The sequence below is a fragment of the Variovorax sp. 22077 genome (genome assembly GCF_052044195.1).
Classification (GTDB): Bacteria; Pseudomonadota; Gammaproteobacteria; order Burkholderiales; family Burkholderiaceae_C; genus Variovorax; species Variovorax atrisoli.
Map to the genome: position 1 here is coordinate 57,048 of NZ_JBQEQC010000009.1, position 112,859 is coordinate 169,906.

General features: G+C 68.7%; 101 protein-coding genes and 1 pseudogene (2 of these 102 cut by a window edge). 38 read left to right on the top strand and 64 right to left on the bottom strand.

Annotated elements, in window-relative coordinates; all coding sequences use genetic code 11:
• A protein-coding gene (locus ACTJLF_RS14845) for a type VI secretion system amidase effector protein Tae4 (RefSeq protein WP_440883341.1) crosses the window boundary here: on the bottom strand, window positions 1–513 show its 5' portion. It extends 84 nt beyond the left edge of the window; only the first 513 of its 597 coding nucleotides appear in the window; its start codon is at window positions 511–513; its stop codon lies beyond the left edge, outside the window.
• 32 nt (window positions 514–545) lie between these two features.
• Window positions 546–974 (bottom strand): PIN domain-containing protein, encoded by a 429-nt coding sequence (locus tag ACTJLF_RS14850; protein WP_440883342.1) that lies wholly within the window; start codon window positions 972–974, stop codon window positions 546–548.
• 118 nt (window positions 975–1,092) lie between these two features.
• Between ACTJLF_RS14850 and ACTJLF_RS14855 the strand changes: the two genes are divergently transcribed.
• Entirely contained in the window at window positions 1,093–1,560 is a 468-nt protein-coding gene (locus ACTJLF_RS14855) for a surface-adhesin E family protein (protein WP_132752029.1), read from the top strand.
• Here the strand turns inward: ACTJLF_RS14855 and ACTJLF_RS14860 are convergent.
• Window positions 1,546–2,796 carry a THUMP domain-containing class I SAM-dependent RNA methyltransferase gene (locus tag ACTJLF_RS14860; RefSeq protein WP_132802501.1) on the bottom strand — a complete coding sequence of 417 codons (1,251 nt, stop codon included), beginning with the start codon at window positions 2,794–2,796 and terminating at the stop codon, window positions 1,546–1,548. The genes ACTJLF_RS14855 and ACTJLF_RS14860 overlap by 15 nt on opposite strands.
• An 88-nt stretch (window positions 2,797–2,884) precedes the next feature.
• Between ACTJLF_RS14860 and ACTJLF_RS14865 the strand changes: the two genes are divergently transcribed.
• From ACTJLF_RS14865 to ACTJLF_RS14885, 5 genes are all read left to right on the top strand, one after another.
• On the top strand, window positions 2,885–4,717 hold the full coding sequence (locus ACTJLF_RS14865; protein ID WP_440883343.1) for an ATP-binding response regulator: 1,833 nt from the start codon (window positions 2,885–2,887) through the stop codon (window positions 4,715–4,717).
• A gap of 96 nt (window positions 4,718–4,813) precedes the next feature.
• Window positions 4,814–5,398, top strand: a complete 585-nt coding sequence (locus tag ACTJLF_RS14870; protein WP_440883344.1) for a cytochrome b — start codon at window positions 4,814–4,816, stop codon at window positions 5,396–5,398.
• The gene (locus tag ACTJLF_RS14875; RefSeq protein WP_126183969.1) at window positions 5,395–6,012 is read left to right on the top strand and encodes a YceI family protein; all 618 of its coding nucleotides are present in this window, start codon (window positions 5,395–5,397) and stop codon (window positions 6,010–6,012) included. The genes ACTJLF_RS14870 and ACTJLF_RS14875 overlap by 4 nt, the downstream gene beginning before the upstream one ends.
• A 79-nt stretch (window positions 6,013–6,091) precedes the next feature.
• Window positions 6,092–6,739, top strand: coding sequence for a YceI family protein (locus ACTJLF_RS14880; protein ID WP_126183970.1), 648 nt, complete (start codon window positions 6,092–6,094; stop codon window positions 6,737–6,739).
• Window positions 6,740–6,788: 49 nt separating this feature from the next.
• Window positions 6,789–7,436, top strand: coding sequence for a LysE family translocator (locus tag ACTJLF_RS14885; RefSeq protein WP_132752026.1), 648 nt, complete (start codon window positions 6,789–6,791; stop codon window positions 7,434–7,436).
• A gap of 10 nt (window positions 7,437–7,446) precedes the next feature.
• On the opposite strand, the gene ACTJLF_RS14890 is transcribed toward ACTJLF_RS14885, so the two are convergent.
• The 7 genes from ACTJLF_RS14890 to argS all read right to left on the bottom strand — a co-directional run bounded on the left by ACTJLF_RS14890 (window position 7,447) and on the right by argS (window position 15,890).
• Window positions 7,447–9,009 (bottom strand): phospholipase D family protein, encoded by a 1,563-nt coding sequence (locus ACTJLF_RS14890; protein WP_440883345.1) that lies wholly within the window; start codon window positions 9,007–9,009, stop codon window positions 7,447–7,449.
• A gap of 135 nt (window positions 9,010–9,144) precedes the next feature.
• A complete protein-coding gene (gene rpoN / locus ACTJLF_RS14895; RefSeq protein ID WP_440883346.1) occupies window positions 9,145–10,746 on the bottom strand; it encodes an RNA polymerase factor sigma-54 in 1,602 nt (533 codons plus the stop codon).
• A gap of 154 nt (window positions 10,747–10,900) precedes the next feature.
• Window positions 10,901–11,695 carry an LPS export ABC transporter ATP-binding protein gene (gene lptB / locus ACTJLF_RS14900; protein WP_019655629.1) on the bottom strand — a complete coding sequence of 265 codons (795 nt, stop codon included), beginning with the start codon at window positions 11,693–11,695 and terminating at the stop codon, window positions 10,901–10,903.
• The gene (gene lptA, locus ACTJLF_RS14905; RefSeq protein WP_132752025.1) at window positions 11,692–12,408 is read right to left on the bottom strand and encodes a lipopolysaccharide transport periplasmic protein LptA; all 717 of its coding nucleotides are present in this window, start codon (window positions 12,406–12,408) and stop codon (window positions 11,692–11,694) included. The genes lptB and lptA overlap by 4 nt, the downstream gene beginning before the upstream one ends.
• Window positions 12,409–12,609: 201 nt before the next feature.
• Window positions 12,610–13,257: a thiol:disulfide interchange protein DsbA/DsbL gene (locus tag ACTJLF_RS14910; RefSeq protein ID WP_019655627.1), complete on the bottom strand. Its 648-nt coding sequence runs from the start codon at window positions 13,255–13,257 to the stop codon at window positions 12,610–12,612.
• Between the two features lie 156 nt (window positions 13,258–13,413).
• Window positions 13,414–14,193, bottom strand: a complete 780-nt coding sequence (locus tag ACTJLF_RS14915; protein WP_020723165.1) for an SPOR domain-containing protein — start codon at window positions 14,191–14,193, stop codon at window positions 13,414–13,416.
• An 11-nt stretch (window positions 14,194–14,204) separates the two neighbouring features.
• Window positions 14,205–15,890: an arginine--tRNA ligase gene (gene argS, locus ACTJLF_RS14920; RefSeq protein WP_145760164.1), complete on the bottom strand. Its 1,686-nt coding sequence runs from the start codon at window positions 15,888–15,890 to the stop codon at window positions 14,205–14,207.
• Between the two features lie 131 nt (window positions 15,891–16,021).
• On the opposite strand from argS, the gene ACTJLF_RS14925 reads away from it, so the two are divergent.
• Entirely contained in the window at window positions 16,022–16,354 is a 333-nt protein-coding gene (locus ACTJLF_RS14925; RefSeq protein ID WP_019655624.1) for a hypothetical protein, read from the top strand.
• Window positions 16,355–16,432: 78 nt separating this feature from the next.
• On the opposite strand, the gene ACTJLF_RS14930 is transcribed toward ACTJLF_RS14925, so the two are convergent.
• From ACTJLF_RS14930 to ACTJLF_RS14950, 5 genes are all read right to left on the bottom strand, one after another.
• Window positions 16,433–16,885 carry a DUF2214 family protein gene (locus tag ACTJLF_RS14930; protein WP_019655623.1) on the bottom strand — a complete coding sequence of 151 codons (453 nt, stop codon included), beginning with the start codon at window positions 16,883–16,885 and terminating at the stop codon, window positions 16,433–16,435.
• Window positions 16,886–17,083: 198 nt separating this feature from the next.
• On the bottom strand, window positions 17,084–18,010 hold the full coding sequence (locus ACTJLF_RS14935; RefSeq protein WP_019655622.1) for a LysR family transcriptional regulator: 927 nt from the start codon (window positions 18,008–18,010) through the stop codon (window positions 17,084–17,086).
• 41 nt (window positions 18,011–18,051) lie between these two features.
• Window positions 18,052–19,032 carry a Bug family tripartite tricarboxylate transporter substrate binding protein gene (locus ACTJLF_RS14940; protein ID WP_019655621.1) on the bottom strand — a complete coding sequence of 327 codons (981 nt, stop codon included), beginning with the start codon at window positions 19,030–19,032 and terminating at the stop codon, window positions 18,052–18,054.
• Window positions 19,033–19,036: 4 nt separating this feature from the next.
• Window positions 19,037–20,227 (bottom strand): CaiB/BaiF CoA transferase family protein, encoded by a 1,191-nt coding sequence (locus tag ACTJLF_RS14945; protein ID WP_440883347.1) that lies wholly within the window; start codon window positions 20,225–20,227, stop codon window positions 19,037–19,039.
• Window positions 20,220–21,158, bottom strand: a complete 939-nt coding sequence (locus ACTJLF_RS14950; protein WP_126183978.1) for a hydroxymethylglutaryl-CoA lyase — start codon at window positions 21,156–21,158, stop codon at window positions 20,220–20,222. Before ACTJLF_RS14950 ends, ACTJLF_RS14945 begins: the two co-directional genes overlap by 8 nt.
• Window positions 21,159–21,276: 118 nt before the next feature.
• On the opposite strand from ACTJLF_RS14950, the gene ACTJLF_RS14955 reads away from it, so the two are divergent.
• Window positions 21,277–22,017 carry an IclR family transcriptional regulator gene (locus ACTJLF_RS14955; RefSeq protein ID WP_126183979.1) on the top strand — a complete coding sequence of 247 codons (741 nt, stop codon included), beginning with the start codon at window positions 21,277–21,279 and terminating at the stop codon, window positions 22,015–22,017.
• A 12-nt stretch (window positions 22,018–22,029) separates the two neighbouring features.
• Here the strand turns inward: ACTJLF_RS14955 and hisC are convergent.
• Window positions 22,030–23,013, bottom strand: a pseudogene (gene hisC / locus ACTJLF_RS14960) (histidinol-phosphate transaminase); the annotation flags it as partial.
• A gap of 211 nt (window positions 23,014–23,224) precedes the next feature.
• Here hisC and ACTJLF_RS14965 point away from each other — a divergent pair.
• On the top strand, window positions 23,225–25,399 hold the full coding sequence (locus ACTJLF_RS14965) for a malate synthase G (protein ID WP_019655616.1): 2,175 nt from the start codon (window positions 23,225–23,227) through the stop codon (window positions 25,397–25,399).
• Between the two features lie 57 nt (window positions 25,400–25,456).
• Here the strand turns inward: ACTJLF_RS14965 and ACTJLF_RS14970 are convergent, their stop codons facing one another.
• A complete protein-coding gene (locus ACTJLF_RS14970) occupies window positions 25,457–26,671 on the bottom strand; it encodes a PDDEXK nuclease domain-containing protein (protein WP_440883348.1) in 1,215 nt (404 codons plus the stop codon).
• Window positions 26,672–26,814: 143 nt separating this feature from the next.
• Between ACTJLF_RS14970 and ACTJLF_RS14975 the strand changes: the two genes are divergently transcribed.
• Window positions 26,815–28,131, top strand: coding sequence for an MFS transporter (locus ACTJLF_RS14975; protein WP_440883349.1), 1,317 nt, complete (start codon window positions 26,815–26,817; stop codon window positions 28,129–28,131).
• Here ACTJLF_RS14975 and ACTJLF_RS14980 read toward each other — a convergent pair.
• The 3 genes from ACTJLF_RS14980 to ACTJLF_RS14990 form a co-directional block, all read right to left on the bottom strand.
• Window positions 28,121–28,558: an EamA family transporter gene (locus ACTJLF_RS14980; protein WP_184605744.1), complete on the bottom strand. Its 438-nt coding sequence runs from the start codon at window positions 28,556–28,558 to the stop codon at window positions 28,121–28,123. The genes ACTJLF_RS14975 and ACTJLF_RS14980 overlap by 11 nt on opposite strands.
• A gap of 78 nt (window positions 28,559–28,636) precedes the next feature.
• Window positions 28,637–29,398 carry a hypothetical protein gene (locus tag ACTJLF_RS14985; protein ID WP_440883350.1) on the bottom strand — a complete coding sequence of 254 codons (762 nt, stop codon included), beginning with the start codon at window positions 29,396–29,398 and terminating at the stop codon, window positions 28,637–28,639.
• Window positions 29,391–29,615, bottom strand: a complete 225-nt coding sequence (locus tag ACTJLF_RS14990; RefSeq protein ID WP_019655612.1) for a hypothetical protein — start codon at window positions 29,613–29,615, stop codon at window positions 29,391–29,393. The genes ACTJLF_RS14985 and ACTJLF_RS14990 overlap by 8 nt, the downstream gene beginning before the upstream one ends.
• 467 nt (window positions 29,616–30,082) lie before the next feature.
• Here ACTJLF_RS14990 and ACTJLF_RS14995 point away from each other — a divergent pair, with 467 nt between their 5' ends.
• Entirely contained in the window at window positions 30,083–30,595 is a 513-nt protein-coding gene (locus ACTJLF_RS14995; protein WP_409327457.1) for a fasciclin domain-containing protein, read from the top strand.
• Window positions 30,596–30,617: 22 nt separating this feature from the next.
• Here ACTJLF_RS14995 and ACTJLF_RS15000 read toward each other — a convergent pair whose 3' ends face one another.
• The gene (locus tag ACTJLF_RS15000) at window positions 30,618–31,553 is read right to left on the bottom strand and encodes a LysR substrate-binding domain-containing protein (protein ID WP_132802486.1); all 936 of its coding nucleotides are present in this window, start codon (window positions 31,551–31,553) and stop codon (window positions 30,618–30,620) included.
• 145 nt (window positions 31,554–31,698) lie between these two features.
• Here ACTJLF_RS15000 and ACTJLF_RS15005 point away from each other — a divergent pair, with 145 nt between their 5' ends.
• Genes ACTJLF_RS15005 through ACTJLF_RS15020 form a run of 4 tightly spaced genes read left to right on the top strand, consistent with a single transcriptional unit; the run spans window position 31,699 to window position 34,444 of the window.
• Window positions 31,699–32,022, top strand: coding sequence for a DUF2917 domain-containing protein (locus tag ACTJLF_RS15005; protein ID WP_440883351.1), 324 nt, complete (start codon window positions 31,699–31,701; stop codon window positions 32,020–32,022).
• A gap of 32 nt (window positions 32,023–32,054) precedes the next feature.
• Complete coding sequence (locus ACTJLF_RS15010; protein WP_440883352.1) at window positions 32,055–32,870, top strand: enoyl-CoA hydratase-related protein; 816 nt, start codon at window positions 32,055–32,057, stop codon at window positions 32,868–32,870.
• Window positions 32,871–32,927: 57 nt separating this feature from the next.
• Window positions 32,928–34,184, top strand: a complete 1,257-nt coding sequence (locus ACTJLF_RS15015; protein ID WP_026346489.1) for a 6-phosphofructokinase — start codon at window positions 32,928–32,930, stop codon at window positions 34,182–34,184.
• Entirely contained in the window at window positions 34,181–34,444 is a 264-nt protein-coding gene (locus ACTJLF_RS15020) for a cysteine-rich CWC family protein (RefSeq protein WP_126183990.1), read from the top strand. Before ACTJLF_RS15015 ends, ACTJLF_RS15020 begins: the two co-directional genes overlap by 4 nt.
• On the opposite strand, the gene ACTJLF_RS15025 is transcribed toward ACTJLF_RS15020, so the two are convergent.
• A complete protein-coding gene (locus ACTJLF_RS15025; protein WP_019655605.1) occupies window positions 34,429–35,817 on the bottom strand; it encodes a zinc-binding metallopeptidase family protein in 1,389 nt (462 codons plus the stop codon). The two genes, ACTJLF_RS15020 and ACTJLF_RS15025, sit on opposite strands and share 16 nt — an antisense overlap.
• Before the next feature lie 114 nt (window positions 35,818–35,931).
• On the opposite strand from ACTJLF_RS15025, the gene ACTJLF_RS15030 reads away from it, so the two are divergent.
• The 4 genes from ACTJLF_RS15030 to ACTJLF_RS15045 all read left to right on the top strand — a co-directional run bounded on the left by ACTJLF_RS15030 (window position 35,932) and on the right by ACTJLF_RS15045 (window position 41,814).
• A complete protein-coding gene (locus ACTJLF_RS15030) occupies window positions 35,932–37,434 on the top strand; it encodes a DHA2 family efflux MFS transporter permease subunit (protein WP_132752012.1) in 1,503 nt (500 codons plus the stop codon).
• 65 nt (window positions 37,435–37,499) lie between these two features.
• Window positions 37,500–38,639 carry an ABC transporter substrate-binding protein gene (locus tag ACTJLF_RS15035; RefSeq protein WP_019655603.1) on the top strand — a complete coding sequence of 380 codons (1,140 nt, stop codon included), beginning with the start codon at window positions 37,500–37,502 and terminating at the stop codon, window positions 38,637–38,639.
• A gap of 75 nt (window positions 38,640–38,714) precedes the next feature.
• Entirely contained in the window at window positions 38,715–39,482 is a 768-nt protein-coding gene (locus ACTJLF_RS15040) for a class II glutamine amidotransferase (protein ID WP_019655602.1), read from the top strand.
• Window positions 39,483–39,594: 112 nt separating this feature from the next.
• Window positions 39,595–41,814, top strand: coding sequence for a TonB-dependent receptor (locus tag ACTJLF_RS15045; protein ID WP_440883353.1), 2,220 nt, complete (start codon window positions 39,595–39,597; stop codon window positions 41,812–41,814).
• 33 nt (window positions 41,815–41,847) lie between these two features.
• Here the strand turns inward: ACTJLF_RS15045 and gshB are convergent, their stop codons facing one another.
• Window positions 41,848–42,795, bottom strand: coding sequence for a glutathione synthase (gshB, locus tag ACTJLF_RS15050; protein WP_132752009.1), 948 nt, complete (start codon window positions 42,793–42,795; stop codon window positions 41,848–41,850).
• A 266-nt stretch (window positions 42,796–43,061) separates the two neighbouring features.
• On the opposite strand from gshB, the gene ACTJLF_RS15055 reads away from it, so the two are divergent.
• A complete protein-coding gene (locus tag ACTJLF_RS15055) occupies window positions 43,062–43,490 on the top strand; it encodes a hypothetical protein (protein ID WP_019655599.1) in 429 nt (142 codons plus the stop codon).
• A 10-nt stretch (window positions 43,491–43,500) separates the two neighbouring features.
• Window positions 43,501–44,424 (top strand): polysaccharide deacetylase family protein, encoded by a 924-nt coding sequence (locus tag ACTJLF_RS15060; protein WP_440883354.1) that lies wholly within the window; start codon window positions 43,501–43,503, stop codon window positions 44,422–44,424.
• Window positions 44,425–44,437: 13 nt separating this feature from the next.
• Here ACTJLF_RS15060 and ACTJLF_RS15065 read toward each other — a convergent pair whose 3' ends face one another.
• The 6 genes from ACTJLF_RS15065 to leuS all read right to left on the bottom strand — a co-directional run bounded on the left by ACTJLF_RS15065 (window position 44,438) and on the right by leuS (window position 53,598).
• Window positions 44,438–46,306 (bottom strand): potassium transporter Kup, encoded by a 1,869-nt coding sequence (locus tag ACTJLF_RS15065; RefSeq protein ID WP_019655597.1) that lies wholly within the window; start codon window positions 46,304–46,306, stop codon window positions 44,438–44,440.
• Window positions 46,307–46,476: 170 nt separating this feature from the next.
• Entirely contained in the window at window positions 46,477–47,808 is a 1,332-nt protein-coding gene (gene gshA / locus ACTJLF_RS15070) for a glutamate--cysteine ligase (RefSeq protein WP_019655596.1), read from the bottom strand.
• 119 nt (window positions 47,809–47,927) lie between these two features.
• On the bottom strand, window positions 47,928–49,229 hold the full coding sequence (locus ACTJLF_RS15075; protein ID WP_440883355.1) for a glutamate-5-semialdehyde dehydrogenase: 1,302 nt from the start codon (window positions 49,227–49,229) through the stop codon (window positions 47,928–47,930).
• Window positions 49,230–49,317: 88 nt separating this feature from the next.
• Window positions 49,318–50,391 (bottom strand): DNA polymerase III subunit delta, encoded by a 1,074-nt coding sequence (holA, locus tag ACTJLF_RS15080; protein ID WP_440883356.1) that lies wholly within the window; start codon window positions 50,389–50,391, stop codon window positions 49,318–49,320.
• 22 nt (window positions 50,392–50,413) lie between these two features.
• Window positions 50,414–50,932, bottom strand: coding sequence for an LPS-assembly lipoprotein LptE (locus tag ACTJLF_RS15085; RefSeq protein WP_440883357.1), 519 nt, complete (start codon window positions 50,930–50,932; stop codon window positions 50,414–50,416).
• A 35-nt stretch (window positions 50,933–50,967) separates the two neighbouring features.
• On the bottom strand, window positions 50,968–53,598 hold the full coding sequence (gene leuS, locus ACTJLF_RS15090; RefSeq protein ID WP_440883358.1) for a leucine--tRNA ligase: 2,631 nt from the start codon (window positions 53,596–53,598) through the stop codon (window positions 50,968–50,970).
• A 203-nt stretch (window positions 53,599–53,801) separates the two neighbouring features.
• Between leuS and ACTJLF_RS15095 the strand changes: the two genes are divergently transcribed.
• Complete coding sequence (locus ACTJLF_RS15095; RefSeq protein ID WP_440883359.1) at window positions 53,802–54,776, top strand: Bug family tripartite tricarboxylate transporter substrate binding protein; 975 nt, start codon at window positions 53,802–53,804, stop codon at window positions 54,774–54,776.
• Window positions 54,777–54,869: 93 nt separating this feature from the next.
• Window positions 54,870–55,973: an NAD/NADP octopine/nopaline dehydrogenase family protein gene (locus ACTJLF_RS15100; RefSeq protein WP_440883360.1), complete on the top strand. Its 1,104-nt coding sequence runs from the start codon at window positions 54,870–54,872 to the stop codon at window positions 55,971–55,973.
• 3 nt (window positions 55,974–55,976) lie between these two features.
• On the opposite strand, the gene ACTJLF_RS15105 is transcribed toward ACTJLF_RS15100, so the two are convergent.
• From ACTJLF_RS15105 to ACTJLF_RS15115, 3 genes are all read right to left on the bottom strand, one after another.
• Window positions 55,977–56,573, bottom strand: coding sequence for a peroxidase-related enzyme (locus ACTJLF_RS15105; protein WP_440883361.1), 597 nt, complete (start codon window positions 56,571–56,573; stop codon window positions 55,977–55,979).
• Window positions 56,574–56,634: 61 nt separating this feature from the next.
• Window positions 56,635–57,144 carry a CMD domain-containing protein gene (locus ACTJLF_RS15110; protein WP_440883362.1) on the bottom strand — a complete coding sequence of 170 codons (510 nt, stop codon included), beginning with the start codon at window positions 57,142–57,144 and terminating at the stop codon, window positions 56,635–56,637.
• A gap of 46 nt (window positions 57,145–57,190) precedes the next feature.
• Window positions 57,191–58,666, bottom strand: coding sequence for an NAD(P)-binding domain-containing protein (locus ACTJLF_RS15115; RefSeq protein ID WP_440883363.1), 1,476 nt, complete (start codon window positions 58,664–58,666; stop codon window positions 57,191–57,193).
• A gap of 152 nt (window positions 58,667–58,818) precedes the next feature.
• Between ACTJLF_RS15115 and ACTJLF_RS15120 the strand changes: the two genes are divergently transcribed.
• From ACTJLF_RS15120 to ACTJLF_RS15145, 6 genes are all read left to right on the top strand, one after another.
• The gene (locus ACTJLF_RS15120) at window positions 58,819–60,501 is read left to right on the top strand and encodes an alpha-amylase family glycosyl hydrolase (RefSeq protein WP_132799936.1); all 1,683 of its coding nucleotides are present in this window, start codon (window positions 58,819–58,821) and stop codon (window positions 60,499–60,501) included.
• 11 nt (window positions 60,502–60,512) lie between these two features.
• Window positions 60,513–62,684, top strand: coding sequence for a 1,4-alpha-glucan branching protein GlgB (glgB, locus tag ACTJLF_RS15125; RefSeq protein ID WP_126184004.1), 2,172 nt, complete (start codon window positions 60,513–60,515; stop codon window positions 62,682–62,684).
• Between the two features lie 856 nt (window positions 62,685–63,540).
• Complete coding sequence (glgX, locus tag ACTJLF_RS15130) at window positions 63,541–65,676, top strand: glycogen debranching protein GlgX (RefSeq protein WP_440883364.1); 2,136 nt, start codon at window positions 63,541–63,543, stop codon at window positions 65,674–65,676.
• 110 nt (window positions 65,677–65,786) lie between these two features.
• Complete coding sequence (glgC, locus tag ACTJLF_RS15135) at window positions 65,787–67,109, top strand: glucose-1-phosphate adenylyltransferase (protein ID WP_126184006.1); 1,323 nt, start codon at window positions 65,787–65,789, stop codon at window positions 67,107–67,109.
• A gap of 23 nt (window positions 67,110–67,132) precedes the next feature.
• The gene (gene glgA / locus ACTJLF_RS15140; protein WP_019655582.1) at window positions 67,133–68,626 is read left to right on the top strand and encodes a glycogen synthase GlgA; all 1,494 of its coding nucleotides are present in this window, start codon (window positions 67,133–67,135) and stop codon (window positions 68,624–68,626) included.
• On the top strand, window positions 68,623–71,106 hold the full coding sequence (locus ACTJLF_RS15145) for a glycogen/starch/alpha-glucan phosphorylase (RefSeq protein WP_126184007.1): 2,484 nt from the start codon (window positions 68,623–68,625) through the stop codon (window positions 71,104–71,106). The genes glgA and ACTJLF_RS15145 overlap by 4 nt, the downstream gene beginning before the upstream one ends.
• Window positions 71,107–71,210: 104 nt before the next feature.
• Here ACTJLF_RS15145 and ACTJLF_RS15150 read toward each other — a convergent pair whose 3' ends face one another.
• From ACTJLF_RS15150 to ACTJLF_RS15165, 4 genes are all read right to left on the bottom strand, one after another.
• Window positions 71,211–71,684, bottom strand: a complete 474-nt coding sequence (locus ACTJLF_RS15150; protein ID WP_132799947.1) for an ExbD/TolR family protein — start codon at window positions 71,682–71,684, stop codon at window positions 71,211–71,213.
• Window positions 71,685–71,708: 24 nt separating this feature from the next.
• A complete protein-coding gene (locus ACTJLF_RS15155; protein ID WP_126184008.1) occupies window positions 71,709–72,404 on the bottom strand; it encodes a MotA/TolQ/ExbB proton channel family protein in 696 nt (231 codons plus the stop codon).
• A 27-nt stretch (window positions 72,405–72,431) separates the two neighbouring features.
• Window positions 72,432–73,277 carry a 4-hydroxy-tetrahydrodipicolinate reductase gene (gene dapB / locus ACTJLF_RS15160; RefSeq protein ID WP_019655578.1) on the bottom strand — a complete coding sequence of 282 codons (846 nt, stop codon included), beginning with the start codon at window positions 73,275–73,277 and terminating at the stop codon, window positions 72,432–72,434.
• Between the two features lie 134 nt (window positions 73,278–73,411).
• On the bottom strand, window positions 73,412–73,978 hold the full coding sequence (locus ACTJLF_RS15165; protein ID WP_019655577.1) for an outer membrane protein assembly factor BamE: 567 nt from the start codon (window positions 73,976–73,978) through the stop codon (window positions 73,412–73,414).
• 94 nt (window positions 73,979–74,072) lie between these two features.
• Here ACTJLF_RS15165 and fur point away from each other — a divergent pair, with 94 nt between their 5' ends.
• Complete coding sequence (fur, locus tag ACTJLF_RS15170) at window positions 74,073–74,492, top strand: ferric iron uptake transcriptional regulator (RefSeq protein ID WP_019655576.1); 420 nt, start codon at window positions 74,073–74,075, stop codon at window positions 74,490–74,492.
• Window positions 74,493–74,539: 47 nt separating this feature from the next.
• Here fur and hprK read toward each other — a convergent pair whose 3' ends face one another.
• The 4 genes from hprK to ACTJLF_RS15190 form a co-directional block, all read right to left on the bottom strand.
• A complete protein-coding gene (hprK, locus tag ACTJLF_RS15175) occupies window positions 74,540–75,499 on the bottom strand; it encodes an HPr(Ser) kinase/phosphatase (protein WP_019655575.1) in 960 nt (319 codons plus the stop codon).
• Window positions 75,500–75,641: 142 nt separating this feature from the next.
• Entirely contained in the window at window positions 75,642–76,109 is a 468-nt protein-coding gene (locus ACTJLF_RS15180) for a PTS sugar transporter subunit IIA (RefSeq protein WP_019655574.1), read from the bottom strand.
• A 203-nt stretch (window positions 76,110–76,312) separates the two neighbouring features.
• Window positions 76,313–76,642, bottom strand: coding sequence for a ribosome hibernation-promoting factor, HPF/YfiA family (gene hpf, locus ACTJLF_RS15185; protein WP_019655573.1), 330 nt, complete (start codon window positions 76,640–76,642; stop codon window positions 76,313–76,315).
• Window positions 76,643–76,994: 352 nt separating this feature from the next.
• Window positions 76,995–79,115, bottom strand: coding sequence for an ATP-dependent helicase (locus ACTJLF_RS15190; protein ID WP_440883365.1), 2,121 nt, complete (start codon window positions 79,113–79,115; stop codon window positions 76,995–76,997).
• Window positions 79,116–79,355: 240 nt separating this feature from the next.
• Here ACTJLF_RS15190 and corA point away from each other — a divergent pair, with 240 nt between their 5' ends.
• A complete protein-coding gene (gene corA, locus ACTJLF_RS15195; protein ID WP_019655571.1) occupies window positions 79,356–80,342 on the top strand; it encodes a magnesium/cobalt transporter CorA in 987 nt (328 codons plus the stop codon).
• 76 nt (window positions 80,343–80,418) lie between these two features.
• Window positions 80,419–81,183 carry a YoaK family protein gene (locus ACTJLF_RS15200; protein WP_019655570.1) on the top strand — a complete coding sequence of 255 codons (765 nt, stop codon included), beginning with the start codon at window positions 80,419–80,421 and terminating at the stop codon, window positions 81,181–81,183.
• A 2-nt stretch (window positions 81,184–81,185) separates the two neighbouring features.
• Here ACTJLF_RS15200 and ACTJLF_RS15205 read toward each other — a convergent pair whose 3' ends face one another.
• From ACTJLF_RS15205 to ACTJLF_RS15250, 10 genes are all read right to left on the bottom strand, one after another.
• The gene (locus ACTJLF_RS15205) at window positions 81,186–81,968 is read right to left on the bottom strand and encodes a 5'-methylthioadenosine/adenosylhomocysteine nucleosidase (RefSeq protein WP_354426101.1); all 783 of its coding nucleotides are present in this window, start codon (window positions 81,966–81,968) and stop codon (window positions 81,186–81,188) included.
• A gap of 108 nt (window positions 81,969–82,076) precedes the next feature.
• Window positions 82,077–83,708, bottom strand: a complete 1,632-nt coding sequence (locus ACTJLF_RS15210; protein ID WP_019655568.1) for an ABC transporter substrate-binding protein — start codon at window positions 83,706–83,708, stop codon at window positions 82,077–82,079.
• 67 nt (window positions 83,709–83,775) lie between these two features.
• Window positions 83,776–84,819 carry a dipeptide ABC transporter ATP-binding protein gene (locus ACTJLF_RS15215; protein WP_019655567.1) on the bottom strand — a complete coding sequence of 348 codons (1,044 nt, stop codon included), beginning with the start codon at window positions 84,817–84,819 and terminating at the stop codon, window positions 83,776–83,778.
• A complete protein-coding gene (locus tag ACTJLF_RS15220) occupies window positions 84,816–85,841 on the bottom strand; it encodes an ABC transporter ATP-binding protein (RefSeq protein WP_440883366.1) in 1,026 nt (341 codons plus the stop codon). Before ACTJLF_RS15220 ends, ACTJLF_RS15215 begins: the two co-directional genes overlap by 4 nt.
• A 131-nt stretch (window positions 85,842–85,972) precedes the next feature.
• Window positions 85,973–86,887, bottom strand: a complete 915-nt coding sequence (locus tag ACTJLF_RS15225; RefSeq protein ID WP_132751995.1) for an ABC transporter permease subunit — start codon at window positions 86,885–86,887, stop codon at window positions 85,973–85,975.
• Between the two features lie 8 nt (window positions 86,888–86,895).
• The gene (locus tag ACTJLF_RS15230) at window positions 86,896–87,900 is read right to left on the bottom strand and encodes an ABC transporter permease subunit (protein ID WP_126184015.1); all 1,005 of its coding nucleotides are present in this window, start codon (window positions 87,898–87,900) and stop codon (window positions 86,896–86,898) included.
• Window positions 87,901–87,975: 75 nt separating this feature from the next.
• Window positions 87,976–89,655 carry a long-chain-fatty-acid--CoA ligase gene (locus tag ACTJLF_RS15235; RefSeq protein WP_019655563.1) on the bottom strand — a complete coding sequence of 560 codons (1,680 nt, stop codon included), beginning with the start codon at window positions 89,653–89,655 and terminating at the stop codon, window positions 87,976–87,978.
• Between the two features lie 100 nt (window positions 89,656–89,755).
• A complete protein-coding gene (locus ACTJLF_RS15240; RefSeq protein WP_440883367.1) occupies window positions 89,756–91,255 on the bottom strand; it encodes an NAD(P)(+) transhydrogenase (Re/Si-specific) subunit beta in 1,500 nt (499 codons plus the stop codon).
• Complete coding sequence (locus ACTJLF_RS15245; RefSeq protein ID WP_019655561.1) at window positions 91,252–91,581, bottom strand: NAD(P) transhydrogenase subunit alpha; 330 nt, start codon at window positions 91,579–91,581, stop codon at window positions 91,252–91,254. Before ACTJLF_RS15245 ends, ACTJLF_RS15240 begins: the two co-directional genes overlap by 4 nt.
• A gap of 23 nt (window positions 91,582–91,604) precedes the next feature.
• Window positions 91,605–92,747: a Re/Si-specific NAD(P)(+) transhydrogenase subunit alpha gene (locus ACTJLF_RS15250; protein ID WP_440883368.1), complete on the bottom strand. Its 1,143-nt coding sequence runs from the start codon at window positions 92,745–92,747 to the stop codon at window positions 91,605–91,607.
• Window positions 92,748–93,179: 432 nt separating this feature from the next.
• On the opposite strand from ACTJLF_RS15250, the gene ACTJLF_RS15255 reads away from it, so the two are divergent.
• From ACTJLF_RS15255 to ACTJLF_RS15265, 3 genes are all read left to right on the top strand, one after another.
• Window positions 93,180–93,896, top strand: a complete 717-nt coding sequence (locus tag ACTJLF_RS15255) for a response regulator transcription factor (protein WP_019655559.1) — start codon at window positions 93,180–93,182, stop codon at window positions 93,894–93,896.
• A 76-nt stretch (window positions 93,897–93,972) separates the two neighbouring features.
• Window positions 93,973–94,410 (top strand): DUF4019 domain-containing protein, encoded by a 438-nt coding sequence (locus tag ACTJLF_RS15260; RefSeq protein ID WP_145760188.1) that lies wholly within the window; start codon window positions 93,973–93,975, stop codon window positions 94,408–94,410.
• A gap of 12 nt (window positions 94,411–94,422) precedes the next feature.
• The gene (locus ACTJLF_RS15265; protein WP_145760189.1) at window positions 94,423–94,911 is read left to right on the top strand and encodes an NUDIX hydrolase; all 489 of its coding nucleotides are present in this window, start codon (window positions 94,423–94,425) and stop codon (window positions 94,909–94,911) included.
• Between the two features lie 28 nt (window positions 94,912–94,939).
• Here the strand turns inward: ACTJLF_RS15265 and mnmA are convergent, their stop codons facing one another.
• A complete protein-coding gene (mnmA, locus tag ACTJLF_RS15270; RefSeq protein WP_145760190.1) occupies window positions 94,940–96,052 on the bottom strand; it encodes a tRNA 2-thiouridine(34) synthase MnmA in 1,113 nt (370 codons plus the stop codon).
• Between the two features lie 191 nt (window positions 96,053–96,243).
• Here mnmA and ACTJLF_RS15275 point away from each other — a divergent pair, with 191 nt between their 5' ends.
• Complete coding sequence (locus ACTJLF_RS15275) at window positions 96,244–97,974, top strand: long-chain-fatty-acid--CoA ligase (protein ID WP_440883369.1); 1,731 nt, start codon at window positions 96,244–96,246, stop codon at window positions 97,972–97,974.
• A 122-nt stretch (window positions 97,975–98,096) separates the two neighbouring features.
• Here the strand turns inward: ACTJLF_RS15275 and ACTJLF_RS15280 are convergent, their stop codons facing one another.
• Genes ACTJLF_RS15280 through ACTJLF_RS15300 form a run of 5 tightly spaced genes read right to left on the bottom strand, consistent with a single transcriptional unit; the run spans window position 98,097 to window position 103,867 of the window.
• Window positions 98,097–99,077 (bottom strand): LLM class flavin-dependent oxidoreductase, encoded by a 981-nt coding sequence (locus ACTJLF_RS15280; RefSeq protein ID WP_440883370.1) that lies wholly within the window; start codon window positions 99,075–99,077, stop codon window positions 98,097–98,099.
• A 45-nt stretch (window positions 99,078–99,122) separates the two neighbouring features.
• Complete coding sequence (locus ACTJLF_RS15285) at window positions 99,123–100,802, bottom strand: FxLYD domain-containing protein (protein WP_440883371.1); 1,680 nt, start codon at window positions 100,800–100,802, stop codon at window positions 99,123–99,125.
• A 47-nt stretch (window positions 100,803–100,849) separates the two neighbouring features.
• The gene (locus ACTJLF_RS15290; RefSeq protein ID WP_440883372.1) at window positions 100,850–101,446 is read right to left on the bottom strand and encodes a hypothetical protein; all 597 of its coding nucleotides are present in this window, start codon (window positions 101,444–101,446) and stop codon (window positions 100,850–100,852) included.
• 16 nt (window positions 101,447–101,462) lie between these two features.
• The gene (locus ACTJLF_RS15295; RefSeq protein ID WP_440883373.1) at window positions 101,463–103,265 is read right to left on the bottom strand and encodes a VanW family protein; all 1,803 of its coding nucleotides are present in this window, start codon (window positions 103,263–103,265) and stop codon (window positions 101,463–101,465) included.
• Window positions 103,262–103,867: a DUF6891 domain-containing protein gene (locus tag ACTJLF_RS15300; protein ID WP_126184027.1), complete on the bottom strand. Its 606-nt coding sequence runs from the start codon at window positions 103,865–103,867 to the stop codon at window positions 103,262–103,264. Before ACTJLF_RS15300 ends, ACTJLF_RS15295 begins: the two co-directional genes overlap by 4 nt.
• A gap of 250 nt (window positions 103,868–104,117) precedes the next feature.
• Here ACTJLF_RS15300 and ACTJLF_RS15305 point away from each other — a divergent pair, with 250 nt between their 5' ends.
• Window positions 104,118–104,786 (top strand): hypothetical protein, encoded by a 669-nt coding sequence (locus tag ACTJLF_RS15305; RefSeq protein ID WP_440883374.1) that lies wholly within the window; start codon window positions 104,118–104,120, stop codon window positions 104,784–104,786.
• A gap of 76 nt (window positions 104,787–104,862) precedes the next feature.
• Here ACTJLF_RS15305 and ACTJLF_RS15310 read toward each other — a convergent pair whose 3' ends face one another.
• Window positions 104,863–105,243 carry a hypothetical protein gene (locus tag ACTJLF_RS15310; RefSeq protein WP_019655549.1) on the bottom strand — a complete coding sequence of 127 codons (381 nt, stop codon included), beginning with the start codon at window positions 105,241–105,243 and terminating at the stop codon, window positions 104,863–104,865.
• 248 nt (window positions 105,244–105,491) lie between these two features.
• On the opposite strand from ACTJLF_RS15310, the gene ACTJLF_RS15315 reads away from it, so the two are divergent.
• Complete coding sequence (locus ACTJLF_RS15315; RefSeq protein ID WP_440883375.1) at window positions 105,492–105,911, top strand: DUF6314 family protein; 420 nt, start codon at window positions 105,492–105,494, stop codon at window positions 105,909–105,911.
• A gap of 10 nt (window positions 105,912–105,921) precedes the next feature.
• On the opposite strand, the gene ACTJLF_RS15320 is transcribed toward ACTJLF_RS15315, so the two are convergent.
• The 7 genes from ACTJLF_RS15320 to ACTJLF_RS15350 form a co-directional block, all read right to left on the bottom strand.
• Window positions 105,922–106,515 carry a biotin transporter BioY gene (locus ACTJLF_RS15320; protein WP_026346485.1) on the bottom strand — a complete coding sequence of 198 codons (594 nt, stop codon included), beginning with the start codon at window positions 106,513–106,515 and terminating at the stop codon, window positions 105,922–105,924.
• Window positions 106,516–106,561: 46 nt separating this feature from the next.
• Window positions 106,562–107,155, bottom strand: a complete 594-nt coding sequence (locus ACTJLF_RS15325) for an energy-coupling factor transporter transmembrane component T family protein (protein WP_440883376.1) — start codon at window positions 107,153–107,155, stop codon at window positions 106,562–106,564.
• Window positions 107,148–107,894, bottom strand: a complete 747-nt coding sequence (locus ACTJLF_RS15330; RefSeq protein WP_440883377.1) for an energy-coupling factor ABC transporter ATP-binding protein — start codon at window positions 107,892–107,894, stop codon at window positions 107,148–107,150. Before ACTJLF_RS15330 ends, ACTJLF_RS15325 begins: the two co-directional genes overlap by 8 nt.
• Before the next feature lie 42 nt (window positions 107,895–107,936).
• Entirely contained in the window at window positions 107,937–108,773 is an 837-nt protein-coding gene (locus ACTJLF_RS15335; protein WP_440883378.1) for an isocitrate lyase/PEP mutase family protein, read from the bottom strand.
• Window positions 108,774–108,851: 78 nt separating this feature from the next.
• On the bottom strand, window positions 108,852–110,147 hold the full coding sequence (locus ACTJLF_RS15340) for an MFS transporter (RefSeq protein WP_440883379.1): 1,296 nt from the start codon (window positions 110,145–110,147) through the stop codon (window positions 108,852–108,854).
• A complete protein-coding gene (locus ACTJLF_RS15345) occupies window positions 110,144–112,483 on the bottom strand; it encodes a N,N-dimethylformamidase beta subunit family domain-containing protein (protein ID WP_440883380.1) in 2,340 nt (779 codons plus the stop codon). Before ACTJLF_RS15345 ends, ACTJLF_RS15340 begins: the two co-directional genes overlap by 4 nt.
• Window positions 112,480–112,859 carry the final stretch of an aminotransferase family protein gene (locus tag ACTJLF_RS15350; RefSeq protein WP_145760200.1) on the bottom strand. The gene runs 1,036 nt beyond the window's last position, so only the last 380 of its 1,416 coding nucleotides appear in the window; the start codon falls outside the window, past its right edge — the gene reads right to left on this strand; its stop codon occupies window positions 112,480–112,482. The genes ACTJLF_RS15345 and ACTJLF_RS15350 overlap by 4 nt, the downstream gene beginning before the upstream one ends.

The window sequence follows — 112,859 nt, forward strand, 5'->3', positions numbered from 1 at the left end:
AAACCATGATGAAAAGGACGTCATCCGCGAACCATTCCAGAGGTCGATGTGGTCACCCTGCCGCCCCTCGCCCCAGTAGTTCTGGATGAACACGATCCCTGTGCGCCCGGCGATTTTCTCGAACCCATCCTTGCCCGAGTACTTCTCGGTGCGAGACATCAGACCGGCCTTGCCCGAGTCCAGCCAGTTCGCCAGCTCCTGGGCCCTGATCGGGTACTTCGGCCTGTCCTTCTGCCAGGAATAGACGCCCGGAAAGCTGCCGAGGCTCAGGCTTGAGCGGATGAACGCCGCGCCCACGTTGATGGCACATTGATCCTTGTAGACGACCTTGTCCAGCAAGGCGTCGTCTCCCTTGATCGTCGGATGGTTCGCCCAGAGGGTCGCGAAGGATGGCTGCATGAGTTCCAGTTGGTCGAGGCAAGCAGAAGCCTGCGATGCCATCACCGCAACCCCTCGTCCTTCTGAAAAATATAGAGCCGCTTCCAGAAATCCCAGCGATGGAAAGGTTGTCAATTGATTCCTGACGCCAAGAACCAACGTCGCCGCTAGCCGCCGTACGCCGCCTGCACCACCACCCCGCGCAGCGCGAGACGCTTCTTCATCGACAGCACCGCCCGGTCCTTGCTCAGCAGCAGGGCCTTGTGCGCCACGGCGAGATCGATGAAGACCTGGTCGTCGGGGTCGCTGCATACGCAGGGCGCGCGCGGCGGCCTGCCTTCGAGCATGCGCACGCGCGCGTCGAAATCGGCGAGCACCGCGGGCAGCTGCAGTTCGCGCTGGGCGATGCGCCGGGCGATCAGCGGGTAGCCCAGCACGCGCTCCAGTTCGATGCGCATGGCAGCAGTGGCGAGCCAGCACAGCTCGCCGGCAGCCAGCCGGGCGGCCAGCGGGGCCCAGGCGGGGTCTTCGAAGACCAGCAGGTCGAGCGCGATGTTGGTGTCGATGACGACGGGGCCGGGTTCTGTCAACGTCATGGAATGTTCAGGAAACGCCGCCGATGTTGCACCATACGAGGTCGGCGTCAGGTCCATGTCGGCCCGGTACGCGAAAATACCCTCCTGGACACACCCTTCTTCGACCACGCCTTCCTTCATGAAACGAATACCGCTGCTTTGCCTTGTCCTGCTCGCCTCGGCGGGTGTCCGGGCCGAGTGGCTGACCCTCACGGGCACGCCCGGGGACGCCGCCAGCAGCTATGTACAGGTCGACCCGAGTAGCATCGAGGTGGACGGCTCGTACCGCACCGTGGCGCTGCGCATGAATCTGAGCGAAGGCCGCCTCAACCGTGACGGCGTCAGGTTCCGCTCTTTCCAGGGCGTCGCCATGGTCGATTGCGACGCCCGCAGCGCCCGCTATGTGAGCGCAAGCTACTTCTCGCTGCCCAATTTCGTGGGTGAACCGGTCCAGGTGAAGCATTTCGAGGAAGGCGACGTTCGCCCGGTAACGCTGCCCGGCGCGCCTGCCGAACTGGCCGCGCGCACGGTCAATGCGGCGTGCGCCGTGCGGCCGAAGCAGGCGCCCAGGTCCGAGGGCGCGGGCGGCGAATCACTTCCGCGCTGAGCCCGCGACCATGTCGAACCGGAACAGGCGGCATTCGATGGGCCCGTTCCACATCGGCACGCGGCGCGATTCCTTCAGCCGCATCAGCTTCGGCAGCTTCAGGTCGGGCGTGAGCACCCAGGCGGTCCAGCCGGCGTAGTTCTTCTTCCAGTGGGTGGCGAGCTGCGGGAAGAAGTCGCCGCCGTCGCCCTCGGTGGACTGCGCCGCCTCGCGCGCACCAGGGCGGCCTCCTCCCCCTGCGCCAGCCACGCCGCCCACGGCGATGCGCTCGCCGTACGGCGGATTGAGCATGATCACGCCGCCGCCCTCCACGGGCGGCATGCGCTGCAACGCATCGCCGCCGCGGAACTCGACGGCCTGCGCCACGCCGGCGCGCTCGGCGTTGCGCTGGGCGAAGTCGACCATGCGGTGCGACACGTCGGAGCCGAACACCGGGGTGCCGCCGCCGGCCACGGCCCGCTCGGAGTCCGTGGCCTCCTGCCTGATCGCCGACCAGACATGCGCCTGGAACGGCAGCAGCTTCTCGAAGCCGAAGCGCCGCAGCGATCCGGCCGCGATGCCGCGCGCGATCTGCGCCGCCTCGATGGCGATGGTGCCGCTGCCGCAGCAGGGGTCGTACAGCGGCTGGCCCGAGACTTCACCGGTTTCGGGGTTCCACCAGCCGCTGGCGGCCAGCATGGCGGCGGCCAGGGTTTCCTTCAGCGGGGCGTCGCCCTTGTCCTGGCGCCAGCCGCGCTTGAAGAGCGGCTCGCCGCTGGTGTCGATGTAGAGCGTGCAGGTGTCGGTGGTCAGGTGGGCGAACACGCGGCAGTCGGGCCACTGGGTCTCGATGCTCGGGCGCACGCCGTTGGCCTTGGCTCGGAAACGGTCGGCGATGGCGTCCTTGATGCGCAGGGTGGCGAAGTTCAGGCTCTGCAGCGGGCTGTGCTGGGCGGTGGTTTCGATCTTGAAGGTCTGCTTGGGCGTGAACCAGATCTCCCAGGCCACGCCGCTGGCGAGCGCATAGAGGTCGTTCTCGCTGCGATAGGGCCCGTGGGCCAGCTCGACCAGCACGCGCTGCGCGAGGCGGCTGTGCAGGTTGAGCTTGAGGCCGTCGCGCCAGCCGGCGCGCACGCGCACGCCGCCGCGCAGGGAGAGCAGGTCTTGCCCGGCGCGGCCGGTCAGGGCGTGCACCTCCTGGGCGAGGAATTCCTCGACGCCGGCGGCGCAAGGCAGGAAGAAGGAGAGATCGTTCACGGAAAACTGGCACCGGGGAGCCCGAAGCCCGACTAGGGGACTCCATTGTCGCCGCGTCACGGGCCTTCTCTATATAGTCGATTCGCCGATGACTCCCACCCCCGCCCCTTCGCCCGCACCGGCCGCCTCCGGCAGCGGCGACCGCTTCGCGATCCAGTGCGAGGTGCTGCGGCTGTCGATCCGCCCCATCGGCCCGGTGCTGCTGGCGCAGTACCTGCTGAACTGCGGCGTGGCGGCGCTCTTCGCCTGGCAGGTGTCGCTGGCGCGCGCGCTGGTGTGGATCGCGCTGATCACCGGGGTGACGGTGATGCGCGGCTTCTTCCCGCAGCGGCTGCCGGAGCCCTTCACGCCCGCCACCCTGCGCGAGGCCCAGCGCACGCACACGCTGCGCACCGCCGTCTGGGAGCTGGCGCACGGCCTGGCCGGCGTGCTGCTGTTCGACCCCACCCGCGCCGACCTGCAGCTGCTGCTGGGCCTGATCGTCATGGGCATGACGCTGTCGTCGGCCTTCTCGGTGTCGTTCTACACGCCGGCCACGCAGCTGGCCATCACGCTCCTGCTGGCGCCGATCATCGTCGTCGGCCTCTGGCTGGGGGCGCCGGTGATGGCTGCGGTGGCCGTCATCGGCATCGGCCTGACCGCGATGATGTGGAAGCTGGTGGCCGAGCGCTCGCGCCAGCTCGAGGAGAACATCGGCCTGCGGCTCAACGAGCACCGCCTGCGCGAACAGGCCCTGGCCGGCCTGCGCGCCTCCGAGCAGGCGCAGGCCGAGCGGCTGCGCTTCTTCTCGGCCGCCAACCACGACCTGCGCCAGCCGGTGATGGCCATCGGCCTGCAGGCCGAGGTGCTGCGCCAGCAGCTGGACAGCGGCGCCGGCATCGAGGCGGTGCAGCGCACGGTGGGCTCCCTGGCCCGCGCCCAGCAGGCGCTGGAGGGGCTGACCAACCAGCTGCTGGAAATCGGCAGGATCGAGGCCGCGGTCGATCCGCTGCGCCCATCCAGCGTCGCGCTGGCGCCGCTGCTGCACGAACTGGCGCGGCAGGCGGGCGAGGGCCGGGTGCTGGTGCGCTGCCCGCCGGATGCCCTCGCCTGGAGCGACGCCGTCTCGCTGCGCCGCGTGCTCGCCAACCTGGTCGACAACGCGGTCAAGTTCACGCCACGAGGGCGCGTGCTGCTGGCGGTTCGGGAACGCAGCCGCGACACCGGCCGCGCCTGGCGCGTGGAGGTGCGCGACAGCGGCATCGGCATCGCGGCCGAGGCCCAGCAGCGCGTGTTCGACGACTTCGAGCAGATCGGCAACGTCGAACGCAACCTGCAGCGCGGCCACGGCCTGGGGCTGGCGATCGTTCGGCGGCTGGCCGCGCACCTGGGCATCGAGGTGACGCTGCGCTCGGCGCCCGGGCGGGGCTCGGTGTTCGGCTTCGAGCTGCCGGCCGCGCCCGAGGGAGCGGTGGCGGCCCCGTCGCCCAGCGTGCCAGACAACGACAGGGCCGATGCCGATGCGGCCAGCCCGCTGCGCCCCGGCCTCGCCGTGCTGGTGGTGGAAGACAACGCGGTGGTGGCCGACAGCCTCACCGCGCTGCTGCGGCAGTGGGAGGTCGAGCCGCGCGTCTACGCCAGCGCGGCCGAGGCGCTGGCGCTGGCCGACCTGCAAGCGCTCGACGCTGCCCTGTGCGACATCCGCCTGCCGGGCACGCTCGACGGCATCGCGCTGGCCGAGAGGCTGCAGCGGCAGAAGCCCTCGCTCACGATCGCGCTGATCTCGGCCGACATCAACGAGGCGACGCAGCGGCTGGCGGCCGAACGCGGCTGGCATGCGCTGCGTAAGCCGGTGCAGCCGCAGGAGCTGCAGCGCATGCTGCTGCGCGCACAGCAGCAACAGCAACAGCAGCTACCGCAACAGCAACGGGCGCACGGCTGAGGCCGCCGCAGCGGTGCGATCTGGCACAACGCGTGCTCCGTGCTTCGGGATATGCTCCGCGCACAGGCCGCCGCCCTGCCCCCGATGTCCACCGACATGCCCTCCCCCTCTCCTGCCGCCGGTACGCCCCGCCTGCGCTACGACCCGTTCGCGATCGCGCTGCACTGGCTGCTGGCTGTATTGATCGTCGGCTCCTTCGGCGTGGGGCTCTACATGACGGGGCTGCCGTTCTCGCCGCTGCGGCTGAAGGTCTATAACTGGCACAAGTGGGCGGGCGTGACCATCCTCGCGCTGTCGGCGCTGCGGCTGCTGTGGCGGCTCGGACACCGGCCGCCCGCGCTGCCGGCGGACATGCCGGGTCTGCAGAAGGCCGGCTCTCGGATCAGCCACACGCTGATGTACCTGCTGTTCTTCGCCGTGCCGCTGTCCGGATGGGCCTACAGCTCGGCCATGGGCATGCCGGTCTCGTGGTTCGGGGTGCTGGCGCTGCCCGACTTCATGGCCGCCGATCACGATCTTGCCGAGGCGGTGCTGCAGCCGCTGCATCGCAACTGCGCCTTCGCGCTCGCGGGCATCACGCTGCTGCACGTGGCGGCGGCGCTCAAGCACCACTGGATCGACCGCGACGGTCTGCTCAAACGGATGTGGCCGGGGCCACGACAGGAATCTGCCGGATCATGAACTCACTTCCTTCCCGCCTTCTTTGCCGCGGCCTTTCGCGGCTTCTTCCCCCGCTGCTGGCGCTTGTGGCGGCATTGCCGGCCGGCGCCGGCCCGGCCGCGCCCCCCGCCGCGAAGCTGGTCGCCGACAAGAGCCAGATCGTGTTCGTCACCAGGCAGATGGGCGTGCCCGTGGAAGGCAGCTTCAGGAAGTTCGACGCGCAGGTGGCCTTCGACCCGAAGAAGCCCGATGGCGGCAGCGTCGCGCTGCAGATCGACACCGCCAGCGCCGGTTTCGGCGTGCCGATGAGCGACGCCGAGTTGCCCAAGCAGCCCTGGTTCGACGCCGCGCACTTTCCGCAGGCGAGCTTTCAGTCGAGCGCCATCAAGGCGCTGGGCGAAGGCAGGTTCGAGATGGCGGGCAAGCTCACCATCAAGGGCGTTGCCAGGCAGGTGACGGTGCCGGTCAGCATCGCGCCGGCGCCGGGGAGCAACTACTCGGTGGCCACCGGAAGCCTTACGATCCAGCGGCTCGACTACAAGGTGGGCGAAGGCGAATGGACCGACACCTCGGTGGTCGGCAACGAGGTGCAGGTGCGCTTCAGGTTCACCCTCTCGGGGCTCGGGCCGCTGTGAAGCCGCAGCCCCTTCCTTCCTCGCGCGGACATTCCGGATTTCTTCTTTCCTCTCTTTCATGACTCAGGCAGACAACGCCATGAAAAAGCTCCTCCTCGCCACGGCCCTGTCGGCCGCCGCATTCACCGGCATCGCCAACGCACAACAACAAGTGCAGCTGCCATCGGAATTCGCGCCAGCCGCCGCCGCCAAGCCCGCGGGCGGTCCGGCCAGGAACGCCAACTACGTGATCGACCCGACCCACACCTTCGTCATGTACGAGATGGGCCACTACGGCACCACCACCAACCGCGGCCGCTTCAGCACCAAGGACGGCTCGGTGCAGATCGACGGCACCGGCACCAGCGGCAAGGTCGACATCACGATGGACATCAGCTCCATCAACACCGGCGTCGACCTGCTCAACCGACACGTGCAGAGCAAGGACTTCTTCAACGTGGCCGAGTTTCCGACCGGCCGCTTCGTGGCCGACCGCATCGACTTCTCCGGCGACAAGGTGGTCGACGTGCCCGGCAGGCTCACGCTGATGGGCCAGACCCGCCCGGTGACGCTGAAGGCCGTGCGCTTCAACTGCTACCTGAGCCCACTGATCAACCGCCAGGTGTGCGGCGGCGACTTCGAGACCACCGTGGAGCGCAGCGACTGGGGCATCACCTGGGGCCTGAACTTCGGCTTCGAGAACAAGGTGAAGCTGCTGGTGCAGGTCGAGGCGGTCAACGTGCAGTGACGGCCTCGCGCCGTACGAAGAAGCAGAACGAAAAGAAGGAGACACGGCCATGATCGACACCACCCTCGCCCTGCTCGGCATCGCCGGCGCCATGACCGTGGGCGCGATGAGCCCGGGCCCCAGCTTCGTGATGGTGGCACGCACCGCGGTGACCTCGCGCGCCGACGGCCTCGCCGCCGCGCTCGGCATGGGCGCGGGCGGGCTGGTGTTCGCGATCGCGGCGCTGGCGGGGCTGCAGGCGGCGTTCCTCGCGGTGCCGGCGCTCTACCTGGCGATCAAGGGGCTCGGCGGGGCGTACCTCGTGTACCTGGGCGTGCGCATCTGGCGCGGCGCGCGGCAGCCGCTGGCCGTGGCGCAGGAGGCCGGCGATCCGGCGCAGCGCCTGCAGGGACGCGGCAGGCGCACCTTCCTGCTGGGCCTGGCCACGCAGGTGAGCAACCCGAAGACGGCCGTGGTCTACGCGAGCATCTTCGCGGCCTTCCTGCCGCGCGAGGTGCCGCTGGTGCTGGCGCTCGCCGTGCCGGCGGTCATCTTCTGCATCGAGACGGGCTGGTACTCGATCGTGGCGCTGGCGCTCTCGTCGGCGGCGCCGCGTTCGGCCTACCTGCGCTACAAGGTCTGGATCGACCGGGCGGCAGGCGGCGTGATGGGACTGCTGGGCCTGCGGCTCGTGTGGTCGGCCGTGCGCGGCACCTGAGGCTGCGCGGCTACAGGAGGCTCTCCGGCGTCAGCGGGGCCAGTATCTCGAGCATGGTCCGGTCCCAGAAGCGGGAATCGGGCTCCTCGGTCAGCACCGTGAGCCTGCCGGCATCGTCGCTGACCCATTCGATGCGCGACTCGTTGCTGCCCTCGGCGAAGCGCAGCCTATAGGCGCCCTGCTGCTTGAGCACGTCGATGAGCTTCAGCGCCTGCTGGGCCATCTCGGGGCTGCGGATGAAAAGGCCGATCTCGGTGTTGTGCGTTTCCGAGCGCGGGTCGAAGTTCATCGAGCCGACGAACAGAATGCGCCGGTCGATCACCGCCGACTTGGCATGCAGCCTGCCCACCGAGGTGCCGAAGAGGCCCAGCCTCACGCTGCTGCGGGTGCGGTTGGTGCTCAGTTCGTAGAGGTCGGCGCCCAGCTTGAGCATGTCGGGCCGGTAGCGGCGGTAGGCGGTGTGCACCAGCGGCTCGTCGGTGGCGGCGAGCGAGTTGGTGACCACGCTGATCTTCACGTTGCGCCCTCGGATCTCGCGCATCACCTCCAGCCCCGAGGCGCCGGGGATCAGGTAGGGCGAGACGATCGTCACTTCCGAACGCGCGCGCCGCATCTGCTCGACCACGTTGTAGCGCACGCTGTCGACGTCCAGCAGCGGCACGCCGCCATACGAGGCGGTCTTGCCGATCACGCGCTCGGGCGAATCGGCATAGGCTTCGGCGGTGGTCCAGATCAGGCCGAGCTTGCCGGCGTCCAGGTCCTCGGCCATCGGGCTGTAGCCCAGCAGGTCGTTGGGCGCGGGCTTGGGCGGCGGGGGCGTGGTCTCGGGGCCGGTGGCGAGCTCGAAGCGCTGCTGCAGCTCCTCGCGCGAGAGGCTGCTGCCCACGACCGACTGGATCGGCCGCACGTAGACGCTGTTCCAGTACTGGTCGAACAGGCTGCCAAGGCGCGGGACCAGCGCGCCGGTGACGAAGGTGTCGAGGTCGATGAAGTTCTCGCCCGAGGTGCGCCTGAAGTACTGGTTGCCGATGTTGCGCCCGCCCGCCACCGCCATCGCGCCATCGGCGATGAACAGCTTGTTGTGCATGCGGCGGTTGACGCGGCTGAAGTCGAAGAGCGAGGCGGTGAAGCGCTTCAGCAGGCTGCCGCGGCCTGCCGGGAAGGGGTTGAACAGGCGCAGCTCCACGTTGGGCGTGGCGGCCAGGCCCAGCAGCAGCTCGTCCTCGCCGGAGGTATAGAGGTCGTCCATCAAGAGCCGCACGCGCACCCCGCGCTGGGCGGCGTCGCGCAGGGTGCGCAGCAGGTAGCGGCCGGTCTCGTCGTTCTCGATCTGGTAGTACTGCACGTCCAGCGTGCGCTGCGCGCGGCGCGCGAGCTGGATGCGGGTGTCGAAGGCGAAGTCGCCGCCGGGCATCAGGCGGAAGCCGCTCAGGTCGGGGTCGGGCTGGGAGGCCAGCGCGATCCTGCCGAGCGCCGTGTCGGCCGAGACGGCGATGGTCTTGGTGGGCGGGCGCGGGGCCTCGTCGGGCAGCGTGGCGCAGCCCGTGACAAGCAGCACGAGCAGGGCGAACACCGCAGCCACCGTCCAACGCCACGCAAGCCCATTCCAGGAACACCGCGGAACCGGCTCCGCCGGTCCGCAGGTGTTGCCCCCTGCAAGGGGGTTGGCGAAGCGACACGAAGTGCGCATAGCCTGGGGGTGTGCCAGTTACAAGGCTTTGCGCAGGTTGGCGGGCGCGATGCGCAGCGCCTCGCGGTACTTGGCGACGGTGCGGCGCGCGCACTCGATGCCCTGCTCCTTCAGCATCTCGGAGATCTGGCTGTCCGACAGCGGCTTCTTCACGCTCTCGGAGCCGACGAACTGCTTGATGAGCGCGCGCACCGCGGTGCTCGACGCGTTGCCTCCGGTCTCGGTGCCCAGCGCCGAGCCGAAGAAGTACTTGAGCTCGACCGTGCCGAAGGGCGTGGCCATGTACTTGGCGGTGGTCACGCGCGAGATGGTCGATTCGTGCAGGCCCAGCTCGTCGGCGATCTCGCGCAGCACCAGCGGGCGCATGGCGAGCTCGCCGTGCACGAAGTAGCTCTTCTGCCGCTCGACGATGGCGTTGCTCACGCGCAGGATGGTGTCGAAGCGCTGCTGGATGTTCTTGATGAACCAGCGCGCCTCCTGCAACCGCTGCGACAGCGCCTGGCTGCCCTCGCCCTTGTGCGACTTCAGCGCGCCGGCATAGATGTCGTGCACGCGCAGGCGCGGCATCACGTCGGGGTTGAGCATCACGCGGAACTTCACGTTGGTGCCGCGGCCGGTCTTGGTGACGATCACGTCGGGCACGATGACGTTGCGCTCCACGTCGACGAAGCGCCGGCCCGGCTTGGGCTCCAGCCGCGCGATGACCTGCAGCGCCGAGCGCACCAGCTCCTCGCTGCTGCGGGTGAGCGTGGCCAGACGCTTGAAGTCGCGGCGCGCGAGCAGCTCCATGGGCTGCTTGCAGATGGCCAGCGCCGTCTTGCGGACCAGTTCCTCTTCCTCGGTCTCGTCGTCGCTCGCCATGGCGCGCAGCTGGATGCTCAGGCATTCGCCGAGGTCGCGCGCGCCGACGCCGGCGGGCTCCAGGCTCTGCAGCAGGCCCAGCGCCACCTGGAAGTGGTGCACGAGGTCGTCGAATTCGTCGTTGTCGTCACCCGCCAGGCCCGAGGCCAGCGCGGGCAGCGAGTCTTCGAGGTAGCCATCCTCGTTGAGCGACTCGATGAGGAAGCGCAGCGCGGCGCTGTCGCTCTCGTTGAGCCGCAGGCTCAGTGCCTGGCGGTGCAGAAAGGACTGCAGCGACTCCTGGCTGCGCGCGAGCTCGGTGGCATCGGCGCGCTCGTCGTCGCCGGCGTTGTTCTGGCGCGCGGGCGCGTCGCTGCCCCATTCGCTGTCGTCGGGCGCCATGTCGACGGTGCCGTCGCCTTCCCAGTCGGGCTCGCGCTCGGCGATCTCGGCGGCGGGGCCGTCGGCGTCGGCGACTGCCGTGCCTTCCGTGGAAGAAGTCGCGCTGCTGCTGCTCGCGGCCGAGGGGGCGAAGTCGCCCTCGCCGTCGTTGCCATCGCCGCCGTCATCGCGAGGGACCGGCGCGTCGGCGGTGTCGAGCCCGAATTCCTCGCGCACGGCCTCCTCGGCGGTGCGCTCCAGGAACGGGTTCTCGTCGAGCATCTGCTCCACTTCCTGGCTCAGCTCGAGCGTGGAGAGTTGGAGCAGCCTGATCGACTGCTGCAGCTGCGGCGTGAGCGCCAGGTGCTGCGAAACGCGAAGGGACAACCCCTGCTTCATGAGAAGACGGCTCCCCCCGAGGCAGCACGCCGCGCGCCACGCCAGCTCCCTGCCGGGAGCGGACCGGCCGCTTCGGGCGGCCGTGCACACCAGCCCTCGCGAAGGGGCTCCACGCGCATGGCGATCACGCTTGCCGTTGACCCTCGCAACATGATCACATCCGGAAGTGCTCGCCCAGGTACACCCTGCGTACCTCGGCGTTGTCGACGATCTCCGAAGGCGTGCCTTGTGCCAGCACGTGCCCGTCGCTGATGATGAAAGCGTGGTCGCAGATGCCCAGCGTCTCGCGCACGTTGTGGTCGGTGATGAGCACGCCGATGCCGCGCTCCTTCAGGAAGCTGATGATGCGCTGGATCTCGATCACCGCGATCGGGTCGATGCCGGCGAAGGGCTCGTCCAGAAGAATGAAGCGCGGCTGCGTGGCCAGGGCGCGCGCGATCTCGACGCGGCGGCGCTCGCCGCCCGACAGCGCCATCGCGGGCGAATCGCGCAGATGGTCGACGCGCAGGTCGACCAGCAGGTCGGTCAGGCGCTCCTCGATGTGCTCCTTCGACAGGGGAACCAGCCTGCCTTTCGCGTCGGGCTCGCTCTGGAGCTCGAGCACGGCGCGCACGTTCTCCTCGACCGTGAGCTTGCGGAAGATCGAGGCTTCCTGCGGCAGGTAGCTCAGCCCCATGCGGGCGCGGCGGTGGATCGGCATGTGCGCGATCGGCTCGCCGTCGATGGAGATGTCGCCGGCGTCGGCGCGCACCAACCCCACGATCATGTAGAACGAGGTGGTCTTGCCCGCGCCATTCGGCCCGAGCAGCCCGACGACTTCGCCCTTCTGCACGTCGAGCGAGACGTCCTTCACGACGGTGCGGCTGCCGTAGCTCTTCTTCAGGCCGCGCGCGACCAAGCGGCTGCCCGGTGTGCCGCTGGCGTCCTGGGTTCCTGCGGATTCGATCACTTGCGCGTGTCTCCCTGGTCACTGAGCGTGGTGCTCGGGCGCAGGCCGGCGCCGGGAGCCGGGGTGGGCGCCGGCGCAGGGGCCTTGGCACCGCCGGCCGGAGCCGGAGCGCCCGGGGCCGGCGCGGTGGCGGCCTTGGGAGTGAGGATGGTCCGGACGCGGCCGCCAGGGGCCGAGGCGTTGACGGCGGTGTTCGGCGGCACGGTCGAGCCGTTGACGGTGTAGGTGTCGTTGCTCTGGTCGTAGACGATCAGCGCGCCCTGGCTCTCGTCGTTGGGCGTGGCGCCCAGCAGGCGGCGCATGACGGCGTTGCGGATGAACTTGACGTTGTCGGCGCGGCTGTCGTACTCGATGACTTCCGACTCGCCCTCGATCCACTCGTCGGGCGCATTGCGCTTCTGCTTGTAGTAGGCCCGCTTGCCGGGCGCCGCGGTGACCACGCCGTACTGGTAGCCCTCGGCGTCCTGGCGCACGTCCAGCCGCGCGCCGCGGATGATGATCGTGCCCTTCGTCACCAGAACGTTGCCGGTGAACACGCTGGTCTGCTTCAGGTCGTCGTAGCGCATCGCGTCCGACTCGATGTTCATCGGCTTGGAGCGGTCGGCGGTCTCGGCCACGGCGCCCGACGCGAGGCCTGCCAGCAACAGGGCGCCGACGGCCAGCCGGCCGATGCGACGCAGGAAGGAGGTGGTGGGGTGAGAGTGCAATGTCATAGAGGCACGAAACTTGCTCGGCATTGTATGCGGCTGCGTGCTCCTGCCCCGCCCGCACAGATGAAAAAGCCCGCCTAGGCGGGCTTGACTTTCTTCCCGGCTTCATGCCCGAACACGGCGGAACCGGCTTCACCGGGCCGCTGGTGTTGCCCCCTGCAAGGGGGAAGGCGCGCGCGACACGAAGTGCGCGAAGCCTGGGGGTCAGCCCTTCTTGGCCTCGCCGATGAGATAGTTCACGACCTGAAGCACCTTGGTCATGTTGCCGGCGGTCTCGCCGTCGACATACCAGCGGCCGGCCACGGCCATCGCCGGCACGCCCGCCACCTTGTAGGCGTCGGTCAGTTGCGAGGCGCGCTTGGCCTTGCTGGCCACGCCGAAGGAGGTGAAGGTTTCCTTGAACTTGGCGGCGTCCAGGCCGTTGGCGGTGGCCCAAGCGATGATGTTGGCGTCGCCGTTCACGTTCTGGCGCTGCGCGTGGATCGCGTTGAACACCTTCGGCTGGTACTCGTCGACCTTGCCCATGGCTTCGAGCGTGTAGTACAGGCGCTGCTTGGCCTCGACGTCGTTGCCCACGAAGGGAACGGGAATGCGGCGGAAGGAGACTTCCTTCGGGATCGTCTTGAGCCAGGCCTCCAGCGACGGCTCGAAGTCGTTGCAGTGCGGGCAGTTGTACGAGAAGAACTCGACCACCTCGACCTTGCCGGCGGGCGCGTCGACCGGCACGCGCTTGTCGAGCACCAGGTACTCGGAGCCGGCCTTGGGCACACGCGCCTGGGCGTGGGCCGGGTTGACGCCCAGGGACAGCAGCCCGAGCGAGGTTGCGGCCAGCGAAAAGTCACGACGTTTCATTGAAAGAGCTCTCCAGTTATTACGGCAGACTGAGCCGGCGCGCGGCGGGGAGTTCCCCCGCATCCGGCGCGCCCGAGGCTGTGGATGGTGGCGGCAAACGCCGCGCGGCGAAGTTTGGGGGCTATTCGTGTCGGTTGCCGGGCAGATGACGCCGGCTCAGCGCTGCACGCGGACCAGCGCCGAATCCATGCCGCCGCCGTCCAGCCGTTCCTTGAGGCGGTCGGCGTCGTCCTTCTTGTTGAAGGGGCCGGCGCGCACGCGATAGACGGTGCGGCCCGCCTGCTCGCGCTCTGTGACCTTGGCCTCGACGCCCATGAGCGACAGCTTGGCGCGCTGGGCCTCGGCATCCTCGGTGGTGCGGAAGGCGCCGGCCTGCACGAAGTACATGAAGGGATCGGGGCCGGAGCCGCTGCTGCCGGCGTTGCTGCCACTGCTGCTCGGCGCGGCCGACGCGGTGGTCGTGCTGCCGGAGCCGGAGACGCTGCCCGACCGGGCTCGGGCCAGGTCGCCCAGCGGATCGTTCGACGGCGGCAGGGCGTTGGCCTCGGCCGGCACCGGGGCGGTACGCGGCGGCTTGGGCGCCACCACCACGGGCACCGGCGGCGCGGTGCCGGGCGAGGCGCCGCCGGGAGCGGCGGCGGTGTTGCCGGTGGCGGGCTCGCCGGTGATCGGGTTGACCGGGCCTGCCGGGGCGGCCGGCGTCGCCGGCTTGGGCGCGCCGGCCTTGCCGGCCAGCGGCGCGTTCGGGTCCCAGTCGCGGTTCTTGCGGGCCTCGGCCTCGTCCTGCTCGGCGCCGCCGCGCTGCGTCTTGGTCACGAACGGGATCGGCACCTTGGTCACGTAGACCGCGATGCCCAGCGCGACGCCCAGGCCGAGCACCAGCCCGATGATCAGGCCGATGACGATGTTGCCGCGTTGACTTCTTGTCTTCTTCATGGTGAGGGGGTTCACATCTTGCTCGGTGCACTGACGCCGAGAATCGCGAGGCCATTGTGCAGCACCTGCGCGGTCGCGGCGACCAGCGCCAGGCGGGCCAGCTTCACCTTCTCGTCGTCGACCAGGATGCGTTCGGCGTCGTAGTAGCTGTGGTAGCTGGCGGCCAGTTCGCGCAGGTAGAAGGTCACGTCGTGCGGGGCGAAGTCCTTCGAGGCGGCCGTCAGCATGGCCGGGTACTTGGCCAGCAGCAGCATCAGCGCCTGGGCGGCCGGGCTTTCCAGCGGCGACAGGTCGACGTCCTTCAGCGATGTTGCGTCGCCGCCCCAGCCGGCCAGCACCGAGCAGATGCGCGCATGGGCGTACTGCACGTAGTAGACCGGGTTGTCGTTGTTCTTCGTCACCGCGAGGTCGACGTCGAAGGTGTACTCGGTGTCGGGCTTGCGGCTCAGCAGGAAGAACCGCACCGCGTCGGTGCTGGTCCACTCGATCAGGTCGCGCAGCGTGACGTAGCTGCCGGCGCGCTTGCTGATCTTGACCTCCTCGCCGCCCTTCATCACGCGCACCATGGTGTGCAGCACGTAGTCGGGGTAGCCCTCGGGGATGCCTTCGCCCACGGCCTGCAGGCCGGCGCGCACGCGGGCGATGGTGCCGTGGTGGTCGGTGCCCTGGATGTTGATGACCTTGTGGAAGCCGCGCTCCCACTTGGCGATGTGATAGGCGACGTCGGGCACGAAGTAGGTGTACGTGCCGTCCTGCTTCTTCATCACGCGGTCCTTGTCGTCGCCGTAGTCGGTCGACTTCAGCCACAGCGCGCCGTCCTGCTCGTAGGTCTTGCCGGCGGCCACGAGCTTGCGCACGGCGTCCTCGACGCGGCCGCTGGTGTAGAGGCTGGACTCGAGGTAGTACTGGTCGAAACGCACACGGAAGGCCTGCAGGTCCAGGTCCTGCTCGCGGCGCAGGTAGGCCACGGCGAACTCGCGGATGGCGTCGATGTCCTCGATGTCGCCGCTGGCGGTGACTTCGCGGTCTTCCGACTTGACGGTCTTCTTCGCCTTGAAGTCGGCCGCGATGTCGGCGATGTAGTCGCCGTTGTATGCAGCCGCCTTCTCGCCGCTGGGCCACTCGGGGTCGCCCGGCTTGAAGCCGCGCGCGCGCAGCTGCGTGCTGTTGGCCAGGGTCTGGATCTGCACGCCGGCGTCGTTGTAGTAGTACTCGCGCCAGACGCTCTCGCCCTGCGAGGCGCGCAGGTTGCAGATGGCATCACCCAGCGCCGCCTGGCGGCCATGGCCCACGTGCAGCGGGCCGGTCGGGTTGGCCGAGACGAACTCCACCAGCACCTTCTCGCCGGTGGCCGGCTGTTGGCCGAAAGTATTCCCGGCCGACAGCACCTCGCGCACGATCTGCTGCTTGGCAGCCGTCTTCAGGCGGATGTTGAGGAAGCCGGGCCCGGCGATCTCGATGGCGTCGACCCACTGGGCGAACGCGGGGGTCGCGAGCAGTGCGGCGCGCAGCTCCTCGCCCAGGTCGCGGGGCTTGCGCCCCAGCGGCTTGGCGAGCTGCATGGCTGCCGTGCAGGCGAAATCGCCGTGCGCGGCCATCTTGGGCGACTCGAACGCGGCCTTGGGGCCGGCGCCGGGCGAGAGGGATTCGAGCGTGTTCGCGAGCGCCGCGAGCAGCTCCTGTTTGACCAATAGCATCCTGAAATTTTACCGGGGGCAAACCCGGGATCAGTTGACGATGGTCATCCGATCGTTGACTTGCGCCGTTACGATGGTCGGCCCCGAGGCGGGGAACCTGTCACAACTCAACCTAGCGAGGACACATCACCATGAAGAAGCTCCTTTCCCTGCTTGCACTCGGTGCCTGCCTTTCCTTCGGTGCAGCACAGGCTCAAGACAAGGCCGCCGCGCCGGCCGCCGCACCCGCGGCAGCAGCCCCCGCCGCCGGCGCAAGCTGCGAAGCCAAGGCCGTGGACAAGAATGGCAAGGCCCTCGCCGGTGCCGCCAAGGCCAGCTCCATCAAGAAGTGCGAGAAGGAAGCCAAGGCCGCCGCCGCTCCCTCCTGCGAAGCCAAGGCCGTGGACAAGAACGGCAAGCCGCTGGCCGGCGCCGCCAAGAACAGCTTCGTCAAGAAGTGCACCGCCGACGCGGCGAAGGCCTGATCGGCACCGCGCTGGCTGCAAAGCCATGAAGGAAGGCCCGCGAAAGCGGGCCTTTTGCTTTGCGCGGCCGATCCCGGGCTACTTGCCGAAGCCGCGCGCCAGGAACACCGCCACCAGCGGGATCAGCGCGATCAGGTGCGCCTGGACCATCACCAGCTTGCGCGTCTTGACGATCTCGGCCTCGGGCGGCAGCTTGCCGGTGGCGCGCAGCGTCTTGCGCCAGCGGAAGTACGTGAGCGTCGGGAAGATCGACAGCACGCCCACGATGATGAAGAGCCCCAGCTTCACGTGCAGCAGCGGGTTGGTCCAGTACCAGGCCGTGCCCTTCACGCCCCACCAGGTGCGCGCGATGCCGGTGGCCAGCACCGCGATGGCCGCAATGCCGTAGACCATGTCGACCTTGGCCAGCCGCTCGACCACCGCCGCGTTGAGCCACTGCACGCGGCACAGCGCGGCCTCGCTGGAGATGAAGACGACCATCGTGAGGATGGCGAGCAGGTGAAGGTACGCAAGGATGGCTTCCAGGGTCATCGGTGGAGCTTTCAGGATGGCTCGCCCCCAAGGCTGCGCGCACTTCGTGTCGCTTCGCCACCCCCATCCGGGGGCGACACCCGAGGCCCGGCGAAGCCGGTTCCCCGTTGTTCCGCGAAGGACCTCGGCGGCTGTCAGCGTGGGGGGCGTATCAGCCGGATTTCAAATGTGAACAGATTGTGCAGCCGTTGGCTGAACTCAGGCCCTTCCGCCCCAGAAATCCGGGTTGCCGTACTGCTCCTTGAGGAAATCAAGCCACAGCCGCACCCGCAGCGGCATGTGCTTGGCGCCCGCGAACACCGCGTAGATGCCGTTGGGCGGCGCCGCGAATTCCTCCAGCAGCGGCACGAGCAGGCCGGCATCGATCTCGGCCTCGACCTCCCAGGTGCTGCGCCACGCGATGCCGTGGCCGGCGAGGCACCAGTCGTGCAGCACCTGGCCGTCGGAGCAGTCGAGCGGGCCGCTGGGACGCAGGTGGATCAGTTCCTGGTTGCCCTCCTCGTTGACGACGCGGAAGGCCCAGCCGCGCGTCTGCGAGGCGTCGCTCGACAGCGTGAGGCAGGCGAAGCGCGAGAGCTCGCCCGGATGCTTCGGCTTGCCGTGGCGGCGCACGAACTCCGGCGTGGCGACGCAGCGGCGGCGGTTGTCGGCGAGCCGCACGCTCACCAGCGACGAATCGGGCAGGTCGCCCACGCGCACCGCGCAGTCGAAGCTCTCGCCGGTGACGTCGACCACGCGGTCGCTGAGGTTCAGCGAGATCGTCACCTCGGGATGCAGCGCATGGAAGCGCGGCACCAGCGGCGCGACGTGGCGGCGGCCGAAGCCCGCGGGCGCCGTCACGCGCAGGTGGCCGCTGGCCTTGAGGCCGCCGGCGCTCACGCTGGCCTCGGCATTGGCGAACTCGGCCAGCAGGCGCTGGCAGTCTTCGAGGAAGGAGCTGCCTTCGTTCGTGAGCGTGATGCGGCGCGTGGTGCGCACCAGCAGCTTGACGCCCAGGCGCTCCTCCAGCGCATCGAGCCGGCGACCCATGATCGCGGGCGCCACGCCCTCGGCCTTGGCCGCGGCCGTGAGGCTGCCGCGCGTCGCGACCGAGACGAAGGATTCGAGTTGCTTCAGGCGGTCCATGGGGCGGGAACTATATCGCCCGCCACCCGGAGAGCGCCTGCCTATTCCGGCCGGACGCCCGCCTCGCGGACTGCCGCACCCCAGCGCGCATGCTCGGCCTTGATGTACTGCGCCGCCTGCTCCGGCGTGCCGCCCACGGGCGTGCTGCCCTCGGCCAGCAGCTGCGAGATGGTCGCGGGCTTGGCCAGCGCCTTGTCGACGGCGGCGCTGAGCTTCTTCACGATGTCGGCGCTGGTGCCGGCCGGGGCGACGAGCGCCTTCCAGTCCACCGCCTCGAAGCCCTTGTAGCTCTCGGCCACGGTGGGCACGTCGGGCATCACCGGCAGGCGCTTGGCCGAGGTGACGGCCAGCGCGCGCAGGCGCCCGCCCTTCACCATCGAGAGCGCGCCCTGCGGCGTGGCGAACATGTAGTCGGTCTGGCCGCCGAGCAGGTCGGTGATGGCAGGAGCCGCGCCCTTGTACGGCACGTTGAGCACCTTGAAGCCCGCGCGCTTGGCCAGCACCTCGCCGGCCATGTGGCCCAGCGTGCCGGTGCCAGCGAGCGCCTGCCGGATCTCGCCCGGCCGGGCCTTGGCGGCGGAAACCAGGTCGGCCAGCGTCTTGAACGGCGCGTCGGCGCGAACCACCAGCACCACGGGCTGCGAGGCCACGACCGACACCGGCACCAGGTCCTTCAATGCGTCGTAGGGCATCTTGGGAAACAGCGTCGGGTTGATCGCGAGGTTGGCCGTCTGGCCCAGGCCGATGGTGTAGCCGTCGGGCTTGGCCTTGGCCACCACGTCCATGCCGATGTTGCCGTTGCCGCCCGCGCGGTTGTCGACGATGAAGGTCCACTTGGTGTCGTCGGCGAGCTTCTGCGCGACCAGCCGCGCCACGATGTCGGTGGCGCCGCCGGGCGTGTAGGGAACGATGAGCCGCACCGGCTTGTCGGGCCAGGCGGTGTCCGCAAGGGCGGGGGCGGCGTTCAGCCATGCGGCGGCTGCGGCGCACGCCAGCAAGGCGCGCCGTGCATTGAAAAACATGAGGTCAGTCTCCGAGTGTGATGTGTCTTGCCTGGAGCGCAGCGATGTCCTCGTCGCTGTAGCCCACTTCCTTCAGCAGCTCATAGCCGTGCTCGCCGATGCGCGGCGGCTGCAGCCGGATGCCCGGGCGTTCGCCGTCGAGCGTGAACGGCATCAGCGGCACGTTGGCCATGCTGCCGTCGTTCATGCGCACCGGCGCGAGGCCGCCGGTGGCGTTGAGGTGCGGATCGTCGAACAGCTCCTGCGGCCGGGTGATGGGCGCGAAGGGCAGCTCGTTCTTCTCGAACACCGCGGCGAGCTCCGCGGCGCTGTGGTTCGCGAGGTGCGAGCGCAGGATGGGCATCATCCATTCGCGCGCCAGCACGCGGTCGTTGTTGGTCTTCAGGCGCGGGTCGGCCAGCATCTCGTCCAGGCCGAAGGCCTTGCAGAAGATGGCCCACTGCTTGTCGCTCACGGCAGCCAGGAAGATCTGCTCGCCGTCCTTCACGGTGAAGACGTCGTACACCGCCCAGGCCGAGATGCGGCTGGGCATCGGGTCGGCCGCCTTGCCGGTGGCGGCGAACTGCATCATGTGCTGCGCGACCAGGAACACGTTGTTCTCGAACAGCGCCGACTGCACCTCGCAGCCCTTGCCGGTGATGTCGCGCTGGCGCAGCGCGGCCATCGCGCCGATGGCGCCGAACATGCCGCCCATGATGTCGTTCACGCTGGTGCCCGCGCGCAGCGGGTCGCCCGAGCGGCCGGTCATGTAGGCCAGGCCTCCCATCATCTGCACCACCTCGTCGAGCGCGGTGCGGTGGTCGTAGGGGCCGGGCAGGAAGCCCTTGTGGCTCACGTAGATGAGGCGCGGGTTGAGCTTGGCCAGCGTGTCGTAGTCGAGCCCCAGCTTCTTCATGGTGCCGGGCTTGAAGTTCTCGCTGACGATGTCGGCGGTGGCGATGAGCCGCAGCGCGGCCTCCACGCCCTCGGGCTGCTTCAGGTCGAGCGCGATGCTCTTTTTGTTGCGGTTGAAGGTCGGGAAGAAGCCCGAACCCGAACCCAGCAGGCGGCGGGTGTTGTCGCCCTCGATGGGCTCGACCTTGATGACCTCGGCGCCCAGGTCGGCCAGCAGCAGGCCGCAGGTCGGGCCCATGACCATGTGGGTGAACTCGACGACGCGGACGCCGGCGTACGGCAGGGGGTTGGCTTCAGACATGTTGTGCGTTGTGTTCCTGGACGAAGCCCTTGGGCAATCCGGCTTCCGGGGTCATGCCGTAGACCGGCTCGCCGGGCAGGCCGGCCATGAGCGGCGCGCGCGCCGCGATGAGTTTCTGGATGTCGATGCCGGTGCGCACGCCCATGGCCTCGAACATGAAGACAAGGTCTTCGGTGACCGCATTGCCCGAGGCGCCCGGCGCGTAGGGGCAGCCGCCGAGACCGCCCAGCGAAGCGTCGAAGGTGCGCACGCCCTCCTCCCAGGCCGCCAGGCAGTTGGCGATGCCGAGGCCGCGCGTGTTGTGCATGTGGGCCGCACCGGCGTGGCTTCCGATCTCCGCGCGCAGCCGCCTGAACAGGCGGCGCACCTGCGCGGGGTTGGCGTAGCCCACGGTGTCGGACAGGCCCGATTCGTCGGCGCCCGCCTCGATGCACTGCGCGGCCAGGCGGATCACGTCGTCCTCGGGCACCAGGCCCTGCAGCGTGCATCCGAAGGCGGTGGAGATGCCGGCCTCCAGCTTCACCTGCGGCGCGATCTCGCGGCGCAGCTCGGAGATGGCGCGCACCTCATCGACCATCTCGGTGGGCGTCTTGCGCACGTTGGCCAGCGAATGCGCCACGCTGGCCGACACCGGCATGGTCAGCTTGTGCACGCCGGCCTCGAGCGCGGCCTGCGCGCCCTTGCGGTTGGGCACCAGCGCCATCACCACCAGGCCCGGCAGCGTCACGGCGTGGCGCACCACCTCGGCGGCGTCTGCCATCTGCGGCAGCAGCTTGGCGGGCACGAAGGAGGCGACCTCGATCTCGCGCACGCCGGCCGCGTAGAGCGCGTCGATCCAGCGCAGCTTGTCGGCCGTGGGCATGGTGGCCTTGACCGACTGCAGGCCGTCGCGCGGGCCGACCTCGCTGATGAGGACGTCGGGGGTTGTCATCGATTTCGTCTCCTTGGGCTTGACTGTTCTGTCTTACAGAACTATATTCCGTTAAACAGAATTAGACCGTCGATCCGCCCCGACTGTCAAGCCGAGCCATTCCCTGCGCCTTCCTGCCATGCCCCGCAAAGCCCAGACCGAGTCCGTCTCCGACCTCAATGCCGCGCCCGGCGGCGCGGCCGCGGTCGACCGCGCGCTGAGCCTGCTGTCGGCCTTCCGGCCGGGCGACGAGGCGCTGTCGCTCGCGCAGTTCGCCGAGCGCACGCAGCTCTACAAGAGCACCGTGCTGCGGCTGCTGGCCTCGCTGGAGCATGCGCGGCTGATCCGCCGGCAGGACGACGGCCGCTATGCGCTGGGCATGGAGATCGCGCGGCTGCACGGCCTCTACACGGCCTCGCAGTCGCTCGACCGCATCGTGCTGCCGGTGCTGCGCGCGCTGGTCGCGGCCACCGGCGAGAGCGCGGCGTACCACGTGCGGCAGCCGCAGGGCGACAGCTGGGTGCGGCTTTGCCAGTTCCGCGTCGATTCGTCGCATGTGGTGCGCGACCACGTGCGCGCCGGCGACCTGCTGCCCAACGACCGCGGCGCGGGCGCGCGGGTGCTGATCGCCTTCGGCCCGCAGGACGAGCTGCCGCGCGGCGCGAAGGAGCGCAAGCTCTACGACACCATCCGCGCGCAGGGCTGGTGCGCGCTGGTGGGCGACCGCACCGCCGAGCTGGCCGGCATCTCGGCGCCGGTGCTCCATGCCGACGGCAGCCTCGCGGCCGCGGTCACGCTCACCATGCCCACGCACCGCTACGACGAGGGCTACATCGAGCCGGTGCGTGCGGCAGCGAAGGAGCTCAGCGGGCAGGTCTGAGCAGGCGACCGGTCAGCGCAGCGCGGCCAGCACCGCGCGGTTCTGCTCGGGCAGCCCGATGCTGACGCGCAGCCACTCGGGCAGGCCGTACGGTCCGAGCAGCGAGACCTCGATGCCGGCGGCCAGCAGGCGCGCATGCACCGCCTGCGCATCGCCGACACGCACCATCAGGAAGTTGCCGGACGAGGGCACGTATTCGAGGTCCAGCGCCTCGAAGCCGGCGGCGAGCTGGTCGCGCCCGGCCGTGTTGAGCTCGTAGGTGCGCGTGAGGAAATCCGCGTCGCCCAGCGCGGCCACTGCGGCGGCCTGGGCCGGCGTCGTTACGTTGAAGCGCGGGCGCTGCGCGTTCATGCGCGCCGTGAGCCCCGGCTGCGACACGCCGTAGCCGATGCGCAGCCCCGCCAGCCCGAAGGCCTTGGAGAAGGTGCGCGCCACGATCAGGTTGGGCAGGCGCCGCACCCATTCGATGCTGTCGTAGCGCTGCGCGGGCGCGAGGTATTCGGTGTAGGCCTCGTCGAGCAGCACCGTCACGTGCGCGGGCACCGACTGCAGGAAGGCCAGCAGCGGCGCGGCGTCGATGAAGGTGCCGGTCGGGTTGTTGGGGTTGGCGACGAACACCAGCTTCGTGTCCTCGCCGATGGCCGCGCGCATCGCGTCGAGGTCGTGGCCGAAGTCGCGCGACGGCACGACAGTTGCGTGCGCATGGGCATGCGCCGCGGCCTGCGCGTAGACGATGAAACCGTACTGCGAATAGACGACGCCCTCGCCCGGCTTCAGGCTCACCTGCGCCGCGAGTTCCAGGATCTCGCTCGAACCGCTGCCCAGCGTGATCCAGTCGGCCGGCACGTCGAGCCGGGCGGCCAGCGCGTTCTTCAGCGCCGTGCCGTTGCTGTCGGGGTAGTTGCCGGCGCCCGCGAGCGCTTCGGCCGCGGCGCGGCGGGCCGACTCGGGCATGCCCAGGGGGTTTTCGTTGGAGGCCAGGAGGATCATGGAAGCTGGGCGCTGAAATCGCGGATTTATTTAAGAAGTTAAATATATCCGGCAGCTTCGGCCTTCTTATCAGTGCCTACCCTTTGCACTCCTTGGGGCCGCCCGTCGATTACCTCTATTTTTGTCACGGATAAATCCCGATTCAGGCTCTTACTCGCCAGCAAAGTATCGAATAAAGTTCATCCCAGGATTGCATCTTTCTCAAGGAGAAACCCACATGACCGCCCGCACCAACGCCCACGGCCTCCAGGTCGCGACCGAGCTCCATCGCTTCATCGAGGACAAGGTCCTCCCCGCCAGCGGCGTGGCCAGCGACGTCTTCTGGAAGGGCTTCGACGCCATCGTCCACGACCTCGCGCCGAAGAACATCGCCCTGCTCGCCGAACGCGACCGCCTGCAGGCAGAGCTCGACGCCTGGCACAAGAAGAACCCCGGCCCCATCGCCGACATGCCGGCGTACCGCGCATTCCTCGAGAAGATCGGCTACCTGCTGCCCCAGCCCAAGGGCGTGAAGGCCACGACCGCGAACGTCGACTCCGAACTCGCCCTGCAGGCCGGCCCGCAGCTGGTGGTGCCCATCCTCAACGCGCGCTATGCGCTGAACGCGGCCAACGCCCGCTGGGGTTCGCTGTACGACGCGCTCTACGGCACCGACGCCATTCCCGAGACCGGCGGCGCCGAGAAGGGCAAGGGCTACAACCCGGTGCGCGGCGCCAAGGTCATCGAGTTCGCGCGCAACGTGCTCGACCAGGCCGCGCCGCTGGTCAACGGCTCGCACAAGAACGCCACCGGCTACAGCGTGAAGGACGGCAAGCTGGTCGTCGCGCTGCAGAGCAGCAGCACCGGGCTGGCCGACCCGTCCCAGTTCGTCGGCTACCAGGGCGACGCCGCCGCACCGTCGTCGGTGCTGCTCAAGCACAACGGCATCCACCTCGATATCCGCATCGACCGCTCCACGCCCATCGGCAAGAGCGACGCCGCCGGCGTGAGCGACCTGGTGCTCGAGGCCGCGCTCTCGACCATCCTCGACCTGGAAGACTCGGTGGCCGTGGTCGACGCGGCCGACAAGGTGGTCGCGTACTCGAACTGGCTGGGCATCGTCGAAGGCACGCTGACCGAGGAAGTCACCAAGGGCGACAAGACCTTCACGCGCGGCCTGAACCCCGACCGCGAATACACCGGCGCCGACGGCAAGCCCCTGAAGCTGCACGGACGCTCGCTCATGTTCCTGCGCAACGTGGGCCACCTGATGACCAACCCGGCCGTGCTGTACGAAGGCGGCAAGGAGATTCCGGAAGGCATCCTCGATGCCGTGGTCACCACCACCATCGCCACCATCGACCTGAAGCGCAAGGGCAACTCGCGCACCGGCAGCATCTACATCGTCAAGCCGAAGATGCACGGCCCCGCCGAAGTGGCCTTCGCCAACGAACTGTTCGGCCGCGTCGAGCAGCTGCTGGGCCTGCCCGCCAACACCGTCAAGCTGGGCATCATGGACGAGGAGCGACGCACCAGCGTGAACCTGAAGGCCTGCATCGCCGAGGCCGCCGCGCGCGTGGCCTTCATCAACACCGGCTTCCTCGACCGCACCGGCGACGAGATGCACACCGCCATGCAGGGCGGCCCGATGATCCGCAAGGGCGACATGAAGTCGAGCGCGTGGATCGGCGCCTACGAGAAGAACAACGTGCTCGTCGGCCTGTCCAGCGGCCTGCGCGGCAAGGCCCAGATCGGCAAGGGCATGTGGGCCATGCCCGACCTGATGGCCGCCATGCTCGAGCAGAAGATCGGCCACCCCAAGGCCGGCGCCAACACCGCCTGGGTGCCCTCGCCCACCGCCGCCACGCTGCACGCGCTGCACTACCACCAGGTCAACGTGACCGCGGTGCAGCAGGAGCTGGAGAAGATCGACGCCGACGCCGAGCGCGACAACATCCTCAACGCGCTGCTGCAGGTGCCGATCGCCGCCGAAGCCAGGTGGACCGCCGAAGAGCGCCAGCAGGAGATCGACAACAACGTGCAGGGCATCCTCGGCTACGTGGTGCGCTGGATCGACCAGGGCGTGGGCTGCTCCAAGGTGCCCGACATCCACAACGTCGGCCTGATGGAAGACCGCGCCACGCTGCGCATCTCCAGCCAGCACATCGCCAACTGGCTGCTGCACGGCGTGGTCACCAAGGCTCAGGTCGATGAGACCTTCCAGCGCATGGCCAAGGTGGTCGACGAGCAGAACGCCGGCGACCCGCTGTACCAGCCGATGGCCGGCCACTTCGACACCTCGGCGGCCTACAAGGCGGCGCAGGACCTGGTGTTCAAGGGCATCGAGCAGCCGAGCGGGTACACGGAGCCGCTGCTGCATGCATGGCGCCTGAAGGTGAAGGGCGAGGCCTGATCGGCCCGCTGGGGGCGAGGCTCCATCACCAGAACGGCACCTTCGGGTGCCGTTTTTTCATGCGCGCGGCCTGGTCTTCCTGGCAGCCGCCTTGAGCGGCACGTCGTCCATCGACAGCTGGCGGAGTTCGCGGCGCAGTTCGCGTTCCAGCTCCTTCTCGGTCGGCAGGTGCAGCTGATAGCGGCTGGTGAAGATGTTGCGCTCCTGCTGCTCGCCCAGGGTGTACTTCACCACAGCGTCGTTCTTGTCCGGACAAAGGATGACTCCCAGCGTCGGGTTGTCGCCTTCGGTGCGACGCTCGCGGTCGTAGTAGTTCACATAGAACTGGATCTGGCCGAGGTCGCCATGCGTGAGCTTGCCGACCTTGAGATCGATGAGCACGTAGCACTTGAGCACCGTGTGATAGAAGACCAGGTCGATGTAGAAGTGGTCGCCGTCGATGGTGATGCGCTCCTGGCGCGACACGAATGCAAAGCCCTTGCCCAGCTCGAGCAGGAAGTTCTGCAGGTTCTCGATGAGCGCCTGCTCCAGCCTCGACTCGACCAGCTTCGGCGATTCGGGCAAGTCCAGGAATTCGATCACCACCGGGTCCTTCAGGACATCGAGAGGCTGCATCACCTCCTGGCCGTGCGTCGCCAGGCGCAACAGGCCCTTCTTGTCCTTGCTCTTGGCCAGGCGGTCGTACAGCAGGCTGGCCATCTGGCGTTGCAGTTCGCGCACCGACCACGCGCTGCGGATGGCTTCGATCTCGTAGAAGGCTCGCGCCTCCGGGCGCGCTGCGCGCAGGAGCTGGCGGTAATGACTCCACGAGAGAGACGGATGCAGCGTCCCAGGATGCCAGCCCCCCGGGTCACCGGATTTCCGAGACGCCGTCTCGGAAATGGTCTGAGGAGGCAGTGCCGCCGCCGCGGCCGATTTCCGAGACGGCGTCTCGGAAATCAACTGCGGATAGTCCAGGTAGAACTGCCTGAACGCTTCGAGGTTGTCGGCGGAATAGCCGCGGCCGAACTCGGCCGTCAGGCGTGTCGACAGATCGGCGAGCAGCTTGGCGCCGTAGCCCGCCCGACGCCGACCTCGCTGCTCCTCCTCGACGATCTCGCGCCCTATGAGCCAGTTGGCCGCCACCTGCGTGGTGTTGACAGTGCGGACCACGCGGGCGCGCGCTGCATCGAGGATCTCGCGAACGCGGCTGAAAAGCGGCCTTGCGGCTTTCTTGGCTTCCGGCTTGGCTGCACGGGAGCTGGAGCTGGAGCGGGTGTCAGTCTTGGGCAATGCGCGACTCTGGGGTTGTTCAGAAATTATGGGGGCAGCCTTCTTCGCGGGGGCGAGTCCTCGCAAGCGTCGCCGCCGTGACCATGCGCAAGATGATCAACTAGCATCATGACCGCCCCAACCTTCCTGGCCTCTCGCTCCCAATGAATCCGAACGCGGCACCCAAGCCCGCGGAGCAATCCGGCAACGCCGGCCCCGGCTCACGCCTTCCCCGCTCTTCGCGCTGGTCTTCCTCCGCGGCCGCCATGCTCGTGGCCCTGGCCACCGCCTTCGCCCTGAGCCAGGCCTTCCGCACCGTGGGCGCCATGATGGCCACGCCGCTCACCAGCCACTTCGGCCTCACGCCGCAGCAGCTCGGCACCTGGGCTGGCACCTTCCACTTCATGTTCGGGATCATGCAGCTCGCGATGGGCGTGTCGATCGACATCTTCGGCGTGAGGCGCACGGTGCTGACGGCCTTTCCGCTGGCGATCGCGGGCGCGGTGCTGTGCGCGATGGCGCCAAACTTCCACGCACTGTTGCTGGGTCAGGCCCTGGTCGGCGTGGGCTGCGCGCCGGCCTTCCTGGCCTGCACGGTGTTCATCGCGCGGCACTTCGATGCGTCGCGCTTCACCGCCATGTCGGGACTGGTGATGAGCCTGGCGGGGATGGGCATCCTGTTCACGGGCACGCCGCTGGCGCTGCTGATCGAGGCTTCGTCGTGGCGCGTGGGCTACGCGGTGCTGGCGGCGTTCGCGGTGCTTTCGTGGATGCTGATCTTCTGGCGCGTGCGCGAACCTGCGCGCGCTGCAGACCACGTGCCCGCGGGGCGGGCCGAGCGCCAGTCGCTGCGCAAGGCTGTGCGCGAACTTCTGCCGCTGTTCGCGATGCCGCACACGCTGGGGCTGCTGTGCTTCGCCTGCGTGTCGTACGCGGCCTTCATCACGCTGCGCGGCCTGTGGCTCGGCCCGGTGCTGCACGAGCGGCACGGCCTCTCGCTGGTGGCGAGCGGCAACGTCGCACTCGTGATGACCGTCGCCGGCATGATCAGCCCCACGCTCTTCGGCCGCATGGACCCGGGCGGCGCGCGGCGCACGCGCTGGATGATGGGCTGCGCGCTCGCGGGCACGCTGATGTTCGGCGCGATGGCGCTGACGCACTCGCGCATGGTCGACATCGGCCTGCCGATCGTCTACGGCCTTCTCTCGGGCTACAGCGTGCTGCAGTACGCGTACACCAAGAACGCCTACCCAGCCGCGATGACGGGACGCGCGATGGCGCTGATGAACATGGCGATGTTCCTCGGCGTCTCCCTGATGCAGTGGACCACCGGCGTGGCCGCGTCATGGGCCGTGGCGAATGGCGCCGAGCCGTTCCGTGCGGTGTTCCTCACGGTGGCGGGCATGCTGGCTGCGGGCAACCTGGCGTTCTTCCTGCTGCCGCGTGCGTCCGCACGGCCGGCGGCGCAGCTCAGCGCTTGATCGCCAGCATCAGCACGCCGCCCGCGATCATCGCCACGCCCGCCCATTCGCGGCCGGAGGGCCGCTCGCCGAGGAACATCACGGCGAAGAGCACGACCAGCACCACGCTGAGCTTGTCGACCGGCGCGACGCGCGAGGCATCGCCCACCTTGAGCGCGCGGAAGTAGCAGACCCACGACGCGCCGGTCGCGAGCCCCGAGAGCACGAGAAAGAGCCAGGTGCGCGGCGACAGCTGCAGCGGATTGGTCCACTTGCCGGTGGCGTTCACGAACACGAGCAGCACCGCGAAGATGACCACGGTGCGCACCAGCGTCGCCATGTCGGAATCGACGCCGGCCAGGCCGAGCTTGGCAAGGATGGCCGTCAGCGCGGCGAAGACGGCCGATAGGGCGGCCCAGAGAAACCAGTTGGAGGCGGCGAGATTCATCGTGCTTTCTTTCATCGGTGATGGCGCGAGCGCCTGCATCATGCGCGATGCGACTTTGCCGCTACCTGACGAACCGCTTCAGGCGTCTTCGCCCAGGCGCGCGCGAATCTCCTTGCGGCTGAGCTGGCGCTTGGTTGCGGCGTAAACATCGGGGCGTCCGTACATGGCCTGGTTGCTCGATGAGCCGAACTCCGGCCGGCCCCATGCACACGTGGTCCTGACGAAGCAGCGTCGCAGCACGTCGAAACGCTTGTCCCAGACACCCGGCGCCTTCATCGGCGGCGTGGTTGCCAAGGTGATCTCGAACCAGTCGCCGTTCACGCGGTGCCATTGCGTGAGTTCGTCGATCACGACGAACGAAAGCTCTGCCTTCGTGCCGCCGTGCTCACGCCGTCGAGCCTGTGAGAACCGGCGGTTGGGCAAGAGGATGCCGGTGACGGGGTGCACGAAAAGCTTCACACGCGAAGCCTCCTCCAGCGGCACCCGCTCGCCGCGGCCCCACCACCCCGCACGCACCAGCACCTGCCCTCCATGCATCACCGCATCGCGTTCGACGAAGTCGTCGATGTGCTCGAAGATGTGCGCCTGCACGACGCTGCGTCGGTCGATGCCGCTGCACAGTTCCGAGTACACCTTGTCCCAGGGCCGGTGCACCTGCTTGTGCAGCCAGCGCTTGAGAGGCGCGAGGTTCTCGTTGAGTCCCTTGGGGTAGGCGTAGCCCTGCCTCATGCCCAGCCGCGAGCCGCGCTCCTTGCTGTTGCGCCACTTGCGCCCATCGCCCTGCACGCCGCCACCGCGTCGCGGCCGCTCGACGATGACCTTGTCCATGTCCTCACGCATCGTCGGACCTCCCGATGCTTCGCGCCGCCTTCTGCAGCGCCACCTTCTGCGCGCGCCGTTCGGCGCTGTGGGTGCGCAGGTGGCGGCCCGCCTTCTGGCTTGCTTCGCGGCGTGCCAGCGCGGCCACCACGGGATTGCGAGGTGCCGCGTTCGGCACCGAAAAATAGAACCGGCCCAGACGCTTGTCGTCGTCGCGGGCCCTTCGTTGAGCACTCATGTGCACACACTCCGAAAAACAAAAAGGCCCCGGCGAATGGCTGCGCGGGGCCTTTGTCGATGGGCCTCGGCGGATGCGTGGATGCACGTCCGGCCGGGGCGGTCGGTGTGCGGATCAGGTGTTCAGGAAACGGTTCATTGGATTGGTGCTGCGTCCGGGAGGTCGATCGTCGCCGGGCGCGATGTGAGCAAAGACTGTTGCTGAAAAACGAAGGGCGGATTCTGTCGAGCACGCGTTCGATGCGCAAGTGCCGCGCATCGCTTGTGTGGCGCAAAGCCTACGTGCAAGCCGATGAATCCAATCGCGCGCAGGCGACGTATCAGGTTCAAGCGCATCGCGCCTCCGAGCTGTTGGCGGTTTCCACAGAGAGCCTCGAGAACCATCCATCACCTTTCCAGGAGACTTCAATGAAGAAACTCGTGATCGCAGCCAGCGTCTCTGTCCTCCTCGCAGCCTGCGCAGGCGGCATGGGCATGAGCGGCAGCAGCAGCGGCGCATCGAACCCGATGGTCGGCGGCGCGCCGATGTACCCGACGAAGGACATCGTCGACAACGCCGTGAATTCGAAGGACCACACCACTCTGGTCGCCGCCGTGAAGGCCGCCGACCTCGTCGGCACGCTGAAGAGCCCCGGCCCCTTCACCGTGTTCGCGCCCACCAACGCGGCCTTCGCCGCGCTGCCCGCCGGCACGGTGGACACGCTGCTCAAGCCCGAGAACAAGGGCACGCTGACCAAGGTGCTGACCTACCACGTGGTGCCCGGCAAGCTCGACAGCGCGGCGCTCATGAGCGCCATCAATGCAGGCGGCGGCAAGGCCATGCTCAAGACCGCGAGCGGCGGCACGCTCACCGCGACGATGAGCGGCGGCAACGTGCTGGTGACCGACGCCAAGGGTGGCACGGCGACGGTGACGATCGCCAATGTCTACCAGTCCAACGGCGTGATCCACGTCGTGAACAAGGTGCTGCTGCCGGGCTGATCGGCCCCGTTCCCGGTTTTCTTCAGCTGCGCTGCGCGGCCTCGGCCTCGTCGCGCAGCCACTGCGCGAACTCCTGCGCGTCGCGGTTGCCCGCGGCGCGCCTGGACATCTCGATGAAGTAGCCGCGGTGCGAGGCGACGCCCTCGCCCAGCGGCGCCACGAGCCGGCCGTCGCGCACCAGCTCGCTCAGCAGCGGCAGCCGGCCGATCACGACGCCCTGGCCAGCCACTGCGGCAGATACCGCATCGGCGTACTGCGTGAAGCGCAGCGTGCTCTTCATGCGCAGGTCGTCCAGCCCCATCACCTTGAGCCAGGGCTCCCAATCGGCGGTGGGGGCCTCGCTGTGGTCGGGGTACTCGACGGTGAGCAGCGTGAGCTTCGAGAAATCGGAAAGCTCGCGCAGCGATGCCGCGAGTTGGGGCGAGCACAGCGGGATCACAGACTCCTCGAACAACGCCGCACCCACGCCGCGGCCGATGGGCACGAAGCGCACCGCGAGGTCGATTCGGCTGCTTTCCAGGTCGAGCACGTCGAGCGTGGCCGATACGCGCACGTCGACCTGCGGATGGCTGCCGGTGAAGCGCGCCAGCTTCGGTATGAGCCAGATCGACGCGAAGCCCGGCGTGGTGGTGATCGCCACCTGCCGCGGCGCGGAGCTGGCGCGCACCCGCGCGGTGGCGTCGCGCAAACGCTCCAGGCTGTCGGTGACGGCGCGCTGCAGCACGCCGCCGGCCTCGGTGAGCGACAGCGCGCGGTGGCGCCGCTCGAACAGCAGCACGCCCAGGCTCGCCTCGAGCTGCTGGATCTGCCGGCTCACGGCCGACTGCGTGAGGTGCAGCTCGGTGGCCGCCAGCGTGAAGCTCAGCCGGCGCGCGGCCGCCTCGAAGCTGCGCAGCAGTTCGAGCGGGGGGAGTTCGCCACCGATGGCGCCGGGGGCTTTCGCATTCTCTGGACGCATGCAACGAGTTCCGAATGACCGTGTGCAATGGAGGGTTCGGCTCACTATATTCATTCGCACAGTGAATGCAATGGAGCTTGCCATGAGCACCTCTTCCTCCCCTTCCTCCCCTTCCTTCTCTTCCCCGTCTCCTTCCTTTCCAACGGTGACCTTCTCATCCATCGCCTCCCGCTTCCACGTCAGCCTGCCGAGGCGATCGGTCTTCGCCGTGCCCGACGGCGCGGGCGTGGGCATCGAATGCCGCAGCGGCTCGGTGTGGATCACCATCGACAGCGACACGCGCGACATCGTGCTGGAGCCCGGCGAGCGCTTCGAGGGCGGCGACCACCGGCGCGTGCTGGTGTCTGCGCTGGAGCCGTCGTGCATCACGGTGTCGGACGCGCAGCCGGCAGCGATGCCGCTGCGCTCGCGCACGGCCGGCGCACGGTCGCCATGGCGACTGCGGCCCCACGGGTTGTCCCCGGCTTGACCGGGGCCCATGCGCATCGAACCATCGATGCCATGAGTTCCGACACCACCGCACAACCCTTCATCCTCCAGGAACTGGCCGACGGCATCGCGACGCTGACGCTGAACCTGCCCGCCAAGCTCAACCCCATCGCGCGCGACCTGCAGGTCGAGCTGCGCGACGCGCTGGAGCGCATCCGCGACGACCGCTCGGTGCGCGCCGTGATCCTCACGGGCGCCGGCAAGGCCTTCTGCGTGGGTGCCGACCTGAGCGCGATGGCACCGCCCGAAGAGGGCAAGTCGCTCGGCACGCAGACCGCCGAGTGGATGCAGAGCCTGAGCAACCCGCTGATCGAGACGCTGCGCACGCTGCCGGTGCCGGTGGTCGCGGCGGTCAACGGCCCGGCTGCCGGCGCGGGCGTGGGCCTCGCGCTCGCGGCCGACGTGACCATCGCTGCGCGCAGCGCCTACTTCTACCTGCCCTTCCTGCCGAAGCTCGGCATCGTGCCGGACCTGGGCTGCACCTGGGCCATTCCGCGCCGCGCGGGGCGTGCGCGCGCCATGGGCATGGCATTGCTCGACGAGCGCGTGGGCGCAGGCCGCGCGGTGCAATGGGGCCTCATCTGGGCCTGCGTGGACGACGAGCAGCTGCTCGAGGAAGCCGGAAGCATCGCGCAGCGCCTGGCCCGCCTGCCGGCACACGCCGTGATCGAGGCACGCGAGGCCTTCGAGGCTTCCGAACGCCACACGCTGAAGGAACAGCTGCACTACGAGAGCGAGCGCCAGCGCGAGCTGATCGACCGGCCCAGCTTCCGCGAGGGCGTGAGCGCCTTCCTGCAGAAGCGCCCGCCGGTCTTCCAAAGCCGCTGACATCCCGACACCGGCGTCCACTGGCGCCGGCCCGGGGGCTGCAGGACAATGCCGCGCATGTCCATCCCCAACGCCTTCTACGCCCAGTCGGGCGGCGTCACCTCGGTCATCAACGCCTCGGCCTGCGGCGTGATCGAGACGGCGCGCCGGCATCCCGACCGCATCGGCAAGCTCTACGCCGGGCGCAACGGCATCATCGGCGCGCTGGCCGAGGAGCTGATCGACACCGGCGCCGAGACGGCCGAGGCCATCGCGGCGCTGCGCACCACGCCATCGGGAGCCTTCGGCTCGTGCCGCTACAAGCTCAAGTCGCTGGAGAAGAACCGCCGCGAGTACGAGCGGCTGATCGAGGTGTTCAAGGCGCACGGCATCGGCTATTTCTTCTACAACGGCGGCGGCGATTCGGCCGACACCTGCTTCAAGGTGAGCCAGCTCTCGCAGTCGATGGGCTACGCGCTGCAGGCCATCCACGTGCCCAAGACCATCGACAACGACCTGCCGCTGACCGACTGCTGCCCCGGCTTCGGCTCGGTCGCCAAGTACGTGGCGGTGTCGACCATCGAGGCCTCTTTCGACGTGCGCTCGATGGCGGCCACCTCCACCAAGGTGTTCGTGCTCGAGGTGATGGGGCGGCATGCGGGCTGGATCGCGGCGGCCGGCGGGCTGGCCGCCGACCAGGGCATTCCGGTGGTGGTGCTGTTCCCCGAGATCGAGTTCGACAAGGCGCGCTTCCTCGCGCGCGTGGACGAACTGGTGAAGCGGCACGGCTACTGCTCGGTGGTCGTGTCCGAGGGCTGCCACCACCCCGACGGCACCTTCCTTGCCGAGCAGGGCACGCGCGACGCCTTCGGCCATGCGCAGCTCGGCGGCGCGGCGCCGGTGGTGGCGCAGATGGTCAAGGACGCGCTGGGCCACAAGTTCCACTGGGCGGTGGCTGACTACCTGCAGCGCGCGGCGCGGCACATCGCATCGGCCACCGACGTGCGGCAGGCCTACGAACTGGGGCAGCGCGCGGTCGAGCTCGCGCTGGAAGGCCGCAACGCGGTGATGCCGACCATCGAGCGCATCTCCGACGCGCCCTACGCCTACCGCCTGGGCAGCGCGCCGCTCGAATCGGTCGCCAACGTCGAGAAACCGATGCCGCGCGACTTCATCTCCGACGACGGCTGGGGCATCACCGAGAAGTGCCGCCGCTACCTGCTGCCGCTGATCGAGGGCGAGGACTACCCCGCCTACAGCGGCGGGCTGCCGGTGTACGCGACGCTTCGCAACGACATCGTCGCGAAGAAGCTGCCGGCCTTCGAGATTTCATGATGGCCACGGAGGCCGTCCCCGGCCTGATCGACGCCACGCGCTGCCCGCTGTGCGGCGAGCCGAACCGCTGCGCGATGGAGATCGAGCGCGAGACCGGCCAGGCGCAGCCGCCCTGCTGGTGCATGCAGGTCGACTTCAGCAACGCGCCGCTCACCAACCTGCCGGAAGAGATGCGCGGACTCGCATGCATCTGCTTGCGCTGCGCGACCGGCCAGCAGCCTGCTCCGACTGCCAGGCCGTCTTCTCAAGACGACGCCTGAGGCTGAGGCTCGGGCTGGGCGGGGCTCTCGCTGCCCGGTTCCTGCTCCTGTGTCGGCTCCGGCTCGATGTCGGCGGCCATCACCATCGAGGGCGCATCGCCGGGGCGCTGCTGCGTGACCACGCGGTGGATGAACTGCAGCTTGCCCACCGCCGCGCGCGGCATCACGAAGGGGTAGTAGTCGGGCTGCCCCATGCTGCGCGACAGCTCGTTGAGCACGTTGGTGAGCAGCACCCAGCCGTTGACGAAGTCGAGGAAGCTTCCCGCGTCAGGGTCGTCGGGCTGCCAGAGATCGTCGAGCGTGAAGAGGTCGCTCGTGAGCTCGACGTTGGTCGCGTCGACGCCGAAGCTCATCGCGGTGTCCGCGGTGTCGGCCATGTGCAGGTAGTGGGCCCAGGTCTCGGCCCAGTCTTCCCACGGGTGCGTGCTTGCGTAGCTGCTCACGAAGCGGTCGGCCCAGTCGGGCGGCGGGCCCTGCTCGTAGTGCGTCTGCAGCGCGGCGGCATAGTCGGCGCGCTCGTCGCCGAAGAGGGCGCGGAAGTCGTCGATCCACTGCGTGGGCTGCACGAGCAGGTCCCAGTAGTAGTGGCCGATCTCGTGGCGGAAGTGGCCCAGCAGCGTGCGGTAGGGCTCGCGCATCTCGGCGCGGATGCGCTCGCGCACGGCATCCTCGGCCTCCTCGGCGTTGAGGGTGATCACGCCGTCCTGGTGGCCGGTCATCACGTGCGGGCCGCCGGGCGTGTTGCTGAGGAAGTCGAAGGCCAGCCCGTGGACCGCATCGGCGTGGCGGCTGACCACCGGCAGGCCCAGCGCGAGCAGCTGAGAGATCAGCCTGCGCTTGGCGGTCTCGAGCTTGAGCCACAGCTCGCCATTGCCTTCCACCGACAGATCGGGAATGGTGCGCGTGACGCTGCAGGCCAGGCAGTAGCCGGGCGCGAGGCCGTGGGTGTCGGGCGGCAGTTGCTCGCCCTCGCGCGCGGCGGGCACCATCCAGTTGCAGCCGGCCGGCGTCAGGAAGTTCACGCAGCGGCGGTAGGTCTTGCCGTGCGGATCGCCGAACACGGTGAAGGTGTCGGGCTGCGCGCCGCCGCCCTCCGCAGGCGCGAGCGGCACCACGCCGAGCCGCTCGATCACGTAGCCCAGCGGCGTGTGGCAGGCCAGGCATTCGCTGTTGCGCAGGAACACGGGACGCTCGCACTGGCAGCGGTAGGCGCGGCTGACGGTGGGTGCGGCCAGCTCGGCGGCGAGGGTTGGCGCAGCCGGCTCGGCGGAAAGGACCGGCGTGGTCGCTCCTTCCGCTTCTCCAGGAGCGGCAGGCTGGGCATCGGCTTGTTCGCCGGACGAAGCGTTCACGCTGTTGTTGTCTTGGTTCATCTTCTTGACGCGGAGGGGACAGCGAGGGGATTCTGGACCTGCACGCTGCGATTCCCGCCGTGCAAAGCCCGATATGCTTGTAGGACGACGGACCCGAGACATTCCGCCGCCCCCATGACCTCCCCTCCGACCCCAGAAGCCGCAAGCACGCCGGCCCCGCCCTCCATCGGCACGCTGCGCCAGCGCTATGGCGAACGCTACCGCTGGTACCTGCTGCTGTCGGTGATGGTGGGGACGATGGCGTCGATCATGTCCTCGACCATCGTCAACGTGGCGATCCCGGGCATGAGCCACCACTTCTCGCTCGGCCAGGAACGCGCGCAGTGGGTGAGCTCGGGCTTCATGGTGGCGATGACGGTGTCGATGCTCACCACACCGTGGCTGCTGTCGCGCTACGGCTACCGCCGCACCTACGTGGGCACGATGCTCCTGCTGCTGGCGGGCGGCATCGTGGGCGGCATGGCCAACGACTTCTCGCTGGTGCTGTTCGCGCGCGTGGCCGAGGGCCTGGCCGCTGGCGTGGTGCAGCCCATCCCGGCCATCATCATCCTGCGCGCCTTCGAGCCGCACGAGCAGGGCCGCGCGAGCGGCATCTTCGGCATGGGCGTGGTGCTGGCGCCGGCCGTGGGGCCGAGCATCGGCGGCGTGCTGGTCGACCTGTTCGGCTGGCGCTCGATCTTCTTCATGGTGGTGCCGTTCTGCCTCGCGTCGCTGTGGCTCGCCTACAAGTTCGTGCCCAAGACCGCGCCCGGCGGCGTGGCGGCCGCGCGCGGCGACGGGCTGGACGCACGCGGACTGGCGCTGGGCACGGTCGGCACGCTGTGCCTGCTCAACGGCCTCGTGGCGCTGCGCGGCGATTCGCCGCTGCAGGCCGCGCTGCTGCTGGCGGGCGCGCTGGCATCGTTCGGCGTCTTCGTGTGGTGGCAGCGGCGGCTGGCGGCCTCGGGCGGCACGCCGCTGATGAACCTTGCGCTCTTTCGCTACCGGCAGTTCGCGATGGGGAGCGTGGTGGCCTTCATCTACGGCACGGCGCTCTTCGGCTCGACCTACCTGCTGCCGGTGTACATGCAGGTGGGGCTGCATCTGTCGGCCTCGCACGTGGGCACCATCCTGCTGCCGGCAGGCGTCGTGCTGGCGCTCACCATCGCGGGCGTGGGCCGGCTGGCCGACAAGCACCCGACCTGGGTGCTGGTGACCATCGGGCTCGCGCTGCTGGCGGCCTCGTTCGCGCTGATGATGGTGCTGCGGCTCGACAGCGCGCTGTGGCTGCTGGTGGCGTTCGCGATCATCGGGCGCATCGGGCTGGGCTTCATCCTGCCCTCGCTCAACCTGGGCTCGATGCGGCCGCTGGCCAAGCCGCTGATCCCGCAGGGCGCGAGCGCGATCAACTTCGTGCGCATGCTCGGCGGCGCGGCGGGGGTGAGCCTCTGCGCCATCGTGCTGGAGTGGCGCCTCGCAGCGCACGGCGATTCGCTGGCCAACCCGATGACCAGCCCGGCGCGGCTCGCGGCCTTCGACGAGGTGTTCGCGATGCTGGCCGGCCTTTGCGCACTGGCAGTGTGCGCGGCCTGGCAGCTGCGCCAGGGTCCCCCTGACGCGCCACGCAAGACGGGGTAAACCCCGGAGCCGGAATGCAGGCCTTTCGCATTCAATTGTTATAAGTTGTATCGCAATCAGGCCTCATGCACCGCAGACACTTCATCGCCGCCTCCGCCGCGGCCGTGGCCGGCTTCGGCCCGCTTTCATCCGCCCTGGCTGCCGAGAACGGCGTCACCGACACCGAGATCGTCCTCGGCCACACCGGCATTCTGAGTGGCCCGCTGGGCGTTCCGATCAAGGTGGTGATGGCCGGCGCGGGGCTGGCCTTCGACGCCGTCAATGCCCAGGGCGGGCTCTCCGGCCGGAAGATCCGGCTGGTGTCGCTCGACGACGAACTCAAGCCGGAAAAGGCCGTCGCCAACTACGAGCAGTTGCTGGGCGAGCACCGCGCCTTCGCCTTCTTCGGCTGCGTGGGCTCGGGCACCACCGCGGCCGCAGCCAAGCTGCTGAGCCAGAGCGGCGCGCCGCTGGTGGGCGCCTACGCGGTGTCCGACTCGGCACGCGAGAAGGTCGGCGGCTCCGGCTATTTCGTGCGCGCCACCTTCGCGCGCGAGGCCCAGGCACTGGTACAGCACCTGACGACCATCGGCGTCACGCGCATCGCGGTGGCCTATCTCGACAATCCGGGCGGTGCCGAAGTCGCCCAGCTTGTCGGAGAGGCGCTGACGGCGCTGAAGCTCAAGCCCGAGGCGGCGGTCGCCGTGAAGGGCGACGGCAGCGCCAACGAAGCGGCCGGAAAGGCCCTGGCCGACAGCAAGGCGCAGGCCGTGATCATGTACCTGGGCGGCGCCATCGGCGGCGAGGTGATGAAGGCCGCATGGGCTGCGGGCGGGCGCCAGATGTTCTACGGCATGTCGATCGTGCCCGGCGACGTCACGGCCAGGCTGGTGGGCGACAAGACCAGCGGCCTGGCCATCTCGCAGATCGTGCCGTACCCCTGGAGCGAGGTCGACGCCGGCGCCAAGGAATACCGCCAGCTCGCCGAGCGCGCCAAGGTGGACATCGGCTACCTCAGCTACGAGGGCTACGTGAACGCGATGGTGATGATCGAGGCGCTGCGCCGCACCGGCCGCGACCTGACGCGCGCGAAGCTGCACGCCACGCTCAAGGCCATGAAGCTGCGCGTGAGCAACATGGAGATCGACTTCACCGGCGCCAGCAACACCGGCTCGCGCTTCATCGAGATGGTGCGGGTGACGAAGGAAGGCCGGTTTCTTCGGTAACGCTGCACGGTCCGGGCACTCGGGTTCAGGGCGCGGCGCGCCAGCGGCTGCGCGAATCGCGGTCTAATCGCAGCCATGTGCCAATTGCTAGGGATGAACTGCAACACGCCGACCGACGTGACCTTCAGCTTCACGGGTTTCGCGCAACGCGGCGGCCGCACCGACCACCATGCCGACGGCTGGGGCATCGCGTTCTTCGAGGACCGCGGGCTGCGGCACTTCGTCGACCACCAGCCGGCGAGCGAATCGCCGGTGGCCGATCTGATCCGGCGCTACCCGATCCAGAGCCGCAACGTCATCGCCCACATCCGCAAGGCGACGCAGGGCGAGGTCAACCTGCAGAACTGCCACCCCTTCGTGCGCGAGCTGTGGGGGCGCTACTGGGTATTCGCCCACAACGGCGACCTGAAGGAATTCCGCCCGCGCCTGCACGGCAACTTCCACCCGGTGGGCAACACCGACAGCGAGCACGCCTTCTGCTGGATCATGCAGGAGCTGGCCAAGTCGCACGCGGGCGTGCCGAGCATCGAGGAACTGACGCTCACCCTGCGCGAACTGGCGCCGCAGCTCGCGAGCCATGGCACCTTCAACTTCATGCTGTCCAACGGGCAGGCGCTCTGGGCGCACGCCTCGACCAACCTCTGGTACGTGGAGCGCCGCCACCCGTTCGTGACGGCGCAGCTGTCGGACGAGGACCTGGAGATCGACTTCGCGCAGCACACCACGCCCAACGACCGCGTCGCCGTGGTGGTGACGGCGCCGCTCACCACCAACGAGACGTGGACCCAGTTCGCGCCGGGCGAGCTGCAGGTGTTCGTCGACGGGCAGCACGTCGGGCGCTGAGGCCGAAGCCGGTCTTTGGCCCGACGCTTTTTGGCGACATTGCAAGAAAGTATCGACGGGCACGCTCAGAAAAGTAAACAATAACGGTTCTCATTTGCAAATTGAACCGTTCATGCCCGCTTCCTTCTTCCATCTCCGGCCGACCGTGGTCGCAACGCTGCTCGCGCTGAATGCCGCGGCGGCCCTGGCCCAGCAGACCACCGCCACAGAGCCTGCGGGGCCGGTGGTCTCGAGCGGCGGCACGCTGTCCACCGTGACCATCGAAGCCAGCGCCGACGCCTCGGCCGAAGGCCTGACCAAGCCCTATGCCGGCGGGCAGGTGTCGCGCGGCGGGCGGGTCGGCATCCTGGGCAACCAGGACATGATGAGCACGCCCTTTTCCAGCACCAACTACACCAACGAGCTGATCCAGGACCAGCAGGCCAAGAGCGTGGCCGACGTGCTGCTCAACGACCCCTCGGTGCGCCAGGCCCGCGGCTTCGGCAACTTCCAGGAGCTGTACGTGGTGCGCGGCTTCCCGGTGTACTCCGACGACGTCGCCTACAACGGCCTCTACGGCATGCTGCCGCGCCAGTACATCGCCTCGGAATTCTTCGAGCGCGTGGAAGTGTTCCGCGGCGCCAACACCTTCCTGAATGGCGCGGCCCCCGGTGGCAGCGGCATCGGCGGCGCGATCAACCTGCTGCCCAAGCGCGCGCCCAACGAGCCGCTCACCCGCGTCGGCTTCGGCGTGCAGACCGGCGGACAGGGCTACGTCAACCTCGACCTGGCGCGCCGCTTCGGCCCCGACGACAGCCTCGGCGTGCGCGTGAATGCAGTGCGCCGCGAAGGCGGCACCGGCGTGAAGAGCGAGAGCCAGCAGCTCAGCGCCTTCAACGTCGGCCTCGACTGGCACAACCGCAACGTGCGCCTGTCGGCCGACTTCGGCTACCAGGACTACGACCTGAAGGACGGCCGCCCGAGCCTGACGCCTTCGTCGACGCTGCCGATCCCGCGGGCGCCCGACGCCCGCACCAACTTCGCCCAGCCCTGGAGCTATTCGAAGGAAAAGGACAAGTTCGCCACCTTCCGCGGCGAAGTCGACATCACCGACAACATCACAGCCTGGGCCGCCGGCGGCGTGCGCCGCAGCGACGAGGACAACGTGCTGTCGAACCCGACGCTCGCCGACGCCTTCGGCAACACCAGCAACACGCGCTTCAGCAACACCCGCCAGGACCGCATCGGAACGGCCGAGATCGGCGTGCGAGGCAACTTCGCGACCGGCCCGGTGAAGCACACCGTGGTGGTCTCGGCGGCCAAGTACAGCAACGACCGCGACAACGCCTACACGATCTCGCGCGGCGCCATCCGCAACAACATCTACGCGCCCTACGCGTCGCCCTACCCCGTCGCCAACTCCTTCACCGGCAACACGCTGGAAGACCCACGCTTGACCGACCGGATCGACACCTCGAGCGTGGCCGTCGCCGACACGATGTCGTTCATGGAAGACCGCCTGCTCGTCACCCTCGGCGCGCGCCGCCAGACCATCGAGCAGACCAGCTACGCCTACACCACGCTCAAGCAGTCGAGCACCTACGACAAGAGCAAGACCACGCCGGTGGCCGGCGTCGTGTTCAAGATCACGCCGACCGTCTCGGCCTACGCCAACTACATCGAAGGCCTCGTCAAGGGCAACGTGGCACCGAGCACGGTCAACGGCCTGCCCGTCACCAATGCGGGCGAGATCTTCGCGCCGTACCAGGCCAAGCAGAAGGAAATCGGCGTCAAGTACGACGGCGGCACGCTCGGCGCGAGCGCGGCATTCTTCACCACCGACCAGCCGACGTACTACTACTCGGGCCAGACCTACGGCCTCTACGGCAAGCAGCGCAACCAAGGCCTGGAGCTGTCGGTGTTCGGCCAGCCCGCCAAGGGCCTGCGCCTGCTCGGCGGCCTGACGCTGCTGGACGCCAAGCAGAAGAGCACGCAAGGCGGCGCCACCGATGGCCTGAACGCCATCGGCGTGGCCAGGCAGCAGGCCAACCTCGGCGCCGAATGGGACGTGCCCGGCGTGCGCAACCTGTCGCTCAACGCCCGCGTGCTCTACACCTCGAAGCAGTACGCCAACGCCGCCAACACGCAGTCGGTGCCGTCATGGACGCGCTTCGACGTGGGTGCGCGCTACCTGGTCGACCTCGGCAACGGCCGCCTGCTCACGCTGCGCGCGCGCATCGACAACCTGTTCAACAAGTCGTACTGGGCCTCGGTGGGCGGAACGCAGGGCAGCAACTATCTGGTGCTGGGCGCGCCGCGCACCTTCGCGGTGAGCGGCACGATCGACTTCTGATCGATCGTCGCGGCGCGCCCGGCAGCGGCCCTGCTAGCGCAGGGTCGCTTCGAGCGCGTCGATGAACATCGCCGGCACGTCGAAGCCGGTCTGTTCGGTGATTTCCTGGAAGCAGGTCGGGCTGGTCACGTTGATCTCGGTGACCGAGTCGCCGATCACGTCGAGCCCGATCAGCAGCAGCCCGCGCGGTGCGAGCGCGCGGCCCACGGTCTCGGCGATCTCGCGGTTGCGCGGCGTGAGCGGCTGGGCCACGCCCTTGCCGCCGGCTGCCAGGTTGCCGCGCACCTCGGTGCCCTGCGGAATGCGGGCCAGCACGAAGGGTGCGGGCTCGCCCGCGATGATGAGGATGCGCTTGTCGCCCTGCGAGATCTCGGGCACGAAGCGCTGCACCATGATGGTTTCGGCGCCGTCCTTGTTGAGCGTCTCGACGATGGAGCCGAGATTCAGCGCGTCCTGCTTCACGCGGAAGATGCCCATGCCGCCCATGCCGTCGAGCGGCTTGAGGATGATGTCGCCGTGCTCAGCGTGGAAGTCGCGCACGGCCTGCGCGCTGCGCGTCACCAGCGTGGGCGTGACGAACTGCGGAAACTCCATGATCGCGAGCTTCTCGGGGTGGTCGCGCAGCGCGCGCGGCTTGTTCACCACGTGCGCGCCCTCGCGCTCGGCCTGCTCCAACAGGTGGGTGGCGTAGATGTACTCGGCGTCGAAGGGCGGGTCCTTGCGCATGAGCACGGCGTCGAAATCCTTCAGCGCCTTGGCCTCCGCGATGTCGACGCGGTACCAGTCCTTCGCGTCGCCGGTGAGCGTGATCTGCTGCACCGTGGCCGTGACCACACCGCCCGACTTCCACTGGATGTCCTGCGGCAGGCAGGCCGCGATACGGTAGCCGCGGCGCTGCGCCTCGCGCATCATCGAGAAGGTCGTGTCCTTGTAGATCTTGAAGTGATCGAGCGGATCGGCGACGAAGAGGATGTTTTTCATCAGGCGTTCTTTCTTGCGTTGCCGGGGCGCGGCGGCCATTGGCATGGGTATCGGGGCGCGATGTTGCCGGAAGCGGCGATGTCCTTGCCGGCGGGGGCTTTTTTCTCTTCGGCCCGCCGCGGCCGGCCCGGCCGGGCAACGCGCGTCGGGGGCGATTGTGCCGGGAGCCGGAAAGCGCGAGATGGTCAACAATCTGAGCCCGATAAAGTCAACCATCCGGCACGGGAATTGCGAGTCTCCACCTCCGACAACTTCCGGAGAACCTCGTGGACACATCCATTTCGCAGGGCAGCCCTGCCCTCGATCCCGCCGCCGTGGTCGACGAATTCCTGCGCCTGGTGATGATCCCGGACCCGCAGTCGGCCTCGCGCTTCACCGCGCCCGACATCCGCATCCGCTTCACCGGCAACCGCCCCATGCACGCGCCGGCCGACACCTCGGCCTTCAACGCCAAGCGCTACGCCTGGGTCAAGAAGAAGATCGAGCGCACCGAAACGGTGGCCGGCGGCACGCCGGAGGAAACGGTGGTCTACAGCCTCGGCACGCTCTACGGCGCGTGGCCGGACGGCACGGCCTTCGAGGGCAACCGATACGTCGACCGCTACGTGGTGCGCCACGGCCTGATCGTGCAGATGGATGTCTGGAACGACAGCGCCGAATGGCTGCTGGTGCGCGCCGGCCTTGCCGTGCTGTGAGGCCGCCCGCATGAGCACGCGCTGGCCCGACCGGCTCCCCACGCACGACCGCTTCGACTACCGGCCCATCACCCGGCGGCCCGACTACGCGTGGCCGAACGGCGCGCGGCTGGCGGTGTACATCGGCTTCAACGTCGAGCATTTCGCCTTCGGCGACGGGCTGGGCGCATGCATCGGCCCGGCCTCGCCGCAGCCCGACGTGCTCAACCACGGCTGGCGCGAATACGGCAACCGCGTGGGCGCGTGGCGCTGTCTCGAACTGTTCGATTCGCTCGCGCTGCCGACCGGGGCGCTCGTCAACACCGCGCTGTACGACCACTGCCCGGAGCTGGTCCAGGCACTCGTGGCGCGCGGCGACGAGCTGATCGGCCATGGCCACAGCAACGCCGAACGTCAGGGCGTGCTCGACGAGGAGCACGAGCGGGCGCTGCTGATGCGCTGCCGCGAGCGGATGCTGCGCGAGAGCGGGCAGGCGCCCGCGGGCTGGCTCTCGCCGTGGATCTCCGAGAGCGCCGTCACGCCCGACCTGCTGGCGGAGACCGGCTACGGCTACACGCTCAACTGGTGCCACGACGACCAGCCGCTGCGCATGCGCACGCGCGGCGGCGGATCACTGTGGTCGGTGCCGTACCCGCAGGAGCTCAACGACATCCCGATGATCGTCGGCCGCCTGATGGACGCGAAGGATTTCAGCGCGATGGTGATCGACAACTTCGAGGAAATGCTCGAGCAGTCGCGCGCGCAGCCGCTGGTGATGGGCGTTGCGCTGCATCCTTACATCGTGGGGCAGCCCTATCGGCTGCGGCACCTGCGCACGGCGCTCGCACGGCTGGCGCAGGCGCGCGACCGGGGCGATATCTGGTTCACCACGCCGGGTGCGATCGCCTCGCACGTGGCGGAGCTCGAGAAGGAGCGGCCGGGGGAGTTCGACTGAGCCGCGCCCGGGCTCAGATCTCGATCTTCGACCCCAGCTCCACCACCGCGTTGTTCGGCAGCCCCAGGAAGGCCGCCGCGCCGCTCGCGTTGTGGTGCATCTGCGCGAACAGCTTCTCGCGCCACGGCGCCATGCCGCTGCCCAGCGTGGGAATGACGACGTCGCGCGACAGGAAGTAGCTCGTCGTCATCTGCTCCAGCTGGCAGCCGCGCATGCGCGCGTTCTCGAGCGCGCGCGGCAGGTCGATGTCGTTCTTGAAGCCGTAGTGGACGGTGATCTGCCAGCAGTGGTGGCCCAGCGGCTCGATCTCGATGCGCTTGTCCATCGGGATCCAAGGCACCTCGTGGTTGCGCACGGTGACGAACATGTTCTGCTCGTGCAGCACCTTGTTGTGCTTGAGGTTGTGCAGCAGCGCGTTGGGCACCACGCCCGGCTCCGCCGTGAGGAACACCGCCGTGCCGTCGACGCGCACGGGCGGGCTCACGAACACCGAGTCGAGGAAGGACTTCAGGTCGATGGCGTCGGCGTGCTGCGCCTCGCCCATCAGGCGGCGGCCTTCCTTCCAGGTGATCATCAACGTGAAGACGAAGCCGCCGATCAGCAGCGGGAACCAGCCGCCCTCGAACAGCTTGAGCAGGTTCGACGCGAAGAACAGGAAGTCGACCACGAAGAAGACCGCGGTGGAGGCGATGCACAGCGCCAGCGGCAGCTTCCACGCGTAGCGGATCACGAAGAAGGTCAGCACCGTGGTGATCAGCATGTCGGTGGTCACCGCGATGCCGTAGGCCGCGGCCAGGCTGCTCGACGAGCGGAACATGACCACCGCCAGCACGATCGCCACGAACAGGCCCCAGTTGACCAGCGGGATGTAGATCTGGCCGGCCGTGCGCACGCTGGTGTGCTCGATGTTCAGGCGCGGCAGGTAGCCCAGCTGGATCACCTGTCGCGTGACGCTGAAGGCGCCGGTGATGAGTGCCTGCGACGCGATCACGGTGGCGGCGGTGGCCAGCAGCACCAGCGGAATCAGCGCCCACTCCGGCGCCATCATGAAGAAGGGGTTCTTCACCGCCTCGGGGTTCTCAAGCAGCAGCGCGCCCTGGCCGAAGTAGTTGAGCGTGAGCGCCGGCATCACCACCGAGAACCACGCGATGCGGATCGGGCTCTTGCCGAAGTGGCCGAGGTCGGCGTAGAGCGCTTCGGCGCCGGTCACGCACAGCACGGTCGCGCCCAGCAGGATGAAGCTGGTGCCCGGGTTGTCCCACATGAACTTCAGCGCGTAGAACGGGTTCAGCGCCTTCAGGATCTCGGGGTGGTGCAGGATCTGCGACACGCCGAGCACCGCGATCGCGAGGAACCAGGTCAGCGTGATCGGCCCGAAGAACTTGCCGATGCCCGCGGTGCCGCGCTTCTGCACCACGAAGAGGCAGAACAGCACGACCAGCGTGAGCGGAATGACGTAGTGCGTGAAGTGCGGCGACACCACCTCCAGGCCCTCGACCGCCGAGAGCACCGAGATGGCCGGGGTGATGACCCCGTCGCCATAGAAGAGCGAGGTGCCGAAGATGCCGACCACCAGCAGCAGGTGGCGCAGCCTGGGCTTGTCGTGCACCGCGCGCGAGGCCAGCGCCAGCATGGCGACCAGGCCGCCCTCGCCTTCGTTGTCGGCCCGCAGCACGAGCACGACGTACTTGATGGAGACGATGACGGTGAGCGTCCAGAAGAACATCGACAGGATGCCGTAGACGTTCTCGACGGTGAAAGGCACGTGGCCGTGCCCGAACACTTCCTTGACGGCGTACAGCACGCTGGTGCCGATGTCGCCATAGACGACGCCGATGGCGCCGACGATCAGGCCGGCTGAGAGATTTTTGGGGGCTGACACGAAGTCGATGGGAAAAGGGACAGGCTGCGATTCGGCGTGTCAGGCACGCCGGGGGGTGTGACAGATGTGAACTTTAGTCCACCTGCAGGACCCTCCCGCCCTTTTGTTTCCGTTGCTGTGGGGCCGCTATTTTGCCGCCGGCGGCCATCGCCGCAAGCGGGCCCCGGGAATCATTCGTAGATTTCGGCGTCCGGATCGGTCGCTTCCATCTCGTAGCTGGCGGCCACCATCGCGAGCCGGCCGACCACCCCGTACATGTAGAAGCGGTTCGGGGCGCTGGCACCAGGCTTGGCGCCCGGCTGAGGCAAGTGCGCACTTTCGGAGAAAGCCAGCGGCACGAAGCTCGCGCCCGGCAACTTCAGGTTCTCGTCGGCGGCGCGCTCGGCATGCACCCGGTAGAAGCCCCCGACCACGTAGCGGTCCATCATGTAGACCACAGGTTCGGCCACGCCGTTGTGCACGCGCTCGTTGGTGAGCACGCCTTCCTGCACGATCAGTTCCGTCGGCTCCCGCAGGTCGCGGCCGGCGGCGTTCCGCGCGGATGCCGCAGGAACGCTGGCGCCGGCGCTGCCGCGCGGCTTGCCGATCAGCGCCTCCACGTCCTTGGCGTCGCGCACCGTCACCACGCCGGGGCTGCCGCTTCCGCTGTGGCCGCCCTTGACGACCACGAAGGGCTTCTCGTTGATGCCGTATTCCTTGTACTTGCGGCGCACCTTGGTCAGCACCGCATCCACGTGGCTGGTGAGCACGTCGATGCCGCGGCCACCCGCCACGTCGACACCCTCGGCGCGCGCGTAGATCGGGTTGATGAGCCACGGATCGATGCCCAGCAGCTTGCCGAAGCGCTTGGACAGCTCCTCGTAGCTGTGCAGGTGGTTGCTCTTGCGACGCACCGACCATCCTGCGTGCAGCGGCGGCAGCAGGTACTGCTCGTGCAAATCCTCGAGGATGCCGGGAGTTCCTGCGGAAAGCTCGTTGTTGAGCAGAATCGTGCAGGGATCGAAGTTCTTGAGCCCCAGGCGGCGCTTGGTGCGCACCACCGGCTCCAGCGTCACCGTCTCGCCGTTGGGCAGCTCGATCTTCTTGGGCGACTTGATGGCCGGATCGATCGACCCGATCCGCACATTGAGCCCCGCCATGTGGAAGATGCGCACGAGTTGCGCGACGTTGGCGAGGTAAAAGGTATTTTTGGAGTGGTTTTCCGGAATTACGAGCAGGTTGCGCGCTTCCGGACAGATCTTCTCGATGGCCGCCTGGGCGGCCTGCACCGCCAGCGGCAGCATTTCCTTGGTGAGGTTGTTCCAGCCACCCGGAAAGAGATTGGTGTCGACCGGAGCCAGCTTGAAGCCCGCGTTGCGGATGTCGACGGCGCTGTAGAACGGCGGCGTGTGCTCCATCCACTCGAGCCGGAACCAGCGCTCGATGGCGGGCATCGAGTCGAGCACCCGCTGCTCCAGTTCGTTGATCGGGCCGGTCAGGGCGGTGACTAGATGCGGAACCATGCAGCGGCCTTGTTGGTTTTGTGCTTAAAGGTGGAGTGGAATTGTAGGATTTGGGGCTGGTCGCCCCAATGACAAGACCGCGCGCGGGCGCATCGGATCGACCGCTCCCATGAGAACCATCAGGTCCGGACTTCGCCCTGCCCGAGCACCACGTACTTGAGCGAGGTCAGTCCTTCGATGCCCACCGGGCCGCGCGCATGGAACTTGTCGGTACTGATGCCGATTTCAGCACCCAGCCCGAACTCGAAGCCGTCCGCGAAGCGTGTGCTCGCATTGACCATCACGCTGGCCGAATCGACCTCGCGCAGGAAGCGCTGGGCATTCACGTGGTCGCGCGTGACGATGGCGTCGGTGTGGTGGCTCGAGTAGCGGTTGATGTGGGCGATGGCCTCGTCCACGCCCGCCACCACCTTGATGCTGATGACCGCGGCGAGGTATTCCTCGTACCAGTCGGACTCCACCGCATCGACGATCTTCGCCGGCGGGATGGCCGCGCCCAGCGCCTCGCTCTCGCGCAGGATGGCCGCGGCCGCCGGGTCGCAGCGCATTTCCACGCCCTTGGCCGCGAAGATGGCGGCGATCTCGGGCAGGAAGTCTTCGGCCACCGCGGCCGACACCAGCAGGCCTTCGGCGGCGTTGCAGGGGCTGTATTTCTGGGTCTTGGCGTTGTCGACGATGCGCAGCGCCATCTCGAATTCGGCCGTGTCGTCCACGTAGACGTGGCAGTTGCCGTCCAGGTGCTTGATGACCGGCACCTTGGCGTCGCGGCTGATGCGCTCGATCAGGCCCTTGCCGCCGCGCGGAATGATCACGTCGACGAATTCGGGCATGGCGATCAGCTGGCCGACGGCCTCGCGGTCGGTGGTCTGCACGAGCTGCACCGCCTCGACCGGCAGGCCGGCCTCGCCGAGCGCCTCGGACACCAGCAGCGCCAGCGCCTTGTTCGACTCGATGGCTTCCGAGCCGCCGCGCAGGATGGCGGCGTTGCCGCTCTTGATCGCCAGGCTCGCGGCCTCGATGGTCACGTTGGGCCGGCTCTCGTAGATCATGCCGAAGACGCCGATGGGCACGCGCATCTGCCCCACGCGGATGCCGCTGGGCTGCTGCTTCATGCCGATGATCTCGCCGATCACGTCGGCCATGCCGGCGAGCTGCTCGCAGCCCTGGGCGACGGTCTCGATGACCTTGGGGGTGAGCTTCAGGCGGTCGACCATCGGCGCCGGCAGGCCGGCGGCGGTGGCGCGCTCCAGGTCCTTCTGGTTGGCCTCGGCGAGCGCCGGGCCGGCTTCGCGCAGGCGGCGGGCCAGCGCCTTCAGCGCCTTGTTCTTGCTGGCCGCATCGGCACGGGCCATGAGGAATGCGGCGGTCTTGGCTTGCAGACCCAGGGTCTGCATGTGTTCGCTTACGTTGAACGCGTTCATCGAGCTATTTTCCCACGCCGACCCGCCGCCCGGCTGGCGCAGGCCTTTTGGCGGCTGAAGCCGCCAGCCCGCTTCGACCGGCGAGCCTTCAGGCGCGCCGCGGCGTGCCGCCCGCGCTGCCGCAGGCGCGGCACAGCATCAGCGCCAGCCGCTGCAGGGCCAGCCAGCCGCTGGCGGGCCAGTCGGGCTGCTTCAGCCCCTTCACGATGCCGTCCACCACGTGCGCGGCACGCAGCAGGCGCGCGAGCATGCGGTCGTCAAGGCGCGGCAGCACCCGCTCGAAGGCGCGCTCGCGCGGGCCCCAGATGCGGTTCTCGCGCAGCGCCATCGGCAGCGGACGGCCGGCGGCCATGGCGTCCTTCACGCGCTTGAGGGCGCGGATGTCCTCCGCGATGGCGTAGTGCACCAGCACTTCGGCCTCGCCCTCGGCCTGCAGCCCGTCGAGCATGCGCGCCACGCGCTGCGGATTGCCCGCCAGCACCGCCTCGGAGAGCTTGAACACGTCGTAGCGCGCCACGTTGTTGACTGCGCCTTCCACCTGCTCCCAGCTCAGTTCGCCGGCCGGATGCAGCAGCGCGAGCTTCTGGATCTCCTGGTGTGCCGCGAGCAGATTGCCCTCCACGCGGTCGGCGAAGAACTGCAGCGTGCGCTGGCCTTCGTCGCCGGGCATCACGCGCTGTCCCTGCTGGCCCAGGCGCTGCGCTATCCACTGCGGCAGCGCGTTGCGCTCGATGGGGTCGACCTGGATGCTCGCGCCGTTGTTCTCCAGCGCCGAGAACCAGGCGCCGGTACGCGTGGCCTTGTCCAGCCTGGGCAGCATCACCAGCGTGAGCGTGCTGTCGTTGCCGGCCGCCGATTCGGCCAGCTGCTGCAGGGCCGCGCTGCCGTCCTTGCCGGGCTTGCCCGAGGGAATGCGGATCTCGACCATCTGCTTGTCGGCGAACAGCGAGAGCGAGCCCCCGGCCGCGAGCACCGCGCTCCAGTCGAAGTGCGCGCCGGCCACGGTGTACGAGCTGCGCTCGGTGTAGCCCTGCGCGCGCGCGGCGGCGCGGATGGCGTCGGCGGCCTCCTGCGCGAGCAGCGGCTCGTCGCCGTGGATCGTGTAGAGCGGCTTCAGGCCCTTCTGCAGATGGGCCGCGAGCTGTGCGCTGGCGAGTTGCATGGGAGAAGCGAAGACGCCGGCCTCAGATTTCCTTGACCGCCGCCAGCCGGCGCATCAGCTGCTGCGCGATGTCCGACTGCATGTCGCGGAACAGCAGGTCGGCCTCGCCTTCCTTGGCCAGCGCGTTGGTCTCGTTGAAGCTCAGGTCGCGCGTCTGCGAGACGTCTCCGGCGGTCAACAGGTCCTTGCCGGCCGGCGTGCGCAGTCGGAAGCGCACCCTCAGCTGCAGCTGCAGCTCGCGCACGAGGCCGGCCGAATTGGTCGAGATCACGATGCGGTTGCGGTCCTCGCCCAGGACCTCCAGGATGACGTCCGCCTTGGACGCATCCTCGGGCGACAGCACGGTCACCGTGCCCGTGGCCCTCAGCTCGCGCCGGATCTGGTTGATCATGGCCGAATTGCCCGACACCGACAGCGACTTGAACGCGAAGACGGGCGCCTCGCGCAGCTTGAAGCCGCAGCCGGCCAGGCCCATCGAGGCACCGGCCGCCAGCCCGAGGAGGAGGCCGCGGCGCGGCAGCGAGACATTGCGAGTGTTCATGCTTGCTTGGTTGATTGAGCCGTTCGTCCGGCGTTTCAGATGACCACGTTGACCAGGCGGCCCGGAACCACGATCACCCGCTTGGCCGGCGCGCCTTCGGCGAACTCGACGAAGTCGTCGCAGGCCAGCGCGAGCTTCTCGATCTCGTCCTTCGAGGCGCCGGCCGGCACGCTGAGCTTGCCGCGCAGCTTGCCGTTGACCTGCAGCATGAGCTCGATCTCGTCCTGCACCAGTGCGTCCACGTCGACCACGGGCCAGGGCGCGTCGAGCAGGCCGCCCAGGTCCTTGTCGTAGCCGAGTTCGTTCCACAGCTGCTGGGCGATGTGCGGCGTGGCCGGGTACAGGCAGCGCAGCAGGATGCCGAAGCCCTCGCGCACCGCCGCGGCGTCGCCCGCGCTGCCGTCGGGCTTGAAGCCTTCCAGTGCGTTGAGCAGCTTCATCGCGCCCGACACCACCGTGTTGTATTGCATGCGCTGGTAGTCGTAGTCGACCTGGCGCAGCACGGTGTGCACCTCGCGGCGCAGCGCCTGGGCGTTCTTGCCGAAGGCCTGGCCGGCCACGGCCACCGGAGCCACGTCGGCCTGCGAGACGCCGAAGTTCCACACGCGGCGCAGGAAGCGGAAGCTGCCCTCGACGGCCGCGTCGTTCCACTCGAGCGTGGCCTCGGGCGGCGCGGTGAACATGGTGTACAGGCGCGCGGTGTCGGCGCCGTACTTCTCGATCAGGTCCTGCGGGTCGACACCGTTGCGCTCGCTCTTGCCCATCTTGCCGACGCCGCCGTATTCGACCTTCGTGCCGTCGGCGGTGGTGCCGCCGACGATGCGGCCCTGGGCGTCGAGCACCGGCGTGACCTCGGAGGGCGGGAAGTAGTCCTTGCCGCCCTTCTCGTTGCGCGAATAGAAGATGTGGTTGAGCACCATGCCCTGCGTCAGCAGCTTGCTGAAGGGCTCGTCGGCCTTCACCAGGCCGAGGTCGCGCATCACCTTGGTCCAGAAACGCGCGTACAGCAGGTGCAGGATGGCGTGCTCGATGCCGCCGATGTACTGGTCCATCGGCATCCAGTAGTCGGCGCCGCCGGCCACCATCGCCTCGTCGTTCTTCGGGTCGCAGTAGCGCATGAAGTACCACGACGAGTCGACGAAGGTGTCCATCGTGTCGGTCTCGCGCCGCGCGGGCTTGCCGCACACGGGGCAGACCACGCCGGAGTGGAAGCCTTCGTGCTTGTGCAGCGGGTTGCCCGAGCCGTCGGGCACGCAGTCGGTGGGCAGCACCACCGGCAGGTCCTTCTCGGGCACCGGCACCGCGCCGTGCTCATCGCAATGGATGATCGGGATCGGCGTGCCCCAGTAGCGCTGGCGGCTCACGCCCCAGTCGCGCAGGCGCCAGGTGGTCTGCATCTCGCCCAGGCCCTTCTGGCCCAGCGCGTGCGCCACGGCGGCCACGGCCTCCTTGTAGGTCATGCCGCTGAAGTTGTCGGAGTTGATGGTCACGCCGCGCTGCTTGTCGGCGTACCAGTCCTGCCACTTGTGATAGTCGAAGTGCGGCTCGTCGTCGACCAGCACCACCTGGATGATCTCGATGCCGTACTTGTTGGCGAAGGCGAAGTCGCGCTCGTCGTGCGCGGGCACGCCCATCACGGCGCCGTCGCCGTAGCTGATCAGCACGTAGTTGCCGACCCACACCGGCACCTGCTCCTCGGTGATCGGATGCGTCACCGTCAGGCCCGTGGGCACGCCCTTCTTCTCCTGGGTGGCGAGCTCGGCCTCGGTGGTGCCGCCGCTCTTGCACTCCTCGATGAAGGCCGCGACCTTGGGGTCGAGCGTGGCGGCATGCGCGGCCAGCGGATGCTCGGGCGCCACGGCGCAGAAGGTCACGCCCATGATGGTGTCGGCACGCGTGGTGAACACGTACATGCGGCCGTCCTGGATGAGCTTGCCGTCGGCGCCCTTGATGTCGTGCGTGAAGGCAAAGCGCACGCCCTCGCTCTTGCCGATCCAGTTCTCCTGCATCAGCTTGACGCGCTCGGGCCAGCCCGGCAGCTTGTGCTGGGTGTGCTCGAGCAGTTCCTCGGCGTAGTCGCTGATCTTCAGGTAGTAGCCCGGGATCTCGCGGCGCTCGACCGTCGCGCCGGTGCGCCAGCCCTTGCCGTCGATCACCTGCTCGTTGGCCAGCACGGTCTGGTCGACCGGGTCCCAGTTGACGACCTGGGTCTTGCGGTAGGCGATGCCCTTTTCGAGCATCTTCAGGAACAGCCACTGGTTCCACTTGTAGTAGCTCGGGTCGCAGGTGGCGATCTCGCGGCTCCAGTCGATGGCCAGGCCCATGGCCTGGAGCTGGCCCTTCATGTAGGCGATGTTCTCGTAGGTCCACTTGGCCGGCGGCACGCCGTTCTTCAGCGCCGCGTTCTCGGCCGGCAGGCCGAAGGCGTCCCAGCCCATCGGCATCAGCACGTTGTAGCCGCTCATGCGCAGGTAGCGCGTGAGCATGTCGTTGATCGTGTAGTTGCGCACGTGGCCCATGTGCAGCTTGCCGCTGGGGTACGGCAGCATCGAGCAGGCGTAGTACTTCTTGCGGCTCGCGTCCTCGGTGACGCGGTAGGCATCGGCGGCGCTCCATTGCGCCTGGGCAGCGGACTCGACGTCGCTGGGTTTGTAGCTGGGATTCATGGCGGTTCGGCAAGAGCCCGGCGCAAGGCGGCCGGGAACGCGGGATTATCGCGCCGGACTAGACTCGCCCCCAGGCCGCGCTCACTTCGCGTCGCTTCGCCAACCCCCTTCCGGGGCAGCACCTGCGGCACGGCAAAGCCGGTTCCGCGGTGTTTCGCGAAAAATGCATGCCCCCCGTTACACGCCGCGGACGAAAACACACCATGAAACTGCGCCTGAAACACCTCGCCCTGGCCCTCGCGGCCGCCGCCGGCCTCGCCGCCACACCCCTTTGGGCCCAGCAGAACGACAAGCCCCTGCGCATCGTCGTGCCCTTCGCCACCGGCGGCGCGCAGGACGTCATCGCCCGCTACCTGGGCGCCAAGCTCACCGACAAGCTCGGCCAGCCGGTCATCATCGACAACAAGGCTGGCGCCGGCGGCATCGTGGCCGCCGATGCTGTGGCCAAGGCGACCGACGGAGCCACGGTGCTGCTGGCCACCGGCGGCGCGGTCACCATCGCGCCGCACCTGCAGGCCAAGCTGCCCTACGACCCGGTCCACGAGCTGGTGCCTGTCGCCCTGGTGGGCGACACCCCCATGACGCTTTCGGTGCGCGCCGAAAGCCCCTACAAGACGGTGGCCGACGTGCTGCGCGACGCCAAGGCCAGGCCCGGCCAGGTGACCTACGCATCCACCGGCAACGGCACCGTCTCGCACCTGACCGGTGCACTGCTGGCGCAGGCCGGCGGCGTGAACCTGCTGCACGTGCCCTACCGCGGCGCCGCGCCGGCCCTCACCGACCTGCTGGGCGGCCAGGTGGCGACCATCGTGACCAGCGTGGCCTCGATCGAGCCCATGGTCGCCAGCGGCAAGGCCCGCGTGCTGGGTACCTTCTCGCGCGCCGCGCTGCCGGGCATGGGCTCGGCCCCGACCATCGGCGAGGCCACCGGCCTCCCGGGCATGGAGGTGCCGGTCTGGGTCGGCGTGATGGCGCCAGCGCGCATGCCGGCGGCGAGCGTCGAGAAGCTTTCCGCTGCGCTGGTCGAGGTGTGCAACCTGCCCGAGACGAAGCAGCGCTTCGCCCAGCTGGGCGCGGTCAACACCTGCGGCGGCGCATCGGCGCTGGGCAAGGTCGTGACCGAGGACAGCCAGCGCTGGGCCAAGGTCATCAAGCAGGGCGGCATCAAAGTTGAATAGGCTGGCTCTTCCCCAGGCTTCACGCACTTCGTGTCGCTTCGCCGGCCCCCTCGCCGGGGGCAGCAACGGTGGCACGGCCGAGCTGGTTCCACGGTGTCCCCGAATGGAGAGGCGGCGTTGACGGTCGCGGCGAAGCGGTATCGCGTCGGCATCGCGGGCGCCGGGGCGATCGCGCTGGCCAGCGCGGCCTGGTTGCGGCGGGCGGGCCATGGCGTCACGATCTGGTCGCCGGGCGGCCGGGGGGCGAATGCCCTGCGCACGCAGCCGCTGGAAGCCGGCGGCATCGAGTCGTTCTCGGTGGGCGTCGAGGTCGCCGACGACGCGGCCGGGCTCTGCGCCGCCTCGGACGTGCTGCTGGTCGCCCTGCCGGTCAACGGCCACAGGCGCGTGATGGACGCGCTGCTGCCCTTCCTGCGCGACGGCCAGACGGTCATCGTCAGTTCGATGGCCTCGCTGTCGTCGCTCTACCTGCACGAGGCGGCGGTGCGCGCGGGCTTGCAGCGTCTCACCGTCGCCAGCTTCGGCACCACCGTGCTGACGGCGCGCCGCGAGTCGGGCATCCGGGTCCGCGTGATGACGCGGCGCAAGGCAGTCGGTGTCTCCGCGCTGCCCGGCGCACGTGTCGACGAGGCCGTCGCGCTGTGCACCGAACTCTTCGGCGAAGGCTTCTCCGTGCAGGGCAGCGCGCTCGCCAGCGCCCTGGCCAACGTCAATCCGCAGTCGCACGGGCCGCTCGCGGTCTTCAACTGGACGCGCATCGAGCGCGCCGAGAACTGGCCGCAGTACCACTGCATGACGCCCGGCGTGTCGCGCGCGATCGAGGCGCTCGATGCCGAGCGCCGCGCCGTGGCGGCCGCCTTCGGCATCGAGCTCGGCCCCATCGAGGCGCACTTCGCGCGCTCCTTCGGCACCACCTCCGAAAAGCTCGCCGACATCGCCGCCGAGCTGCACGCCAAGCGCGGCGGTCCGCCCGGCCCCACGCAGACGGACACGCGCTACCTGAGCGAGGACATGCCCTACGGCCTGGCCTTCGTCGAGGCGCTCGGGGCCATCGCCGGCGTGCCCACGCCCGCCACGCGGACCATCGTGGACGCGGCCTCGCTGGTCAACGGCATCGACTACCGCCGCGAGAACGACCTCGTCGGGCCGCTGGGCCTGGCGGATGAGACCATCGCCGGCCTGCTCGGGCGCCTATGAGGCCTATGAGGCGTCGGTCTCGGGGAACACGGGCTCCCCGAGGTTGAGCATCAGCCGGTTGGCCCAGGCGAAGATGGCCACCGAGTGGATCAGGTCGAGGATCTCCAGCTCGCCCAGCCCCACCTCCTTGAGCTTGCGCACGTCGTCTGCCGAAACCTTGTCGGGCGCCGCGCCCAGGCGGATCGAGAACTCGACGATGGCCTTCTCGCGCTCCGTGGTGCCGGCGCCCTCGGGCTCCTCGAACACCTGCGATATCACGTCGTTGCGCTTTGCCAGCTGCTCGAAGCGCTGGGCATGCACCGAGGCGCAGTACACGCAGCCGTTGACGCGCGACTCCACCGTGGCGCCCAGTTCGCGCTCGGCGCGCGGCATGCCGCCCGGCGCGAACATGATCGCGTTGAAGGCGATGGAGCGCTGCAGCAGTATCTCGGGCTGGTGCGCCAGCACCAGGAAGTAGGGCGAGGTGCGTGCCTGCGGGCTCATCTCGTCCAGCGCCGCGAGCTGCTCCGGCGTGGCGGTGTCGACGTCCACCGTGTCGAGCCACGGCTTCCACTTGAGCACTTCGTTGGTGAAGCCCTTGATGCGGATCGGAGCGCTCATTGGAATACCTTCGTGCTTCGCACTGCGGTGCGAGCTTGCTTGGGGCGGCCCGGCGCGGCGCTCATGCCGCCACCTCCAGCGCGGCCAGCGCCTTCAGGCCCGCGGCGACGCGGATCTGGTACGACAGGTAGGCGATCAGCTGGCTCATCGCCACGATGGCCGGCGTCGACAGGCCGCTTTGGACCAGCGACTGCACGGCAGCCTTGTCGCCCTCGATGGGGCGCTCGATCAGCTTGCCGGTGAAGGCAAGCACAGCCTGCAGGCGCGCGTCGGCCACGGGCTTGCCGGCATCGACGGCCGCGATCACGGCGGCGTCGGCCCCTTCGGCCACGAGCCGGTCGCGGTAGTGCCCGGCCAGGCTGTCGGCCTTCGAGACGCGGCAGGCGTGCAGCGCCACGAACAGCCGCTCGGCCACCGAGAGGCCTTCGACCGCAGGGGAAAACATCGCGTCATAGCTGCCCTGGGTCGCGGCCAGCACCTTCTCGCGCTGGCGGCGCAGCGCCCAGGTGGGCTGGTCCGGCGCCAGGGGGACGACGGCATCGATCACATCGGAAACGGGTGTGCTTGTCATGGTTCGCGGTTTCTTATGGGTCTTTTATCGGTCTCTTGTCGGCTTCTCATCGATTTCTCTCCTGTGGCGGCAGCGCGGGCGTCCATTCGTCGCCGAAGAGTTCGGGCTCCGCGAACTCCTGGAGGTAGGCCCAGTGCTGGTCGAAGTCCTCGCGGTAGAAGAGGCTCGCGATGCCGCTGGCCAGTCGCTTTGCGCCATCGCTGATGGCGGGAATGTCGCCCGACACCGTGCCGTGCGAGAGCGCCGCCGGATAGCAGAAGCAGTGGATGCGTGCGAGCCCCGGGCATTCGCCGGGCGAGCGCTCCTTGAACTCGAAGGCGGGGCCGAGGTCGGGGGAATCGGCCAGTTCCTGGTCTTCGTCGCCGGTGGCGGGCGTGAAGCGGTCCTTCCAGGTGCGCACGTGGGGCGCGATGGCGGCGAACTCGGGGCGGTTCGGCCAGTCGACCTTGAAGCCGGTGGAGACGATCAGGAAGTCGAATTCGAAATCGCCCCTGGGCGTCGACACCACCATGCCCTCGCCCTTCGGTTCGACCGACAGCACCGGGCAGCCGAAGTTGAAGAAGGCATTGGGATGGCGCGACACCCGCAGCGTGCTGCCGTGCGGCGGCGGCACGTTCAATACGTTGATGTAGTGGCGGATGCGCCACTTGAGTTCGTCGGGCAGGTCGTAGTGCCCCTGCGTGAGGCCAGGCACGCCCGCGCCCTTGCCCTTGTTGACGCGCGGCAGGTCGGGGCGGCGGATCAGCAGCTCGACGCTGTGGGCGCCGGCTTCGAGCGCGGTGGCGGCGCTGTCCATGGCCGAGGAGCCCGCGCCGATCACGCCCACGCGCAGGCCCCTGAGCCGGCCGTAGTCCATCACGTCGGAGGAATGCGCCCATTTCGAGCGCGGCAGGGCGTTCACGAAGGCCGGCACCGCCGGGCCGCCGAGGCCGTCGCGCCCGGTGGCCAGCACCAGGCGGCGCGCCAGCACGCTGCTGCTGCGTTCGCCATCGCCGGAGCGCAGTTCGAGGCGCACGCCGGCCGCGTCGGGCAGGGGCTGCACGGCGGTCACGGCCATGCCGTTGCGCACGTCCACGTTCATCACGCGGCGGTACCAGACGAGGTAGTCCATCCACTGCAGGCGCGGGATCTTGTCCAGCGCGGTCCAGGCCTCCAGCCCGAACTGGGCCTCGAACCAGGCGCGGAAGGTGAGCGCGGGCAGGCCCAGCGCGGGCCCGGTGAGCTCCTTGGGCGAGCGCAGCGTCTCCATGCGGGCCGTGGTGGCCCAGGGGCCTTCGCTGCCGGCTGGCGAGCGGTCGAAGATCACGGCGCGGATGCCCAGCTGTGCCAGCGCCACCGAGGCGGCGAGGCCGGCCTGCCCGCCGCCGATGATGGCCACGTCGATCATGGTTTCGCCGCCGGCGGCCTGCCGAGCGGGCATCCAGTTGCGGGCGGGCCAGCCGAGGTAGGCGAGGTCCTGGGCGAGCCGGGCCTCGAGCGCGGCCAGGGAGGAAGGTGGGGAAACGGAATCGGGAATCGTCATTTTGAAAACCGGGAACGGCGCCCAGTGTAGAAAGCTTCGCGAAGCCCCACGCCGCGCTGCGCCGCCCCGCATGGCCGCCCAACCGGCAGCATCACCGGCCCCACTGGCCCGGATTTCGCATGCCACAATGATTTCAGACCACAGGGACCGGCATGGCCAGCAGCAAAACCGACGGCAGCAACAGCGAATGGTGGCGCGGCGCGGTGATCTACCAGATCTACCCGCGCAGCTTCATGGACAGCAATGGCGACGGCATCGGCGACCTGCCGGGCATCACGTCCCGGCTGGAGCACGTGGCCAGCCTCGGCGTCGATGCGATCTGGGTGTCGCCCTTCTTCCGCTCGCCGATGAAGGACTTCGGCTACGACGTGTCCGACTACCGCGCGGTCGATCCGCTCTTCGGCACGCTGGCCGACTTCGACGCCATGCTGGCGCGCATGCACGAGCTGGGCCTGAAGCTGGTCATCGACCAGGTGCTCTCGCACACCTCCGACCAGCACGCCTGGTTCGCCGAAAGCCGCAGCTCGCGAGACAACCCCAAGGCCGACTGGTACGTCTGGGCCGACCCCAAGCCCGACGGCACGCCGCCGACCAACTGGCTGTCGGTGTTCGGCGGCCCGGCCTGGCAGTGGGACTCGCGCCGTCGCCAGTACTACCTGCACAGCTTCCTGGCCGAACAGCCCGACCTGAACTTCCATTGCCCCGAAGTGCAGGAGGCGCTGCTGGGCGAGGTGCGCTTCTGGTGCGAGCGCGGGGTGGACGGCTTCCGCTTCGACGCCTGCAACCACCAGTTCCACGACGCGCTGCTGCGCGACAACCCGCCGGCCACGCTGGCCTCCATCGGCGAAGTCAGCACGGTGCGCGCCGACAACCCGTACGCGATGCAGCAGCACCTGTACGACAAGAGCCAGCACGAGAACCTGGCGTTCCTCGAAGGGCTGCGCCGGCTGCTCGACGAATATGGCGCGGTGGCGCTGGGCGAGGTCGGCGACGAGAACGCGCCGCCGGTCATGGCCCAGTACACCGAGCTCGGCAAGCGCCTGCACCTGGCCTACAGCTTCAGCCTGCTGACGGCCGACCACAGCCCCGCGCACCTGCGCCACCAGGTCGAGGCGCTCGACACCGCGCTCGCGCACACCGGCGGCTGGGGCTGCTGGGCGATCTCGAACCACGACGTGCCGCGCGTCGCCACCCGCTGGAGCGGCGGCGGCGCGCCCGACACCCGCCGCGACCGGCTCTGGCTTGCGCTGCTGCTCTCGCTGCGCGGCAGCGCCAGCATCTACCAGGGCGAGGAACTGGGCCTGCCCGAGGCCGAGGTGCCCTTCGAGCTGCTGCAGGACCCGTACGGCCGCGCCTTCTGGCCCGAGTTCAAGGGCCGCGACGGCTGCCGCACGCCCATGCCCTGGACCCCTGAAGCACCCGACGGCGGTTTCACCACCGGCACGCCCTGGCTGCCGGTGTACGGCCCGCACCTGCCGCTGGCCATCGAGCGCCAGGCCGCCGACCCCGACTCGATGCTCGCCTTCAGCCGCACCCTGCTGCACTGGCGGCGCACCCAGCCGCTGCTGCGCACCGGCGCCATCCGCTTCTTCGACACGCCGGCGCCGCAGCTGCTGCACTTCGAGCGGCACGGCGACGGCGCTTCGTCGATGCAGGCGATCTTCAACTTCGGCGGCGAGCCGGCAGCGATACCGCTGCCCCACGGCATTGCTCCTGTTGTCGGACAGCCGCTGGCGGAGACATCCGTCATCCACACCGCGGACGGAAAGCGCATGCTGCAGCTGGCGCCGTACGGCGTATTCTTCGGCGCGCCCGCCGGCGAAGAACCCAGCTGAGCCCATCCAACATGCCCGTCAAGCCCCTTCCGGAGTCCGAAATCCACGCGCTGATGCGCGCCGAGCACGGCGACCCGTTCGCCGTACTCGGTCCGCACGAGACGCCCGAGGGCCTGGTCGTGCGCGCCCTGCTGCCCGGCGCGCAGCACGTGGCGGTGGTGCATTCGCGCACCGGCTGGCCGCTGTCGATACTCACGCGCCATCCCGAATCCGACCTCTTCAGCGGCCTCGTGCCCGCCGCGGAGGCCCGCATGGGCTATTCGTTCCAGGTCGACTGGGACACCCACACCTCGCGGCTCGAAGACCCCTACCGTTTCTCCTTCGTGCTCGGCGAGACCGACGTGTGGCTGCTGGCCGAGGGCACGCACCTGCGGCCGTGGGAGCGGCTGGGCGCGCACCTGCGCGAGATCGACGGCGTGAAGGGCGTGGCCTTCGCGGTCTGGGCGCCGAACGCGAAGCGCGTGTCGGTGGTCGGCAGCTTCAACAACTGGGACGGCCGGCGCCACATGATGCGGCTGCGCCGCGAGTGCGGCGTGTGGGAGATCTTCGCGCCGCACGTGTCCGTGGGCGACAGCTACGAATTCGAGATCCTGTCTGCGCAGGGCGAAGTGCTGCGCAAGGCCGACCCCTTCGCCTTCTCGGCGCAGCTGCGCCCCGACACCGCCTGCGTAGTGCAGCCCCTGCCCGCGCCGGTGAAGATGCCCGAGGGCCGCGCCGCCGCCAACGGACGCGACGCGCCCATCAGCATCTACGAAGTGCACCTGGGCTCGTGGCGCCGCAAGAACGGCCACGAGTGGCTGGACTACCGCGAGCTGGCCGACACGCTGGTGCCGTACGCGCGCGACATGGGCTTCACGCACATCGAGCTGCTGCCCGTGAGCGAACACCCCTTCGACGGCTCGTGGGGCTACCAGCCCATCGGCCTCTATGCCCCCACCTCGCGCTTCGGCACGCCGGGCGACTTCCGCCATTTCGTCGAGGCGGCGCACGAGGCGGGGCTGGGCGTGATCCTCGACTGGGTGCCCGCGCACTTCCCCACCGACGCCCACGGCCTGGGCCGCTTCGACGGCACCGCGCTGTACGAGTACGCCGACCCGCGCGAAGGCTTCCACAACGACTGGCAGACGCTGATCTTCAACTACGCGCGCACGGAAGTCCGCAACTACCTCGTCGGCAACGCGCTGTACTGGCTGGAGCGCTACGGCGTCGACGGCCTGCGCGTGGACGCCGTGGCGTCGATGCTCTACCGCGACTACAGCCGCAAGTCGGGCGAATGGATACCCAATGCGCTCGGCGGCCGCGAGAACCTGGAGGCCATCGAATTCCTGCGCCGCATGAACCGCGTGGTCGGCATCGAGCGGCCCGGCGCAGTGACCATCGCCGAGGAATCGACCAGCTTTCCCGGCGTCACCCGCCCGCCCGAGGACGGCGGCCTGGGATTCCACTACAAGTGGAACATGGGCTGGATGAACGACACGCTGGCCTACGCCGGCACCGACCCGGTCTACCGCAAGCACCACCACCGGCAGATCACCTTCGGGCTGATGTACGCGCACAGCGAGAACTTCGTGCTGCCGCTCTCGCACGACGAAGTGGTGCACGGCAAGGGTTCGATGATCGGGCGCATGCCCGGCGACGAATGGCAGAAGTTCGCGGGACTGCGCAACCTGTACGGGTACCTCTGGGCCTATCCGGGGAAGAAGCTGCTCTTCATGGGCGGCGAGTTCGCGCAGTACGCGGAGTGGAATGCCGACCGCAGCCTTGACTGGCATCTGCTGGAGCATGCGTCGCACCAGGGGGTGCGCAGGCTGGTGCGCGACCTGAACAACGTGTATCGGCACTTTCCGGCCCTGCATGAGCTCGACCATGAGGCGAGGGGGTTCGAGTGGATCGTGCATGACGACTCGGACCAGTCGGTCTTCGCGTTCGTGCGCCGGGCTCGCGACGGGGGGTTTGTGGTGGTGGTCTGCAACTTCACGCCAGTGCCTCGGATGGGGTATCGGCTCGGTGTTCCCTCTGCGGGGGCTTACCGGGAGATCATCAATACGGATGGGGTCGTGTATGGGGGGAGCGGTGTGGGGAACGGGGTTGTCGAAAGCTCGGCTGTTGCCTGGCATGGGAAGGCGGATTCGGTTTCTGTGGATGTGCCGCCGTTGGGTACTTTGATGTGGGTGCTGGTTTGATTTTTGGGGTTGGGTTGCTTTTCGGGGGCTGCTCGTTGTTCTGGCTTCGTGAGACTCTGTTTGGCGGTTGCTTCCCAGGGCCGGGTCTCGGCCCGGCGGCCGACCTACTTTTCTTTGCTTCGCCAAAGAAACGTAGGCAAAAGAAAGGCGACCCTGCTGTCTGCGTCCCTTCGCTTCGCTACGGGCAACCTGCGGTGCTCGACGTAGGAGGGGGTCCGCAGAACTCGCTCCACTGCGTTGCGCTCAGACAGCTGCGGCCCTTGTCCCTCCTACGTCTGCGCTCCTCGGCGCAGCCAGAAGGGAGCGCCCCGTGCCATCGCTTCGCTCGGCTTCTTGAGCAGCCTGGACTGGCCTTCGCTTTGCTCGGCCAGGGATTTGGGCCGCGGGTTGATTTCGAGCCTGTGTTCTGGCTCGTTGTCTTGGGTGAGATGCTGATGCAGTCGCGGTGCACGAGACGACTCTGGGTTACCGGCACCGCTGGGTACCGCCAGCGAGCGCCCCTCGAAAAGACCCGCGGCGACCTCTCAATTCATTCCAAGCACTGCAGGCGCGCAGCGCCTGCAGTGCCTTGGAGGCCGAGCAACGCGATGGCCCGACTCTCTCCCCTCCCCTCTGGCTGCGCCGAGGAGCGCAGCGTTTCGCGGATCAGGGCTCGCCCTTGTCTGAGCGAAGCGAGTTTGGGCGAGACCCCGCGAAACGCGAGCACCGCAGGTTGCCCCGTAGCGCAGCGAAGGGGTCGCAGACAGCGGGGTCGCCTTTCTTTTGCCTACTTTTCTTTGGCGAAGCAAAGAAAAGTAGGTCGCCCGCCGGGGCGAGTCCCGGCCTCGGGAAGCAACCCCCATCGAGAGCAAGCACGATGCTGAGCCCAGGCAATCAGTACCCCCTAGGCGCAACCCCCTCGCAACAGGGCGTCAACTTCGCAATAGCAGCCCCCACAGCAGAAGCCGTAGACCTCTGCATCTTCGACACCACAGGCAAGAACGAACAACAACGCCTGCGCCTCCCCACCTGCACAGACGGCATCTGGCACGGCCACCTGCCCAGCGGCAAGCCAGGCCTCGTCTACGGCTACCGAGTCCACGGCCCCTGGAACCCGGGAGCAGGCCAGCGCTTCAACCCGTCGAAGCTGCTCCTGGACCCCTACGCCCGCGAAATCGCAGGCACCTACGACGGCAGCGACCTCTTCCTCGGCCACGACCCGGCGCATCCCGAAAAGCGGGACACCCGAGACAACGCCGCCATCGCCCTCAAGGCCCGGGTAGCGACTCCCCGCCCCTTCGCACCACCGGGCCACGCCCGCATCGCAGCAGGCGACCGCGTCCTCTACGAACTCCACGTCAAGGGCCAGACCAAGCTCAACCCCGCGGTTCCCGCACCGCTGCGCGGCACCTACTCCGGCCTCGCCGAGCCCGCCGTGCTCGACCACCTGCAGCGCCTGGGCGTCACCACGCTGAGCCTCATGCCCGTGCAGCACCGTGCCGACGAGCCCCGCCTGCTGCGCATGGGCCTGAGCAACTACTGGGGCTACAACACCATCGGCTGGTTCGCGCCCGAGGCCCGCTACTGGAGCGGTCGCCCCGGCACCACGCCCGCGGGCGAGTTCCGCGCGATGGCCGACGCGATCCACGCGCGCGGCATGGAGCTGGTGATCGACGTGGTCTACAACCACAGCGCCGAGAGCGACGAGCTCGGCCCGACGCTGTCGATGCGCGGCATCGACAACGCGCTCCACTACCACCTGCGCGAAGACGACCGCTCGCTCTACGAGAACTGGGCCGGCACCGGCAACTGCCTGAACCTCGGCGAGCCGCGCGTGCTGCAGCTGGTGATGGACAGCCTGCGCTTCTGGGCCTGCGAGATGGGCGTCGACGGTTTCCGCTTCGATCTCGCCCCGGTGCTCGGGCGCGCCGACGCACAGCGCGGCTTCGATGCGCGAGCGCCCTTCTTCGCCGCCATCGCGCAGGACCCGGTGCTGTCGCGCACGCTGCTGATCGCCGAACCCTGGGACATCGGCCCCGACGGCTACCGCCTCGGCGGGTTCCCGCCGGGCTGGCTCGAATGGAACGACCGCTACCGCGACACGCAGCGCGGCTTCTGGCTGCGGCAGGCGCATGCCGATGACCGCGCCGGGCTCGGCGGCTTCGCGCATCGCTTCACGGCCTCCAGCACCGAGTTCGCGCACCGTGGCCGCGCGCCGACGGCCACCGTCAACTTCATCACCGCGCACGACGGCTTCACGCTGCGCGACCTGGTGAGCTACGACGAACGCCACAACCTCGCCAACGGCGAGGACAACCGCGACGGCCACGGCCACAACCTCAGCAACAACTGCGGCGTCGAGGGGCCGAGCGACGACCCCGCGGTGCTGGCCATGCGCACGCGGCTGCAGCGGGCGCTGCTCGCCACGCTGATGCTGTCGCAGGGCACGCCGATGCTGCTGGCCGGCGACGAACTCGGCCACAGCCAGAAGGGCAACAACAACGCCTACTGCCAGGACAACGACACCACCTGGCTCGCCTGGATCGGCACCTCCGCCCCCGGCAGCGACGCGGCCGTGCTGAGCGCCTTCGTCGCGCGTCTGGCCGCGCTGCGCCGCGAGGCCCCTCCCCTGCGCAGCACGCACTGGTGGCCGGCCGAAGCGCCGCCCGACGGCTCGTGCCCCCGCATCCGCTGGCTGCGCCCCGACGGCGAACCGATGATGCCCGACGACTGGAACGGCACGGGCACGGCCCTTGCAATCCACTTCGTCGATGGGACAACAACGACGACGACAACCGCAACGACAACCTCGACGACAGCGCAGGCCGGCGATGCGAGCTCATGGCTGGTGATGGTGAACGCCGGGCCGCAGGCCGTGTCGTTCACGCTGCCGCCGGGCGCGTGGCGTCTCTGCCTGGGCACCGATCCGCAGGCGGACCCGGGCGACCACCCCCAGGCGCTGGACGGTACTGTGCAAGTGCCTTTCTCGAGCATCGGGCTTGCAAGAACGTAGAAGCCAGCCGCCCGGCACGGTGCTAGTCTCGATGCAGAAGAAACTCTGAATCACGGCGCATTCCGGCCCGGCGAACACCCAACGAACGAACAAACGAACGGAGACTCAGGATGGACAAGCCCACACCGCCAGCGCTGCCTTCGCAGCCGCAACAGCAAGAGCTTCAGGCCCACCAGCTGGTACGTCGCACCATCGCCCTGGTGCTGGCCGGCGGGCGCGGCTCCCGCCTCAAGCAGCTGACCGACCGGCGCGCCAAGCCGGCGGTGTACTTCGGGGGCAAGTTCCGCATCATCGACTTCGCGCTGTCGAACTGCCTCAACTCGGGCATCCGGCGCATGGCGGTGGTCACGCAGTACAAGTCGCACTCGCTCATGCGCCACCTGCAGCGCGGCTGGAGCTTCCTGCGCGCCGAGCTCAACGAGATGGTCGACGTGCTGCCCGCGCAGCAGCGCATGGGCGACGAGAACTGGTACCGAGGCACGGCCGACGCGGTGTTCCAGAACCTGGACATCATCCAGACCCGGTCCACCAAGCACGACTACGTGGTGGTGCTGGCCGGCGACCACATCTACAAGATGGACTACTCGCTGATGGTGAAGGACCACGCCGAGCGCGGCCTGGGCTGCACGGTCGGCTGCATCGAGGTGCCGCGCATGGAGGCCACGGCCTTCGGCGTGATGGCCGTGGACGACGACCGCCGGATCACCGAATTCCTGGAGAAGCCCGCCGACCCGCCCGCCATGCCCGGCAGACCCGACACGGCGCTGGCGAGCATGGGCATCTACGTGTTCGACTCCGAATACCTCTACCGGCTGCTCGAGGAGGACAACGCGAACCCGAACTCCAGCCACGACTTCGGCAAGGACATCATTCCCCGCGCCGTGGCCGAGGGCCGGGCGCTGGCGCATCCCTTCGGCATGTCGTGCGTCACGCGGGCCTCGCGCGGGCCGGAGGCCAAGACCTACTGGCGCGACGTGGGCACGATTGATGCATTCTGGGCAGCCAACCTCGACCTGGCCTCCATCACCCCGGAGCTCGACATCTATGACACGGACTGGCCCATCTGGACCTACCAGCGGCAGCTGCCGCCGGCCAAGTTCGTGCTCGACCGCAACGGCCACCACGGCATGACGGTCAACACCATCGTCTCGGGCGGCTGCATCGTCTCGGGCTCCAAGGTCAGCAGCTCGGTGTTGTTCTCGGGCGTGCGCGTGCATTCCTTCTGCGAGATCAACGAGGCCGTGCTGCTGCCCGACGTGGAGGTGGGCCGTGGCGCGCGGCTGAACCGCGTGGTGATCGACCGCGCCTGCGTGATCCCCGACGACATGGTGATCGGCGAGGATGCCGAGGCGGACGCCGCGCGCTTCGAGCGCACCGAGAACGGCGTCGTGCTGGTCACCCGGGAGATGCTCAAGCGCCTCGCGGCCACCTGACCCGAGAGCACCCACGGACAACGATGCGAATACTCCAGGTCAGCGCAGAACTCTTCCCCCTCCTCAAGACCGGCGGACTGGCGGACATCGCCGGCGCCCTGCCCCTGGCGCTCACCGCCGCCGGCCAGGACGCGCGCGTGCTGCTGCCGGGCTTCCCGGCCATCGTGGCCGGCGTGCGCGACCTCGCGCCGGTGGCCGCCTTCGAGGCGCCCTGGGGCGAAGGCTTCGGGCTGCGGCTCGGGCACATCGACATCGACGGAACGCCCGGCATCGCGGCCTACGTGATCGACGCGCCGGCGCTCTACGGCCGGCCCGGCAACCCCTACGAGGACGCCTCGCGCCAGCCCTACGGCGACAACCACCGCCGCTTCGCGCTGCTCGGATGGGCGGCTGCGCAGCTGGCGCAGGGCCTCGATCCACAGTGGCAGCCCGAGGTCGTGCACGCGCACGACTGGCATGCCGCGCTCGCGCCGGCCTACCTGCACTTCGCGCGGCAGTCCGGCGCGCCGCACGTGGGCAGCGTCTTCACCGTGCACAACCTGGCCTACCAGGGCATCTTCGCGCCCTGGCACTTCGCGGAGCTCGGCCTGCCGGGCAGCGCGTTCCAGATGGACGGCCTCGAGTACCACGGCCAGATCTCGTTCATGAAGGGCGGCCTGTACTTCGCCGACCGGCTCACCACCGTGAGCCCGACCTACGCGCTGGAGATCCAGACGCCCGAGCAGGGCTGCGGGCTCGACGGCCTGCTGCGCCAGCGCAGCGCAGCCTTGAGCGGCATCCTCAACGCGGTCGACGACAAGGTCTGGAACCCCGCCGCCGACGCCGCGCTGGTGCAGGGCTACCACACGCCCGAAGGCCGCCACATGGCGGGCAAGGCGCGCTGCAAGTCGGTGCTGCAGCACCAGTTGGGCCTGGCCGAGCGGCCGGACGCGCCGCTCTTCATCGTCGTGAGCCGGCTCACCGAGCAGAAGGGCCTGCACCTGGTGCTCGGCGGGCTCGACGCGCTGCTCGCCCAGGGCGGGCAGCTCGCGCTGCTGGGCAGCGGCGAGGCCTGGCTGGAGGAAGCCTTCCGCCAGCGCGCGGCGGCCGCGCCGCAGTCGGTGGCCGTGACCATCGGCTACAACGAGACGCTGGCCCACCAGATGTTCGGCGCCGGCGACGTGACGCTGGTGCCCTCGCTCTTCGAACCCTGCGGCCTCACGCAGATGTACGGCCTCAAGTACGGCGCGCTGCCGCTGGTGCGACGCGTCGGCGGGCTGGCCGACACGGTGGTCGACAGCTCGCTGGAAGACCTCGCCAGCGGCGAGGCCACCGGCTTCGTGTTCGACCGCTTCGACGCCGCGGATTACGCCCGCGCGCTGCGCCGCGCCTTCGCGCTCTACGACCGCGGCCCCGACTGGCGCCGCGTGCGCGGCAACGCCATGCGCCGGCCGGCCGACTGGGCCACGGCCGCCGCGCAATACATCGACGTGTACCGGCAAAGCATCAAACAACCCTCTTCCGGGAGTGCCCCATGACGATCAAGGACTTCGCCTACGACCACCCCGACCGCGACGTCGCGGCCTTCAAGCGCGCGGTGGCCAACAAGCTGATCTACGCGGTCGGCAAGGACCCCGTCGCCGCCAGCCAGGACGACTGGCTCAACGCCACCTCGCAGGCGGTGCGCGACCAGCTGGTCGAGCGCTGGATGATGACCACGCGCGCCAACTACGCCCAGGACCTGAAGCGCGTCTACTACCTGTCGATGGAGTTCCTGATCGGGCGCACCTTCACCAACGCGCTGCTGGCGGTGGACCTGTACGACACCGTGCGCGAGGCGCTGGCCGACTTCGGCGTGGACATGGCGGCGCTGTCCGAGCGCGAACCCGACGCGGCGCTGGGCAACGGCGGCCTGGGCCGGCTGGCGGCCTGCTTCCTCGACTCGATGGCCACGCTGGGCGTGCCGGGCATGGGCTACGGCATCCGCTACGAGTACGGCATGTTCCGCCAGCGCATCGTCGACGGCCAGCAGGTGGAGACTCCCGACTACTGGCTCACGCGCGGCAACCCGTGGGAGTTCCAGCGGCCCGAGGTGAACTACCGCGTGCGCTTCGGCGGCCACGTGCAGAAGCGCGAAGGCGCCAGCGCCGCATCGGGCGCGGCCGACTGGGTCGACACGCACGACGTGCTGGCGGTGGCCTACGACACCATCATCCCCGGCTACGGCACGCAGGCCACCAACACGCTGCGGCTGTGGTCGGCTCGCGCCACCGAGGAGATCGACCTCTCGGCCTTCAACCGCGGCAACTACATGCAGGCGGTGGAGAGCAAGAACCACTCGGAGAACGTCTCGCGCGTGCTCTACCCCGACGACTCCACGCCCTCGGGCCGCGAGCTGCGACTGCACCAGGAGTACTTCTTCTGCAGCGCCAGCGTGCAGGACCTGCTGCGCCGCTACCTGCGCAACCACAAGACCTTCGACCAGCTCTCCGAGAAGGTCAGCATTCACCTGAACGACACGCACCCGGTGCTGGCCGTGCCCGAGCTCATGCGCCTCTTGCTCGACGAGCACGGCATGCCGTGGGACGAGGCCTGGGCGCACACGCAGAAGGTGTTCAGCTACACCAACCACACGCTGATGCACGAGGCGCTGGAGACCTGGCCGGTGGAGATGCTCGGGCGCATCCTGCCGCGGCACCTGCAGATCATCTACGACATCAACGCGAGGTTCCTCGCCACGGTGACGCAGAAGGTGGGCAACGACGTGGACCTGATGCGCCGCCTCTCGCTGGTCGACGAGACCGGCGAGCGCCGCGTGCGCATGGCCTACGTGGCGGTGCTCGCGAGCCACTCGGTCAACGGCGTGTCGGGGCTGCACTCGGAGCTGATGAAGCAGTCGATCTTCTCGGACTTCGCGAAGATCTTTCCCGAGCGCTTCAACAACAAGACCAACGGCGTCACGCCCAGGCGCTGGCTGGCGCAGGCCAACCCGCCGCTGGCGGCGCTGCTCGACCAGCGCATCGGCAAGGGCTGGCGGCGCGACCTCTCGCAGCTGGAGGCGCTCAGGCCCATGGCCGCGCAGCCGGCCTTCGTGCGCGCCTTCCGCCACGCCAAGCGCGAGAACAAGCTGCGGCTGGCCAACTGGGTGGAACAGCACCTGAAGATCGACATCGACACCGACGCGATGTTCGACGTGCAGGTCAAGCGCATCCACGAGTACAAGCGGCAGCTGCTCAACGTGCTGCACGTGGTGACGCGCTACCACCGCATCCTCGACGCGCAGGCCGCGGGCACGCCGATCGACATGGTGCCGCGCGTGGTGGTGTTCGCGGGCAAGGCGGCGTCGGCCTATGCGATGGCCAAGCTGGTCATCAGGCTCATCAACGACGTGGCCGCCACCATCAACGCCGACGCGCGCGTGGGCAAGCTGCTGAAGGTGGTGTTTTTGCCGAACTACAGCGTGAGCCTGGCCGAGGTCATCATGCCGGCGGCCGACCTGTCGGAGCAGATCTCCACGGCGGGCACGGAAGCATCGGGCACCGGCAACATGAAGTTCGCGCTCAATGGCGCGCTCACCATCGGCACGCTGGACGGCGCGAACGTCGAGATGCGCGAGAGCGTGGGGCCCGAGAACATCTTCATCTTCGGCAACACCGCGCCCGAGGTGGCCGACATCCGCGCACGCGGCTACCAGCCGCGCGACATCTACGAGGAGAACGCCGAACTCAAGCGCGTGCTCGACGCGATCCGCGACGGCGCCTTCTCGCCCGGCGAGCCCTCGCGCTACCAGGGCATCTACGACGCGCTGGTGAACTGGGGCGACCACTACCTGCTGCTGGCCGACTACGCGAGCTACGTGGCGAAGCAGGCGGAGGTCGACGCGCTCTACCGCGATTCGGACGCGTGGACGCGCAAGGCGATCCTCAACGTGGCGGGGATGGGGGTGTTCTCGTCGGACCGCACGATCGCGCAGTACGCGCACGAGATCTGGCGTACGAAGCCTGTGGTACTTGGCTAACCCCCAGGCTTGCCCACTTCGTGGGGCCGCCCACCCCCTTGCTGGGGGCGACACCTGCGGCCCGGCAAAGCCGGTTCCGCGGTGTCCACGAAAAAAGAGTCAGATCAGCGAGGCAGCTTCTGCGGCGCCGGCTCAGCTTCGGTCACGAAGCCGATGCGGCTGAGCCCCGCCTTGTTCGCGATACCCATCAGCGCCACCACCTTGCCGTAAGGCACGGTCTGGTCGGCGCGCAGCTGCACCTCTGTGTCCTTGCTGTCCGCAGCGGCCTTCTCGAGTTGCTGCGCCAGTTCCTCGTCGGTCACGGCCTTGTCGTTGAGGAAGACCTTGCCCGAGGCGTCGACCGACAGGCTCACGAACTTGGGTGCGTCGTTGGGCTGGCCGGCGTCGGTCTGCGGCAGGTCGAGCTTGATCGAGCTGGCCATGAGCGGGGCGGTGATGATGAAGATCACCAGCAGCACCAGCATCACGTCGACCAGCGGCGTGACGTTGATGTCGGACAGCGGCCGCTGCGCTCCGCCGCCCATGGCGCGTCCGCCTCCGCCGGCGGCGCTGCCAAGTGATGTGCGACCGAAGGCCATGGTGGTGTGCCTCGCCGTGTCGGGCTAGACCGGCATCGGCCGCGCGGGCGGCGGCGCGGCAGGCGCCGGCGCAGCGCCGAAGCTGCCCAGCAGGTCGTGCGCGAAGCCTTCGAGCTCGGCTTCGATGCGGCCGATGACGCGGCCGAAGACGTTGTAGGCCAGCACGGCCGGGATGGCCACCGCGAGGCCGAAGGCCGTCATGATGAGCGCCTCGCCGACCGGGCCCGCCACCTTGTCGATGGTGAAGCCGCCGGTCTGGCCGGCGATGCCCGTCAGCGCGCCGTAGATGCCCCAGACCGTGCCCAGCAGCCCCACGAAGGGCGCGGTGGCGCCGACGGTGGCCAGCAGGATCTGCCCCGCCTGCAGCCGGCGCAGCGCACCGTGCAGGGCGTCGCGCAGCACGCGCGTCAGGCGCTGGTTGCGGTCGACCGCGGCACCCAGCGTGCCGGCCGGCTCGCCTGCGGCCACGCTGCGGATGGCGGAGACGGCGGGCGACACCAGCGTGGCGCGGTCGAAGGCCTTGAGCTTGTGCTCGGCGTCGGCCAGCGTGGACGACTGCCAGAACGCCGCGATGCTGCGCAGCACGTCGCGCGTGCCGCCGCGCAGCAGCCATGCCTTCCAGAGGATGATGACCCAGCTCGCGATCGACATCGCGAGCAGCAGCGCGGCCACCGAACGGCTGACGCCGTCACCGTGGGCCAGCAGTTCGAGCACGCTCATCGGCGGTCCTTGGTGGGTGCCGCGCGCTCAGCGAAGACCGAGCACGTCGTACATGTCGAACAGGCCTGCACGCTGGCCGGCCAGGAAGCGCACCGCGCGCAGGCTGCCCTGGGCGTAGGTGGTGCGGCTCGACGACTTGTGGGTGATCTCGATGCGCTCGCCGGTGCCGGCGAACAGCACGGTGTGGTCGCCCACGATGTCGCCGCCGCGGATGGCCGAGAAGCCGATGGTGGACGGGTCGCGCTCGCCGGTGATGCCTTCGCGGGCGTACACCGCGCAGTCCTTGAGGTCGCGGCCCAGCGCGTCGGCGATGACCTCGCCCATCTTGAGCGCGGTGCCCGAGGGCGCGTCGACCTTGTGGCGGTGGTGCGCCTCGATGATCTCGATGTCGTAGCCCGTCGCCATGGCCTTGGCCGCCATCTCCAGCAGCTTGAAGGTGACGTTGACGCCCACGCTCATGTTGGGGGCCATCATGATCGCGATGTCCTTCGCGATCTCGGCGATCTCGGCCTTCTGCGCGTCGCTGAAGCCGGTGGTGCCGATCACGGCCTGCACGCCCAGTTCGCGGCAGACCGCGAGATGCGCGAGCGTGCCTTCGGGGCGGGTGAAGTCGATGAGCACCTGCGCGTCCTTCAGGCCGGCGCGCAGGTCGGACACGATGGACACGCCGCTGTCGAAGCCCAGGAAGGCACCGGCATCGGTGCCGAGCGCCGGGCTGCCGGCGATGTCGAGTGCGCCGGCCAGGCGCATGTCGGGCGCGTTGCGCACGGCCTCGATCAGCATGTGGCCCATGCGGCCCGAAGCCCCGGCGATGGCGACGCGGCGCGGCTCGGAGGCGGAATTGGTGGCGGGGGTGGAGGTGGATTCGGTCACGCGGATTCAGTCAGTCTTCGAGGATTTTCGAAACGGCCCGAGGCGGTGAGGAACGGCCGGGGAACATCGATCGACACGAACGAAACGGACCGGCTCGGCGGCACCGCCCGCTGCCGCCGATGACCCTGGCGCGCTCAGCGCGTCGCTTCGAGCGGGGGGTAGGCGGCCGGCAGCGGCGGCAGCGAAGCCGACGCGGAAGCCTTGTCGGCATCGGCTTTCTTCTCGCCGTCCTTGGGCGCGTATTTCTTGAGGTCGTCTTCCGAGGCCTCGAGCGTGGGCACCTTGCCGGATTTCTTGCGGGTGTCGAGCGTGGCGACGAACTCTTCCTCGCTGGGCATCTCGTCGCCCTCGAAGCGGTCGAGCAGCTCGCCGTTGAAGAACACCGTGAGGTGGCGCTCCTGCGGGTCGACGCCCTGGCGGCGGATGGTGAAGACGTAGTCCCAGCGGTTGGCGTGGAAGACGTCGTTCAGCAGCGAGGTCCCGAGGATTTCCCGCACCTGCTGGCGGGACATTCCTGGCTTGAGCGCCGCGACCTGTTCCTTCGACACGAAATTGCCCTGAACCACCTCGACTTTGTAGGGGGTTACGGCAGCCAGCGCGCCACGCGTGCGCTCGGTGAAACCGCTGCAGGCACCGAGGCCGAGCGTCGCCGCGACGGCGGCAGCCAGCAGCCAGGGCCGGCGTTGGAAGATGGCAGGCATGGGAGGAAAAAGGGTAGCGATATGATCGGCCATTGTAGCGGCTGGCCTTTTCGGGGCCTTTCGCCGCGGCCCCGCCAGGGGCGCAGGAACCACCATGGCCAACATCGACGAACTCAAGAACACCGGCCTCAAGGCCACCCTGCCGCGCCTGAAGATCCTGGAGATCTTCCAGACCGGCAGCCAGCGGCACATGACGGCGGAAGACGTGTTCCGCGTGCTGCTGAACGAACATTCCGACATCGGGCTGGCCACCGTCTACCGGGTGCTGACGCAGTTCGAGCAGGCCGGCATCCTGGAGCGCAGCCACTTCGAGAGCGGCAAGGCGGTCTACGAGCTGAACGAAGGCACGCACCACGACCACCTGATCTGCACCTCCTGCGGCAAGGTCGAGGAGTTCTACGACGCCGAGATCGAGCGCCGCCAGCAGATGATCGCCAAGGACAAGGGCTGGATCCTGCAGGACCATGCCATGTCGCTTTACGGCTTGTGCGGGGACTGCGCCAAGAAGCGCTGACGGAAAACAGGAAAAGCGGCCCGGCGGTGGCCGCATTCCCTGGTCATTCAATCCCCGTCGCGGGAGTTCTCCATCGCCTTGTGGTGCCGCGCCACGAAGTCGGCATACGTGTCGATGCCGCGCAGCTGCAGGATCGAATTGCGCACCGCGGCCTCCACCAGCACCGCGATGTTGCGCCCTGCCACCACCTGGATGATGACCTTGCGCACCGGGATGCCCAGCACGTCCTGCGTGAGCGGCGCCGAGGGCATGCGCTCGTAGTCGCGCTCGAAGCTGTCGCGCCGCACGAGGTGCACGATGAGCTTGAGCCGCATCTTCCGGCGCACCGCCGTCTCGCCGAAGATCGCGCGGATGTCCAGCAGGCCGATGCCGCGCACCTCCAGCAGGTTCAGCAGCAGGTCGGGGCAGCGGCCCTCGATGGTGTTCTGGTTGATCCGGTAGAGGTCGACCGCGTCGTCGGCGACCAGGCCGTTGCCGCGCGAGATCAGCTCCAGCCCGAGCTCGCTCTTGCCCAGGCCCGACTCGCCCGTGATCATCACGCCCATGCCCAGGATGTCCATGAACACGCCATGCATCGATGTGCGCTCGGCGAAATGCTTGGACAGGTAGGCGCGCAACAGGTCGATCACGAAGGCCGACGACTCGCGCGTGGCAAAGAGCGGCAGCTGGGCGCGCTCGCAGATCGAAAGCAGTTCGTCGGGTGCGGCCTGGCCGTCGGCCAGCACCAGCATCGGCGGCTCCAGCGTGACGATTCGGGCGATGCGCCGGGCGCAGTCTTCCTCGCTGCCGCGCGTCAGGTAGGCCACCTCGCGCGCGCCGAGGATCTGCACGCGGTACGGGTGGATGTAGTTGAGGTAGCCGACGAGGTCGGCGGCCGACTGCGCGCGGCTGATGACCTCCGCATCGAACTGGCGCTCCGATGCCCCGAGCCCCGCGAGCCATTCCCAGCGGAGCGAGCCACGGAACTCCTCGAACATGGCGTCGGCGCTGATGACGGTCGGCTTCATGCGGTCAGGAGGTGGCGCTCACGCACCGGAGTTGGGAGCAGGCCAGAATACCGCGGAACCGGCTTTGCCGGGCCGCTGGGATCGCCCCGGAAGGGGAAGGCGTGCGCGACGCGAAGTGCGCGAAGCCTGGGGGCGAACACCGTTACGCGACCTGGGTGGACTGCCAGCCGGCGATCAGGTCGTGCAGGGCCGTGGCGTCGGTGCTGGACTTGATCTGCTCGCGCAGGCTGGCGTCGCTCAGCAGCTCGGCGATTTCGGAGAGGATTTCGAGATGCTTCTGCGTGGCCGCTTCGGGCACCAGCAGGAAGATCAGCAATGCGACGGGTTGCTCGTCGGGGGCGTCGAAGCCGATGGGATTGGCCAGCTGGAACACAGCGGCCATCGGCGACTTGAGGCCCTTGATGCGGCCATGCGGAATGGCGACGCCGTGGCCCAGACCGGTGGAGCCGAGGCGCTCGCGCGCGAACAGGCTGTCGGTGATGAGGGCACGGCCCAGACCGTGAAGGCTTTCGAACAGCAGGCCGGCTTCTTCGAAAGCACGTTTCTTGCTGGTAGCGTCAACGCTCACAAGCACTTGAGCGGGCGGCAGGATGGACGCGAGGCGATTCATGGTGGGTGCAGAGCGGGGGCGATTATGCACCCGCTTGGTAAAAACCCCCAGTCCCCCTATTTACTTTCTGTCTACACGTTGCCTGAAGGGCCCTCGGCCCTCTCTGGACGGCTGCCAAAAACCCTAGCTCCGTAGTCGGGAAAAAGAAAAAGGCCGCCCCTGGGCGGCCTTCGCTGCGAGCCTCGTCGGGCCCGGGCTCTTTCTTACATCAACCGCTTGGGCGCAGCGTGATGGTGGTCCTGCAGGCGGTCCTTGTGGCGCACCACCTGGCGGTCGAGCTTGTCGACCAGTTCATCGACCGCAGCGTAGAGATCAGCGTGGCTCGACTCCGCGAACATGTCATTGCCCTTGACGTGGATGTTGCACTCCGCCCTTTGGCGGCGTTCCTTTTCCTTCTGCTTTTCCACCGTGAGGATCACCTTCACATCGACCACCTGGTCGAAATGTCGGATGACCCGGTCCAGCTTGCTCGTGACGTAGGTGCGCAAGGCAGGTGTGACGTCGAGGTGATGACCGCTGATCGTCAAATTCATGAATGACCTCCTGGAATTGACGGTTGGGGAAATGGCCGCACCGCGGAATGCGGCTTGGCCGGCGAAACGAAACGGGAGTTCTCTCTGGGGGTCTTGAGAAAGAAAGAAAAAGAGGGGGATGGGAAGAGGGGAGAAAGAGGGAAGGTCGATTCACTATGCCCAAGCTGTCACGGTATTGCAATACCTGAGTTGCTCGGGGTTTTGCCGCCTCGCGAACGGCCTCTCGGACGCTAGCGAATCGATAGCTGCGGGCACGCACAGGGCAGGCGATGCCGCAGTTCGAAACAAGTGTTTTCAGAGCTGGCCAGCCGGTGACCCTGCCGGCGAAAGGGCCTGCTCGTGCCTCGCCTTCTCAGCGCCAGGCGGCTCGCATCCTGTTGCGCAGGTCGATCACCGAGCTGGGCGGCGGCACGGCCGGCGGGCGCTCCGGCGCAGGCGGCCATGTCTGCTGCTCGAAGCCTTCCAGGTCGGCATCGGCGATGAAGCGCGTGCGGTTGGCATACAGGTGCCGGTCGCCGCGCGCCGCCTGCTGCGTGACGTGGAAGCGCTGCGGCACCAGCAGGTGCAGGTGGTCGCGCGCCCGGGTCATCGCCACGTAGAGCAGGCGCCGCTCCTCTTCCAGTTCGTGCGCGCTCTGGGCCACGTCGGCCGGCAGGCAGCCGTCGACCACGTTGAGCACGTGCACCGAATTCCATTCCTGCCCCTTGGCCGAATGGATGGTGGAGAGGATCAGGTAGTCCTCGTCGAGCAGCGGCGGCCCCGGCCGGTCGCTCGTGGCCTCGGGCGGATCGAGCGTGAGCTCGGTGAGGAATCGTTCGCGCGAGCCGTATCCGGCCGCGAGCCGCGCGAGCTGCTCCACGTCGGCGCGCCGCACGCCGGAGGTGTCCTCGTACAGCCGCTCCAGGTGCGGCAGGTACCAGTCCATCGCGAGCTCGACGTCGGCGGGCCACTTCAGCGCCGGCGCGCGCAGGGCCTCGTAGGCCTTCGCGAAATCGGCCCATTGCGCACGAGCGGCGGAAGGCGGCACGAACTCGCGCACCACGCGGGCCGGATCGGGCGCCTGCTCCATCGCGTCGAGCAGGCGCGCGCTCGTGGCGGGGCCGATGCCCGGGATGAGCTGCGTCACGCGGAAACCCGCCATGCGGCCGCGCGGGTTCTGCGCGAATCGCAGCACCGCGAGCAGGTCCTTCACATGCGAGGCTTCCAGAAACTTCAGGCCGCCGAACTTCACGAACGGGATGTTGCGCCGCGCCAGCTCCAGTTCGAGCGCAGCGCTGTGAGACGAGGTGCGGAACAGCACCGCCTGCGACTTCAGCGCCAGCCCGCCCTCGCGGTGCGCCAGCACCTTGTCGGCCACCCAGCGCGCCTGCCCCGCCTCGTCGGGCACGAGCACCAGCAGCGGCTTGCCGGCAGAGGGCTTGTCGGTCCACAGCGTCTTGGCATGCCGCTCGGCGGCCTGCGCGATGACGCGGTTCGACACGTCGAGGATCGGCTGCGTCGAGCGGTAGTTGCGCTCCAGCGTGACCACGCGCGCGGGCTGCGTGAACTGCGAGGGAAAGTCGAGGATGTTGCGCACCGTGGCGCCGCGGAAGGAGTAGATCGACTGCGCGTCGTCGCCCACCACGGTCACGCCGCGCCCGTCGGGCTTGAGCGCCAGCAGGATCGCCGCCTGCAGCAGGTTGGTGTCCTGGTACTCGTCGACCAGCACGTGGTCGAAGCGCGCGCCGATGTGCGCGGCCAGCGAAGGCTCGGCCGCCATCTCGGCCCAGTAGAGCAGCAGGTCGTCGTAGTCGAGCACGTTCTGCCGCTGCTTGGCCTCGACATACGCGCCGAACAGCTTCTTCAGCTCGGCCTCCCACTCGCCGCACCATGGAAAGGCTTCCTTCAGCACATCGGCCAGCGGCGCGCGGGTGTTCACGCAGCGCGAGTAGATCGACAGGCAGGTGCCCTTGCGCGGGAAGCGGTTGACGGTGGAGGAAAGCCCCAGCTCGTGGCGCACCAGCCCCATCAGGTCTTCGGCGTCGCCGCGGTCGTGGATGGTGAAGTTCTCGTCGAGGCCGACCTGCGGCGCGTACTCGCGCAGCAGCCGAGCACCGATGCCGTGGAAGGTGCCGGCCCACGGCAGCGCGGGCGGGGCATCGGACTTCAGTCCGAGCACCTGCGCCAGCACCCGGCCGGCGCGGCGCTCCATCTCCTGTGCGGCACGGCGCGAGAAGGTCAGCAGCAGCAGGCGCTGCGGATCGACGCCGCCGGCGATGAGGGTTGCGACGCGGTGCGCCAGCGTGCTGGTCTTGCCCGAGCCGGCACCGGCGATGACGAGCAGCGGCCGCTCGTCCAGGCCGGCGGTGGCCGCGCTCACGCCGTGCTCGACCGCCACACGCTGCGCCTCGTTGAGCGAGGCCAGCGCCTGCGCCAGGCGCTCTGCCTGGCTCCTGGGCGCAGCGGAAGGAACGGGAAGCGCAGTGCTCTGCATGCCTGCGACTTTACTGTATGCCCGTCCAGTCCGGCCGCCTTGCCGACATATGGCCGGTGACATAATCGCGCCTCGCTGCAACCCGGAGATTTTTCCAATGGAAACCGACCCGTCTCGGCAGCTTTCAACTCCCTTTCACTGACGCCTTTCTTCGCGCCTCTTGCGCACGTCGGGCAGGGAATTGAAAGCGCCCCCCTCCCTCGCCCATCGTCCAGTCCGTCATTCCAGGGAGTGAGCCCCATGCTCAACATCTTCACGCTCGCCAACGGCCGCCTCGTACAGGAAGAAATCGAGGCCCTCGAAGAGCTCTCCAGGTTCCAGCCGATCTGGGTCGACCTCGAGTCGCCCACGCTCGAGGAAAAGCGCTGGATCAAGCAGTACTACGGCCTGTCCATCCCCGAAGACGCAATGGACGAGGACATCGAGGAATCGGCGCGCTTCTACGAGGAAGACAACGGCGAGCTGCACATCCGCTCCGACTTCCTGATCGACGACGACGAAGCCCCGCGCGCGGTGCGCGTGGCCTTCATCCTCAACCAGCACAACACCGACCTGCGCAGCCGCGGCGTGCTGTTCTCGATCCACGACGAGGACGTGCCCGTGTTCCGCCTGCTGCGCATGCGCGCGCGCCGCGCGCCGGGGCTGATCGAGGACGCCAAGGAAGTCATGCTCAAGCTCTTCGACGCCGACGCCGAATACTCGGCCGACTCGCTGGAGAACATCTACGACGAGCTCGAGGCGGCGAGCAGGAAGGTGCTGTCGGGCAACGTCAGCGACGAGCTGGCCGGCGAGGTGCTCGGCGCCATCGCACGGCAGGAAGACCTGAACGGGCGCATCCGCCGCAACGTGATGGACACGCGCCGCGCCGTCAGCTTCATGATGCGCAGCAAGATGCTCAACGCCGAGCAGTTCGAGGAAGCGCGCCAGATCCTGCGCGACATCGAGTCGCTGGACAACCACACGGCCTTCCTCTTCGACAAGATCAACTTCCTGATGGATGCGACCGTCGGTTTCATCAACATCAACCAGAACAAGACCATCAAGATCTTCTCGGTGGCCAGCGTGGCGCTGCTGCCGCCGACGCTGATCGCCAGCATCTACGGCATGAACTTCAAGTTCATGCCCGAGCTCGACTGGGCCATGGGCTACCCCTACGCCATCGTGCTGATGGCGGCGAGCGCGCTGGTGCCGATGTGGTACTTCCGCCGGCGCGGCTGGCTCAAGTAGCGGCCTGCCGACGGGCGCTCGCGGGGCGCCCGGTGCTAGAGTGGCTTTCGGCCCGAGCGCCGACTGGAGAGCCACCTTGCGCAGAATCCGCTTCCTCACCCACCGCCACCGCGCACCCTCGACCAACACCGCGCTGGGCCTGCTGCTGGCCTTCAATGCCGGCGCCATCAACGCAGGCGGCTTCCTCGTGCTGCACATGTACACCTCGCACATGACGGGCTTCGCCTCGCAGCTGGCCGACGGCATGGTGCTGGGCAACGTCAAGCTGCTGCTGAACGCGCTGGGCGCGATCCTCGCCTTCCTGACCGGCGCGGCCGTGTGCGCGGTGCTCGTGAACTGGGGCCGCCAGCACCGCATGCACGGCGTGTACGCGCTGCCGCTGATGCTCGAGGCGGCGCTGATGTTTCCCTTCGGTCTCATGGGCGCCATCACGCTGACCTGGGCGACGCCCTTCGCGGTGCCGCTCACCGTGCTGCTGCTGTCCTTCATCATGGGGCTGCAGAACGCGGTGGCCTCCAAGACCTCGGGCGGCAGCATCCGCACCACGCACATGACCGGCAACATCACCGACATGGGCATCGAGATCGGCAAGATGCTCTACTGGAACCGCCGCTCGAAGTCGCAGCAGGACCATCCCCTGCCCGTGCGGCACGACCGCAGCCGCATGCGCCGCGCGGGCGGGCTGGTCGGCATGTTCGTGCTCGGCGGCGCCGCGGGCGCGCTGGGCTTCAAGTACGTGGGCTTCGTCTGCGTGGTGCCGCTGGCGGCGCTGCTGCTGGCGCTGTCGATCCCGCCGCTGCTGCGCGACATCCCGCGCCGCCGCACGCCTTCTCTCGGCTGAATTCAGCCAAGTTCGGCCGGCAGCGAAGCCAGCCACGCATTGACGAGCGCGAGGCTGTAGCGGCTCGCCACCGCAGCGACGAAGCGCGAGAAGTCGCCGTGCGCGGCATCGTCGGCGCGGTCCGAGATCGTGCGCATCGCCGCGAAGGGCACGCCGTAGTCGTGGCACACCTGCGCGACCGAGGCGCCCTCCATCTCCACCGCGAGCGCATCGGGCAAGGCGCGCTGAAGCGCCGCGCTCTCGGCCGTGGTCGAGACGAACCTGTCGCCGCTCAACAGCAGGCCGCGATGCACCTTCGGCGAACGAAGGCCGAATTCGTCGACGGCCTGCTGCCCCAGCAGCGCCACCGGATCGCGCAGCGTCTGCCGCGCGACCTCCGCCAGCGCATCGCCGATGGCCGCGTCGGCAGCGAAGCGCGACAGCCCCATCAGCGGCACTTCGTACTTCGGGAAGATCGGCGAGGCGTCGAGGTCGTGCTGCAGCAGCTGCGTCGCGACCACCACGTCTCCCACGTCCACGCCCGGCGCCAGTCCGCCCGCGACGCCGGTGAACACGATGGCCCGCGCGCCGAAGCGCTCCAGCAGCACCGTGGCCGTGATCGCCGCCGCGACCTTGCCAATGCGCGACAGCACCGCGACCACCGGCCGGCCGTGCAGATGGCCTACCCAGAAGTCGCGGCCCGCGACGCGCACGCGCTGCTCGTCGGGCATCAGCGCGAGAAGCGCGCCCAGCTCCTCGTGCATCGCTGCGACGATGGCGATGGGCGCTGGCGACAGGGTGCTCACGGTATTTCTCTTTCCAGGAACACCGAGGAACCGGCTTCGCCGGGCCTCTGGTGTTGCCCCCTGCAAGGGGGTTGGCGCAGCGACACGAAGTGCGCGAAGCCTGGGGGTTTACTTGATATCCACGCCGTAGAAGGTGTGGCGGCCGAAGGGGCTCAGCTTGAAGTCGACCACCTCCTTGCGCACCGGCTTCAGCTGCACCGCATGCGCGATGGTGAACCACGGCGCCTGCTCCTTGAAGATCAGCTGGGCCTTCTTGTAGAGCGCGTCGCGTTCGGACTGCTTGGTCGCGCTCTTGGCCTTCAGCACCAGGTCTTCGTACGGCTGGTAGCAGAACTTCGAGATGTTGCTGCCGCTGGCCGACTTGGCAGAAGCGCAGCCCAGCAGCGTGTAGAGGAAGTTGTCCGGATCGCCGTTGTCGCCGGTCCAGCCCAGCATGCCCATCTGGTGCTCGCCGGCCTGCAGTCGCTTGCGGTACTCGCCCCACTCGAAGCTCTTGATCTCGGCCTTGACGTTGATCTTGGCGAGGTCGGCCTGCATCAGCTCGGCGATGCGCTTGGCGTTGGGGTTGTAGGGGCGCTGCACCGGCATGGCCCACAGGTCGGTGGAGAAGCCGTCGGGGAAGCCGGCCTGTGCCAGCAGCTTCTTCGCGGCCTCGGGGTCGTACGGATCGTCCTTCACCGCATCGTTGTAGGACCACATGGTCGGCGGGATCGGGTTCTTCGCGGCCACGCCGGTCGAGAGGTACACGCCGTCGATGATGGCCTTCTTGTTGATCGCCATGTTGATGGCCTTGCGCACGCGCACGTCGTCGAAGGGCTTCTTCGTCGTGTTGTACGAGAGGTAGCCCACGTTCAGGCCGGGCTGCTCCAGCACCTGCACGTTCGGGTCCTTGCGGATCGCGTCGAGGTCGGCCGGGTTCGGGTACGGCATGACGTGGCACTCGCCCTTCTGCAGCTTGGCCCAGCGCACCGAGGCGTCGGGCGTGATCGCGAACACGAGGTCGTCGATCTTGGCCTTGCCGCCCCAGTACTGCGGGAAGGCCTTGAAGCGGATGATCGCGTCCTTCTGGTACTGCACCAGGTAGAAGGGACCGGTGCCGATCGGGTCCTGGTCGACCTTCTCGGGCGTGCCGGCCTTCAGCATCGCGATGGCGTATTCCTTCGACTGGATGCCCGCGTACTGCATCGCCAGGTTCGCGAGGAACGGCGCCTCGGCCTGGTTGAGCGTGATCTTCACCGTGTAGTCGTCGATACGGTCGACCGACTTCAGCAGCTTGGGCATGCCCATGTCGTTGAAGTAGGAGTGGTTCTGGCTCGTGACCTTGAAGAAGGGGTCGCTCTCCTTCCACTGGCGCTCGATCATGAAGATGAAGTCGTCGGCGTTGAAGTCGCGCGTGGGCTTGAAGCTCTTGCTGGTGGTGTGCCACTTCACGCCCTTGCGCAGGTGGAAGGTGTAGACGGTGCCGTCGGGCGAGATGTCCCATTTCTCGGCGAGGCCGGGCACGACCTTGGTGCCGCCGCGCTCGAACTCGACGATGGTGTTGTAGACCTGCGTGGTCACGTCGAACGAGGTGCCGGTGGTGTTCATGCCGGGATAGAAATTCTCGGGGCTGCCCTCCGAGCAATACACCAGCGTCTTGGCAGACACCGCGCCGCAGGCCAGGGTAAGGGCTGCAAGCGCTGTCGGTGCCAGGAGCGCCAGGCTTCGTGAGCGGCGCGAAACGGTGGGCTGGGTCTTCATGTGGACTCCTTGATACACGGTTGAAGGAACTGCGAGAACGGGAAACGCAACGGAACCCGAAGGAACGCTAGGGATTCGCCGCCACGGCGGCGGCGGGCGGAACGTCGGCGCGCACGAGCGGCGCGCCTTCGAGGAACTTCTCCGCGTAGTGGCAGGCCACCTGCCGCTCGTCGAGCGCGCGCAGCAGCGGCCGCTCTTCGCGGCAGCGCTGCTGCACGTGCGGACAGCGCGTGCTGAACACGCAGCCCGAAGGCGGGTTCAGCGGCGAAGGCAGCTCGCCCTTGAGCACGATGCGCTGGCTGCTGAGCCCCGGCGTGGAGGCCAGCAGCGCCTGCGTGTACGGATGCAGCGGCCGCGCGAAGATGCGCGACTTCGGGCCCTGCTCCACCGCATGGCCGAGGTACATCACGAGCACGTCGTGCGCGATGTGCCGCACCACGCCCAGGTCGTGCGAAATGAAGAGGTAGGCCAGCCCCAGCTCGGCCTGCAGGTCGGCCAGCAGGTTCAGCACCTGCGCCTGGATCGACACGTCGAGCGCCGACACCGGCTCGTCGGCCACCAGCAGGCGCGGGCTCAGCATCAGCGCGCGTGCGATGGCGATGCGCTGGCGCTGGCCGCCGGAGAACATGTGCGGATAGCGGTTGGCGTACTCGGGCCGCAGGCCCACGCGCGCGAGCATGTCGCGCGCCTTGGCCGCGCGCTCCTGCCTGCCGAGACTGGTGTTGATGGCCAGCGGGTCCTCCAGCACCGTCGCGATCTTCTTGCGCGGGTTGAGCGAGCCGTACGGGTTCTGGAACACCAGCTGCACGGCCTGGCGCAGCTCGCGCTTGCGCTCGGCCGGTGTGTCGACCGCGTCGGCGCCGACCAGCGTGAGCCGGCCCGCCGTCGGCTTCTCGATCAGCGCGACCATGCGCGCCAGCGTCGACTTGCCGCAGCCCGATTCGCCCACCACCGCCAGCGTGCGGCCGCGCTCGATGCGAAAGGAGATGTCGCCCACCGCGCGCAGCTGCGAGGGCGCACGGAACAGCCCGCGGCGGATGTCGTAGGTGCGCTGGAGGTTCTTCGCCTCGACCACCACTTCGCCGGATGCGCTTGCCGATGCCTCGCTCATGCCGCGGCCTCCACCGCTCGGTGCTTCGGCGGATCGCTCGCGATGGCTTGCGCGCGGCCTGGATCGTCGAGCGGAAAGTGGCAGCGCACTTCGGCGCCGTGCGACTCGCGCAGCGCCGGACGCACCTGGCAGGCGCGCTCGGTGACGTAGCTGCAGCGCGGCGCGAACAGGCAGCCCGCGGGCCGGTCGTGCACGCCGGGCACCACGCCGCTGATGGTGGCAAGGCGGCCCTCGGGCGCGGCACGCTCGGGCAGTGCCGCGAGCAGCGCCTCGGTGTAGGGATGCTGCGGCTGGGCGAAGAGCCGGTCGACGCGCTGGTGCTCCATCACCTGGCCCGCATACATCACGGCGATGCGCTGCGCCATTTCGCTGACCACGCCCATGTTGTGCGTGATGAGCACGAGCGCCATGCCGCGCTCCTTCTGCAGGTCGCGCAGCAGGTCGAGGATCTGCGCCTGGATGGTCACGTCGAGCGCCGTGGTCGGCTCGTCGGCGATCAGGAGGCGCGGATTGCAGGCGATGGCCATCGCGATCATCACGCGCTGGTTCATGCCGCCGGAAAGCTGGTGCGGGAAGCTGCCCAGGCGCGACGACGCGGCCGGAATGCCGACCTGCTCGAGCAGCTCGGTCGCGCGCTTCTTCGCTTCGCGCTTGTCGAGCTTCAGGTGCAGCCGCAGCGTCTCCATCAGCTGGAAGCCGATGGTGAAGCAGGGGTTGAGGCTGGTGGTCGGCTCCTGGAAGATCATCGCGACCTCCTTGCCGACCAGCGCGCGGCGCGCCTTGTCGGAAATGCCGAGCAGGTCGTTGCCCGCGAAGCGCATGTGCTGCGCGCGAACCCGGCCCGGGAAGCCGACGAGCCCCATCAGCGCCATCATCGTGACGCTCTTGCCCGAGCCCGATTCGCCGACGATGCCGAGCACCTCGCCTTCCTCGAGGCTGAGGCTCACGCCGTCGACCGCATGAAGCACGCCGCCCTGCGTAGGGAACTCGACGTGCAGGTCCTTTATTTCCAACAGGGGCATCTCAGTGACTCCGGCCCGAAAGGAATCTTCCAGGAACACCGCGGAACCGGCTTTGCCGGGCCGCCGGTGTCGCCCCCCGCAAGGGGGTTGGAGGCCACACGAAGTGGGCAAGCCTGGGGGTGTGCTTCATGCTAGCGTTTCAGTTTCGGGTCGAGCGCATCGCGCAGCCCGTCGCCCAGGAGGTTGAATGCGAGCACGGCAGCGAGGATGGCCATGCCGGGGAATGTGACGACCCACCACGCGCGCAGCACGAACTCGCGCGCGTCGGCCAGCATGGTTCCCCATTCGGGCGAGGGCGGCTGCGCGCCGAGGCCGAGGAAGCCGAGTGCCGCCGCATCGAGGATGGCGGTGGAGATGCCGAGCGAGGCCTGCACGATCAGCGGCGCGGCGCAGTTGGGCAGCACCTCGCGGAACATCAGCCGCAGCGTGCCGGCGCCGCTCACGCGCGCTGCGGTGACGTAGTCGCGCGAGACCTCGGCGATGACGGCCGCGCGCGTGATGCGCACGTAGTGCGGCAGCACCACGATGGCCACCGCGAGCATCGCGTTGACGAGGCCCGGCCCGAGGATCGCGACGATCACGATGGCCAGCAGCAGGCTGGGCAGCGTGAGCACGATGTCCATCAGCCGCATGATCGCGATCTCGAGCACGCCGCGGAAGAAGCCCGCGACGAGACCGAGCACGATGCCGACGACCACCGACAACGCCACCACCGCGACGCCGATCGACAGCGACAGGCGAGCGCCGTACATGAGCCGCGAAAGAATGTCGCGGCCGATGGCGTCGGTGCCCAGCAGGTAGCTCATCGAGCCGCCCTGCTGCCACGCGGGCGGCTGCAGGAAGGCGGCGCTGTTGGTCTCGTTGGGCGCATGCGGCGCGATCCACGGCGCGAGCAGCGCGACCAGCAGCAGCACGACGATGGTGGCGAGCCCGATGACCGCGCCCCGGTTGGCCGAGAAGGCCGTCCAGAATTCGCGCCAGGGGCCGGGAGGTGCGGTGCTCTTGCCCGCACCGTCGGAAACGGTGATTTGCGTGGTTGTCGCCATGGGGAAGCTCAGCGCCTGATCCGCGGGTTGATGACGCCGTACGCCACGTCCACGAGAAGGTTGACCAGCATCACGATGCCGCCGAGCAGCAGCATGCCGCCCTGCAGCACCGGATAGTCGCGCCGGCCGATGGCCTCGATGAGCCACTTGCCGACGCCGGGCCAGGAGAAGATCGTCTCGGTGAGGATCGCGCCCGTGAACAGCACGCCCACCTGCAGGCCGATCACTGTCACCACCGGAATGAGCGCATTGCGCAGCGCATGCAGCCCCACCACGCGAAAGCGCGACAGGCCCTTGGCGCGCGCGGTTCGGATGTAGTCCTCGCCCAGCACCTCGAGCATGGCCGAGCGCGTCATGCGCGCGATGACCGCGAGCGGCACCGTGCCAAGCACCACGGCCGGCAGCACGAGGTGGTGCAGTGCCGACCAGAAGGCGTCGGTATCGCCAGCGCGCAATGCGTCGATCAGCAGGAAGCCGGTGTCGGGCTCCACGTAGTACTGCACCGCGATGCGGCCCGACACGGGCGTCCAGCCGAGCTGCACCGAGAAGAACAGGATGAGCAGCAGCCCCCACCAGAAGATCGGCATCGAGTAGCCGGTGAGCGAGGTCGCCATCACGCCGTGGTCGAAGATGGAGTTGCGCCGCACCGCCGCGAGGATGCCCGCGGGCAGCCCGAGCAGCAGCGCGAAGAGGATGGCGCACACCGCGAGCTCGACCGTGGCCGGGAAGAGCGAGAGGAACTCGCTCATCACCGTGTCCTGCGTGATGAGCGACTTGCCGAGGTCGCCGTGTAGCACGCGGGCGATGTAGATGCCGTACTGCACGATCACCGGCTTGTCGAAGCCGTAGGCGGTGCGCAGCTCGGCGTGGCGCGCGGGGTCGATCCCGCGCTCGCCGGCCATGGTCTCGATGGGGTCACCCGGCACCAGCCGGATGAGGAAGAAGGCGAGCAGTGTCATGCCGAAGAAGGTCGGCACCAACAGACTCAAACGGGTAAAGACAAACCTGAGCATCGACCCGCGAATATGCAAGATCGATGCCTCGGCCCCACCCGGGCCGAACCCTTACTTCAGCGCACGCTTGCGCACTTACTTCTTGGCGTCGCGCAGCTCGCGGCGAAGGATCTTTCCGACCGGCGTCTTCGGCATGTCGGTACGAAACTCTACGATGCGCGGCTGCTTGTAACCCGTAAGGTTTGCTCTGCAGTATTCGCGCACCTGAGCCTCCGTGAGCGAAGGGTCTTTCTTGACGATGACGAGCTTCACTGCCTCGCCGGTCTTGTCGTCGGGCACGCCGACCGCTGCGCATTCGAGCACGCCCGGAATGAGTGCGACAACGTCCTCGACCTCGTTCGGATACACGTTGAAGCCCGACACCAGGATCATGTCCTTCTTGCGGTCGACCACCTTGAAGTAGCCGCGCTCGTCGACCACGCCGATGTCGCCGCTCTTGAAGTAGCCGTCGGCCGTCATGACCTTGGCGGTCTCGTCGGGGCGCTGCCAGTAGCCGGCCATCACCTGCGGGCCCTTGATGGCGATCTCGCCGCGCTCGCCCGCGGGCACCTCGTTGCCTTCGTCGTCGAGCAGCTTGAGCCAGGTGCTCGGCAGCGGCAGGCCGATGGTGCCGGTGTAGGCGGTGCTGTTGGTCGGGTTGCAGGTGGCCGAGGGCGAGGTCTCGGAGAGGCCGTAGCCCTCGCAGATCGGGCAGCCCGTCTTCTCGAGCCAGAGCTTCGCCACCGCGGCCTGCACCGCCATGCCGCCACCCACCGAGACCTTGAGGTTCTTCCAGTTGACGGTGTTGAAGTCGGGGTGGTTCGCGAGCCCGTTGAACAGCGTGTTGACGGCCGGGAAGCTGTGGATCGTGTGCTTCGACAGCTCCTTCAGCACGCCGGGGATGTCGCGCGGATTCGGGATCAGGATCAGCTTGCCGCCCGTGCGCATGCTCAGCATCATGCCGACCGTGAACGCGAAGATGTGATACAGCGGCAGCGCGCACACGCCCGTGGGCTGCTCGTTGGCCGGCACCTTGTTCATGACCGGCTCGTTCCACGCCTCGGACTGCAGCACGTTGGCGATCACGTTGCGGTGCAGGAGCACGGCGCCCTTCGACACGCCGGTGGTGCCGCCGGTGTACTGCAGCACCGCCACGTCGTCGGGCCCGATGGCCGCGGGCTTGAACGAGGCACCCGCACCCTTGTCGAGCGCGTCGTTGAATCGCACCGCGCCCGGCAGGCTGAAGGTGGGCACCATCTTCTTGACGTTGCGCACCACGTAGTTGACGAGCGCGCCCTTGAGGAAGCCGAGGCGGTCGCCCATGGAAGCCAGCACGATGTGCTTGACCGGCGTGCTCGCGATGCATTGCTGCAGCGTGGTGCCGAAGTTCTCCATGATGACGATGGCCTTCGCGCCCGAGTCCTTGAGCTGGTGCTCCAGCTCGCGCGGCGTGTACAGCGGATTGACGTTGACCAGGATCAGGCCCGCGCGCAGGATGCCCGCCACCGCGATCGGGTACTGCGGGCAGTTGGGCATCATCACCGCGACGCGGTCGCCCTTGGCGAGGCCCAGGCCCTGCAGGTAGCCGGCGAACGACTTGCTCTGCCTGTCGGTCTCGCCGTAGCTGATGTCCTTGCCCATGAAGCTGTAGGCCGTGCGGTCGGCGTACTTCGTGAAGCTCTCCTCCATGAGCGCGACCAGCGAGGGGTAGTGCGAGGCATCGATATCGGCGGGCACGCCCTGCGGATAGCTGCTGAGCCAGGGACGATCGGTCATTGGATTTGTCTCCTCCGGGAGTCGGACTGTTGAAAACGAAAACGGCGCACGAAGTGGCGCCGCGAAGAACTCGTCCGCTGCGCGGACGGGGACCTTCGGCCTATTCGATGGCCTTGACCATATCTTCCACTACTTTTTTAGCATCGCCAAAGACCATCATCGTCTTGTCCAGGTAGAACAGCTCGTTGTCCAGGCCGGCGTAGCCCGCGGCCATGGAGCGCTTGTTCACGATGACGGTCTTGGCCTTGTAGGCCTCCAGGATCGGCATGCCGTAGATCGGGCTGCCCTTGGTGTGCGCGGCCGGGTTCACCACGTCGTTGGCGCCCAGGATGATCGCCACGTCGGCCTGGCCGAACTCGCCGTTGATGTCCTCCATCTCGAACACCTGGTCGTAGGGCACCTCGGCCTCGGCCAGCAGCACGTTCATGTGGCCGGGCATGCGGCCGGCCACCGGGTGGATGGCGTACTTCACGGTGATGCCCTTCTCGGTGAGCTTCTGCGCAAGCTCCTTCACCGCGTGCTGGGCACGGGCGACGGCCAGGCCGTAGCCCGGCACGATCACCACCGTCTCGGCATTGCCGAGCACGAAGGCCGCGTCGTCGGCGCTGCCGCTCTTCACCGGGCGCTGCTCCTTCGCGCCGCCCGTGGCCGCGGCCGCCTCGCCGCCGAAGCCGCCCAGGATCACGTTGAAGAACGAGCGGTTCATGGCCTTGCACATGATGTAGCTCAGGATCGCGCCCGAGGAACCCACCAGCGAGCCGGCCACGATCAGCATCGCGTTGTTCAGGCTGAAGCCGATGCCCGCGGCCGCCCAGCCCGAGTAGCTGTTGAGCATCGACACCACCACCGGCATGTCCGCGCCGCCGATCGGGATGATGATGAGCACGCCCATCACGAAGGCCAGCGCCAGCATCGCGAAGAAGGCCGTCCAGCTCTCGGTGAACACGAACACCAGCCCCAGGCCGATGGTCGCCACGCCCAGCACGAGGTTGAGCATGTGCTGGCCGGAGAACTGCACCGGCGCGCCCTGGAACAGGCGGAACTTGTACTTGCCCGAGAGCTTGCCGAAGGCGATGACCGAGCCGCTGAAGGTGATGGCGCCGATGGCCGCGCCCAGGAACAGCTCCAGCCGGTTGCCGGGGGGAATCGCGTAGCGCACGAAGCCGTCGAGAATGACGGCGCCGTCCGGCGTCTGCGCGCCGATGAGCGCAGCGGCAGGCGCGGCGGTGATGCCGAAGGCCCATGGCTCGGCCACCGCGGCCACCGCGATGAACACCGCCGCCAGGCCGATCATGCTGTGCATGAAGGCAACCAGCTCGGGCATCTTGGTCATCTCGACCTTGTTGGCCATGTAGGCGCCCAGGCCGCCGCCGACGACGACCGCGGCCAGCACCCAGGCGATGCCGGTGCCGAAGTCGACGTTGAGCGAGCGCGTCAGCCCGTGGATCAGCGCGACGGTGGTCAGCACGGCGATCGCCATGCCGGTCATGCCGAAGATGTTGCCGCGGATGGAGGTGGTGGGATGGCTCAGGCCCTTGAGGGCCTGGATGAAGCAGACGCTGGCGACGAGGTATAGCAGCGTGACGAGGTTCATGCTCACTTGGCGGCTCCCTCTTCAGCCTTCGGTGCGGCCTTCCTGTCCTTCTTCTTGAACATCTCCAGCATCCGCCGCGTGACGAGGAAGCCGCCGAAGACGTTCACCGCGGCCAGCGCCACGGCCAGAACGCCCATGGTCTTGCCCAGCGGCGTGGTCGTGAGCGCGGCCGCCAGCATGGCGCCCACGATCACGATGGCCGAGACGGCATTGGTCACGGCCATCAGCGGCGTGTGCAGCGCCGGCGTGACAGTCCACACGACGTGGTAGCCGACGTAGATCGCCAGCACGAAGATGATCAGGTTGATGACGGTGTGAGAGACGATGTCCATGTTCTTCTCCTCGACGGGCGTTATTACTTCTTCGTGACCTGGCCGTCCTGCGTGACGCGGCAGGCGGCGACGATGTCGTCCTCGAGGTCGATCTTCAGCGCGCCCTCCTTGGTGACGATGAGCTTGAGGAAGTCGAGCACGTTGCGCGCATAGAGCGCCGACGCATCCGCCGCCACGAGCGCGGCGAGGTTGGTCTCGCCCACGATGGTCACGCCGTGCTTCACGACGGTCCTGTCGGCCTCCGACAGCGGGCAGTTGCCGCCGACGCCACCATCGGGATTGACTGGGCCCTTGCCCGCCGCGATGTCGACGATCACCGAGCCCGGCTTCATCGACTTGACCATGTCCTCGGTGATGAGCGTGGGCGCGGCGCGGCCCGGGATGAGCGCGGTACTGATGACCACGTCGGCCAGCGCCACGCGCTTGGCGACCTCGGCCTGCTGCCGGGTGAGCCAGCTCGCGGGCATCGGCCGCGCGTAGCCGCCCACGCCTTCGGCCGCGTCCTTCTCTTCCTGGGTCTCGTAGGGGACGTCGATGAACTTGCCGCCCAGCGACTCGATCTGCTCCTTGACGCTCGGGCGCACGTCGGACGCCTCGATGACGGCGCCCAGGCGCTTGGCGGTGGCGATGGCCTGCAGCCCCGCCACGCCCACGCCCAGGATGACGACGCGCGCGGCCTTCACCGTGCCGGCCGCGGTCATGAGCATGGGGAAGAAGCGCTGGTACTTGTCGGCCGCGATCATCACGGCCTTGTAGCCGGCGATGTTGGCCTGCGAGGAGAGCACGTCCATGCTCTGGGCGCGGGTGGTGCGCGGGGCGGCCTCGAGCGCGAAGGCGGTGACGCCGGCTGCCGCCAGGCGCTGCAGGCCGGCGGCGTCGAAGGGGTTGAGCATGCCGATGACGACGGCGCCGGGCTTCAGCAGCGCGGTCTCGGCCTCGGTGGGTGTGCGGACCTTGAGGACCATGTCGGCGGAGAAGGCGCCGGCCTGGTCGGTGATCTCCGCGCCTGCGGCCTGGTAGGCCGCGTCGGTCACGCTGGCTGCCACGCCCGCTCCTACCTGTACCCGTACGGTGTGCCCTGAGGCGACCAGTTTCTTCACCGTCTCAGGTGTAACAGCCACGCGGGTTTCGCCTGCCAGTGTCTCGGCGGGCACGCCTATCAGCATAGAGATCTCCTCAGAGCAAGGGGCACAGGGGGAATGTGCCGGCAGCTTACAGCAAGATTACAGCCGGGAGCTGTCGCCGAAACGCTCTGTCGTTTTCATCCCAAAGCGTGGAGGAGCTTATGGATACTATAACTTCAGCTATTCAATTGATAGCGAATTGGGGTATTCGCTAGCGGGACGGACCATGGAGCGGCACCCCGCGCTGCCAGCGACCTGCGGAACCGAGCCGCGAAGACGTCCGCAACGCCATCGCTCGAAATCTCTATTTGTATCCAACTGTCGCCAATTTCGTTAACAAGCAATCAGAAATCCACGATTTGCGTGCATTAGTTGCAATCCCAAAAACTTTACCTTAGTCGCAGATAGATACACTTCTGCCCAAGAATCGCCAGTTCACGGAAGCTGACGAAGGGAGGAAAAAAGGGGTTTGGAATGCGAATCGCGGTACTCGACGAAGGTGTAGACCACTTCAGGCGGATCAATCAAACCATGGCGGCGCTCGAACATGAGTGCCATCCCTACACGGAAGGAAAGGCGCTGCTGCAGGCGATGCGCCGCCAGACCTTCGACCTGCTGATACTCGGCTGGGATCTCCCCGACATGAAGGGGCCCGAGGTGGTCGCGACCATCCGCAGGGATCTCAACAGCCGCGTTCCCATTCTTTTCGTCTCCGACAAGCCCGGCGAGGCCGACATGGTCGAAGGCCTCAATGCGGGAGCCGACGACTTCATGGCCAAGCCCACGCGCTCCGGCGAACTCGAGGCCCGCGTCAACGCCTTGCTGCGACGGTCCTACCCGGCCCAGCACGAGAGCGAACTGGTCTTCGGCCCCTATCACTTCTACCCGCCTTCGCGCGTACTGAAGGTGCGGGGCGTGCAGGTCGAGCTGAAGAACCGGGAATACGAACTCGCGCTCTTCCTGTTCCAGAACCTCGGCCGGCTGCTCTCGCGCGAGCATCTGCACGAAGCCGTCTGGGGCCTCGGCATCGAGGCGCTGTCGCGCTCGCTCGACACGCACATCTCGCGGCTTCGGACCAAGCTCGACCTGCGTCCGGCCAACGGTTTCCTGCTGCTGGCCATCTACGGCCTCGGCTACCGCCTCGAAACCATCGAGGCCGATGCGCTGCCCAGCGTGGTCGGTGCCCGCTGAAGCCGGGTTTCAGGCCGAGCTACAGTAGTCTCTGAAACGGCGCGCCCGGCGTGCGCCGCACCGAGGAACGAGACGAATGAATCCGATGATCCGGCTGCTGCTCGCCATCACACTGCTCTGGAGCTGGCTCGGCCCAGCCACCGCCGGGGAAGAGGTCGAAGCCAGCGACATGGTGCGCGGCGGCATGCTGGCCATCCAGATGATCGACCAGGGCCGCGCCGGCGAACTGTGGGACGGCGCCACGCCGGCCGCCCGCAAGCGCGTCTCCCGCGCCGACTTCGTCAGCCAGGTCAGCCGTAGCCGGTCGACCATCGGTGCGCCGCAGATGCGCACCTGGGTGGCAGTCAATCGCCAGGTCGTCGCGGACGCCGATCCCGACACGGCCGGCCAGTACGTCAGCGTCGAGTACGAATCCCGCTTCGCGAACAAGCCCGAAGGCTCCGTGCGCGAACTCGTGAGCTTTCACCTCGACCAGGACCGCATCTGGCGCTTCAGTGGCTATGTACTGAAATAAGAGGGGCAAAAGATGGCAACTTCGCGCTGGAAGCCCAATGTCACGGTCGCCGCGGTGATCGAGCGCGAGGGGCGCTTTCTTCTCGTCGAGGAAAACACGCCCGACGGCCTGCGCCTCAACACGCCCGCCGGCCACCTCGACCCCGGGGAGTCACCGGCCGAGGGCTGCGCGCGCGAGACGCTGGAAGAAACGGCCCATCATTTCACGCCAACTGCACTCATCGGCATCTACATGGCCCGTTCCCGCCCGCTGGCCGAGCGCGGCGAAGACACCACCTACATGCGCTTCGCCTTCGCGGGCACCCTGGGTGCCTTCGAGGAAGGCCGAGCGCTCGACGAAGGCATCGTGCGCACCGTGTGGATGACGGCCGACGAGATCCGCGCGAGCGTGCAGCGGCACCGCAGCCCGCTGCTGCTGCGGTGCGTGGAAGACCATCTGGCCGGCAAGCGCCACCCGCTCGACGTGGTGCACGTCGACGAATCGGTGTGGTCGCAGCCCTGAATCGAAGAGTGAGGGACTCCGGTGTCAGTCAGACGATGACGCCGCCGCCCAGGCAGCGTTCGCCGTCGTAGAGCACGGCCGACTGCCCCGGCGTCACCGCCCACTGCGGATCGCCGAACCGCAGGCCGAAGACGGCGGGGTTCGCACCGCCTGCCACCGTTTCCATCTCGCAGGCCGCATCGGCCTGCCGGTAGCGCGCCTTGGAGCCGTAGGCGCCCGGCACCGGCGCCTCGCCGGAAATCCAGCTCGCGTCGTCCGCCTTCAGTTCCGAGGACAGCAGCCACGGATGGTCGTGCCCCTGCACCACCCACAGCGTGTTCTTCTCGACGTCCTTGCGCGCCACGAACCAGGGCGAATGGTCGCCCGAGCCGCGCTGCGCGCCCTTTTCCTTCACGCCGCCGATGCCCAGCCCCTGCCGCTGCCCCAGCGTGTAGAAGCTCAGCCCCTGATGCTCGCCCAGCTTGCGGCCGCGGTCGTCCTTGATCGGGCCCGGCTCCTTGGAGATGTAGCGGTTGAGGAACTCGCGGAACGGCCGCTCGCCGATGAAGCAGATGCCGGTCGAGTCCTTCTTCTTGGCGTTGGGCAGGCCGATTTCCTCCGCGATGCGGCGCACCTCGGTCTTGTGCAGCTCGCCGACCGGGAACATCGTCTTCGACAGCTGCGCCTGGTTCAGGCGGTGCAGGAAGTAGCTCTGGTCCTTCGACGGATCGAGCCCCTTGAGCAGCTCGTGCCTGCCGGTGGCCTCGTTCAGCCGCACGCGGGCGTAGTGGCCGGTGGCGATCTTCTCGGCACCCAGGCGCATGGCGTGGTCGAGGAAGGCCTTGAACTTGATCTCGGCGTTGCACAGCACGTCGGGGTTGGGCGTGCGGCCGGCCTTGTACTCGCGCAGGAACTCGGCGAACACGCGGTCCTTGTAGTCGGCCGCGAAGTTGACGTGCTCGATCTCGATGCCCAGCACGTCGGCCACGCTGGCGGCGTCCACGAAGTCGATGTTCGACGAGCAGTACTCGCTGTCGTCGTCGTCTTCCCAGTTCTTCATGAAGATGCCGACCACCTCGTGCCCCTGCTGCTTGAGCAGGTGCGCCGTCACCGCGGAATCCACTCCGCCGCTGAGTCCCACAACGATCCGATGCTTTGCCATAAGCCCCCTATTGTCCCAGCCCCGTGGAAGGGGCCTGCGGCGTGTGGGAAATCGGGAAAACCCGTGTCGCCGGTTTGTCAGCCCGACGGCCATCGACAGGAGGGCCGGCGCTAAAGTGATTCCGGACGAAGGCGGCAGCAAGACCCGCCACGCCATTCACGAGACGACAAACGCAAGCGGAGACAAGACGCATGGCTACACCTTCGACCGCCGCCACCGCCGGCGACATCCTCCCCTGGACCCGCACCTATCCCGAAGGCATGCGCTGGGACGCCGAACTGCCGGTAAAGCCGGTGCAGCAGATGCTCGACGAGGCCGTCGAACGCTGGCCCGGCCAATCCGCCGTCGAGTTCATGGGCCAGGCCATCACCTACCGCGAACTCGGAGCTGCCGTCGAGCGCGCGGCCAAGGGACTGCAGGACCTGGGCGTGAAACCGGGCGTGCACGTCGGCCTCTACCTGCCCAACACGCCGCACTACCCGATCGCCTTCTTCGCGGTGCTGAAGGCCGGCGGCACGGTGGTCAACTACTCGCCGCTGGACGCCGAGCGCGTGCTGGCCCACAAGATCGAGGACAGCCGCACCGACATCCTCGTCACCCTCGACCTCGTCAACCTCTACCCGCAGATGGCGCGCCTGCTCGACAGCTCGCGCCTGAAGACGCTGGTGGTCGGCAGCCTCGGCGACTACGGCGCCATGGGCGACAAGGTGCAGGCCCAGCTGCAGGGCGCCGGCCAGATCGCCCCGGTGCCGGTGGACGACCGGCACGTGCGCTTCACCGACCTGCTGAAAAGCGAAGGCACTCACAAGACCTACCCGCTGGGCGACCTCGCCGAAGAGATCGTGGTGCTGCAGTACACCGGCGGCACCACCGGCCTGCCCAAGGGCGCGATGCTCACGCACGCCAACCTCACTTCCGCCTCGGCGCAGTACTACGAGTCGACCCGGGGCGAGCCGCCCATCCTGGATGAAGGCAAGGAGCGCTTCCTGGTGGTGCTGCCGCTCTTCCACATCTTCGCGCTCAGCGCCGCGATGCTGCTCGGCGTGCGCCTGGGCGCGGCGCTGGTGCTGCACACGCGCTTCGATGTCGATGCGGTGATGAACGAACTCGCCGCCAGCCGCATCAGCGTGTTCCCCGGCGTGCCGACGATGTACACCGCGATCCTCTCGCACCCCAAGGCCAGGGAGATGGACCTGCGCTCGCTCAAGTTCTGCGGCTCGGGCGGCGCGCCGCTGCCGGTGGAGGTGGAGCAGCGCTTCTTCGAGCTCACCGGCTGCCATCTGAACGAAGGCTGGGGCATGACCGAGACCTCGCCCGTTGGCACCTTCACCCCCGCGCGCGGCCTGCGCAAGGCGGGGTCGTGCGGCATGCCTCTGCCGCAGGTTCGCATCAAGCTCGTGAGCCTGGACGACCCGGCGAAGGACGTCACCGCCTTCGGCGAGGCGGGCGAGCTCTGCATCAAGGGCCCGAACGTGATGAAGGGCTACTGGAACAACCCCAAGGCCACGGCCGATTCGATGACGCCCGACGGCTACTTCCGCAGCGGCGACGTCGCGAAGATGGATGCCGACGGCTACCTCTACATCGTCGACCGCACCAAGGACATGCTGCTGTGCGGCGGCTACAACGTCTATCCGCGCGTGCTGGAGGAGGCGGTGTACGAGCACCCCTCGGTGGCCGAAGTCTGCGTGATCGGCATCCCCGACGAGTACCGCGGCCAGTCGCCCAAGGCCTTCGTGAAGCTCAAGGACGGCACGCCCGAGCTGACGCTCGACGAGCTCAAGGCCTTCCTGAAGAACCGCCTCGGCAAGCACGAGATGATCGGCGCGCTCGAGATCCGCGCCGAGCTGCCCAAGACGCCGGTGGGCAAGCTCTCGAAGAAGGACCTCGTCGACGAGGAAGCCCGCAAGCGGGCGGCATAGCAGCCGAGCGGCACCCGGCTTTTTCGTGGAACACCGGGGAACCGGCTTTGCCGGGCCTCAGGTGTTGCCCCTGGTAGGCGTTGGCGCACGCGGCACGCAGTGCGCGAAGCCCGGGGGCGAGCCTAGTGAAAAGCTCCGGCGAGCAGCTCGTAGGAGCGCAGCCGCGCCACGTGGTCGAACACCTGCGAGGTGATCATGAGCTCGTCCGCGCCGGTGCGAGCGACGAAGGCTTCCACGCCCTTCTTCACCGTCTCGACCGAACCGACCGCCGAGCACGACAGCACCGAGTCGAGCAGCGCGTTCTCCGCCGGGCCGATCTTCTGGCGATAGCCCTCCACCGGCGGCGGCAGGCGGCCCGGGCGGCCGCTGCGCAGGTTCACGAAGGCCTGCTGCCACGAGGTGGCGCGGAACTCGGCCTCCTCGTCGGTGTCGGCCGCGAACACGTTGAAGCCCAGCATCACGTACGGCTTCTGCAGCTGCGCCGAGGGCCTGAAGGTCTCGCGGTAGATCTGGATGGCCTGCATGATCTGCTGCGGCGCGAAGTGCGAGGCGAAGGCGTAGGGCAGGCCCAGGTGGGCGGCCAGCTGCGCGCCGAAGGTGCTCGATCCGAGGATCCACACCGGCACCTCCAGCCCCGCGCCGGGCACGGCGCGCACCGGCTGCTGCGGGGTCTTCGACATGAAGTCCATCAGCTCGATCACGTCCTGCGGGAACTGGTCGGCGTCCGACTCCAGGTTGCGCCGCAGGGCCCGTGCGGTGCGCTGGTCCGAGCCCGGCGCGCGCCCCAGGCCAAGGTCGACGCGCCCCGGGTACAGCGATTCGAGCGTGCCGAACTGCTCGGCGATCACCAGCGGCGAATGGTTCGGCAGCATCACGCCGCCGGCACCGATGCGGATGGTGGATGTGCCCGCCCCCACGTAGGCCAGCAGCACGGCGGTGGCCGCGCTTGCGATGCCCGGCATGCCGTGGTGCTCGGCCAGCCAGTAGCGCGTGTAGCCCAGCTTCTCGCCATGCTGCGCCAGCGAGAGCGAGTTGCGGAACGACTGCGCGGCGTCGCTGCCCTCGGTGATCGGGGAAAGGTCGAGGATGGAGAACGGAATCATGGGCGCGATCATGGCCCCAAGCGCCCATTTCCGTCGCCGCAGGGGCTATTCGGTTTGGTATAGCGTGGTTACGCTGGCGAAGTCGCGGCCGTTCTGCTCCACGCTCGCCTGGAAGGGCACGCTCTCGCCCGGCGCGATGGCCGGCAGGTTGTCCACCAGCTTGAAGCCCGTGAGCTGCCCGTTGCGGTCGCGCAGGCTCACCCACAGCCGCACCTTGCCGACGATGCCCGTGCCCGGGTTCTTCACGCTGCCGCTGACCACCACGTACTTGTACGAAAAGCGCTGGCTGAAGTTGAGCAGCACGCTGCCGATCTCGGCCTTGGTGCCTGTCACCTTCACCTCCAGCGGCTTGCGCGGGCCGGGCAAGGCGGCGCGGCGCATGGGCTTCCACTCGATGCGCGTGTCGGTGATGCGCTCCATGTCCTGCGGCTCCAGGTAGATGGGAAAGCGCTCGCCGGGATACAGGTAGGCCAGCCCCGAGATGGTGGTCGTACCGTGCGCCTTGCTGCCGCTGAAGCGCGAGATCACGCCGCCCGGCGCGAGCACGACGGCGTCGGTGCTGCGGTTGACCAGTTCACCCAGGAAAAGCCGCTGCTGGATGTTGTTGCGCCCGTCCACCAGCGGCAGCAGCTCGAGCTGCTTCTCGTCGAAGCGCTCGCTGTCGTCGGCCAGCAGGTCGTCGGTGCCCAGGCGCAGCTCGGGATTGAAGCTCTCCGCTCCGCCTGCGGTGCGGACCACGCGCTCCGCATTCAGCACCGGCGTGCGTCCGCCCGAGGCCTCGACGACGCTGTAGCCGATGCGATAGTCCCACGCCGCGATGGCCGCCGCGCGGCCGAAGCGCGAGATGCTCACGTCCACCGAGGTCCGCCCGCCGGGCTGTATCTCGTTGGCCTGCCCGTAGCCATGGCCGAAGCCGATCACCTGCCCCGCGTCGTCGTACAGCGTGGCCAGCACCTCGAAGCCGCCGAGCACCGTGGCGTCCTTGCGGTCGTTGACGATGCGGCCCACCAGCCGCACCCGGTCGCCCTGCTGCACCAGCCGCACGCGCGAGAACGCCATGCGCGGCCCCTTGACCGCGCTGTAGGGCTCGGCCAGCTTCTGCACGCGCAGCTCCTGCCGCGTGACGTTCTTGCCGCTGGGCATGTCGACCAGCACGGGGGCGCTTTCGCCGGGCTCGAGCACGGCCACCGGCAGCGTCTCGCTGCGCTCGTCGAGCTTGTTCTCGCCGTCGTAGTACACGGCGCGGATGCCTGCGCGCGACAGCGGCTTGCCCGTCTCGTTGCGCGCCACCACCAGCAGTTTGGGGGTGGCCGAGCTGCCGCTGCCCACGAGCACCTGGCGCGGCTCGTCGAGCTTGAGACCTTCGACGGGAATGGTGCGGTCGATGGCGGCGGCCACGCGCTGCGAAGCGCCGCGCGTGTCGGCATTCCTGTTGCCGAGGACCACGCCGATCACGCCGAAGAGCACCACCGCGGCCACCGCCACGCCGACCGCGATGCCGAGCTTGCGGAGCATGAGCGCCTGCTTGCGCGCCTCCTCGGCCGCAAGCCGCCGGCCGGCTTCGTTCTTCACCTGGTTGAGCACGCGCTCCAGCCGGTCGGAGACGTTGTCTTCCACCAGCGTGACGGAGCCGCAGTGCTCGCAGGTGTATTCGTTGAGGCCGGTGCGCTTGAGCACGCTGCTGCCGCATTCGCCGCACTTGAGCGTCTGGAGATCGATGGTCATGTCTGAAAACTGCTCCCGTCTTTTCTTTTGCTGCGCCCCTCGGCCCGCTACCAATCGAAGGCGTCTGCGATTCCCTCGGCCCGCTCGGCACCCACCAGCGGCGCGAGCCGCTCGACGAGGCGCGCGCGATGCACCGGGTTCACCGAGAAGTCGTCCATGAAGATGTCGTCGCCCGCCTCGTCCCAGACCTGGCCGATGGTGCCGAGGCACGCGGCCATCTCCAGGATGTCGGCGAAGAGGGGCTCGTCGTCCTCCCACCTGCCCGCGCCGTGCCGGGCGAACTGTATCGCGCCGCTGCGCAGGTCGAAGACGAAGGGATCGCCGCCCTGGTCGGCCACCACCAGCCAGTGACCGGGCCATGAGTCGAGGCGTTCACCGGTGATGCCGTGCCACCGGTACCCGGCCTGCAGCGACCACAGCCGTGCCAGCGGCGGAATGCTGAACGGGTTGCCGGCCGTGGCGACGGTGAGGCCCGCGTGGCCCACGCGCTCGTTGATCCAGTTGCCCAGCGGGCCGACCTGCTCGTAGAAGGCCGCGACCGCTTCGGGCAGCGCGATCTCGCCGCGCCAGTGTTCGGCGGCAAGCTGCGGCGCCAGCGCGCCGTGCGGAGCCAGCACCGCGCGAGCCTGTTCTGTCGATGCCACGCGATTTCCTCCGGTTTCAGGACTCGCAGGCCGCACGCAGCGCGGTGCGAAGCGCTGCCACGTCGCCGGCTGCGATCTCGCGCACGCCGGGCAGCGCGCCCAGGCCGCAGGCCGTCGATGCGACCACCGGCACGCCCGCCGCCACGGCGCGCAGCAGCGCACGCGGCGCGTGCTCGACGTGCGCGGGCAGCACGACCACGGCGGCGCCTGCGAGCCAGTCGCCCTGCCAGTTCATGTGCCCGACATGGCCGATGCCCTGCCAGAGCCGATCGCCGTCGGATGCGGAGCCCAGCACGCGCAGCCGGCAAGGCCAGCCCTGCAGGGCCACGGCCAGCTCGCGCGCGCCCTTGCGCGCCAGCGCGCTCGCGGCGAAGACGACAAGCGGCAGATCGGCATCCGCGCGAACGACGGCTCCTGCCTGAGGCAGCGCCCATTCGAGCCTGCGCAGTTGCGCCTGCGGGGCCGGCGCTGCCAGCCGCCGGGCGACTTCGGCATGCGGCGTCACGATGGCCGAGGCGCGGGCCAATGCCAGCGACTCCGCACGCACCAGCGACGCATCGGCGCGGAAGTCGCGCAGGGTGGCGTCATCGGGCCAGCGCCGGGAGGCTTCGTCGAGCCGCCGCTCGATGTCGGCCATCGGCAGCGCGCCGGCCAGCACCACCACGCTGCGGCCATCGAGCGCGCCGAGGCGCTGCAGGTGCGGCAGCAGCGACTGCTCGACCACCAGCTGCGTGTGCTCCGGCCTCAGCCGCGCCGCGAAAGCCTGCGCAAGCCAGCGCTGGCCGTCGATCAAGCTGGCCTGCCGCCGCCCCGCCCGCCGGGCCCACAGCCGCTGCCACAGGGCGCGGCGCAGGCTCGCGGTCCACGGTGCCTGCGGGGCCAAGGCCGCCGGCTCGCGATGCCAGCCCGCCGCGGGCCTGCGCCAGAAGGCGAGCCGCATCGGCACCGGCTGCATGCGCTGCGCGCGCGGATGCTCTTCGCGCAGGTAGCGCGCGAACTCCGGCGTCCAGGTGTCGAGCAGCGCGACAGTGAGGCCCTGCGGGCCGACGTCGACCTGCGGGCGATGGCGGAAGCAGGCGGTCTGGTCGCAGCTGAGGCAGCCGCGCGCCACCGGCGGCGCGGCGTTCGCGTCTCCGCTCGAGTCATCGTTCGTGCGGCGCACAGTGACTGGCACGAAAGGCACGGTCGAGGCGCCGCGGCCGCGGATGCGCAGCACCAGCTCCGAGCCGGTCAGCTCCACTTCGAGCCGCCACGCCTGCCTGGCGCGCACCTTCAGATCGATGTAGTTCCAGAACACCGTCGCGTCGACGGCATCCGGGCCCGGCTCGCCGGCCTGCTCGATGCGTGCCGTGTGCCCGTGCCGCTCCACCAGGTCGAAGCCCGCACGCGACGCCACGGTGGCGAGCGCGTTCGACAGCTGGCACAGCCCGCCGGCCAGCGTCGGCACCACGCAGCCGCCGCGCAGCTCGCGCCCCTGCACGAAGCCGCGCCATGCGGCGGGCCTGCCCAGCTGGCGCCAGAAGCTCAGGACCTCGCCGGCCGGCACCTCGACGGCATCGAAGGCGCGGCGCGCGACACGCAGGTTCTGCACCTTGCCGGCCACGAGCGGGAATTCGTCGGCGCGGCCGTCGGTCCACAGGGGTGTGCGGCAGTGGGCGAGCACCGGCGCGTCGGCCAGCGCACCGCTGCCTTCGGTCCACCGGCGGGCCGAGGGCCGCAGCGTCTCGCGCAGCGCGTGGGCGGTGGCCAGGAGCCGCGAGCGCAGCCAGAAGTCGATCGCGTCGATGCGGCGCGGCGGCTGCCAGGCCTGCACCCTCACGCGGAGGGGCCTCGCTTGCGCCATTGGCCGAGGTCGGCCTCGATGCGCTCGTCGATGTTGCCGCTCCACTGCACGCCGAAGCCGGCCGCGCGCAGCAGCTCGACGATGCGGCGGCCCACGACCACGGTGTTGGCTTCGCGCTGCTCGATCTCGGGAATCATCCCGCCGCTGAAGGCCAGGTGCAGGCGGCCGGTGCGCACCGCCCGGTCGAGATCCTGTGCGTGATAGAAGCAGCAGCCCCGGATGCCCGATTCCATGCGGCCCGCAGCACGCCATTGCTCGCGCACGTCGTCATGGCCGTCGGCGAGCGTGTTGCCGGCGCGGTGCAGCGCGATGATCTTCTCGCTGCGCAGCTGGGCGAACACGGCCTCGAGCCGGTCGTATTCGGTCTGCTCGGGCCATTCGGCCTCGGCGGCGCGCTTGGCGGCGCATGCACGGGCGGCCTCGGCCTTGACCCAGGCGCGGTCCTCGTAGGTGAGCTCGTCGGGGTCGAGGTACTCGTCGGTGATCATCCACTCGACATCGGCATCGGGATGAAAGCCGCTCCACACCAGGTCGTGGATGCGTCCGCGCGTGTCTTCGGGGTCGAGTGTGAGTGCCATGCGTGTTGGGCTGCCGCCTCGGCGGCAGCGGGTCATGCTTTCTTTTTTCCTGGCGGAAGCGTGCTGGTATTTTCACCCGGGCGCACCACGATGGCGCGTTAATGCGAAAGCATGATGTCCGGCGGACACCCCTTCCGAATCGCACCATCATGAAGGATGCGACATGGCAAGGCAATGCGCCTTATGGCGCAGCCGGCTCCTCCACATGGCCGGGTTTGCCGGGGCTGCTGGCTATGCTTGGCGGCTCTCCATGCCGCAGCCACACCGCCTTCCAGACCCCGCCCCCGCATCGGCCGACGAGCGCCTGCCCACCTCGTGGACCTCCGCCATGCCGCAGGCCACGGAGCGCATGCCAAGGACGGCCGCCGACCGGATCGCCTGGCTGGTCGCGCTCGCGGTGCTGGCCTTCATGGCCGTCTTCGGCCTGCAGGCGATGCGCTGGTCGCTGGCCGGCGGCTGGCAATGGCTCTGGATGCTGGTCGGCTTGCCGTTCTTCGGCATCTTCTCGGTGCTGTCGGTGCTGGCGGTCGTCACGAGGCTGCGCGAACGCCGCCGGGTTCGGGTGGCGCTCGAGAACATGTCGCTGGAGCGCGGGGAAGGCTTTCGCGCAGGCGAGCCGCTGGAACTGCGCCTGCGCGCGGCGGTGCCGGCCGCACAGGAGGGCGAGCGCACGGTGGCGCCGGAACGCATTTCGATGCGCCTGATGCGGCACCGCACCGCCGATGCAGCCGGGGAATGCTGCTGCGAAGCCGTCGCCTCGCGCGAGGAGGCACGCGACGGCCGGGTGCTCTATGCCTGCGAACTGCGCGCGGACGCCGGGCTCGATGCGGCGCGGTGGTCCGTCGAACTGCACGAGGCCCCGGACGGCAGCGGCGCGCCCATCCTCACCGCACAACTAAGGCTGCTGCCCGGCCGCTGATCGGCAAGCGGACGCAAAAAGGCCGGGCCATGCATCGCGCATGGCCCGGCCTTCAAGTCTTCAGCTCTGCGGCGGATTACAGCGGCAGTGCGTCGCCGTGGGCGGCAGCGCGGGCTGCAGCACGAACCGCGGCGCGGTCCACCGAGCTGGCCACGATCGGGGCCACGCCGGACGAAGCGCCTTCGGCGTACGGGTCGGCGCTGTGGGCGGCGGCCACGGCTTCGGAACGGACGGCAGCGCGGCTGGCGGTCGAGACGATCACCGGGGCCGGGCCGGCGTTGGCACCGGTGGCGTAGGGGTTGGCGCTGTGCGCGGCGACCACGGCCTGGCTGGCGACGTCGGCGCGGCTGGCGGCCGAGGTCAGCGGGTGCACGCCTTCATAGGTTTCGGCGTGGGCGACACCGGCAGCGGCCAGCAGGGCGAGGGAAACGGCGGAGAGGAGCTTCGAGGCGGTCATCTGGATGTGTCCTTCAATTAATTCGGGTTCTGGTTCTTGGTCTGGATCAGCTGAAGGGCTGGTCCATGGGAAGAATTGTGCGCCCGTTATCTAAGTAAAAACCCTTAGACAATGGAACCACGGTGTTCACACCCTGGAAACAATCAACCGCCAAGAAGGCGCATCACCGCCTGTCGTAGAGTCCCCGCATGAGCCAATCGGCCCCCACCCTTTCACCCCATCCGACTGTCTGGGGAAGCCCAGACACCGTGTTCGACCGGCTGGCGGGCGAATGGCGCCTGCAGCGCACCATCGAGGGCCAGGCCACCATGAGCGGCGTCGCCAGGTTCACGTTGCTGGAGGCCGGGGGAATGCTCAGGTACCGCGAGGAAGGCCGCATCCGCCTGGCCGACGGCAAGGAGTTCGACGGGCACCGCGAATACCTCTTCGAGCGAGCGCCCGGCGGCTTCGTGGTGCATTTCGCCGAGACGCCGCCGCGCCTGTTCCACGCCATCGCCATCGTGCGCGACGGCGACGTGCTCGCCAGCTCGGCCACGCACCTGTGCACGCCCGACACCTACGACAGCAGCTACCGCTTCCTGCCCGACGGCTCCTTCGGCATCCGCCACGTGGTGCACGGCCCGCGCAAGGACTACCTCTCGGACACGGTCTTCAGCCGCCTGGGCTGAACGCGGCCATTCAGTCGCGGTCGAGCCGCCAAGCCGGCATGCCGCGCACCACCGTCTGCACGAGCATCGCGCAGATGCCGCACTTGATGAGGTCGCCCGGAATGAACACCAGCATGGCCACCGCGGCCTGCGACAGCGACATGTGGGCGATCCACGAGAGCCCGACGATGCCGAAGCCGTAGACCACGCCGATCCCGCCGACCAGCGCCGAGAGGAAGGCCGCCGCCAGCAGCGGAAGGCCCGTCGCCCCGCCGATGCGGCGCACCGCCAGGCGCATCAGCAGGCCGCAGGCGAAGGCGCCGAACATCCAGCCGAACAGGAAGCCGCCGGCCGGCGCCACGAACACGCTCAGGCCGCCGCGGCCGCCGGGCAGCAGCGGCAGGCCCAGCGCCACCGCGAGCAGGAACAGCGCGATCGCCAGGAAGCCCCGGCGCGGTCCCAGCAGGCAGCCCGCGAGCATCACGCCCAGCGACTGCAGCGTGATCGGCACGCCGAACGGCAGGTCGATCTTCGGGATCAGGCCGAACACCGCCATCAGCGCTGCGAAGAGCGCGATGTACGCCAGCGAGCGGGAGGAAGCGAGGGAGCCTGAAGTGGTGGTCATGGCGATGGCAATTCGAAAAGAAAGAAGAGAAGACAGGAAGATCGATTCAGCGCCCGAGCCGCGCGGCCAGCGCATCGGCCACGCGCTCCGCCGTCTGCAGCGTGCGGATGGTCAGCGGCGCCAGCAGCCGCAGGCCGCCGCCGTGGCCCGAGCGAGCGCGGTAGGCATCGTCGAGGCGCTGCCACTGCACGTAGAAATTTTCGGCGAAGCGCAGCATCAGGCCAAGGCCGAGCGCGATCCGCTCGGTCGGCACGCCAAGGCGCTGCAGCGGACGCAGCACGGCCTCGAGCACCGCCAGCAGGTCTTCGAAACGGGTGGTCAGCGTGAGCATCAGCGCGAGCGTGGCGGCACTGGCCAGGCGCAGCGCGCTGGCCACGCCGAGCAGCGTGGTGCCCATCGCCCAGTGGAAGCCGACGATCAGCCCGCCCGCGACGGCCACGCCGAGCAGCATGCGCACGCGCCGCCACGCCGGTCGACCGAGCGATGCGAACACCAGCAGCACCACCGCGCAGGCCGCCGCCAGGTGAGCGGGCCGCTCGACCAGCACCAGCAGCGTGCCGCACACCGACAGCACCGCGAGCTTGATCCATGCCGCGATCGCATGCAGCCACGTCGGCTGTTCCGAATAGAGGCTACGCATGGCGCCCCCGCTCGGCCGCCACGCGCTCGCGCACGTCCTCGGCATAGGCCTCGCAGATCTCGCGGCCCGGTCCGTCGGCGCGCACCCTGCCCTGTTCGAGCCACAGCACGCGCTCGAAGTCGTAGACGTGCTCGAGCAGGTGCGTGGACACGAGGATCTGGTGGTCGCTCTCTTCCAGTTGCGCGGCCAGGCGCGCCTGGCTCAGCAGGTCGAGGCTGGCGAAGGGCTCGTCGAGCAACAGCGTGGCCGGCTCGCTGATCTGTAGCGCGAGCAGGCACACCTGCTGGCGCTGGCCCTGGCTCAACTCGCTCACTGCGCGCCCGGCCCAGGCTTCCAGCCCGCGACGCGCGAGGAACTCGCGCGCCTGCTGCCGCGCCGCCTGCCGCGTCTCGCCGCGGGCGGTGAGGCTGAAGGCCAGTTCCTCGGCCACGGTCGGGAAGATGATCTGGTCGTCGGGGTTCTGGAACATCAGCCCGACGTGTTTCGCGAGCTGGCTGCGGTCGGTCCGCGTGTCGCAGCCATGCACCACCACGCGCCCCTGCTCGGGCTGGTCGAGCCCGCTGACGAGGCGGAACAGGCTGCTCTTGCCCGCGCCGTTGTCGCCGACGAGGCCGATGCGCATCTCCTGCAGGTCGAGCGTCAGCCCCTCGAACACGCGGTGGCTGCCGCGCACCAGCGTCACCGCTTCGAGGCGGATGCTGTGCGAAGAATCGGTATCTGACGGGCTGGGCAGCGGCAAGGGGCGCCCACTGTACCCGAAGCCGTCCGGCCGGCGCGAGGCTCAGGCCGTGGCGGGAAAGAGCGCGTTGAGCTCGCCGACCGACAGCATTCCCTCGCCCATCGTGCCGAAGCGGCCCTGGTCGAAAGCTTCGGCAGCGATGCGGTTCACCAGCCCCAGCGCGGACTGCAGCGGCCCGCAGCCCAGGCTGATGCGCCGCGCCCCGGCCCGCGCGAAGGCATCGGCCGACGGCGCACCCGCATAGCCCGCGTACACGTTGAGCGGCAGCTCGAGCGCACCCGACAGCCGCGCGATCTCCTCAGGGCTGGACATGCCCGGCACGAAGATGCCGTCCGCGCCCGCCGCCGCATAGAGCTTCGCGCGGCGCAGCGCCTCCTCGAAACGCGCCGCCGGGTCTTCCCATGGCACGAAGTAGACGTCGGTACGCGCGTTGATGAAGAAGCGCGCATCCAGCCCGCGGATGGCCGCGATGCGCTCGTGCAGCACCTCGGGCGACGCCAGCTCGCGCGTACCGGGCAGGGTGCCGTCCTCGATGTTGATGCCGGCCGCGCCCATGCCGATCAGTTCTGCTGCGACTTCGCGCACCGCCTGCGCGCTGTCGCCGAAGCCGCTCTCGATGTCCACGTTCACCGGCACGCTCGCCACGCGGCAGATGCGCGCGCTGGCAGCGAGCAGTTCTTCCACCGGCATGCGCTCGCCGTCGGCGTAGCCCAGCGACCAGGCCATGCCCGCGCTGGTGGTGCCGATGGCGCCGGCCCCGGCGCGCTCCACGATGCGGGCGCTGGCGGCGTCCCAGGCGTTGACGAGCACCAGCGGCGCGGGGCCCTCGTGCAGTCGGTGGAATGTCTCTGTCTTCTGCTGCGCGTCGCTGGCTCGCATGGTCATCCATTGGGCAAGTTGAGGAATGACCGCAGCTTAGGAACGGCGCGCCGCGCCGGCTTGGAAAAAACTGCTATTTCATTTCACGCCGTAGCCGCGCGCCGCCCGCAGTGCGATCAGGCTCACCACCACGCCGAAGCCCACGTAGAACGCCGGGGCGATCTTGCTGCCCGTGGCCGTGATGAGCCAGGCGCTGATGAAGGGCGCGAAGCCGCCGAAGATCGCCACGCCGAAGCTGTAGCTCACAGAGAGCCCCGTGCCGCGCGTGGCCGCCGGGAACAGCTCCGACATCGCCGCCGAGATCGGCCCCCAGTAGGCCGAAGCCACCACGCCCATCGCGGTGAGCGCGAGCATCAGCGCCGCCACCGACGGATGGTTCACCAGCAGGTAGAACAGCGGCACGATCATCACGAGCATGACCAGCGCCGCGGCGCGCATCACGGGAATGCGCCCCACGCGGTCCGACATGCTGCCGAACAGCGGCACCAGCACGAACTGCAGCACGCCGAACCAGAAGGTGCCCGCGAAGGCCATCGACGGCGGCAGGCCCAGCTGCCGCACCGCGAAGGTGGGCATGAAGAGCCCCGTGTAGGCCACGATGGTTGCGAGGATGATGAGCCCCATCGCCGCCAGCGTGCGGCCGCGCTGGTCGACCAGCGTGGCGCGCACGGGCGCGGCTTCCTGTGCGGCGCGCTTGAACTCCAGGCCTTCGTCGAGGTGGCGGCGGATGTACAGCCCCGCCGGCCCGATCAGCAGGCCGAAGAAGAACGGAATGCGCCAGCCCCACGACAGCAGCTGCTCGGGCGTGAGCAGTGCGTTGAGCCCCATGCCGAAGCCGGCCGCCAGGAAGGTGGTGACGCCCTGGCTCGCGAACTGCCAGCTCGAGAAGAAGCCGCGGCGGCGCGGATCCTGCTCGGCCAGCAGCGCGGTGGCGCTGCCGAACTCGCCGCCGGCCGCGAAGCCCTGCAGCAGCCGCGCGAGGATCACCAGGCCCGGCGCCCACAGCCCGATCTGCGCGAAGGTCGGCGCCACCGCGATCAGCAGCGTGCCGCACAGCATCAGCGCCATCGAGAGCGTCAGCGCGTTCTTGCGCCCTCCGGCGTCGGCGTACGCGCCCAGCACCAGCGAGCCGATGGGCCGCATCACGAAGGTCACGCCGAAGGTGCCCAGCGTGATGAGCAGCGAGACGGTGTCGTTCTCGGCCGGGAAGAAGAGCTTGGAGATGGTGACGGCGAGAAAGCCGTAGATCACGATCTCGAACCACTCCAGCGCATTGCCGATGGAGATGGCGGTGATGACCCGCAGCGTGCTCTGCCGGGAGGCAGGCCCGGCGGGTTCTGAAAGGTCGGCGGTGCGTGGGGCGAGTGTGCTCATGGTGCTGCGTGCTCCAGGGATGGTTGATCTGCAAGGTCCGCACCCGTCGCGGGCCGGACGCCGAAGTGGTGCAGCACGTTGCGCAGCAGCCCTTCGAATGAGGGGTCGGCGCCGAGCACCCAGCTCGCGCCGACGGCGCCTGCGTTGAACACGCGGCCGCCTTGCGGGCGCTCCCAATAGATCATCTCGGCCGAGAGCCCGCCCAGCGAATCGGTCGGCTGCGAGTAGTAGTCGAGGTAGGCGTCGAGCCGCCCGGGGCGCTGCCTGCGCCCCTCGGCGATGACCTGGATGCCGCGATGCGGCTCTGGCAGGCGCTCGCCCGCGGGCAGCGTACGCGTCATGCGGCGCAGCGTCGCGACGCTCAGGTCCCACTCGTGGCCGATGGCCCTCGGCAGGCCACCGCCCGGCGCATGGCCGAAGGTGGAGCCTTCTTCGAGCCCCAGGGGATGCGGCTGCGTGAACAGGAAGTGCCCCGGCTGCGTCGCGTGGTACACGCCGAAGTCGTCGCCGTCGGCGAAGGCCCAGCCGGCCGACTCCAGTCCGATGAGGTCGGCGCACGAACGCCCGGCCTGCCTGAACTGGCCGCCGCGCGCCCAGTCCTGCGAGTGGTACTGCTCGCCGTAGGGGCCGGCCGGCGGGCGCAGCTCCACCGATTCGGCGCCGTCCTCGTCGCCGGGGCCGCGCACCTTGCGCTGCTCCATCACCGTGCATTCCTCGTCGTAGCTCACGCGCAGGTACATGGTGTTGCCCGACAGCACGATGGCGGTGCCGCCGTTCGAGAGGTAGTCGTCGAGCCCGTCGCAGGCCGGCTGCGACCAGTATTCGCTGTGGCCATTGATGAAGACCGTGCCGTAGGCCTTCAGCAGGCCCGGGTCGCGGTGCAGGTCGAGGTCGCTCACCACGTCGTACTCGTAGCCGCAGCGATCGAGCCACACGTGCAGGCGGCGCTCCAGCCGGGTCCACTGGCTGAAGCCGGCATCGGCCGGGTCGTACAGCGCATTGGGGCTGGCGTTGGGCCAGGGCATGCGCAGGCCGACCTGGTAGGTGGGCTGGCCGCCGCGGTGGTAGGTGTAGCTGCAGAAGGCCGGCGCCTCGGGGAGGCTGTTCTGCAGGCCGGCCGAGCGGCGCGGCCACACCGGGTCGCTCGCGACGTTCTTCGCGAAGGGCGTGGCCGCGTAGGCCAGCCAGCTGTTGGTGGCGCACAGCACCAGCACGGGCGCGGGAGCGCGGTTCGCAGCGCGCCGCACGATGAAGGTGATGTCGTATTCGGCGCTCCGGCCGTCGAGCAGGAAGCTCACGCGGCCCACGTACACGCCCGACTTCGCATCCGCCGGCATGCGGAACGCATGGCTCTCGGGCCAGCGGCAGTCGTAGAGGTCGTCGCTCGCCAGGCGCAGGCCGTGGCCGCGCGTGGGGTCCGTCAGCGGGTCGTAGCCGTCGTCCGAGAACTCGTTCACCCGGTGCGGCTCGAAGGCGGGGCCGACGATCATCCAGGTGCCGTGGTTGACGATGCGGCCGGTGCGCTGGTGGCCGCTGGCATCGGCCACCACGTCGCCGCGCTCCTCGCGCAGCGGCCAGCAGGCGAGCACGGTACGGCCGCGCGGCGTGTGCAGGCCGCGGTCGGCGAAACGGGCCTTGACCTCGTGGGCCTGCAGCGCGTGCGAATAGATCGCCGGCATGACGATGTCGCCCTCAAGGAACGCGTCCGCCAGGCCGTCGATGCCGCTGCTGCCCAGGCGCAGCGGCGCGCGTCCCGGCTGCAGCGGGCCGTCGAAGCGGCCGCGCGCGACGGCTTCTCCGTCGAGCCACAGCACCGTCTCGCTGCCGTTCCATGTCGCGACGACGTGGTGCCAGCGCCGAGGCTGCAGCGCACCGCCCGAGAGCTGCCCCTCGGCGCGGAATGCGCCGCCGTCGCCCAGGTGGAACACCGCGCGCCCGTCCTCGTCGATGAAGAGCCCGTAGCCGCAGGCGCCCGGCAGGTCGAACTGCCCGATCACGCTCTGGCGCGTGCCCAGGCTCCACACCTGCACCCAGCATTCGAGCGTGAGCGCGCGCAGCGGCTGGTCGAGCCCGCGCTCGACGCGCACGTAGGAGCCGGGGTGGATCGGGTGCACGCGCGGCGCCGAAAGCTCGAAGGTGTGCAGCACCGCGTCGTCCGTGCGGCCCTCGGTGTCGGAGCCGAGCTGGCACACGGAGAGCGTGTAGGGCACGTCGCTGCTGATGTGGAAGCGCACCACCTCGCCGGCGGCCACGCTCTTGCGGTCGGTGTAGCCGTGCACGCCGGGCACCTGCAGGCTGCGGTGCGGGGGGAGGATCTTCTGCTGCTGCATCGTCATGCCGCGGTGGCCAGGCCCTTGGCCGCGATCTCGTCGGCCAGGCCGCGCAGCGAGCGTTCGAGCAGGTCCGCCAGTTCGTCGATCTCGGCCGGCGTGATGGTCAGCGGCGGCGTGATCATCTGGAAGTCGCCGAAGGCGCCCAGGTTGGCGCGCCGGTTGTACAGCGCGATGCCGTGCTTCAGGCCGTGCTCGGTGAGCCGCGCCGGCGCGTTGAAGCTTGCCGGCAGCTGCCGCTTCGTCGCCTTGTCGGCCACGATCTCGATGGCGGTGAAGAGCCCCTTGCCGCGCACGTCGCCCACGATGGGCGAGCGCGCCGCCACCTCGCGCAGGCGCGCCATCAGCAGCTCGCCCATGTCGCGTGCGCGCCTCACGAGAT

Coding starts and splice junctions, on each gene's coding strand:
- ACTJLF_RS15000 (WP_132802486.1), bottom strand. CDS start 31,553: ATGCGTCCAGAGAATGCGAAAGCCCCCGGCGCCATCGGTGGCGAACTC.
- ACTJLF_RS15035 (WP_019655603.1), top strand. CDS start 37,500: ATGCACCGCAGACACTTCATCGCCGCCTCCGCCGCGGCCGTGGCCGGC.
- ACTJLF_RS15045 (WP_440883353.1), top strand. CDS start 39,595: ATGCCCGCTTCCTTCTTCCATCTCCGGCCGACCGTGGTCGCAACGCTG.
- mnmA (WP_145760190.1), bottom strand. CDS start 96,052: ATGGCAAAGCATCGGATCGTTGTGGGACTCAGCGGCGGAGTGGATTCC.
- argS (WP_145760164.1), bottom strand. CDS start 15,890: ATGCTATTGGTCAAACAGGAGCTGCTCGCGGCGCTCGCGAACACGCTC.
- glgA (WP_019655582.1), top strand. CDS start 67,133: ATGCGAATACTCCAGGTCAGCGCAGAACTCTTCCCCCTCCTCAAGACC.
- ACTJLF_RS14995 (WP_409327457.1), top strand. CDS start 30,083: ATGGGCATGAGCGGCAGCAGCAGCGGCGCATCGAACCCGATGGTCGGC.
- glgC (WP_126184006.1), top strand. CDS start 65,787: ATGGACAAGCCCACACCGCCAGCGCTGCCTTCGCAGCCGCAACAGCAA.
- ACTJLF_RS15335 (WP_440883378.1), bottom strand. CDS start 108,773: ATGCGAGCCAGCGACGCGCAGCAGAAGACAGAGACATTCCACCGACTG.
- ACTJLF_RS15110 (WP_440883362.1), bottom strand. CDS start 57,144: ATGACAAGCACACCCGTTTCCGATGTGATCGATGCCGTCGTCCCCCTG.
- ACTJLF_RS14935 (WP_019655622.1), bottom strand. CDS start 18,010: ATGGACCGCCTGAAGCAACTCGAATCCTTCGTCTCGGTCGCGACGCGC.
- ACTJLF_RS15150 (WP_132799947.1), bottom strand. CDS start 71,684: ATGGCCTTCGGTCGCACATCACTTGGCAGCGCCGCCGGCGGAGGCGGA.
- ACTJLF_RS15220 (WP_440883366.1), bottom strand. CDS start 85,841: ATGCCCCTGTTGGAAATAAAGGACCTGCACGTCGAGTTCCCTACGCAG.
- lptA (WP_132752025.1), bottom strand. CDS start 12,408: ATGACATTGCACTCTCACCCCACCACCTCCTTCCTGCGTCGCATCGGC.
- ACTJLF_RS15145 (WP_126184007.1), top strand. CDS start 68,623: ATGACGATCAAGGACTTCGCCTACGACCACCCCGACCGCGACGTCGCG.
- ACTJLF_RS15250 (WP_440883368.1), bottom strand. CDS start 92,747: ATGCTGATAGGCGTGCCCGCCGAGACACTGGCAGGCGAAACCCGCGTG.
- ACTJLF_RS15180 (WP_019655574.1), bottom strand. CDS start 76,109: ATGAATCGCCTCGCGTCCATCCTGCCGCCCGCTCAAGTGCTTGTGAGC.
- ACTJLF_RS14915 (WP_020723165.1), bottom strand. CDS start 14,193: ATGAAGAAGACAAGAAGTCAACGCGGCAACATCGTCATCGGCCTGATC.
- ACTJLF_RS15040 (WP_019655602.1), top strand. CDS start 38,715: ATGTGCCAATTGCTAGGGATGAACTGCAACACGCCGACCGACGTGACC.
- ACTJLF_RS14975 (WP_440883349.1), top strand. CDS start 26,815: ATGAATCCGAACGCGGCACCCAAGCCCGCGGAGCAATCCGGCAACGCC.
- ACTJLF_RS14880 (WP_126183970.1), top strand. CDS start 6,092: ATGAAAAAGCTCCTCCTCGCCACGGCCCTGTCGGCCGCCGCATTCACC.
- gshA (WP_019655596.1), bottom strand. CDS start 47,808: ATGGTTCCGCATCTAGTCACCGCCCTGACCGGCCCGATCAACGAACTG.
- ACTJLF_RS14930 (WP_019655623.1), bottom strand. CDS start 16,885: ATGACCCTGGAAGCCATCCTTGCGTACCTTCACCTGCTCGCCATCCTC.
- ACTJLF_RS15215 (WP_019655567.1), bottom strand. CDS start 84,819: ATGAGCGAGGCATCGGCAAGCGCATCCGGCGAAGTGGTGGTCGAGGCG.
- ACTJLF_RS14955 (WP_126183979.1), top strand. CDS start 21,277: ATGCCCCGCAAAGCCCAGACCGAGTCCGTCTCCGACCTCAATGCCGCG.
- ACTJLF_RS15015 (WP_026346489.1), top strand. CDS start 32,928: ATGTCCATCCCCAACGCCTTCTACGCCCAGTCGGGCGGCGTCACCTCG.
- ACTJLF_RS15230 (WP_126184015.1), bottom strand. CDS start 87,900: ATGCTCAGGTTTGTCTTTACCCGTTTGAGTCTGTTGGTGCCGACCTTC.
- ACTJLF_RS15325 (WP_440883376.1), bottom strand. CDS start 107,155: ATGCGTAGCCTCTATTCGGAACAGCCGACGTGGCTGCATGCGATCGCG.
- ACTJLF_RS14965 (WP_019655616.1), top strand. CDS start 23,225: ATGACCGCCCGCACCAACGCCCACGGCCTCCAGGTCGCGACCGAGCTC.
- ACTJLF_RS15275 (WP_440883369.1), top strand. CDS start 96,244: ATGGCTACACCTTCGACCGCCGCCACCGCCGGCGACATCCTCCCCTGG.
- ACTJLF_RS15265 (WP_145760189.1), top strand. CDS start 94,423: ATGGCAACTTCGCGCTGGAAGCCCAATGTCACGGTCGCCGCGGTGATC.
- ACTJLF_RS15210 (WP_019655568.1), bottom strand. CDS start 83,708: ATGAAGACCCAGCCCACCGTTTCGCGCCGCTCACGAAGCCTGGCGCTC.
- ACTJLF_RS15345 (WP_440883380.1), bottom strand. CDS start 112,483: ATGACGATGCAGCAGCAGAAGATCCTCCCCCCGCACCGCAGCCTGCAG.
- ACTJLF_RS15260 (WP_145760188.1), top strand. CDS start 93,973: ATGAATCCGATGATCCGGCTGCTGCTCGCCATCACACTGCTCTGGAGC.
- ACTJLF_RS15155 (WP_126184008.1), bottom strand. CDS start 72,404: ATGAGCGTGCTCGAACTGCTGGCCCACGGTGACGGCGTCAGCCGTTCG.
- ACTJLF_RS14940 (WP_019655621.1), bottom strand. CDS start 19,032: ATGTTTTTCAATGCACGGCGCGCCTTGCTGGCGTGCGCCGCAGCCGCC.
- ACTJLF_RS14990 (WP_019655612.1), bottom strand. CDS start 29,615: ATGAGTGCTCAACGAAGGGCCCGCGACGACGACAAGCGTCTGGGCCGG.
- ACTJLF_RS14850 (WP_440883342.1), bottom strand. CDS start 974: ATGACGTTGACAGAACCCGGCCCCGTCGTCATCGACACCAACATCGCG.
- ACTJLF_RS15115 (WP_440883363.1), bottom strand. CDS start 58,666: ATGACGATTCCCGATTCCGTTTCCCCACCTTCCTCCCTGGCCGCGCTC.
- ACTJLF_RS15285 (WP_440883371.1), bottom strand. CDS start 100,802: ATGACCATCGATCTCCAGACGCTCAAGTGCGGCGAATGCGGCAGCAGC.
- corA (WP_019655571.1), top strand. CDS start 79,356: ATGCTCAACATCTTCACGCTCGCCAACGGCCGCCTCGTACAGGAAGAA.
- ACTJLF_RS15340 (WP_440883379.1), bottom strand. CDS start 110,147: ATGAGCACACTCGCCCCACGCACCGCCGACCTTTCAGAACCCGCCGGG.
- ACTJLF_RS14870 (WP_440883344.1), top strand. CDS start 4,814: ATGCCCTCCCCCTCTCCTGCCGCCGGTACGCCCCGCCTGCGCTACGAC.
- ACTJLF_RS14875 (WP_126183969.1), top strand. CDS start 5,395: ATGAACTCACTTCCTTCCCGCCTTCTTTGCCGCGGCCTTTCGCGGCTT.
- ACTJLF_RS14950 (WP_126183978.1), bottom strand. CDS start 21,158: ATGACAACCCCCGACGTCCTCATCAGCGAGGTCGGCCCGCGCGACGGC.
- ACTJLF_RS15165 (WP_019655577.1), bottom strand. CDS start 73,978: ATGCCTGCCATCTTCCAACGCCGGCCCTGGCTGCTGGCTGCCGCCGTC.
- ACTJLF_RS14885 (WP_132752026.1), top strand. CDS start 6,789: ATGATCGACACCACCCTCGCCCTGCTCGGCATCGCCGGCGCCATGACC.
- ACTJLF_RS14980 (WP_184605744.1), bottom strand. CDS start 28,558: ATGAATCTCGCCGCCTCCAACTGGTTTCTCTGGGCCGCCCTATCGGCC.
- hpf (WP_019655573.1), bottom strand. CDS start 76,642: ATGAATTTGACGATCAGCGGTCATCACCTCGACGTCACACCTGCCTTG.
- ACTJLF_RS15030 (WP_132752012.1), top strand. CDS start 35,932: ATGACCTCCCCTCCGACCCCAGAAGCCGCAAGCACGCCGGCCCCGCCC.
- rpoN (WP_440883346.1), bottom strand. CDS start 10,746: ATGAAGCAGGGGTTGTCCCTTCGCGTTTCGCAGCACCTGGCGCTCACG.
- ACTJLF_RS15280 (WP_440883370.1), bottom strand. CDS start 99,077: ATGATTCCGTTCTCCATCCTCGACCTTTCCCCGATCACCGAGGGCAGC.
- ACTJLF_RS14865 (WP_440883343.1), top strand. CDS start 2,885: ATGACTCCCACCCCCGCCCCTTCGCCCGCACCGGCCGCCTCCGGCAGC.
- ACTJLF_RS15095 (WP_440883359.1), top strand. CDS start 53,802: ATGAAACTGCGCCTGAAACACCTCGCCCTGGCCCTCGCGGCCGCCGCC.
- leuS (WP_440883358.1), bottom strand. CDS start 53,598: ATGAATCCCAGCTACAAACCCAGCGACGTCGAGTCCGCTGCCCAGGCG.
- ACTJLF_RS15245 (WP_019655561.1), bottom strand. CDS start 91,581: ATGGACATCGTCTCTCACACCGTCATCAACCTGATCATCTTCGTGCTG.
- ACTJLF_RS15085 (WP_440883357.1), bottom strand. CDS start 50,932: ATGAACACTCGCAATGTCTCGCTGCCGCGCCGCGGCCTCCTCCTCGGG.
- glgX (WP_440883364.1), top strand. CDS start 63,541: ATGCTGAGCCCAGGCAATCAGTACCCCCTAGGCGCAACCCCCTCGCAA.
- ACTJLF_RS15020 (WP_126183990.1), top strand. CDS start 34,181: ATGATGGCCACGGAGGCCGTCCCCGGCCTGATCGACGCCACGCGCTGC.
- holA (WP_440883356.1), bottom strand. CDS start 50,391: ATGCAACTCGCCAGCGCACAGCTCGCGGCCCATCTGCAGAAGGGCCTG.
- gshB (WP_132752009.1), bottom strand. CDS start 42,795: ATGAAAAACATCCTCTTCGTCGCCGATCCGCTCGATCACTTCAAGATC.
- ACTJLF_RS15010 (WP_440883352.1), top strand. CDS start 32,055: ATGAGTTCCGACACCACCGCACAACCCTTCATCCTCCAGGAACTGGCC.
- glgB (WP_126184004.1), top strand. CDS start 60,513: ATGCCCGTCAAGCCCCTTCCGGAGTCCGAAATCCACGCGCTGATGCGC.
- ACTJLF_RS14925 (WP_019655624.1), top strand. CDS start 16,022: ATGAAGAAGCTCCTTTCCCTGCTTGCACTCGGTGCCTGCCTTTCCTTC.
- ACTJLF_RS14855 (WP_132752029.1), top strand. CDS start 1,093: ATGAAACGAATACCGCTGCTTTGCCTTGTCCTGCTCGCCTCGGCGGGT.
- ACTJLF_RS15190 (WP_440883365.1), bottom strand. CDS start 79,115: ATGCAGAGCACTGCGCTTCCCGTTCCTTCCGCTGCGCCCAGGAGCCAG.
- ACTJLF_RS14985 (WP_440883350.1), bottom strand. CDS start 29,398: ATGCGTGAGGACATGGACAAGGTCATCGTCGAGCGGCCGCGACGCGGT.
- hprK (WP_019655575.1), bottom strand. CDS start 75,499: ATGAAGCCGACCGTCATCAGCGCCGACGCCATGTTCGAGGAGTTCCGT.
- ACTJLF_RS15305 (WP_440883374.1), top strand. CDS start 104,118: ATGCCGCAGCCACACCGCCTTCCAGACCCCGCCCCCGCATCGGCCGAC.
- ACTJLF_RS15320 (WP_026346485.1), bottom strand. CDS start 106,515: ATGACCACCACTTCAGGCTCCCTCGCTTCCTCCCGCTCGCTGGCGTAC.
- fur (WP_019655576.1), top strand. CDS start 74,073: ATGGCCAACATCGACGAACTCAAGAACACCGGCCTCAAGGCCACCCTG.
- ACTJLF_RS15300 (WP_126184027.1), bottom strand. CDS start 103,867: ATGGCACTCACACTCGACCCCGAAGACACGCGCGGACGCATCCACGAC.
- ACTJLF_RS15225 (WP_132751995.1), bottom strand. CDS start 86,887: ATGGCGACAACCACGCAAATCACCGTTTCCGACGGTGCGGGCAAGAGC.
- ACTJLF_RS15120 (WP_132799936.1), top strand. CDS start 58,819: ATGGCCAGCAGCAAAACCGACGGCAGCAACAGCGAATGGTGGCGCGGC.
- ACTJLF_RS15235 (WP_019655563.1), bottom strand. CDS start 89,655: ATGACCGATCGTCCCTGGCTCAGCAGCTATCCGCAGGGCGTGCCCGCC.
- ACTJLF_RS15075 (WP_440883355.1), bottom strand. CDS start 49,229: ATGAACGCGTTCAACGTAAGCGAACACATGCAGACCCTGGGTCTGCAA.
- ACTJLF_RS14910 (WP_019655627.1), bottom strand. CDS start 13,257: ATGAAACGTCGTGACTTTTCGCTGGCCGCAACCTCGCTCGGGCTGCTG.
- ACTJLF_RS15255 (WP_019655559.1), top strand. CDS start 93,180: ATGCGAATCGCGGTACTCGACGAAGGTGTAGACCACTTCAGGCGGATC.
- ACTJLF_RS15060 (WP_440883354.1), top strand. CDS start 43,501: ATGAGCACGCGCTGGCCCGACCGGCTCCCCACGCACGACCGCTTCGAC.
- ACTJLF_RS15025 (WP_019655605.1), bottom strand. CDS start 35,817: ATGAACCAAGACAACAACAGCGTGAACGCTTCGTCCGGCGAACAAGCC.
- ACTJLF_RS14945 (WP_440883347.1), bottom strand. CDS start 20,227: ATGTCTGAAGCCAACCCCCTGCCGTACGCCGGCGTCCGCGTCGTCGAG.
- ACTJLF_RS15310 (WP_019655549.1), bottom strand. CDS start 105,243: ATGACCGCCTCGAAGCTCCTCTCCGCCGTTTCCCTCGCCCTGCTGGCC.
- ACTJLF_RS15105 (WP_440883361.1), bottom strand. CDS start 56,573: ATGAGCGCTCCGATCCGCATCAAGGGCTTCACCAACGAAGTGCTCAAG.